Here is an 87,530-nt window from a genome sequence, read left to right as displayed (position 1 = left end):
GCGGGGCCGCCGCAGAGCAGGGTCACCTGGTGGCCCAGCCGGGTCAGTCCGTCGGCGAGCCGGTCCACGAGCAGCTCGGAGCCGCCGGCGGCGGGCCCCTGGTGGTGAGAGGGGCTCTGGACCGGTGTCTGCGAGAATCGCCCGGTGACCAGAATCCGCCGTCGGCCGTGCGCCGGCACCGCGCCGACGCGGAGGCGCTGACGCGATGCCCAAGATCAGCGCGGCCAATCTCGCGGAGCACCGGGACCGCACCATGACCCGGCTGCTCGACGCGTTCGAGGCGGTGGTCGAGGAGGACGGCTTCGCCGACCTCACGCTGGCCGGGGTCGCCGAGCGGGCGGGCGTCGCCCGCAACACCGTCTACAACTACGCGAAGGACAAGGACGCGCTGCTCGTCGCGGTCGTCGAGCGGGCCATCCGCGGCGTCATCGCGGACCTCGACGCCCGCACGCGCCCCTACGCGAGCACGGAGGACGAACTCCGCGCCGTGATCGACCGTCTGCTCGCGGGCTTCGCGGGCGGCGCCCTGCGGCTGCTCACCCTGCAGGGCCTCCAGGGCGGTCCTTCCCGTGTGGACACCGCACTGCCGTCGGCCGAGCGGCTGCGGGCACGTATCGAGGACGTCGTACGCCGTGGCATCGACAACGGCGAATTCCGGCCGGTCGACGACGTCGCCCTGACGGTCGCCATGATGGCCGGTGTGCTCTCGGCCGCCGTGCAGGTGCTGGGCCGCAGCGACCGGACCCTGGCACATGTCTCCCGCGAGGCCAAGACGGTGATCCTGCGGGCCCTGCGCGCCTGACCCGGGTGATCAGTCGCGGGCGCGCAGTCCGGCCAGCAGTGTCTGGAGCAGGTTCTCGACGCGCGTGGCCGACGTGGTGGCCGTGTGGGTGAGGAGTTGGTACAGCACGGAGCCGATCAAGGCGTCGGCGACGGCCTCCAGGTCGGCGTCGGCCCGGAACTCGCCGCTGTGCACTCCCTCGCGCAGACAGTCCACGACGGCCTGGTGCTGCGCGCGGGTGTGGCGCCGGTAGAGGCTCTCCGCGGCGTGCGGGCTCTCGGCGGCGGCAGCGGTCAGGGCGAGGATCATCGCCGCGTGGTGCGGGTCGCCGGCCGCGGCGGCGTAGGCCCGGCACCAGTCGGTCACCTGCCCGGCCACGTCGGCCGTGTCCGAATGGGACAGCCGCAGGTCGGGAGCGAGAGCGAGGGCGGCGTGGGCCACGGCGTCGCCGACGAGGGCCGCCTTGGACGGCCAGCGGCGGTAGAGCGTGGGCTTGCCGACCCCGGCCGCGGCGGCGACCTTCTCCATCGACAGACCCGCGTAGCCGTCCCGCAGCAGGGCCTCCCGCGCCGCGTCGAGGATCGCCTCGTCCCGGCCCTCGTCCCGGGGCCGCCCCCGCCGCCGTACCTCGGTCATGAACGGCATCCTACGAGACGTACACTTCAATTACGAAACGTATCGTAACGAAATGAGGAGCGGTCATGAACGCGGACGTCGTAGTCGTCATCGGGGTGGGCGGAATGGGGCAGGCCATAGCCCGCCGTCAGGGGCCCGGCAGAAAGGTGCTGCTCGCGGACTTCGACGAGGAGACGCTCGCCTCCGTCTCGGACCAGCTGCGCGGCCAGGGGCACGACGTCGTCACACGGGTCGTGGACGTCGCCTCGCGCTCCTCGGTCGCGGCCCTCGCGGACGCCGCGCGGGATCTCGGCCGGGTCGTCCAGGTCGCGCACACGGCCGGTCTCTCGCCCGTGCAGGCACCCCCGGCCGCCGTCCTCAAGGTGGACCTGCTGGGCACGGCGCTGGTGCTGGAGGAGTTCGGGCGGGTGATCGCGTCCGGCGGCGCCGGTGTCGTGATCGCCAGCATGGCCGGTCACCTGCTGCCCGTCCCGCTCGGCCCGGAGGAGGAGCGGGCGCTCGCCCTGACGCCCGCCGACGACCTGCTGGACCTGCCCTTCACCAACCCCGAGTCCCTGGGGCAGGGCGCCTACAGCCTGGCCAAGTACGGCAACCGGCTCCGGGTCCAGGCGGCCAGTACCGCCTGGGGGGAGCGCGGAGCCCGCGTCAACTCCATCAGTCCCGGTGTCATCGCCACCCCCATGGGCCAGGAGGAACTCGACGGCGAGAACGGCAGGATGATGCGCGCCATGATCGCCGCGTCCGGGACCGGCCGCCTGGGCACCCCCGACGACATCGCCGAGGCCGCCGCGTTCCTGCTCGGCCCCGGCGCCGGCTTCGTCACCGGGACCGATCTGCTCGTCGACGGGGGTGTCGTCGCGGCCGTACGCGCGGGGCGGCTCGCTGCGAGGGCCTGAGGCGCCTTCCGGGGGGCCTCAGTCGCGCGAGGGATGCGCCAGGCTCAGGACCACATGGGCGGGCTCGTCGCCGTCGAGGTGCCAGCGGTGGCGCATCGACGCCGGGTGGGAGATGAAGTCCCGCGGGCCCAGCTCGTGCACACCGCCGCCCTCCAGTTCGACCCGGATACGGCCCGTCACGACGAACAGGCCGAGTTCTCCTTCCAGTTCGAACCACTCCTCGATGTACTCGCCCGGCCGGATCTCGTACTCGACGATCTCCAGCGCGCTGTCGGGACGCATCAGCAGCGCCCGGCCGACCGCCGCGTCCGGGCGGGCGGCGACGGGCAGGCGATCGCCTTCGTCCGCCCGGACGACGGTGACCGCCCGCTCCTCGGCCGGCGGCAGCAGCGCGCCGGGCAGGACACCGAGCGCCTCGGCCAGCCGGTAGGTCGTGATCATCGAGGGCGTGGAGACCCCGCGCTCCACCTGACTGAGGAAGGGCTGGCTGATCCCGGCGGCCGCCGCCAGTGCGCGCGTTGACAGCCCTGACTTATTACGCAGGGCCTTCACCTGCTCGCCGACCCGACGGGCCAGAAGGGCCTCGTCGAGCCGGGTGGGGTCGCTCGACATCGACGTACCGCCCTCCTTGTCTACGACGTTAACGTCGCCGTTACGCAAAACGATTGCTGTGGAAACTCGGAATCGCCGTAATCGATAAGTGAGGACATTCAAGACGTCCATCGGTTCCGATGTGGCGAGTCCTCTGATCCTACCGTCGTGAGCGTGTGAGGAGTGGCGGCCGTGCTACCCGGATCCGAGGTCATCCCCGACGAGCCGATAACCCCGAGCAGTCGGCACAAGCTGATGGAGCAGCACTCGATCGACGTCGTCCCGCCCGCTGAGCGCCGCGGACGGGTACGCCACCTGGGGCTGCTGTGGAGCGGCATGGTGCTCAACGTCTTCACCGTCGTCTACGGCGCTCTCCTGATCAGTCTCGGCCTGTCGCTGTGGCAGGCCGCCCTGGCGATCGTCCTCGGCAACCTGACCTGGATCGTCACTCGCCAGCCTGCCCGGCCCCCGCGCGGGCACGACCACCTTCATGGTCAACCGCACGATCATGGGCGTCCCCGGCAACCGGCTGCTGGCGCTGTTCAACTGGCTGATGCAGGTCGGCTACCAGGTCCTGGACACCGTACTGATGGCGCTGGCGGCGACCTCGCTGCTGGGCCTGGCCGACGTCCGGGTCTCCGAGTGGGGCCAGGTCGGCGTCATCGTGCTCTTCTCCGCGGTGCAGAGCACCCTGCCCCTGATGGGCCACGCCCTGATCACCAGGGTGCTGAACCTGCTCGCGGCGCCCTTCGCGGTCGTCTTCCTGCTCCTTGCCTGGCTGACCGCCGACCGCTTCGACTACGTCTCGACCCAGCCGTCCACCCTGTCGGTCTTCCTCGGCGGTGTGGCCCTGATCGCCTCCGCGAGCGGCCTGGGCTGGACACCGAACGCCACCGATCTCTCCCGGTATCTGCCCGCCGACACCAAGCCGAGCCGGGTGGTTGCCGCCGTCGCTCTCGGCGGGGCGGTGCCGCAGATCCTGCTGATGGTCACGGGCGCCTGCGTGGCCACGGTCACCCCGGCCGCGAGCGACCCGGTCAGCGGTCTGTCGGGGACCTATCCCACCTGGTTCATCGTGACCTACCTGGTGCTGCTCATCGTCCAGTTGGCGGCCCTCAACGGCGTCAACTGCTACTCCAGCGGACTCACCCTGCAAGCCGCGGGCCTCCCGTTCAACCGCTGGCAGGCCGTTCTCCTGGACACCGTGGTGTGCACCGTCCTCGCCGCGGTCGTCACCCTGTCCGGCGACTTCTACAGCGCGGTCAGCGACTTCCTGCTCTTCTCGATCGTCTGGTTCGCGCCCTGGTCGGCGATCTACGTCCTCGCCCATCTCCTGCGCCGCGGCGACCACGACCTCGGCCACCAGCCGCGCACCTGGACCGCCGGGCTCACCGCGCAACTGCTCGGCATGACCGCCTCCGCGCTCTGGCTCGTCACCGGCGTCTGGAGCGGCTGGCTGGCCCACCTCACCGACGACACCGACCTGTCCGTCCTCGCCGGGCTCCTCGTGGGCGGCGGCTGCTACTGGCTGCTGGCCCGGCGGACCGAACGCACAGTACGCACAGCCTGACCCCACATCCGAACGGAAGGCACGCCATGGCAACTCCCGACATCCCGCTCATCGACATCTCCGCCTGGCGCACGGGCGGCACGGCCCAGCGCGAACGGCTCGCCGAGCGCCTCGACCGGGCCATGCGGGACTCCGGCTTCTTCCTGGTCTCCGGCCACGGCATCCCCCCGGAGCTGCTCGCCGGCATCCGCTCCGCGGCCGGGCGGTTCTTCGCGCTGCCGCGCGAGGCCAAGGCGCGCTACCGCACCCACGTCGGCGGACGCGGCTGGATCGCCAAGGGGGACGAGGCCAACTCCTTCTACGGCGTCGACGCGGACCCCGCCAAGGCGGATCTCAAGGAGACCTTCACGGCGGGCCGTGACCACACCACCTCAGACACCGCACTCGACGCCCAGTGGTTTTTGCCCAACGTCTGGCCCGCGGAGGTGCCCGAACTCGCCGTGCTCGGCGGGCGGTGGGCGGACGCCGCCCGTAAGCTCTACGACGACCTCCTGGAGATGCTCGCGACCGCACTGCGGCTGCCCGAGCACTTCTTCCGCGACCGGACCCGGAACTCGCCGCACACCTTCAACATCAACCGCTACCCGGCCATGGACGAGGTGGGCACGGCGCAGGACGGGCAGTTCCGCGTCGCCCCGCACACCGACTGGGGGATGCTGACGATCCTCGACCGCCAGACCGGCTACGGCGGCCTCCAGGTACAGCCGCTCGACGGCGACTGGGCCGAGCCCCCTACGTCGAGGGCGCCTACACCGTCAACATCGCCGACCTGCTGGCCCGTTGGACGGGAGACCGCTGGCGTTCCACCCGCCACCGCGTCCTGCCGCCGCCCGCGGAGGCGCCCGCCGAGGAACTCATCAGCCTGATCATGTTCATGGAGGCCGATATGGACCAGACCATCGAGCCGTTCGCTCCTCCCGTCGGAGGCGGCGCCTGCTACGAGCCCGTCCTCGCCGCCGACTACTTCACCGAGCGCGCCCTGGCCGCGACGGTCGCGTAACGACACCCCTGAGGAGACAGCATGTCCCGCCTTCCTTTCGCGGTCCCGGTCGTCGACATCAGCGCCTACACCCACGACGGCACCGCGGAGGCCAAAGCCCTGGTCAGCCGGCAGATGGACGCCGCCTGCTCGACGGTGGGCTTCGTCCAGGTCCTCGGCCACGGCATCCCGGACGACGTCGTCGACGGCCTGAAGAAGGCCATGGACGCCTTCTTCGCCCTCCCGCCCGAGGTCAAGAAGTCCTACCGCGTCGAGGGTGCCAACCGCGGCTACAGCCCGCCCAGGAGCGAGTCGCTGAGCCTGAGCCTCGGCGTCGAGTCGGCCAGCCGCATGAACGACTTCTTCGAGGCCTTCAACATCGGCACCGAGGCCCGCTCGTTCACCCATCTGGACCTGTCGGAGGACGACTACGGCATCAACGTCTGGCCCGACCTCGACGGTTTCCGCGCGAAGACCGAGGCGTACTACGCGCAGGCCGGCCGGGTCGCCCGTACCCTCACCACGGTCTTCGCCGACGCCCTCGGCCTGCCGCACGACTTCTTCGCCTCCCTCACCGACCACTCGGTCGACGTGCTCCGGATGAACCACTACGCCCTGCCGGAAGGCACGGTCACCCTGGACGGCGACCTGACGGGCATGGGCGAGCACACCGACTTCGGCCTCGTCACCGTGCTCTGGGCGGACCAGGTCGCCGGCCTCCAGGTCCTGAGCGGTGACGGCGTCTGGCACGACGTGGCTCCCACCGACGGCGCCCTGCTGGTCAACCTCGGCGACCTCACCGCCCGGCTGACCAACGACCGCTGGATGTCCACCCTGCACCGGGTCAAGCCGCCGATCGTCGACGGCACCATCCGGCGCCGCCGCTCCGTCGCCTACTTCCACGACGGCAACATCGACGCCGTCGTCTCCACGCTCCCCAGCCACCTCGACGCCGACGACGGCCTCGCCTACGAGCCCATCCTGATCCGCGACCACATCAAGGCCAAGCTCGCCGGCTCCCGCCAGGGCAAGGCCAACACCGCCGCGGTCCGTGAGGCGGCCCGCGTGCTGGCCGCGGCCGACGGCGACCCGTCGTAGGCACGCGCACTCGATCACCCGCGGTTACTATGGTCACTTCATGCTGAGAGAAGTCACCGCGACCCGCTACGTGACCCCGCTGCGCTCCGGCGGCTCCGTCCCCGGAGTCATGGAGGCCGACGACCTGGGCACGTACGTCGTCAAGTTCACCGGCTCCGCGCAGGGCCGCAAGGCGCTGGTCGCCGAGGTGATCGTCGGCGAGCTGGCCCGGGCGCTCGGGCTGCGCTTCCCCGAGCTGGTGCTGGTGCACTTCGACCCGGAGATCGCCGCGAGCGAGCCCCACCAGGAGGTCCGGGAACTCCACAGCGCCAGCGCGGGCCTCAACCTCGGCATGGACTACCTGCCGGGCGCCGCCGACTTCAGCCCCGAACTCGCCAAGGTGTTCCCGGTCGACCCACTGGAGGCCGGGCGGATCGTCTGGCTCGACGCGCTCACCGTCAACGTCGACCGTACGGTGCACAGCTCGAACCTCATGGTCTGGCCCACGCTGGGCGTCGCGCCCCCGCGCCTGTGGCTGATCGACCACGGAGCGGCCCTCGTCTTCCACCACCGCTGGGACGGGTCCGACCCGACGAAGGCGTACGACTTCCGCCACCACGCCCTCGGCCACTACGCCCCCGACGTCCGGGCCGCCGACGCGGAGCTGGCGCCCAAGGTGACGGAGGAGCTGCTGCGCGGGATCGTCGCCGAGGTCCCCGACGCCTGGCTCACCGACTTCGCGACCGCGGACGAGGCGCGCGAGGCCTATGTGACGTACCTCCACGCGCGCGTGAAGGCCTCCGGGACCTGGCTGCCCACGGACTTCCCCTCCCGGGAGGAACTCGCCGCCGAGGAGGCCCTCCGGGCGGCGCGGACTCAGCAAGGCCGGCCCAAGTGGCTGAAACAGGTCCCCGACCTGCACGGCAAACCGGCCGCGGAACAGGATTGGTCGGTGCACCTCGGATGAGCGGTCGTGTCGAGATCGAGTACTGCACCCAGTGCCGCTGGTTGCCGCGGGCGGCCTGGCTGGCGCAGGAGCTGCTCACGACCTTCGAGGCGGAGCTGACGGAACTGGCGCTGAAGCCCGGCACCGGCGGCGTCTTCGTCGTCCGCGTCGACGACGAGGTCGTCTGGGACCGCCGGGAGCAGGGCTTCCCGGAACCCACGGCCGTGAAGCAGGCCGTACGCGACCGAGTGGCCCCGGGAAAGTCCCTGGGCCACTCGGACAAGGCGTCTTCGTGAGGGTCAGCCCTTGAGCTGCTCGTACGCCGGAAGGGTCAGGAAGTCCGCGTAGTCCTCGTCCAGGGAGACCTGGAGGAGGAGGTCGTGGGCCTGCTGCCAGTGGCCCGCCGCGAACGCCTCCTCGCCCAATTCCGCGCGGATGCCCGCGAGTTCCTCCGCGGCGACCTCGCGGGCCAGCTCGGGCGTGGCCTTCTCGCCGTTCTCGAACTCGACGCCCGCGTTGATCCACTGCCAGATCTGCGAGCGGGAGATCTCGGCGGTCGCCGCGTCCTCCATGAGGTTGAAGATGGCGACCGCGCCGAGCCCGCGCAGCCACGCCTCGATGTAACGGATGCCCACCTGCACGGCGTTGACCAGACCGGGGTACGTCGGCTTCGCCTCCAGCGAGTCGACCGCGATCAGGTCGGCCGCCTCGACGTGGACGTCCTCGCGCAGCCGGTCCTTCTGGTTGGGCCGGTCGCCGAGGACCTTGTCGAAGGACTCCATGGCGATCGGGACCAGGTCGGGGTGGGCCACCCAGGAGCCGTCGAAACCGTCGCCGGCCTCACGGTCCTTGTCGGCGCGGACCTTCTCGAAGGCCACCTTGTTGACCTCGGCGTCCCGGCGCGAGGGGATGAAGGCCGCCATGCCGCCGATCGCGTGCGCACCGCGCTTGTGGCAGGTGCGGACGAGGAGTTCGGTGTACGCGCGCATGAACGGGGCCGTCATCGTGACCGCGTTGCGGTCCGGGAGGACGAACTTGGCGCCGCCGTCACGGAAGTTCTTCACGATGGAGAACAGATAGTCCCAGCGGCCCGCGTTCAACCCCGAGGCGTGGTCGCGGAGTTCGTAGAGGATCTCCTCCATCTCGTACGCCGCCGTGATCGTCTCGATCAGCACGGTCGCGCGGATCGTGCCCTGCGGGATACCGCAGTACTCCTGCGCGAAGACGAACACCTCGTTCCACAGCCGGGCTTCGAGGTGAGACTCGGTCTTGGGCAGGTAGAAGTACGGGCCCTTGCCGAGGTCCAGCAGCCGCTGCGCGTTGTGGAAGAAGTAGAGGCCGAAGTCGACCAGGGCGCCCGGCACTTGGGCGCCGTTCGCGTCGACCAGGTGCCGCTCGTTGAGGTGCCAGCCGCGTGGGCGCATGACGACGGTGGCGAGCTCCTCGTCGGCCTTGAGGGCGTACGACTTGCCGCTGGTGGAGTCCGTGAAGTCGATGTTCCGGGTGTACGCGTCCGCCAGGTTGACCTGCCCCAGGACGACGTTCTCCCACGTCGGCGCGGAGGCGTCCTCGAAGTCCGCGAGCCACACCTTGGCACCGGAGTTGAGCGCGTTGATGGTCATCTTGCGGTCGGTGGGGCCGGTGATCTCGACCCGGCGGTCGTTCAGGGCCGCGGGGGAGGGGGCCACCTTCCAGGAGTCGTCGGCGCGGATCGCGGCCGTCTCCGGGAGGAAGTCCAGCGTGGAGGTGCGGGCGATCTCGGCACGGCGCTCGGCGCGGCGGGCGAGGAGCTCGTCACGCCGGGGCGTGAACCGGCGGTGCAGCTCGGCCACGAAGGCGAGGGCCGCCTCGGTGAGGACCTCCTCCTGCCGGGGCAGCGGCTCGGCGTCGACGATGGCCAGCGGGGACGGCGCTGGTGCGGACATGAGCGGTCACTTCTCCTTCAACGGGCCGGAGCCGCCCGGCGCGGGCGGTTCCGTGCCGGAGGCTGTGAGTGGATAGTAGTTTCCTTATCGTGGAAGTTCAATGATTTGTTGATGTCGAGATTCTCCGGATCGAGTCATTCCAGGTGCCGGAGATCGTCGAGCGTGTCGATGTCGTACGCCTGGGCCACGTCCCCGCACTCGACCAGCGTGAGCGCCTCCCGGTGCTCCCTCAGATACACGCGTGCCCCTCGGTCGCCGGTCGCAGTCGCGGCGATCCCGGCCCAGTGGGCGCGGCCGAACAGGACGGGATGGCCGCGGACACCGTCGTAGGCCGCCGCGGCGAGCGAGGCAGGGCCGCCGAAGGCCGCGAGGACCCGCCGTACCGCCTCCGGTCCGATGCCCGGCTGGTCCACCAGCGAGACCACGACGGCCAGCGCCCCCGTCCCGGCCAGCGAATCCAGCCCGGCCCGCAGCGACGACCCCATGCCCTCGGCCCACTCCGGGTTCTCCACCACTACGCAGTCGTCGAGCCGCGCCCGCTCCCGTACGGCCGCCGCGGCGGCGCCCAGGACCACATGGACCCGGGTGCAGCCGGCGGCGCGCAGGACGCCGACCGCGTGTTCGACGAGCGGTCGGCCCCGGTGTTCGAGCAGGGCCTTGGGGCGGCCGCCCAGCCGCCGCCCGCCGCCCGCGGCCAGCAGCAGCCCGGCCACCTGCTCCTCGTTCTCCGTCATGCCTCCTGCATACCTGACGTACCGGCGTACGCCGGGTTTTCAGGGGCTGAATTTCGGTCCGTACGGTGGCGCCCGGCGCACTCCGTGGCGTTTACTGACCCGCGTCCCCTGGCGCCTGACCGACGCCGCGGGAAGTTCACGATGCTGTGGCGCACGAAGGCGTGCGAGGGGGAGAGCTGTGTTGCGGAGCGTAGGGCAGAGGCCAGTGACCGGCATCGACGAGGACCCGAGAGTGGCGGAGCTGCGGACCGCGGTGTCCCGGCTGCGCCGCGAACTCGCCGCGCACCCCGCGGAGTTCCCCGACCGCGGCATCGCCGAGGACGAACTCGCCGCGCTGGCCGCGATGACGATCGACGGCGCCCCCGAAATCCCGCGCCTGCGAAGGTCGTTGCTGCTCATCGCCGGGGCGATCGGCTCGGTGAGCGCGCTGTCGCGGGGACTGACGGACGTACGCAACGCGGTGGAGCTGTTCGGGGAGCCGCGCCGCTGAACCCGCCGTGGGCTCCGCCCGCTGCCCGTCAAGCGAGGGTGACGTCTTCGGCGAAAGGCTGTCATCAGACGTGACCGAGCGCCACACTGTGCGTACACCGCGTGTGCGGCCGTACGGTACGGGGGTGCCCATGAGCACGACGGACCGGGCGAACAGACCCGGAGAACCAGCAGAGTTGGAAGCCTGGCGTCCGGCATGAGCCGCCGTCTCGCGCTGTTGGTCGCCACGTACGAGCACGACGATCCGGGACTCGGTCGCCTCACCGCCCCCGCCCATGACGCCGAGGCGCTCGCCGAGGTACTGCGCGACCCCGCCGTCGCCGGTTTCGACGTCACCCTCCTCGTCAACGAACCGCACTACCGCGTCGGCGAGGCGGTCGGCGAACTCTTCGACGGCCGGCGCAGCGACGACCTCGTCCTGCTGTACTTCACCGGCCACGGCCTCAAGGACGAGGACGGCCGGCTGTATCTGGCGATGCGCAACACCCGCCGCGGCAGCCTGCTGTTCACCTCGCTCCCCGCCGAGCAGGTCGACCAGGCCATGGCCGGCAGCGAGTCGCGCCGCCAGGTCCTGATCCTGGACTGCTGCTACAGCGGCGCGTTCCCGGCGAGGCGCCTCGCCAAGTCCGCCCCGGGGGTGCACACGCTCGAACGGTTCCAGGGCCGCGGCCGTACGGTCCTGACCGCGTCCGACGCCATGCAGTACTCCTACGAGGGCGACCGGCTCAGCGGCTCCGCCGTCCAGTCGGTCTTCACCCGGCACCTGGTCACGGGGCTGCGGGAGGGCGCCGCCGACCTGGACGGCGACGGCGACATCACCCTCGACGAGCTGTACCGCTACGTCCACGACCGGGTGGTCGACGAGATGCCGCAGCAGCGGCCCAAGCGCCAGGACAACGTCGAGGGCCGCATCGTCATCGCCCGCAACGTCCACTGGAACCTCCCCTCCCACCTCCGCAACGCCCTGGACAGCCCCGTCCCCGACGACCGCCTCTCCGCCCTGGACGGCCTCGCCCGCCTGCGCCGCGTCGGCAACGAGACGGTGCGGGCGAAGGTGGCCGACCAGCTCGAACTCCTGGCCCGGGACGACAGCCGGCGGGTGTCGGCGGCGGCGGGCGAGTTGCTGGGGCGGGAGGTGGAGGCGGTCGTGGAGCCTGCGGCGGTCGACGAGCCGCAGGTGCCGGAGGCCGACGTCCTGGTACCGCGCTCCGAACACCCGCCTGTGGCACACCTGTTGAAGGAACTGCTCCTGGGGCCTGTCCGCAGTGCGGTGCCGCGCGTCCGAACGGCCGGGTACGCGTTCGGTCTGCGAGGCGCGGCAGGTCTACTGGCCCTGCTCGGTTCGGTGTTGATGATCCGCGGGCTGCTGTACGACGTCGGCGGGTCCCCTTCGACGTTCGGCGCGGCGGTGCGGGACGGCATCGGCTGCTACGTCGTCGGCATGTCCGCGGTCGCCCTGGTCGCGGCCGTTCTCCTGATCGTGCCGAGGCTGCGGGGACCGGCCGGGCCGGGTGTACTGCTGGGAGCCGCGGCCGCATCCCCATGGGGCCTGGTGTTCTTCATCGAGCAGGCGACCGGCGGCTACGTCTCCTCCACGGACTCCGCCCGACTGCAACTCGCCGGTCACGCGGCGCTGTTGGTGGGCGCTGCCGTCGCCGTGGCCGTACTGGTACGTGACGGGGAAGCCGCCCTCGATCTCCGCCCGCCCCAGGGCCTCCGAAGCTGGGTGCTGCTGGGCGCGGCGTGCGGCGCGGTCCTTCTCGGCGCGGTGGCGTCGGTGCTCCTGCTGCACCAGATGGCGGGGCTGCGGCAGATCAACCCGAACCGCCAACTCGCCTACTGGTTCCACGCGTTCTTCGCCGCCGGCCTGACGCTGGCGGTCGTCCCGCTGGGTGCGGCGGTCGTCGCACCCCGCCGCCTCGGACACGCCTTCCTGCTCGGCTGGGCGGCGGTCACGTTCGCGGTGACGGCATCGACGTACATGTGGCTCGGTGAGTTCTACGAGCCCTTGAGGAATGTCCTGTTGGTCGCGGCCGCACCCGTGGCGTTGGCTCTCCTCGTGACCGCTCTGGCGCGTTGGGGCCGGACCGTCGAGGGACCGATGCGGCGGCCCCGATGGCAGGTGCTGGTGGCGGTTCTCGTGGTCCTCCCCGCCCTGTCCGTGGGCGGCGGGATCCTCGGGAGCCGCACGGCGGACCGTACGGCGGTGACCCCGCTGGATGTCGTTTACGCCGAGGACGGCAAGAGCCTGTACTTCACCACCGAGTTGTACTGGGCAGCGGCCAAGGACCCCCTGAAGCGCCCGGGATGGATCAGCGTCCTCGACGCGTCGAACGGCCGGACGATCAAGGGCCCTGTCAGGCTCGCCTCGCCGGCCTCGGAGGTGGTGCCGGGCGATGGCGGCGGTTACCTGTATCTCGTGCAGCCCGCGAGCCGCACGATCACTGTGTTCGCCACGCAGGAGATGGAACCGGTGGGCACACCCCTGCGCCCGGGCGGCACGCCGGTCGGGATCGAGATCGCCCCGGACCAGCGCGCCTGGGTGCTCAGCAAGGACCCCGACGAGGCCGTGGCCCTCGACACGCGCACGAACGAGGTGTCCGGCCCTCGCATTTCCCTGGGCAAGGACTGGATCGACGCCACGGTGAGCCATGACGGCCGACGCCTCTACGTGGCCCGGGGCACGTCGATCTCGGTGATCGACACGAGCACCGGCAAGGCCGTCGGCGCACCGATCGGCGTCGGCGGCAGACCCATGGCGCTCACCGTGGACCCGGCCGACGGCGTACGCCTCTACGCGGTCGTGGAGACGGGCGATCGCGCACAGGACCATGAGCGCGGGGCCGTGGTGGCCCTGGACACCGAGAGCGGCGTGGTGCAGGGCATGGCCGACGTGCCCAGCGCCTTCGGGCACAGGATGGTCGCGAGCCATGACGGCCGGCGCCTCTATGTCATCAACGACCTCTTCGGCAACGGCGACGTCTCCGTCGTGGACACCAGGACGATGACGGCGCTGGCGGGCACGGTCGACCTGGACCAGACCCCCATGTCCGTAGCGATCTCCCCGAACGGCGACCGCGTCTGGCTTGCCCTCTACAAGGGCCTTGCGTCCTTCCGGACCGCCGACCCGCACTCCGTCTCGCACTTCACCGTCGAGACCCCCTGAGAAGAGCCCTCAGGCCGCCGTACCGCCCGAACTCGCCAGCGCCTCCGACAGTTCCACGGCCACCTGCTGGAGCACCGGCACGATCTTGTCCGTCGCCGCCTCCGTGACCCGCCCCGCAGGGCCCGAGATGGAAATGGCCGCGGCGGTGGGGGAGTTGGGGACGGAGACGGCGAGACAGCGCACCCCGATCTCCTGCTCGTTGTCGTCGACCGCGTAGCCCTGGTCTCGGACGCCCACGAGCGCCGCGAGGAAGCCGTCCGGCGTGGTGATCGTCTTCTCCGTCGCGGCCGGCATACCGGTACGGGAGAGCAGCGCGCGCACCTCGTCGTCGGGGAAGCCGGCGAGCAGCGCCTTGCCGACGCCCGTGGAGTGCGGCAGGACACGCCGGCCGACCTCGGTGAACATCCGCATCGAGTGCTTGGACGGCACCTGGGCGACGTAGACGATCTCGTCGCCGTCGAGCAGCGCCATGTTCGCCGTCTCGCCGGTCTCCTCGACCAGGCGGGCCAGGTAGGGGCGGGCCCAGGTGCCGAGCAGCCGGGAGGCGGACTCGCCGAGGCGGATCAGGCGCGGGCCGAGGGCGTAGCGGCGGTTGGGCTGCTGGCGGACGTAACCGCAGGAGACCAGCGTGCGCATCAGGCGGTGGATGGTGGGCAGCGGCAGCCCGCTGCTCGCGGAGAGCTCGCTGAGGCCGACCTCGCCGCCCGCGTCCGCCATCCGCTCCAGCAGATCGAAGGCGCGCTCGAGGGACTGGACCCCGCCGCCGGACTTGGCGGAGTCGGTGGTGCTGGCGCTGGACGTCGGCACGGCGCGTTCCTTTCGGGGCTGCCTTTCGGGCCTGGCAGGAGGGCAGAAGCCTACCCGGCGGTCGGTTGACTCCCCGCTGGTGCGTAGCTACGTTCTGCTTGCCGGAATTCTAATTCCACCTTATGGAAACGTCCAGAGTGTGGGCGGTGGACGCCCTGGGGGAAGTGTGCCCTTGACGGCGCGGGAGCGGGAGTGAAGACTCCTTCAACAGAAAGTTGAATTCCGTTACGCGGAAGTTAAATGGCGGCGCCGCCATTCGACAGGAGAGGGGACCGGGTGTCCGACGCTGAACTGGTGCTGCGCTCGACGCGCGTCATCACACCCGAGGGAACACGCGCCGCTTCGGTCGCGGTAGCGGGCGGCAGGATCACGGCCGTCCTCCCGTACGACGCCCCGGTCGCCGACGGCGTCCGGCTGGAGGACCTCGGCGATGACGTCCTGCTTCCGGGCCTGGTCGACACCCACGTGCACGTCAACGACCCGGGCCGCACCGAGTGGGAGGGCTTCTGGACCGCCACGCGCGCGGCGGCGGCCGGCGGCATCACCACGCTCGTCGACATGCCCCTCAACTCCCTCCCGCCGACCACCACGGTCGACCACCTCCGTACGAAGCAGGCGGTCGCCGCCGACAAGGCCCACATCGACGTCGGCTTCTGGGGCGGCGCCCTGCCCGACAACGTCAAGGACCTGCGCCCGCTGCACGAGTCCGGTGTCTTCGGGTTCAAGGCCTTCCTGTCCCCGTCCGGCGTGGACGAGTTCCCGCACCTGGACCAGGACCAACTCGCCCGCTCTCTGGCCGAGATCGCCTCCTTCGACGGCCTGCTCATCGTGCACGCGGAGGACCCGCACCACCTGGAGACGGCCCCGCAGCAGGGCGGCCCCAGGTACGCCGACTTCCTCGCCTCCCGGCCAAGGGGCGCCGAGGACACGGCGGTCGCCCAACTCATCGCCCAGGCCAAGCGGTTGGACGCGCGTGTGCACGTCCTGCACCTGTCCTCGTCCGACGCGCTGCCGCTGATCGCCGCTGCGAAGGCCGAGGGCGTCCGGATCACCGTGGAGACCTGCCCGCACTACCTGACCCTGACCGCCGAGGAAGTCCCCGACGGCGCCAGCGAGTTCAAGTGCTGCCCGCCCATCCGCGAGTTGGCCAACCAGGACCTGCTGTGGCAGGCGCTGGCCGACGGCACCATCGACTGCGTGGTCACCGACCACTCGCCGTCGACGGCCGACCTGAAGACGGACGACTTCGCGACGGCGTGGGGCGGCATCTCGGGTCTGCAGCTGAGCCTGGCCGCGGTGTGGACCGAGGCGCGGAAGCGGGGGCACTCGCTCGACGACGTGGTCCGCTGGATGTCCACGCAGACCTCGGAGTTGGCCGGTCTCGACCGCAAGGGCGCCATCGAGGCGGGCCGCGACGCCGACTTCGCCGTCCTCGCCCCGGACGAGACCTTCACCGTGGACCCGGCCGAACTTCAGCACCGCAACCGCGTCACGGCGTACGCGGGCAAGACCCTGTACGGCGTCGTGAAGTCGACGTGGCTGCGCGGCGAACGCATCGTCGCGGACGGCGAGTTCACGGAGCCGAAGGGGCAACTGCTGGCCCGTACCCCTTGATTCACACCCGCACCCGCAGCGGCCGAACACCCGAAAGGACCCTCTCCGTGACGGCGATCCCCAGCTTCACCGGCGACGCGAACCCCTACGGCGGCGGTGACCCGTACGCGGACTACCGCACCGCCGACCTCCCCTTCACCCACCTCGCCGACCTCGCCGCCCGCGGGCTCGGCGCCGGGGTCATCGCCGCCAACGACGAGTTCTTCGCCCAGCGCGAGAACCTGCTGCTGCCCGGACGCGCCGAGTTCGACCCCGAGCACTTCGGGCACAAGGGCAAGATCATGGACGGCTGGGAGACGCGCCGCCGCCGCGGTGCCTCCGCCGAGCACCCGTGGCCCACGGCCGAGGACCACGACTGGGCGCTGGTCCGGCTCGGCGCCCCGGGCGTCGTCCGCGGAATCGTCGTCGACACCGCCCACTTCCGCGGCAACTACCCGCAGGCGGTCTCGGTCGAGGGCACCTCGGTACCGGGCTCACCGTCCCCGGAGCACCTCCTCGGCGACGACGTGAAGTGGACGACGCTGGTCCCGCGCACCCCGGTCGGCGGCCACGCGGCCAACGGCTTCGAGGTGTCGGTGGAGCAGCGCTTCACCCACCTCCGCGTCAACCAGCACCCCGACGGGGGCATCGCGCGGCTGCGCGTGTACGGCGAGGTCGTACCCGATCCCGAGTGGCTGGCGGTCCTCGGCACCTTCGACGTGGTCGCCCTGGAGAACGGCGGCCGGGCCGAGGACGCCTCGAACCTCTTCTACTCACCGGCGAGCAACACCATCCAGCCGGGCCGCTCGCGCAAGATGGACGACGGCTGGGAGACCCGGCGCCGCCGCGACCGGGGCAACGACTGGATCCGCTACCGCCTGGCGGCCCAGTCCCAGATCCGGGCCCTGGAGATCGACACGGCGTATCTGAAGGGCAACAGCGCGGGCTGGGCCTCCGTGTCCGTGCGGGACGGCGAGGACGGCGACTGGCGCGAGATCCTCCCGCGCACCCGCCTCCAGCCCGACACCAACCACCGCTTCGTCCTGCCGACACCCGCCGTCGGCACGCACGCGCGCGTGGACATCTACCCGGACGGCGGCATCTCGCGCCTGAGGCTCTTCGGCTCCCTGACGGACGCCGGTACGGCGGAGCTGGTGGCGCGCCACCAGGAACTGGGCGGCTGAGCGCAAGTCCGTGCGGGCGTGGCGATGAGTTGCGGGTGCCGGTGAGGTCTGACCTCCTGACAGCAGACCTCACCGCAGGAAGAAGGCACCCTCATGGGCAAGCTCGTCTCGCAGATCTTCGTCAGCCTCGACGGCGTCTACCAGGGCCCCGGCGGTCCCGAGGAGGATCCCCGGGGAGGCTTCCGGCAGGGCGGCTGGGTCGTGCCGTACAACGACGAGGACTTCGGCCGCTTCGTCACCGAGGTCTTCGACGGCGTCGGCGCGTTCCTCCTCGGCCGCCGTACCTACGACATCTTCGCCGCGTACTGGCCGAGGATGACCGACCCGGCCGACCCCATCGCCTCGAAGCTCAACGCCCTGCCGAAGTACGTCGTCTCCTCCACCCTCACCGACCCGCAGTGGTCCGGCACGACCGTGGTCGCCGGCGACCTCGCCAAGGAGATCACCGCGCTCAAGGAGCGCACCGAGGGCGAGATCCAGATCCACGGCAGCGGCGCCCTTGTCGGCTCCCTGCTGGACCTGGGCCTCGTCGACACGCTCCACGTGATCACCTTCCCGGTGGTCCTGGGCACCGGTCACCGGCTCTTCAAGGAGGGCGCCGCGCCGACCGCCTTCCGGCACGCCGGCGGCCGGATCACCTCCACAGGCGTCTCCATCCAGTCGTACGACCTGGCGGGCCGCCCGGAGTACGGCAGCTTCGCCCTCCCCGAGAACGGGTGACCGCCCCGCCGCGCCCCCTGCCGTCCGGTGCTCGTGAAGACGCCGGGCGGCAGGTTAACTTCCCGAAAACTCATCGGACTTGACGGGAAAATCTGCAGAGTTGTCATTGACATGCCACTGTCTACGCGCGTCATCATGAGGGCATGAGATTCCCCCCACGTATCACCCGCATCGGTGCCGCGGCCGCCGTCCTCTCCGCCCTGCTGGTCGGCGGAACCGTCACCGCCACTCCGGCGGCCGCCGCTGTCGGCAGCATCTGCTACAGCGACCTGCCCTCCCAGGCGTACGACACCCTCGACCTGATCGCTCAGGGTGGCCCCTACCCGTACTCCCAGGACGGCACCGTCTTCCAGAACCGCGAAGGCGTCCTGCCCAGCCAGTCGACCGGCTACTACCACGAGTACACCGTGATCACGCCGGGCTCCTCCACCCGCGGCGCGCGCCGCATCGTCACCGGTGAGGAGTACCAGGAGGACTACTACACGGCGGACCACTACGCCACGTTCGACCTGGTCGACTTCGACTGCTGAGCCCCCCACGGCCCAGCCCGAGGAACGGCGCCCGACTCGCCCCGCGGCCTCCCCCACACCGGCCGCGGGGCGAGCCTGTTCCCGCGCGTCAGCCTCTACGGCTCTCCGCCGCGGCGAACAGGGCGAACGTCAGGACGACGAGGGCGAGGCTCGCGTAGAGCCCGTAGCCGTCCAGGAAGCCGATCCGCTGGACCAGTCCGATGTGCCAGTCGGTGAACTCGTGCAGCAGGCCCATCACATCCTGGACCAGGGCGAGGACTCCCAGGAACTCCAGCAACCGCTTCATGGGGAGAGCCTCGCCGCAGGCCCCGCCCGCCCGCATCGGCCGCGCGGCGGGCGTCCGTTCACCGAAGGACCCGGTGCCCGCGGCCCGCCCCGCCGAAAGTCTGCGGCGCCGCTACTTTGGTCGCCGATGCCGTCCGCGCGGAGGTGCCCCGGGCCGTCACTGCGTAGATTTGTCGAACGTGAGTGTTGACGAGACGGTGGCCGAACCGCCGGCCTTCCCCCGGCGGCGACGGTGGCTGCTGCCGTCCGCCGTGATCCACGAGTTCGACCCCGACCCCGCCCGTTCCGGACGGCGGCCCCGGCGCACCGCGCGCGACTGGATCGTCGACTTCTCCTGCTTCCTGGTGGCCGTGGTCATCGGCATGATCGGCGCCGACGCGGTGTCGCAGAACCCGCATGTGTCACAGACCGCCGCCGACCTCGACCAGCTCATCGGCGTGCTCGCCTGCGCCGCCGTGTGGCTGCGCAGGCGCTGGCCGCTCGGCCTGGCCGTGGCCTCGGTCCCGCTCGGGGTGGTCTCGGACACCGCGGGCGGCGCCTGTGTGATCGCCCTGTTCACGCTCGCCGTGCACCGCCCCTTCCGGTACGTGGCCTGGGCGGCCGGTGTCAGCATCGCCCTGGTTCCGCTCACCTACCGGCTGCGCCCCGACGCCGACCTGCCGTACGTGGTGGTGGTCGTCCTCTCCGTGCTGCTGATCGGTGCGATCGTCGGCTGGGGCATGCTCGTACGGGCCAAAAGGCAGCTCATGTTCAGTCTGCGCGACCGCGCCCGGCGCGCCGAGACCGAGGCGCGGCTGCGGGCCGAGCAGGCGCAGCGGCTCGCCCGCGAGGCCATCGCGCGCGAGATGCACGACGTCCTCGCGCACCGGCTCACCCTGCTCAGCGTCCACGCGGGCGCCCTGGAGTTCCGCCCCGACGCGTCCCAGGAGGAGATCGCGCGGGCGGCCGGCGTGATCCGGGAGAGCGCCCACGAGGCGCTCCAGGACCTGCGGGAGATCATCGGCGTGCTGCGGGCGGGCGAGCAGGACGACACCGGGCGCCCGCAGCCGACCCTGGCCGGGCTGGACACCCTGGTGGCCGAGTCCCGCGAGGCCGGCATGAAGGTCGCCCTGGACAACCGCGTCGCCGACCCCGCCGCCGTCCCCGCCTCCGTCGGCCGCACCGCCTACCGCATCGCCCAGGAGGGCCTCACCAACGCCCGCAAGCACGCCCCCGGTACGGAGGCCACGGTCACCGTCTCCGGCGGCCCCGGCGAGGGTCTCGTCCTGACCGTCCGCAACCCCGCCCCCGAGGGCGACGTACCGCCCGTCCCGGGCTCCGGCCAGGGACTGATCGGCCTCACCGAGCGCGCGACGCTCGCCGGGGGCCGCCTGGAGCACGGGCCGGAGGCGGACGGGGGGTTCCAGGTGCGGGCGTGGCTGCCGTGGGGGTGAGCCCGGGTACGGGCGCCCCGGCCGCAACTTGCCCGGAACAGCCGTGATTTCACCCCGCCCCGTCGTGATTACGTAAGGACCATGACTGCGATCAGACTCCTCCTCGTCGACGACGACCCACTCGTGCGGGCCGGACTGTCCCTGATGCTGGGCGGCGCCGACGACATCGAGATCGTCGGCGAGGCCGCGGACGGCGCCGAGGTCGAGGCCGCCGTCGACCGCACCGGCCCGCACGTCGTCCTCATGGACATCCGGATGCCCGCGGTGGACGGCCTCACGGCCACGGAACGGCTGCGCGCCCGGCCCGACGCCCCGCAGATCGTCGTCCTGACCACCTTCCACGCCGACGAACAGGTGCTGCGGGCGCTGCGCGCGGGCGCCGCCGGGTTCGTCCTCAAGGACACCCCGCCCGCCGAGATCCTCGACGCCGTGCGCCGCGTCGCGGCCGGCGACCCCGTCCTGTCGCCCGTCGTCACCCGCCAACTGGTGGAGCACGCGGTCGGCAACGCCGCCGACACCCGCAAGGCACGCGCGCGTGAGCGCCTCGCCGCCCTCAACGACCGCGAACGCGAGGTCGCCGTCGCGGTCGGACGCGGCCTCGCCAACGCCGAGATCGCCACCGCCCTCTACATGAGCGTCGCCACGGTCAAGACCCACGTCTCGCGCGTGCTCGCCAAGCTCGACCTCAACAACCGCGTACAGATCGCGCTGCTGGCGTACGACGCCGGTCTGGTGGAGGAAGCGGGCCCGGGCGGGCACCGGTAGCCGTCCGGCGGACCAGGTCGGCGACGCGGGGCCGGGCCCGCCTGGCTGCGGCGTTGCCGTCGGTCGCCGACCTCCACCGACCCGCCCATCCGCACCGAGCAGACGCCGGATCCCGGTGGCCGGCCTCATCCGCCGAACGGGCACTAGCCGGGGACGCCGGCCGTTGGACGGTGTGAAGGGGGAGACGCATGGCTGGAGAAGTGATCGATCTCGGGGAGTACGGCGAGGCGTTCCGCGCCGACCCGCACCCCGTCTACGCCGAGTTGCGCGCCCGCGGCCCCGTCCACCGGGTGCGGCCGCCCGGCTCCGACGCCGACTACTCGACCTGGCTCGTCGTCGGCCACGAGGAGGCGCGCGCCGCACTCGCCGATCCCCGGCTGTCCAAGGACGCCCGCAGACTCGGCAAGCTGTTCCACGACGAGGAGCTGATCGGCCGCCACCTGCTGGGCAGCGACCCGCCCGAGCACACCCGGCTGCGCGCCCTGGTCTCCCGCGCCTTCACCGCCCGCCGGGTGGAGAGACTGCGCCCCCGGATCCAGGAGATCACCGACGACCTCCTCGACGCGATGCTGCCGCACACCCGCGCCGACCTCGTGCAGTCCCTCGCCTACCCGCTCCCGATCACCGTGATCTGCGAACTCCTCGGCGTCCCCGAGATGGACCGCACGGAGTTCCGGAAGCTGTCCACCGAGGTCGTGGCGCCCACCAGCCCGGAGAGTTCCTACGACGCCGTCCTGCGCCTGCGCGAGTACCTGACGGAGCTGATCGAGGACAAGCGGTGCGCGGGCCCGAGCGACGACCTGCTGAGCGACCTCATCCGCACCACCGCCGAGGACGGCGACCGGCTCTCCCCGCAGGAACTGCGCGGCATGGCCTTCCTGTTGCTCATCGCGGGCCACGAGACGACGGTCAACCTCATCACCAACGGCGTGCGCGCCCTGCTCACCCACCCCGACCAACTCGCCGCCCTGCGCGCCGACATGACCCTGCTGGACGGCGCGGTCGAGGAGATGCTCCGCTACGAGGGCCCGGTGGAGAACGCGACCTTCCGGTACGCCCTGGAGCCCCTGGAGATAGCCGGCGCGGCCGTCGCCGCGGGCGAGCCGGTCATGGTCTGCCTCAGCGCGGGCGACCGCGACGGCTCCCGCTATCCGGCCCCGGACCGCTTCGACATCCGCCGCGACCCGCGCGGCCACCTCGCCTTCGGCCACGGCATCCACTTCTGCCTGGGCGCCCCCCTGGCCCGCCTGGAGGCCCGCACGGCGATCGGCACCCTCCTGGACCGCGCCCCGGGGCTGGCACTCGACGGGCCGGCGGGGGAGTGGCTGCCGGGGATGCTGATCAGAGGGGTCAGGAGTCTGCCGGTGCGGTGGTAGGCCGGAGACGGCGGTGGGAGGTGCGTCGGTAGGTCCGTGACCCGTCACAGCGTCGTCGTGCTCGTGGCGCCCTGGATCTCCGCCAGGCGGACGGCTCTGCGTTCGCGCCGGGACACCTCGCACGCCTCGGCGATCCGCAGGGCCTGGAGCGCCTCGCGCCCGTCGCAGGGGTTCGGGCGCTCGCCCCGGACCACGTCGACGAACGCGACCAGCTCCGCCTCGTAGGCCGGTCCGAACCGCTCCAGGAACCCCGTCCAGGGCTTGTCCGCCGCCGGTGGCCCCGTGGGTTCCGTGGAGGCGATGGGCGTGCGGTCGTCGAGGCCGACCACGACCTGGTCCAGCTCCCCGGCCAGCTCCATGCGGACGTCGTACCCGGCGCCGTTCAGCCGCGTCGCGGTGGCCGTCGCCAGCGTCCCGTCGTCCAGGGTGAGCAGGACGGCACCCGTGTCCACGTCCCCGGCCGCCCGGAACATCGCGGGCCCGGCGTCCGACCCGGACGCGTACACCTCGACGACCTCGTGCCCCGTGACCCAGCGCAGGATGTCGAAGTCGTGGATCAGCGCGTCCCGGTACAGCCCGCCGGACACCGGCAGCCACTCGGCGGGCGGCGGCGTCTGGTCGGAGGTCACCGCGCGCACGGTGTGCAGCCGCCCGAGCCGCCCTGAGCGCACCGCCTCCCGCGCGCCGGTGTACCCCGTGTCGAAGCGCCGCTGGAAGCCCATCTGGAGAACCGTTCCCGCCGTCTCCACCTCGGCGATCGCATGCAACGTGCCGGGCAGGTCGAGCGCTATGGGCTTCTCGCAGAAGACCGGCAGCCCCGAGCGCGCGGCCCGGCCGATCAGCTCGGCGTGCGCGGAGGTGGCCGTGGTGATCACCACGGCGTCCACGCCCCACTTGAAGATCTCGTCCACCCCCGGAGCGGCGGTCTCGCCGAGCCGGTTCGCGAGCTCCTGGGCCCGTCCGACGTCCGCGTCCGTGAGGATTAAGGAACCGACCTCCCGATGGCGGCTGAGCGTGTTCGCATGAATGGTGCCGATGCGGCCCGTCCCGATGACCCCGATGCGCATGTGAACAAAATGTGGTCGCGGCCCCCGTGCTGTCAATCCGAATGTCCGGACAACCGAACTACACAACTTCCCGTCAACAACGCACGAAGCTACGCTCGCTCCCGTGCCGAAACCAGAAGTAGACCCGACCGTGACCCTCGAGCTCAGCGTGGACCGCAGCAGCCCGGTGCCGTTGTACTTCCAGCTGTCCCAGCAGTTGGAGGCCGCGATCGAGCACGGGACGCTCACACCCGGCAGCCTGCTGGGCAACGAGATCGAGCTGGCCGCGCGGCTCGGCCTGTCCCGGCCCACGGTCCGCCAGGCCATCCAGTCGCTCGTCGACAAGGGTCTGCTGGTACGCCGCCGCGGGGTCGGCACCCAGGTCGTGCACAGCCAGGTCAAGCGCCCCCTGGAACTCAGCAGCCTCTACGACGACCTGGAGGCGGCCGGCCAGCGCCCCGCCACGAAGGTCCTCGTCAACGCCCTGGTCCCGGCGACCGCGGAGATCGCCGCGGCCCTGGGAGTCGCCGAGGGCGACGACGTCCACCGAGTGGAACGGCTCCGCCTGGCACACGCCGAGCCGATGGCGTACCTGATCAACTACATCCCGACGGACCTCCTCGACCTGGACACCGCCCAACTGGAGTCCACCGGCCTGTACCGCATGATGCGCACGGCGGGCATCACCCTCCACAGCGCTCGCCAGACGATCGGAGCAAGAGCGGCGACGGGGGAGGAGGCGGACCGCCTGGCGGAACAGGAAGGCGCCCCCCTCCTCACGATGCAACGAGTCACCTTCGACGACACAGGCAGAGCAGTCGAGTACGGCACACACACATACCGTCCAACACGCTACTCATTCGAATTCCAGCTACTGGTCCGCCCTTAGGGGCGCGGGGAACTGCGCGCTCAGCCCCCACGCACTCGCACTCGGCAACGAATCGCGCATCCCCCTTTGCTCCCCCGCTCGGCACCCAGCGTGAGCGTGCGGCAGAATCAGGGCCGATGAGCACCTACGGCAACTTCAGCGCCCCCATAGGCTCCCGTCGTGCCCCCGCACTGCGCACCGTCGGCACAAGGGAACGCCGCTCACACCTGACCGCACCCCGCGTGCCGACGGTCGGCATCGACATCGGCGGCACCAAAGTGATGGCGGGAGTCGTCGACGCCGACGGCAACATCCTGGAGAAGGTCCGCACGGAGACCCCGGACAAGTCCAAGAGCCCCAAGGTCGTCGAGGACACCATCGTCGAGCTGGTCCTGGACCTCTCCGACCGCCACGACGTCCACGCCGTCGGCATCGGCGCGGCCGGCTGGGTCGACGCCGACCGCAACCGCGTCCTGTTCGCCCCCCACCTGTCCTGGCGCAACGAGCCCCTGCGGGACCGTATCGCGGGCCGCCTCGCCGTCCCGGTCCTCGTCGACAACGACGCCAACACCGCCGCCTGGGCCGAGTGGCGCTTCGGTGCGGGGCGTGGCGAGGACCACCTGGTCATGATCACGCTCGGCACCGGCATCGGCGGCGCGATCCTGGAGGACGGCCAGGTCAAGCGCGGCAAGTACGGCGTCGCCGGCGAGTTCGGCCATATGCAGGTCGTGCCCGGCGGTCACCGCTGCCCGTGCGGCAACCGCGGCTGCTGGGAGCAGTACAGCTCCGGGAACGCACTGGTCAGGGAGGCGCGCGAACTGGCCGCGGCCGACTCCCCGGTGGCGTACGGGATCATCGAGCACGTCAAGGGCAACATCTCCGACATCACCGGTCCGATGATCACCGAGCTGGCCCGCGAGGGCGACGCGATGTGCATCGAGCTGCTCCAGGACATCGGCCAGTGGCTCGGCGTCGGCATCGCGAACCTGGCGGCCGCCCTGGACCCCTCCTGCTTCGTCATCGGCGGCGGTGTGTCGGCCGCCGACGACCTGCTGATCGGCCCCGCGCGGGACGCGTTCAAGCGTCAGCTCACCGGTCGCGGCTACCGCCCCGAGGCCCGTATCGCCCGCGCCCAGCTGGGCCCCGAGGCCGGCATGGTCGGCGCCGCGGACCTCGCCCGTCTGGTCGCCCGCCGCTTCCGCCGCGCCAACCGGCGCCGGGTGGAGCGGCACGAGCGCTACGAGCGGTACGTGGAGGCCCGCCGTACGTCCCGGGACACCGCGTGAACGCGTCCCTGCCGCGCCAGGCCACGGCGCCCCCCGACGAACCGCGGCGGCCCCCCGAGGACCACCGCCACATGGTCCGCCGCCGCTCGCTGACCCTGCTCATCATCGTGCTGCTCATCGGGGTCCCGGCCGGCTATCTGGTGATCTCCGCCAACCAGAGCCGCGACAGCGGCAAGGACAAGGAGGCGAAGTACGCCGCCACCGGCCTCACCGCCGGCTGGCCCTCCAAGCTCCAGCGCCGCCTCTACGAGGTGCCGGTCCCGCACCCCAGCGACCAGATCGCGTACTACGAGACCAACAACTGGAAGACCAGCCGCCTCTACGTCCGCTTCCGCACCAGCGAGGCCGGTCTCGACACCTTCCTCACGGGCATGGGCGTCAGCCGCGCCGACCTGAAGAAGGGCGAGGTCTCCGTCAGCGAACGCGACCAGAAGATCACCGGCTGGCGGTTCCCCGACAACGGGCACTGGTGGGGCCTGACCCACGGCCAGAAGGACCCGGCGCCCACCCAGGACATCATGGTCAACCTGGCCGTCCCGGCCTCCCCGAAGGTGTACGTCGTCTCGCGCACCGTTCCGTGACCAGGCCGCCGGCGACGCTCCCCGGCCCGTCGCCGGAGCCGATTGTCAGACCCCGCCCGTAGAGTCGAAGACGACTGATCCGACACGCGGGCGGGAGGTGACAGGACGTATGAGCGACATGGCCGCGGTGGCCGAGCGCGCGGGAGAGACGCTCGGGCGTGCTGTCTCCGTGCGGCTCGCCACCGTCTTCCTACCGGCGCCCCTACCGCGCGACGGGCGGATGCTGTTCTGGGACCCCGAGGGCGAGGTCTGGCCGCCCGAGGAGCCGACGGACGGGGGTGCCGAGGAGGGTGCCGGGGTGATTGGTGCGGTTGTCCCGGCGCCACCGCCATTTGCGGCCTGTAGCCGGGACAACCGCACCAATCACTCCGGGCTGGCTGGGGGTGGTGGTCTCTTGCGTACCGAGGTCACCGTTGTGCGGGCGCACGGGTCTCGGGTTCGGCGGCGGGTTGTTCCTGGGCTCTCGCTGTCGGTCGGTGAGGCACTGCCGCTGCTCGTGCGGGCCCGGCGTGATGCCGCCGCTCATCCCGCCACCGCCTGCTGGGGTGCGGCCGCCCTGCACGCGCTGCGGCTCGCCGCCCGAGGCCGGCTGCTGCCCGGGCTCACCGCCACCGGCCACGACGCCTGGCGGGCCGGGCCGCTCGACCCCGACGACATCGCGCACCTGCGCGCGATCGCGGCCGCGCTGCCGTACGAGGGGCACGCGGTCCCGCTGCCCGGGCCGGGCCCGCTCCGGCTGCCCGAGCCGCAGGCCCTGATGCGGTCCTTCCTGGACGCCGTCGCGGACACCCTGCCCCGGACGCCCGCCGCGCCGTACGCCTCCGGCAAGCCCTTCGCGGCCCGCCCGCCGCAGCGCCTGCCGCACGCCCAGGACTGGGCCGCCGAGGTCGCCGCCGGCATGGACGCGGGCGTGCGGATCTCGCTCCGCCTGGACCTCTCGGCCTACAACCTGTTCGACGCCGATGCCGCCGGTGCGCGCAGCGCGGGCGCGGCGATCGTCCAGGTGCACAGCCTCGCCGACCCCACCCTCGTGGCCGACGCGGCGGCTCTGTGGGCGGGCGACGCGGACTCCTCCTTCGGCCCGCGCGCCCGCGTGGACGCGGCTCTCGCGGTCCGGCGTGCCGCGCGGGTCTGGGCCCCGCTGGACCGGCTCTCCGAACAGGACGTACCCGACGTACTCGCCCTGTCCGACGAGGAGTTGGGCGACCTGCTCGGCGTCGCGGCGACCCGGCTCGCGGCGGCCGGAGTGGCCGTGCACTGGCCCCGGGACCTGGCGCAGGACCTCACCGCGGCGGCGGTGGTGCGGTCGGCGCCCGGCTCGGCGACCGACGGCACCGGGTTCTTCGAGAGCGAGGAACTCCTGCAGTTCCGCTGGCAGTTGGCGCTCGGCGGCGATCCGCTCAGCGAGGCGGAGATGGACGCGCTGGCCGAGGCCCACCGTCCCGTCGTCCGCCTGAGGGACCAGTGGGTGCTGGTCGACCCCGCCCTGGTCCGCAAGGCCCGCAAGCGTGAACTGGGCCTGCTCGACCCGGTCGACGCCCTGTCCGTCGCCCTGACCGGCAGTGCGGAGGTCGAGGGCGAGACGGTGGAGGCGGTACCGGTCGGCGCCCTGGCCGCCCTGCGCGACCGGCTGACGGCAGGCGTACGCCCCGCCGACCCGCCCCCGGGGCTGCACGCCACCCTGCGCGACTACCAACTCCGGGGCCTGGCCTGGCTGGACCTCATGACCTCCCTCGGCCTCGGCGGCTGTCTCGCCGACGACATGGGGCTCGGCAAGACGATCACGGTCATCGCGCTGCACCTGCGCCGGGCGCGGCCCGAGCCGACCCTCGTCGTCTGTCCCGCCTCCCTCCTCGGTAACTGGCAGCGGGAGATCACCCGGTTCGCGCCCGGCGTCCCGGTGCGCCGCTTCCACGGCCCGGACCGCTCCCTGGAGGGCCTCGACGGAGGTTTCGTCCTCACGACGTACGGCACCATGCGATCGACGGCGGGACGGCTCGCCGAACAGCACTGGGGCATGGTCGTCGCGGACGAGGCCCAGCATGTGAAGAACCCCTACTCGGCGACCGCGAAGGCCCTGCGCACGATCCCGGCACCCGCGCGCGTGGCCCTGACCGGCACGCCCGTCGAGAACAACCTCTCCGAACTGTGGGCCCTGCTCGACTGGACGACCCCCGGGCTCCTCGGCCCCCTGAAGTCCTTCCGCGCCCGGCACGCGCGCGCGGTGGAGAACGGCGAGGACGAGGAGGCGGTCACCCGGCTCGCACGCCTGGTCCGGCCCTTCCTGCTGCGCCGCAAGAAGTCCGACCCCGGGATCGTCCCCGAACTGCCGCCCAAGACCGAGACCGACCACCCGGTCCCGCTCACCCGTGAACAGGCCGCGCTCTACGAGGCGGTGGTGCGCGAGTCGCTGCTCGCCATCGAGACGGCGGACGGGATCGCCCGCCGGGGCCTGGTCCTGAAGCTGCTGGGCGCGCTGAAGCAGATCTGCGACCACCCGGCGCTGTACCTGAAGGAGGAGGTCCCGCCGACGGCCGGGGAGCGGCTGGTGGCCCGTTCCGGGAAACTCGCCCTGCTGGACGAGCTGTTGGACACGCTGCTGGCGGAGGACGGTTCGGCGCTCGTCTTCACGCAGTACGTGGGGATGGCCCGCCTCATCACCGCCCACCTCGCCGCCCGCGCGGTCCCGGTCGAGCTGCTGCACGGCGGCACGCCCGTACCGGAGCGCGAGCGCATGGTGGACCGCTTCCAGGACGGTGCGACTCCGGTGCTGGTGCTGTCGCTGAAGGCGGCGGGCACGGGGCTGAACCTCACGCGCGCGGGTCACGTCATCCACTTCGACCGGTGGTGGAACCCGGCGGTCGAGGAACAGGCCACGGACCGTGCGTACCGCATCGGCCAGACCCAGCCCGTCCAGGTGCACCGGCTCATCACCGAGGGCACGGTCGAGGACCGCATCGCCGAGATGCTGGAGTCCAAGCGGGCCCTCGCCGACGCGATCCTCGGCTCCGGCGAGTCGGCCCTCACGGAACTCACCGACCGCGAACTCACCGACCTGGTCTCCCTCCGGAGGCCCACATGACCTCCGGCCCGGCCGACGAGGCCCGCCGGGCCCTGCGGGCGGCCAGGGAGCGGGCGGCGCGGGGGGAGTCGGCGAGCGGTGAGGTGTCTGCGTTGCCGGAGGAGGGGCGGGAGCGGGGGCCGGGGCCGGTGGAGAAGGCTTCGGCCGAGTCTGCGGATTCTGGTGCGGCGGCGGCGTCGGGGGGACGGGCTGAGGGGCGGGACGAGGTCTCGGGGCTTGGATCGGGCATGAGGGGTGGCGATGGCTCTGGTGTGAGTCCGGTCAGGTGGCGGGACGGAGGCTCTGGGGGAACCTTGGTCGCGGGTGGGGACGGGGACTCTGAGGGAAGTCCGATCATGGGGGCGGATGGGGACCCTGGGGTGCGTCCGGTCACGAGATTGGACGAGGGCCCTGGACTGGGACGGGACGAAGGCTCTCGACTGGGGTGGGACGAGGGTTCTGAGGAGGGGCCCGCCATGGCGCGGGACGAGGACGCGCGGCCGGTTCCGGTCGCGGAGCGGGAAGCGGAGGTGGGGGCCGAGGTGGGGGAGTCTTCCGAGGGGTGGGCGGGGGTGTCCTTCGAGGGGGCGTCCGGGACCGAAGTGGTCGCAGGGGCCGGTGAACCCGTGAGCGGGGTGGCTGCGGGTCCCGGTGGGTCCGCTGTGCGTCCGTCGCGGCCGGGGGATGCGGCGCGGGCGGCCCTGCGGAAGGCTGTTGCGGCGAGGCGTGGGGAGGGGGAGCCTCTCGACCGGGCCGGGGAGCGCGGTTCGACTCCGGGTGACGAGGTGGGGGGACCGAGTGGGGGCGTGGGGGACGTGGTTGTCTCTCGGAGGAGGTCCGACGAGCCGACGGGGGAGACGTCGAAGGACAGCGTCGGCGGGACCAGGGCGGACACAGCCGGCCGGGACCAAGGTGCCCGGCCGGCAGACCTCGCCCGTGCGGCGCTCCGGCAGGCGCTCAAAGCCAGGGATGACGCGGCAGCAGCGGAGGCCGAGGCCACCCGCCGCCCCCGACGCGCACTTCCGCCGATCCCGGAACCCGCCCCCGCCGACCGACGGCACCCCAAGGCCCGCGCCGCGGATTCGCCGGGGTCTGACTCCGCCGATCGACACCACCCCACGGCCTCCGCGGCGGAGTTGTCGGGGACGGACCCTCTCGACCGGCGTCACCCTATGGTTCCCGCGGGGGAGTCGTCGGGGACGGGCCCTCTCGACCGGGGCCACCCCACGGCCTCCGCGGCGGAGTTGTCGGGGATCGACCCGCTCGATCGGCGTCGCCCCAGGGACTCCACCGCAGCGCCGTCGGAGACCACCCCCACCGACCAACGGACCTCCACGCCTCCCGCGACAGGCTCGAAGTCCGCAGCGGAAACACGCCGTCCCTTCCCCGCCCCGAACACCGCTTCCACCGAGGACCGGCCCAGCGCGGCCCCCGGCGTCCGGGCACGTGACGTACGGCGGTTGCTGGCCGGCGCCTTCGAGATGCCCGTAGACGACGTGACGCCGGAAGAGCAGACCGAGGCCGACAGCGAGGCAGCGCAGCGCGATCCCGGCGTCCTGCCCCCCGCTCCCACGGCCAACCCGGACACCATGCTTTCCCCGTCGTCCCCGTCGTCCCCGTCCCGAGCCCCGGCCCCCACTCCGCCCCCAGCCCCCTCCCGAGCCGCTTCCCCGTCCCCGACCTCGTCCCCGTCCCGAGCCGTCTCCCCATTCCCGACCCCGTCCCGAGCTGCATCCCCCTCCCCGGCCTCATCCCCGTCTCCGTCGCCGACCTCACCCGCGTCCCCGTCCCCGACCTCGCCCCCGCCCGCATCCACACCCCCGCCCCCGCCTCCACCCTCACCGACCACCCCCCACCGCCCCCACTCCATGGCCGCCCCCGGCCGAGACAGCGACCTCCGTCGGACCTTCGCCGCCTTTCCGCCCCGGCCCTCCGGTACCGACGGGTTCGCGGAGACGTGGTGGGGGAACGCGTGGGTGCGGGCGTTGGAGGAGGGGGCGCTCGATGCCAAGCGGCTGGCGCGAGGGCGTGGTTATGCCGCGCAGGGACACGTGGACGCGATCACCGTGACGCCGGGGCTCGTGCTGGCGTACGTGCAGGGGAGCCGCCCCCGCCCGTACCGCGTACAGGTTCGGTTGCGGACGCTCGTGGACGCCGACTGGGACCGGTTCCTGGAACGCGCCGCCGACCGGACGGGACACATCGCCGCGCTGCTCGACAAGGAGATGCCTCAGTCGCTCGCGGAGTGCGGTGTCCCGCTGCTCCCGGGCCCCGGCGACCTCGAACCGCAGTGCAGCTGCCCCGACCGCGGTCACCCCTGTAAGCACGCAGCCGCCCTCTGCTACCAGACCGCACGCCTCCTCGACGCCGACCCGTTCGTCCTGCTCCTGCTGCGGGGCCGCGGCGAGCGCGAACTGCTCGACTCCCTGTCCCGGCTCAGCGCCACCCGCGCGGCCCGCGCCGCCCAGGACCAGGAGCCCGCGCCGCTACCGGGCGTCCGCGCGAGCGAAGCCGTGGGGGACCGTCGACTCCCGCCGCTGCCCGCCCCGTTGCCGCTCCCCGCCCATCCCGAGCAGCCGCCCGCCTACCCGGCGGCCCCGGGCGGCCCCGACCCCTTCGCCCTGGACCAGCTGGCCACCGACGCCGCGGCCCGCGCCCACGCCCTGCTCGCCACCGGCCGTGACCCCGTCGGCGACCTGACCCTGTGGCAGGACGCGGTACGGCTCGCCGCGGCCCGCCCCGGTTCCGGGCTCACCGCCGGGACCCGCGCGCTCTACGCCTCGCTCGCCACCGCGACCGGCCGCACCCCGGCCGACCTGGCGCGCGCGGTCGCCGCGTGGCGCCAGGGCGGCCTGGAGGGCCTCGCCGTCCTCGAAGAGCCGTGGGACCCGCCGGCCGGCCGATTCGACCGCGCCCGCCCGCTCCTCCTCGCCGCCGACCTCCCGGTCTTCCGGCCGTGGCGCAACCACCTCACCCACCCGCACGGCCATGTCCAACTCCGGCTGGGCCAGGACGGCCTGTGGTACGCCTACGAGTCGGAACCGGGCCACGACGACTGGTGGCCCCGCGGCACCCCCGACCTGGACCCGGTCGGCGCCCTCACAGGCCTCGGCACCCCGACCGACCTCTGACCGACCGACCTTGGACCGACCGACCTCTGACCCGCCCGCCTCGGCCGACCGCCGCCCGCCGACCACCGACCCACCCTCCCCGACCGACCCACCCCCCGACCGAGCCCCCCCGGCATCCGGTGAAGGCCGTGTGAGAGTTCCCCGTCGATGTTCGGGAGCCCGGTGTGAGGACTTGGGGCCATGGGCCCGGATGTTCAGAAAGGGCGGTTAGCGTGGGCTACGTGAGTGAGACGAAGACCCCCGCCCTCCAGTACCGCTTCGACGGCCCGGAAGACGCCCCGGTGCTCATCCTGGGTCCGTCGATCGGGACGACCTGGCACATGTGGGACCGCCAGGTGCCCGACCTGGTCAAGCAGTGGCGGGTCTTCCGGTTCGACCTGCCCGGGCACGGCGGCGCGCCCGCGTACCCGGCGGGCTCCGTCACCGATCTCGCCGCGCGGCTGCTCGCCACCCTCGACCAGTTCGGGGTGCAGCGCTTCGGCTACGCGGGCTGCGCGCTCGGCGGCGCCATCGGGATGGAGCTGGCGCTCAACCACCCCGAGCGCCTCGCCTCGCTCGCGCTGATCGCGGCCTCGCCGAGGTTCGGCACCGCGGACGAGTTCCGGCAGCGCGGGGTGATCGTACGGACGAACGGGCTCGATCCCATCGCCCGCACCTCGCCCGACCGCTGGTTCACCTCCGGGTTCGCCGCCGCGCAGCCCGCGATCACCGACTGGGCCGTGCAGATGGTCCGCACCACCGACCCCGGCTGCTACATCGCCGCCTGCGAGGCGCTCGCCTCCTTCGACGTACGGACCGACCTCGGCCGGATCGGGGTGCCGACGCTCGTCCTGGTCGGCTCGGACGACCAGGTCACCGGGCCCGCCGAGGCCCGCACCCTGGTCGCGGGCATCCCGGACGCGCGGCTGGCCGTGGTCCCCGGCGCCTCCCACCTGGTGCCGGTCGAGCAGCCCGCCGCCGTCACCGACCTGCTGTTCAGGCATTTCTCCACGGCCTGGCAGCCCGCCTTCGACTCCACGACCGGCCAGACGGCGATCCCCGCGGCGCCCGTCAAGCCGGTTCTCGCGGCGGCCGCGCCGCCGCAGCCCGTCGCGATCGCCGAGATCGCCCCGGCCGTCCCCGACCCCCACACCGGGGGCCGTCCCGACCCGTACGACGCGGGCATCAAGGTGCGCCGCGAGGTGCTCGGCGACGCGCACGTCGACCGGGCGCTGGCGCAGGCCGACGACTTCTCCGGGGACTTCCAGGAGTTCATCACCCGCTACGCCTGGGGCGAGATCTGGGACCGGCCGGGGCTCGACCGCCGCTCCCGCAGTGTCGCCACCCTCACCGCGCTGGTCGGGGGCGGCCACCTCGACGAGCTCGCCTTCCACACCCGGGCCGCCCTGCGCAACGGCCTGACCCCCACCGAGATCAAGGAGGTCCTCCTCCAGGCGGCCGTCTACTGCGGTGTCCCGGCGGCCAACAGCGCCTTCAAGGTGGCCCAGCAGGTGATCCGCGAGGAGACCACGCCCACCGAGTGATCGTCCGAGACGGGTGGCGAGAGCACCCGCCTCGGCTGCCCGTCCGCGCGCGACGAGGGGCAGGATGGTTCGCATGAAGCTCACGAAGATGTCGCACGCCTGTGTCCGCCTGGAGAAGGACGGCCGGACGCTCGTCCTCGACCCGGGGGCGTTCAGCGAGGAGGACGCCGCCCTCGGCGCGGACGCGATCCTGATCACGCACGAACACCCCGACCACTTCAGCGAGGAGCGGCTGCGGACGGCCCTGGACGCCAACCCGGCCGCCGAGATCTGGACGCTGAGGTCGGTCGCCGAGAAGATCTCGGCCGCCTTCCCGGGCCGGGTGCACACCGTCGGCCACGGCGACACCTTCACCGCCGCCGGTTTCGACGTCCAGGTCCACGGAGAGCTGCACGCGGTGATCCACCCGGACATCCCGCGCATCACCAACGTCGGCTACCTCGTCGACGGCGGCAAGGTCTTCCACCCCGGCGACGCCCTCACCGTCCCCGAGCATGCCGTCGAGACGCTGATGCTCCCCGTCATGGCCCCCTGGAGCAAGATCTCCGAGGTCATCGACTACGTCCGCGAGCTCAAGCCGCAGCGCGCCTACGACATCCACGACGCCCTCCTCACCGACCTAGCCCGGCCCATCTATGACAACCAGATCGGCGCCCTCGGCGGCGCGGAGCACCTGCGCCTCAAGCCCGGGGAGAGCACCTCGGTGTGAGTGTCAGTGGCGCCCGGTAGGTTGTGGGACATGCGCATCGCGACCTGGAACGTCAACTCGATCACGGCCCGTCTCCCGAGGCTGCTGGCCTGGCTGGAGAGCAGCGGCACCGACGTGCTGTGCCTCCAGGAGGCCAAGCTCGCCGAGGACCAGTTCCCGTTCGACCAGCTGCGCGAGGCGGGCTACGAGGCGGCGGTCAACGCGACCGGGCGGTGGAACGGCGTGGCGGTGCTCTCCCGGGTCGGCCTGGAGGACGTCGTCAAGGGCCTGCCCGGCGACCCCGGCTACGACGGCGCCCCCGAACCCCGCGCGATCTCCGCGACCTGCGGCCCGGTCCGCGTGTGGTCGGTGTACGTACCGAACGGCCGCGAGGTCGACCACCCGCACTACGCCTACAAGCTCCAGTGGTTCGAGGCCCTGAAGGCGGCCGTCGCCGGGGACGCGGCGGGCGCCCGCCCCTTCGCGGTCCTGGGCGACTACAACGTCGCGCCGACGGACGACGACGTCTACGACGTGGCCGCCTTCGAGGGCCTCACCCACGTCACCCCGGCCGAGCGCGCGGCTCTCACCGCCCTGCGCGAGGCGGGCCTGTCCGACGTGGTCCCGCGCCCCCTCAAGTACGACCACCCCTTCACGTACTGGGACTACCGCCAGCTCTGCTTCCCCAAGAACCGCGGCATGCGCATCGACCTGGTCTACGGCAACGAACCGTTCGCGAAGGCCGTCACCGACGCGTACGTCGACCGCGAGGAGCGCAAGGGCAAGGGAGCGTCGGACCACGCGCCGGTGGTGGTCGATCTGGACGTGTGATCACTCACAACACTGTCGCTCACAGCGCTGTCAGATCCACCGCCCCGGCCATCGCCGCCAACCCCGCGTCCCCGGGATGCAGATGGTCCCCGCTGTCGTACGCCGGCAGCATCCGCGCCGGGTCGGCCGGGTCGCGCACCGCCGCGTCGAAGTCCAGGACGCCGTCGAAGACCCCGGAGTCCCGGATCCAGGCGTTGACCTCGGTCCGGTCCGTGTCGACGGCGGCCGTGCAGCGGGCCTCGCCGCCGCACGGCAGGATCGTCGCCGCGAGCATCCGCAGCCCGCGCGCGTGCCCCCGCTCGGCGAGTTCCCGCAGCCCCGCGACGAGATCCCGCGCCGATGTGCCCGTCCGCAGGTCGTTGACCCCCTCGAACACCACCACTGTCCGCACCGACGTCTGCGCGAGGACGTCCCGGTCGAAGCGGTGCAGCGCGCTCACCCCGGCCAGGTCCGTGGAGACCCCGTCCCCGGGATACCGGTCGGTGACCACGCGGTTCGCCGAGATCCCCTGGTTGAGCACCCCGTACCGCGGGACCGCGCTCTGCGCCCGCAGCCGGGCGGCCAGCACGTCGGGCCACCGCCGGTCCGCCCCCTCCGTGGACTTGTCCCCGTCGGTGATCGAGTCCCCGATCACCACCACCGACCCCGGCCCGCCGCCCACGTCCACCCCGGTCAGCAGCGGCCAGGCGGTCAGGACGGAGGTGTACGCCGCCGGCGAGACGTCGGCCGTACGATCGCCCGGCTCACTCAGGTACGACCGCTGCTGCGCCAGCCGGTGCAGCGGTACGGCGGTCACCGTGCCCGGCAGCTGGAAACTCACCAGGAGGTTGGCACCCGCGGGCACCGTGAACCCGACCGGATCGCTCAACGCCTGCGCCCCGGCCGGGATTTCGGTGCCCGGAGCACCGCCGAAGGAAACCGCCACCGGAGTCTCCCGCGCCGCCGCGCCCGCCGCCTGCACCGCCACCGTGGCGCTCCCGATCCGCACCGGCGCCGCCGCGAAGGTGTTGTCGAAGCGCAGCCGCACCCGTGGCCCGCCCGCCGAGGTGTGCACCACCAGCCGCAGCGTCCGGTCCGTCCACGGCCCCACCGGCGCGAGCCCACCGGTGCCGGTGGCCCAACTCCCGCTCCAGCCCTGCCCCGAGGGCCGCACGGACACCGCGAACACATGCAGCGCGGGCGCCCGGGGCAGCCGTACCGACATCACCTCGCGCCCGCGCGCCAACGGCACGGTCACCACGTACAGCCGTGCCTGCTCGGTGAGTTGGCCCGCGTGGGTGTTGATGTGCGGCAGTGCGAGCGCCTTGGTGGCGAGCGGGCCGCGGCGCCAGTCGGCGGCGGTGAGGCGGTAGTCCGAGCGGCCGCCGTCCGCGTACGAGACCGTTCCGGCGCCGCCGATGTCCCGGCCGCCCGTGCTCGCGACCAGGAAGGCGAGCGCGTCGCCGTGGCCGCGCAGCAGCACTTGCTGTCCGTCGGAGCGCAGGTTGTCCGGGGTGCCGGGCCGCCGGTCCGGCAGGGTCAGCCGGGTGCCCTGGACGGTCAGGACGCGGCCGGGCGTCCAGCCCGCGGCGGTGAGGTCGCGGGCCGACAGGGAGGCGCCGAAGCCGTCGAAGTCCGCCTCGCCGGGCCGGGAGTCGTCGCTGACCGCCGTGTTGTCGAAGAGCCGTTCCAGGGGCAGCGGGGCGACCCGCTCGCGGGGCACGGACGCCTTCGCGGGCGCGGCCGAGGCCGAGCACCCGGCCATCAGGATCGCGAACAACGCGAGGACGGCCGTACCCTCTCCAACACGCAGGTGCACAGCGGGCTCCTTTGCTCGCGCGGGACGAAAGGCGCATCGCGAAGCTAAGGAGACATGGCGGGCGCGTCAACGCACCATGCGTGAAGTCGGCGTGAAGTCGACCGCGAACGGCGGCCCGCGCGCCTGTGGTGCGGACCCGGGGGCGAGTGACACGCTGGGTGTATGAAGATCCCTTTTCTGGGCGGACGGCCCGAGGAGCCCGCGGTCCGCGACCCCGAGGGCCTGGCGGAACTCCTCTCCGAGTGTGAACTCCTGCGCTCCCACGCCGTGCGCGCGGGCGTCCGACTCGACGACAGCGCCGAGTCGTTGGAGGCGCTCGACCAGATGGTGCCGAACTGGCGCGGTGACGAGGAGACGCTGCTGCGGCTCGGCAACGACGCGGGGCTCTACCTCGGCACGGTCATCGTGCACACCGTCCCCGGCGCCGCCTGGGACCTCAGGGCGGACGGCCAGCCGGTGATCCGGCTCGACTCCGGCCGGGAGTTCGACGTCGTCGAGGCCGGGCAGGAGTGGGCCGCCGGCGGGGTGCCCGAGCTCTCGCAGCTGTACGCCGAGGTCGCCGAGGAGTAACTCTCGGCAATCCGCCGTAAATACGGCTAATGCCCGAAAAGTGCGTGTCGTTCCTTAAGTGGGATCTTGCCTCGATAAGTTGCGGCGACCACGACACAGCTGAGAGTGAGTAGGGCTGGGCATGGCCGTCGTCGATCCGTTGATCGAACTGCGTGACGTCAACAAGTACTACGGGGAGCTGCATGTCCTCCAGGACATCAACCTCACCGTCGGCAAGGGGGAGGTGGTCGTGGTCATCGGCCCCTCGGGGTCGGGCAAGTCCACGCTGTGCAGGACGATCAACCGCCTGGAGACGATTCACTCCGGCTCCATCACGCTCGACGGACAGCCGCTGCCCAGCGAGGGCAAGACGCTCGCCAGGCTCCGCGCCGAGGTCGGCATGGTCTTCCAGTCCTTCAACCTCTTCGCCCACAAGACGGTCCTGCAGAACATCTCGCTGGGCCAGGTCAAGGTGCGCGGGCGCAAGAAGGAGGAGGCCGACCGGCGCTCGCGCGAACTCCTCGACCGGGTGGGCCTCGCCGACCAGGCCGACAAGTTCCCCGCCCAGCTCTCCGGCGGCCAGCAGCAGCGCGTGGCCATCGCCCGCGCCCTGGCCATGGAGCCCAAGGCCCTGCTCTTCGACGAGCCGACCTCGGCCCTCGACCCGGAGATGATCAACGAGGTCCTGGAGGTCATGCGCCAACTCGCCCGGGACGGCATGACGATGGTCGTCGTCACCCACGAGATGGGCTTCGCCCGCTCGGCCGCCAACCGTGTGGTCTTCATGGCCGACGGCCGGATCGTCGAGGACCGCGCCCCCGACGACTTCTTCACCCACCCCGACAGTGAGCGCGCCAGGGACTTCCTCTCCAAGATCCTCAAGCACTGAGAGGGGCCACGGCCATGTCCGAGAACCTCGACTACGATGGTCAGTTCATCCCCATGGTGAAGGCGTACGAGCCCCCAAGGACGCTGCTGCCGGGTGGGGGTCCCCCCACGGCCCTTGAACCGTAGGGGGCAGCAGTCACAGAGCCATACCCGCCCGGCGCCGGCCGGAGATCACTGCTCGCGCAGCGGAATCGACACGTACGACGGGTCGTTCGCCGGCGAGGAGAAGGTCAGCTGAGCGCCGGTCGGGTTGTGCTCGATGTAGAGCGGGTCGACCGTGTCGACCACCAGGGCCAGACGGTGCCCTGCCGGGACGTCGTAGGCCGTGGAGAACAGCTCCAGGTCGACGTCGAACGGCTTTCCGGGCGTCTGTCCGTGGAAGGTGTACGGCGCGTTGGAGACCAGCTTGCCGAGGCCGAGCGGCCCCACGTCGTAGAGGTAGGCGACGAGGGTGCCGCTCTCCTTGGTGGGAGTCACGGTGGTGTGCAACTTCGCGGTGCCGCGCACCCGTTGGGCGCTCGGGTACTTCTCCGACTGCCATACGGCGGCCCAGCGGCGCGGCAGCAGGGGGATGGAGGCGACCGGGGGCGCCTGGGCGAGCTGGTCGAGGATGCTGGAGAGGAAGACGATCCCGCCGTCGGCGCCCGAGTCGACGTTGGTGTGGATCGTGGTGGTGCCCGACAGGGCGATCTTCTTGGTGGCCGAGCCGACCGACTTCCAGTCCGCGTAGCCCTCGTAGCCGCCTGTGGAACGGGACTTGAGCTGGACCGGCGGTTCCCGGTCGATCCCGTTGTCCGCGCCCTTGAGGTAGTGGTCGAACCAGCGCTCGGTGTCGGTCCACACGTCGTTGGGGAGTCCGAACAGCCCGGTCAGCTCGGCGGTGGCGTGGTCGCCGGGGCGGAACTCCAGTCTCTTCGGGCCGGTCAGCTTCTCGTAGAAGTCGGCGTACTGGTTGGGCGGGAAGATCGTGTCGCCCCAGGCGTTGGCCATCATGACCGCCGCGCCGTTCTTGTTCAGTTGGTCCACATAGGTATCGGCCGAACGTTTCTTCCCCCAATTGATCATGTCCTGTTCCTTCGACAGGTTCGACGCGTAGAAGTCGTCGAAGATCTGCCGGAGTTCGGGGCTCTGGCGGCCGGTGACCAGGCTCGCGCCGTCGAGGAGGGCGGAGGCCTGGACGTGCTGGGTGCGCCCGGAGTAGATCGAGTCGATCAGGTCGGCCCAGCCGCTGAGGGCGGCGACCGCCTTGACGCGCTTGTCCTGGGCGGCGGTGATCAGGCTGATGCCGGCGCCGTAGGAGACGCCCGCCATGCCGATCCGCTGGGCGTCGGACGGGGTGTTGGCGAGCGCCCAGTCGATCACCTTGGACGCGTCGGCTATGTCGGGAGGGCCCGCCACTTCTATCTCCCCGCCCGACTGCCAGAAGCCGCGGACGTTGTAACTGACGACGACGTAGCCGGAGTTCGCGAGCCTCTGGGCCTGGGCGAGGTACTCGACCTGGGGCAGGCCCCAGCTCGTGGGGAGCACGAGCAGCGGGAATCGGTGGGTGCCGTCGGCGCCGGCGGGCGTGATGACGTTCGCCTTGAGGACGGTCCCGCCGTCGCCGGTGATGTCGACGAAGCGGACGGCGTCGGCCGCCTGGGCGGTGGGGGCGAGTCCGAGGGCGCTCCCGGCGATCAGGGCCGCGGAGACGGCGCCCACGGTGGTCGTACGCAGGGCCTTGCGAGGGTGTCCCACGGGTCACTCCCTACTCGTGTCAGTGGAAAGTGACCAGACGGTAACCGCGGGCCTTTACCGGAGGTAACCCGTCGGTAAGTTACGTGCGAGTAACGATTGTTGTGGTGTGAATCAATTCAGGAGGCGCGGTGGGAGTTGCGTGGGGACGAGGGTTCCGTCGTCGGCAGCGGGGCCTGGGCCGCGCGGGTCACGTCCGCGACCAGTTCGGCGACATCCGGGCCGTACGCGTGCGAGTTGACCACCTTCAGCAGCAGGACGAACGAGGTGTCGCCGTACTTGCGGGCCAGCCGCTCGTGGTTGCGCGCCAGGTAGCGGGTCGCGGCCTGGTTGGTGATGGCCGTCTGGCCGCAGAACAGGAAGACGGGGCGGCTCTGACCTGGCTGTCCGGCGGTGAGACGGGCGAGCAGGACGTACTCGGACACCCCCTTCTCCAGGAGGTAGCGCTCGCTGCCGACCTGGAAGGTCATCTTGATCGGACCCGGCTCCGAGGGGTCGATGGTCACCTGTACCCCGGGCAACATGGCATTGATGTGCGCCATCATGCGTCGGTTCGACGAGGGACCGCCGACGCAGAACTCCGTGCGCTCCCCGAAGCCCTGTCGGGCGACGTCCTGGGCGACCACGTCGGCGTGCGCGCCGCAGTCCTTGATGAGAGCGGAGAGTTCGAGCAGGGCGAACACGTCGTACCGGTGCACCGCGAGCTCGGTGCCACCGGCGTCCCGGTTGACGACCAGCAGTGACTCGGAGTTGGCCGGCAGTCCGAAGAAGGCCTGCTTGCGGTGCAGCTTCCGCTTCCAGAGGTACGTCCGGGCGAGCCAGCCGAGCGCGGCGCTGATGCCGGCGGCGACCACGCCGAGGACGATGTTGCGCACGTCGTCATTCATGGGCGCGCATGCTAGCGGGCCGACACGACTGGTACGTACCGGTGTTCGAAGTGTGGCGTTCGTATGACACCTGTCCCGAAGAGGGCTGTCGGGGCCCCGGCGATGTGGTTACGCTGCGCGGACGGTCCTGACTGGAGGTATGGATGCGTCGCCCCGTCGCACGGAAACTGTCGGTCCTGGCGGTCTCGGCCGCCGTGGTGTCGGTGGGGGCGGCAGCGCCGCCCGCCGCTGTGAAGCCGGTTGAGAAGGTCCCTGTCGCCGTCGGCTACGGCGGCGCGGTCGCGAGCGTGGACGCGGACGCCTCCGCCGCCGGCATCGAGGTGCTGAAGAAGGGCGGCAACGCGGTCGACGCGGCGGTCGCCACGGCCGCGGCGCTGGGCGTCACCGAGCCGTACTCCTCCGGTGTCGGCGGGGGCGGCTACTTCGTCTACTACGACGCCAAGTCCCGTACGGTGCACACGATCGACGGCCGGGAGACCGCGCCGCTCACCGCCGGCTCCGACCTGTTCGTCGAGAACGGCGCGCCGCTCGCCTTCGCCGACGCCGTCAGCAGCGGGCTGAGCGTCGGTACGCCGGGGACGCCCGCTACCTGGGCCACCGCGCTCGGCAAGTGGGGGAGCAGATCGCTCGGCAGTGTGCTGAAGCCGGCCGAGCGGATCGCGCGGGACGGTTTCGTCGTCGACGACACGTTCCGGTCGCAGACCGCGTCCAACGAGACGCGGTTCCGGTACTTCCCGGACACGGCGAAGCTGTTCCTGCCGGGTGGTCAGCTGCCGGTCGTGGGGTCCACCTTCAAAAACCCCGATCTCGCCCGTACGTACGCGGAGTTGGGGCGCAAGGGGGTCGGGGCGATCTACCACGGGGACCTCGGTGACGACATCGTCGACACCGTCAACAACCCGCCGGTGGACCCCGCTTCGGGCTGGAAGGCGCGTCCCGGTCAGCTGTCGGAGAAGGACCTCGCGGCCTATCGGGCCAAGTTGCAGAAGCCCACGAAGACTTCGTACCGGGGGCTCGGCGTCTACTCCATCGCGCCTTCGTCCTCCGGCGGCACGACGGTCGGTGAGGCGCTCAACATCCTTGAGAACACCGACCTTTCCAAGGCGAGCGAGGTGCAGTACCTGCACCACTTCATCGAGGCCAGCCGGATCGCGTTCGCGGACCGGGGGCGGTGGGTCGGGGACCCGGCCTTCGAGGACGTACCGACGAAGGAACTGCTCTCGCAGAAGTACGCCGACTCGCGGGCCTGCCTCATCAAGGACGACGCGGTGCTGACGAGTCCGGTGGCGCCGGGGGATCCTCGTCATCCGGCGGCTTGCGGGGCCGGGGGGACGGCGGCGCCCACGACGTACGAGGGGGAGAACACCACGCATCTGACGGTGGCCGACAAGTGGGGGAACGTCGTCTCCTACACGCTGACCATCGAGCAGACCGGCGGTAGCGCGATCACCGTGCCGGGGCGGGGGTTCATCCTCAACAACGAGTTGACGGACTTCTCCTTCGCGCCGGCGAATCCCGCGGTGCACGACCCGAATCTGCCGGGGCCTGGGAAGCGGCCGCGGTCCTCTATTTCGCCGACGATCGTGCTGGACCGTCATGACAAGCCTGTGGTGGCTCTGGGGTCTCCTGGTGGGGCGACCATCATCACCACCGTGCTTCAGGTGTTGACCGAGTTCGTCGATCGGGGGTTGCCGCTGGTGGATGCGATCGCGGCGCCTCGGGTCAGTCAGCGGAACGCGACGCAGACCGAGATGGAGCCGGCGCTCTACAACGGGAGTGCGGTGAAGGCGCAGTTGGAGGCCATCGGGCATTCGTTCAAGTTGAATGCCGAGATCGGGGCGGCGACCGGCGTGCAACGGTTGCCGGGTGGGAAGTGGCTTGCGGCGGCGGAGACGGTGCGGCGGGGTGGGGGGTCTGCGCAAGTGGTGCAGCCTGCGCCGTAGCCAAAAGACCTACCGGAAATCCAAGGTTCCGTCCTTCACATCGACCGTCACCCGTCCGCCCTCTGCGATCGTGCCGTTCAGCAGGAGTCGGGACAGTTGGTTGTCCACCTCCCGTTGGATCGTGCGGCGCAGGGGGCGGGCGCCGTACTCGGGCTGGTAGCCGTGTTCTGCCAGCCAGTTGACCGCCTCGTCGGTGAAGTCCACTGTCACGCCCTGGGCCTGGAGCAGACGGCGGGTGTGTTCCAGCAACAGGTTGGTGATCTCGCGTAGTTGGTCCGCGGTGAGCTGGCGGAAGACGACTATCTCGTCGATGCGGTTCAGGAACTCGGGGCGGAAGTGGTCCTTGAGGGGGCGCCGGATCGCCTCCTCGTCGGCCTTCGGGTCGCTCGTGCCGAAGCCGATTCCCGTGCCCCGGCGGGTGATCGCCTCGGAGCCCAGGTTGCTGGTCATGACGATGACCGTGTTGGTGAAGTCGACCGTGCGGCCCTGGGAGTCGGTGAGGCGGCCGTCGTCGAGGACCTGGAGGAGGATGTTGAAGACGTCCGGGTGGGCCTTCTCCACCTCGTCCAGCAGGAGCAGGGAGTACGGGTGCCGGCGGACGGCCTCCGTCAGCTGGCCCGCCTCCTCGTGGCCGACATAGCCGGGCGGGGCGCCCACCAGGCGGCTGACGGTGTGGCGTTCCTGGTACTCGCTCATGTCGAGGCGGACCATGCGCTCCTCGCTGCCGAACAGCGCCTCGGCGAGGGCGCGGGCCAGTTCCGTCTTGCCGACGCCGGTCGGGCCGAGGAACAGGAAACTGCCGATCGGGCGGTCGGGGCTGGCGAGCCCGGCGCGGGAGCGCAGGACCGCGTCGGAGACCACGGAGACCGCCTCGTCCTGGCCCACCACCCGGTCGTGCAGATGGGCCTCCAGGCCGAGCAGACGGTCCTTCTCCTCCTCGGTGAGACTGCTGACCGGGATGCCGGTCAGCCGGGACACCACCTCGGCGATCGCCTCGGCCGTCACCTCCAGGTGCTGGCCCTCGTCGGCCTCGCCGTCCCCGGCGGCCGCGCCGATCCGCTGCCTCAACTCGGCGATCCGATCGCGCAGTTGGGTGGCCTGCTCGTACTGCTCGGCGGCGACCGCCTGGTCCTTGTCCAGGGTCAGCTGGTCGACCTCGCGCTCCAGCGCCCGTACGTCCGTGCCCTTGGTGCGCGCCCGCAGCCGTACCCGCGCGCCCGCCTGGTCGATGAGGTCGATCGCCTTGTCCGGGAGGCGGCGGTCGGTGAGGTAGCGGTCGGACAGCTCTACGGCGGCCACCAACGCCTCGTCGGCGTACCGGACTTGGTGGTGGGCCTCGTAGCGGTCGTACAGGCCGCGCAGGATCTCGATGGTGTCCTCGGTCGTCGGCTCGGGGACCAGGATCGGCTGGAAGCGACGGGCCAGGGCCGCGTCCTTCTCGATCCGGCGGAACTCCTCCAGCGTGGTGGCGCCCACGATGTGCAACTCACCGCGCGCCAGGGCCGGTTTGAGGATGTTCCCGGCGTCCATCGAGCCGCCCTCGCCGCCTCCGCCCGCGCCGACGACGGTGTGCAGTTCGTCGATGAAGACGATCAGCCGGTCGGAGTTGTCGCGGATCTCGCCGACGATGTTCGTCAGCCGTTCCTCGAAGTCGCCCCGGTAGCGGGTCCCCGCGACGACCCCGGTCAGGTCCAGGGCGAAGACCCGCCTGCCGGTCAGCACGTCCGGGACGTCGCCGTCGACGATCCGCTGGGCCAGACCCTCCACGATCGCGGTCTTGCCGACACCCGCGTCCCCGATGAGCACCGGGTTGTTCTTGCCGCGCCGGGAGAGCACCTCGATGGTCTGCTCGATCTCCTCGTCCCGGCCGATCACCGGGTCGATCCGGCCCTGGCGGGCCAGGTCGGTGAGGTCGCGGCCGTACTTGTCGAGCGTGGGCGTGGTCGTGGTGCGGGGCCGCTCGGTGCCGGGCCGGCCGGTCTCCGCCGTCTCCTCGGGCGGCAGGCCGGTCGGCGCGAACCGGGCCGAGTTGAGGATGTGGCCCGCCGCCGAGTCCGGGTTCGCGGCCAGGGCGGTCAGCACGTGCTCCGGGCCGATGTAGCCGGCGCCGCGCGAGCGGGCCAGGTCGTGGGCGTCGAGCAGGGCGCGCTTGGCGGCCGGGGTCAGCGACAGCGAGGTCGGCGGCGGGGCCTCGCCCGGCGGATGCTGGACGGGCCCGGAGCGTTCGTCGATCTCCGAGGCGAGGGAGTCGGGGTCCGCGCCGGCCCGGGTGAGCAGACTGCGGGTCGGTTCGGCCGACAGCGCGGCCCGCAGCAGGTGCTGGGTGTCCAGGTCCCGGCTGCCGTGCTCGGCGGCGTACTGCGCGGCGCCCCGCACCAGCTCCCGGGCGGGCTGGCTGAGGAGCTGGCCGATGTTGATCTGCCGGGGTCCCGGGCGCGGTCCGCCGAAGAATCGGGCGAGGAACTCACCGAAGGGGTCGTACCCCTCCGGTCCGCTGAAGCCGCTGGTCATGGCTGGTCCCATCCGGCATCCCCGCGCGGGCCGGGGATGCCCTCGCTGATCGATGTGCCGGGGTCGGGTAACCCGGGCGTCAGCCGGTTACACCTTCGCACGGATGGGGGAGCGGGGCATGTTCAGCGGTTGTCGGGCAACGGCAGCTCGCCCAGCGCATCGAGGACCCGGTCCCGCCACTCGACGGTGTCCACCTCGTGGTGGGCGAGGGGGAAGCGGCGGGCGGGCGGCTTGTCCTCCCAGTGGCGCTCGTCGGGGGCCGCCCGCCGGACGTGGACCGTCGCGCCCACGGCGTTCGTCTGGAAGGTCACCTCCAGCGCGTCGGGCCGGCCGGGGACATGACCGGTGAGCAGCAGGGTCTGGACGATGCCGAGCCGCTGCTCGGTATCCGGGACGTCGCCCTCGTCGACACGCGCCGACTCGCAGAGGTATCCCTCCTCCGCGAACACGTCCAGCACCGCCTCGTGCAGCGGCAGCGCGGAGACGTGCAGCAGGTCGTCGTCCACGTCGACGCCGTCGTCGTCGCCCCGGGTGATCCGGCTCCTCACGGACAGCGCGGTGCCGAGGGCCCGTCCGCCGAGTTCGGTCAACGGCGTTTCCCAGGGCAGCCGTTGGGAGAAGGTGAGCCTGCGCTCCTCGCCCTTGCGGAGGGTGAACCCGGCGGGTTCCGCGGAGTGGGTGTCGACCTCGTACGAGCTCTCGTGGCCGTCGAAGTCCGCGCACCGCACCCGCACCTGGAGGTCGAGGTAGTCGACGTACAGGTCACGGCGGCCGCCCCGGAGCAGCACCTCGCCGCGGAGCCGCCCGCCCGGCAGTGCCGGTCCCAGGATCCGGGTGTCCACCTCGACCGCCTCGTCCCCGCCCCCGAACAGCCGCTTGAAACCCACGTACGCCCCTCCCCGAGCCCCCGACGATCAGGCGGGCAGGCTACCCCGGGTCAGCGGGCGGTGAGGATCCGTGGGCCTGACTCCGTGATCGCCACGCTGTGTTCGGCGTGGGCGGCGCGGGAGCCGTCGTTCGTCCGCAGCGTCCAGCCGTCGGCCGCCTCGTGGTAGCCGTCCTTGCCGCTGCCGATGAGCATCGGCTCGATCGCGAGGGCCATGCCGTGCCGCAGCGGCATCCCGCGGCCGGGACGTCCCTCGTTCGGCACGCCCGGGTCCTCGTGCATACGACGGCCGATGCCGTGGCCGCCGAAACCCTGCGGGATGCCGTAGCCCGCGTCCCGGCACACCCGGCCGATCGCGTGCGCGATGTCCCCGATGCGGTTGCCCACGACGGCCGCCTCGATCCCGGCCGCGAGCGCCCGCTCGGCGGTCTCGATCAGCCTCAGGTCGGCCGGGCGCGGTGTGCCCACGGTGAAGCTGATCGCCGAGTCGCCCGCCCAGCCGTCCAGTTGGGCACCGCAGTCGATCGAGACGAGGTCGCCGTCGCGCAGCCGGTAGCCGGTCGGGATGCCGTGCACGATCGCGTCGTTCACCGAGGCGCAGATGACCGCCGGGAACGGCGTGGTCGCGAAGGACGGCCGGTACCCGAGGAACGGCGACGACGCCCCCGCCTCCCGCAGCACCCCGCGCGCCACCTCGTCCAGCTCCAGCAGGGAAACGCCCACGTCAGCGGCTTCTCGTACGGCGGTCAGGGCGCGCCCGACCACCTGTCCCGCGGCGTACATGGCATCGATCGATGTGTCTGTCTTGAGCTCCACCATGCCAATTACTATACCGGTATTAGAATGGGGTCATGGTGCGCACCCCACTGACCCCTGAAGAGCGCGAGCGCGGCGAGCGGCTCGGGCGGCTGCTCCGCGAGGCCCGCGGCGGCCGCAGCATGACCGAGATCGCGGCGAGCGCCGGGATCTCCGCCGAGACCCTCCGGAAGATCGAGACCGGGCGGGCTCCGACGCCGGCCTTCTTCACCGTGGCCGCGCTCGCGCGGGTCCTCGGGCTCTCCATGGACGAGCTGGCGGGGCTCTGTGAGCCGGCCGGTGTGTGACGGGAGTTCGCTCAGCGGCCGCGGTCGCGTCATGAGACTCCTGCTGCCCCTTTGAAAACTTGTCGTAGCCCGTTCGTAACACGGCTGGTGTTGCCTTACGGACTGGAGTCCTCCGGGCGGGCGGGAGTTTGGGCATGGCTGTGGAACAACTCCCGGGTCGGGTGCGGGAGTTCACGAACTACCTCGCGGGCCTGCTGGCGCGCCTCGACCAGGGCGCCGGGTGGTGCGCGGTGTTCTGGCAGCGGGACCCGGACGGTATGCGGGCCTGCCTCGACGGACGTGAAGTGCCGCCCTGGGACGTCGTCGAGGCGCTCCTCCAGGACCTCGCGACGGGATACGGCGCCGAAGCCGCCCGTGCGGAGGTCGAGCACGCCCGTACGCTGCACGCCGGTGCGCTGGCCGACCACGACGCCCGACCCGGGGCGCGCGACGTGCTGGGCGACCGCTTCGACGTGATGCTCCGCGAGCAGCGCTACGCGGCCGAACGGCAGGCCGAACTGGGCCGGTTGCTGGCCGCGGCCCCCACCCAGGACCAGGCCGACGCGATCCGCCTCGACCTCGCCTGGGCCCGCGACGACCACGAACGGGCCTCCCGCCGCTGTGCCGAACTCCGGTCCCGGATGGACGAGTTGGACCGCAACGCGATGGCCGACCAGGCTCGCGCGATCCGCCGCGGCCGGGGCGCCGACGGTGGGGTGTTCCGGTTGCGCGAGGGCGACGTCCGTGGGGGTGCCGAGGGCGCCGGCGCGGCGCGGGGGCGGGCGCCTGGCGAGGATGCCCGCCGGGGCGCCGGAGCCTGGGGACAGGGGGCCGTCGTACGGGATGACGGTGACCGGGATCTTGGCGCCGCGCCCCTGAGCATGCCTCGGCAGCGAGACGGGTCCGACGCGGCGCTCACGGGGTACGCCGCCGAGCCGTCGGTCTCCTCCGAAGCCCCGCAGGCCGACCCCGTCTCGCATCAGCACCCGCAGGCCCCGCATCAGCACCCTTCGGCCCCATCAGTCCCCGTCTCGCCTCGACACCCGTCGCCCGAAGCCGCCCCCGCCGACACCGCACCCTCACCCCACCCCACCCCCTCCGCTCAGCCGCCGGAGGCCCCCGCTCCCAAGCAGCGCAAGCGGCGCCGTGGCAGTGCGCGGTTCGCCGGGATGGTCGAGGAAGAGGCCGCCCCCGTCGTCGTACCGCCGCATACCGGCGCGGAGCTGCCCGCCGCGCCCGCCGCCAAGGGGCGGACTCCGCGCGGGGCCCGGTTCGCGGGGGCCGGACGGGCCGAGGCGCAGGTCGAGCCGCAGGGGGTGACCGCGGACGGGACGGACCGGCGGGAGACCGCCGAGACGGTCGTGCGGCTGGTGCGACTGCGCGCGGAGGGCCGTACCGGAGAGGCGCACGCGCTGCTGGTGGAGATCGCCCACTGGCCCGCCGCCAGGTTCCCGCTGCTCGCCGCCGAGATGCAACACGCCGGGCTCGGCGCCGACTGGGCGACCCTGCTGTGGGAGGCCGCCTCGCTGCCCGCCGACCGGCTCGTGGCCGCCGCGGACGCGCTCGTCGCGGCCGGGCGCGGCACCGACGGGGAGCAGATCCTGCGGCAGGGGGTGGCCCGGCCCGCCGGCGAGATCGGCGCGGCCGTCCTCGGCCTGGTCGCCGAGGGCCGCCGCCGCGAGGTCGCCGCGCTCCTGGACGCCTACGTTCGGGTCCGCAGCCCCGAGGAGGCCGCCCGCAGCGCCGAGCCCGGCCCGCAGACCCTCGTCCCGCTGCTGCTGACGGCCGCGCGGGGTGTGTCGCAGGAGCGCCACTGGGATCTCGTGCACGCGCTGCGGGTCGCCGGATTCTCCGCCTGAGCCCTGTCCGGCCCCTGCCCGGCCGCGGTCTGACAGGTACCCCACAAGCTGCTCACCGGCCATTTCGCTGACCCACCGGAGTGTGAAACGTGATCGACTCCGCGGGTTAACGACGATGGTCTTGGCAAGCCTCTCCCGGAGGCTTACGTTCATCCCTCTACGGCTGTGTCTACGGGCGTAGAGGCTCTGACGACCCGCCGAAGGAGCAGCTCATGCCCAACGTCGTACGCGCCGCTCTGGTCCAGGCCACCTGGACCGGCGACACCGAGTCCATGGTGGCGAAACACGAGGAACACGCCCGCGAGGCGGCCCGCCAGGGTGCGAAGATCATCGGCTTCCAGGAAGTCTTCAACGCCCCCTACTTCTGTCAGGTCCAGGAACCGGAGCACTACCGCTGGGCCGAGCCCGTCCCCGACGGCCCCACCACGCTTCGTATGCAGGATCTCGCCCGCGAGACCGGCATGGTGATCGTCGTCCCGGTCTTCGAGGTCGAGCAGTCCGGCTTCTACTACAACACCGCGGTCGTCATCGACGCCGACGGCAGCGTCCTCGGCAAGTACCGCAAGCACCACATCCCGCAGGTCAAGGGGTTCTGGGAGAAGTACTACTTCAAGCCCGGCAACCTCGGCTGGCCGGTCTTCGAGACGGCCGTCGGCAAGGTCGGCGTGTACATCTGCTACGACCGTCACTTCCCCGAGGGCTGGCGGGAACTCGGCCTGGGCGGGGCTCAGTTGGTGTACAACCCGTCCGCCACCCACCGCGGACTCTCCTCCCACCTGTGGCGCCTCGAACAGCCCGCGGCCGCCGTCGCCAACGAGTACTTCGTCGCCGCCATCAACCGGGTCGGCCAGGAGGAGTACGGCGACAACGACTTCTACGGGACGTCGTACTTCGTCGACCCGCGCGGCCAGTTCGTCGGCGAGACCGCCAGTGACAGCAAGGAGGAACTCGTCGTCCGCGACCTGGACTTCGACCTCATCGACGAGGTGCGGCAGCAGTGGGCCTTCTACCGCGACCGCCGTCCCGACGCCTACGAAGGGCTGGTGCAGCCGTGACCGAGGACCTGCTGGGACGCCACCGGGCCGTCCTGCCCGACTGGCTCGCCCTCTACTACGAGGACCCGCTGGAGATCACGCACGGCGAGGGCCGGCACGTCTGGGACGCCGAGGGCAACAAGTACCTCGACTTCTTCGGCGGCATCCTCACCACGATGACCGCGCACGCGCTGCCCGAGGTCACCAAGGCGGTCAGCGAGCAGGCCGGGCGGATCATCCACTCCTCGACCCTCTACCTCAACCGGCCGATGGTCGAACTCGCCGAGCGAGTCGCCCAGTTGAGCGGCATCCCGGACGCCCGGGTGTTCTTCACCACCTCCGGCACCGAGGCCAACGACACCGCCCTGCTGCTCGCGACGGCCTACCGGCGCAGCAACACGATCCTGGCGATGCGCAACAGCTACCACGGCCGCTCCTTCAGCGCGGTCGGCATCACCGGCAACCGCGGCTGGTCGCCCACCTCGCTCTCCCCGCTCCAGACGCTGTACGTCCACGGCGGCGTCCGGACCCGCGGCCCGTACGCCTCCTTGAGCGACGACGACTTCATCGCGGCCTGCGTCGACGACCTCAAGGACCTGCTCGGCCACACCCGCCCGCCCGCGGCGCTGATCGCCGAGCCGATCCAGGGCGTCGGCGGCTTCACCTCCCCGCCCGACGGGCTCTACGCCGCCTTCCGCGAGGTGCTCAACGAGCGCGGCATCCTGTGGATCGCCGACGAGGTGCAGACCGGCTGGGGCCGCACCGGCGACCACTTCTGGGGCTGGCAGGCGCACGCGCAGTCCGGACCACCGGACATCCTGACCTTCGCCAAGGGCATCGGCAACGGCAGCTCCATCGGCGGGGTCGTGGCCCGCGCCGAGATCATGAACTGCCTGGACTCCAACAGCATTTCGACCTTCGGCGGCACCCAGGTCACCATGGCGGCGGGGCTCGCCAACCTGACGTATCTGCTGGAGCACGACCTCCAGGGCAACGCCCGACGGGTCGGCGGACTGCTCATCGAGCGGCTGCGGGCGGTCGCGGCGCAGCATCCCGGCGTACGGGAGGTGCGCGGGCGCGGCCTGATGATCGGCGTCGAGCTGGTCAAGCCCGGCACAGACAAGGCCGATCCCGAGGGCGCCGCCGCCGTGCTGGAGGCGTGCCGCGAGGGCGGACTGCTCATCGGCAAGGGCGGCGGCCACGACACCAGCGCCCTGCGTATCGCGCCGCCGCTGTCCCTGACCGTCGCGGAGGCCGAGGAGGGCGCCGCGATCCTCGAAGAGGCTCTGCGGAGCATCCAGTAGCAGCGCGGCAGTAAGGAAACAGCGCCATGGTCACCACCCTGGAGCCCACGCTCTCCGTCCGCCAGGTCCTGACGCTGGAACGGGTCCTCGCCGGGGAGCCCGAGGTGGTGGCCGGGGCGAGCCAGCTCGACCGGGCGGTGCGCTGGGTGCACGTCGCCGAGGCGCCCGACGTCGGTGTGATGCTCACCGGCGGTGAAATGGTGCTCACCACCGGGGTGTTGCTCGCCGGGGACGAGGGCAAGCAGGCCGAGTACATCCAGTCCCTGCACCGCGCGGAGGCCGCGGCCGTCGTCCTCGGACTCGGCCGGGCCTTCCCGGCCCCGCCGGACGTGATGCGCCGGGCCGCCGAACGGTGCGGGCTGCCCATGGTCGTCCTCCACCGGCCCTTCCCCTTCGCGGAGTTGACGGAGGAGGTCCAAGCCCGGCTCGTACGGCGGAAGTTCGCGGCCGTCAGCCTCTCCGAGTCCGTGCGCACCGCGCTCACCGGGCTCATCACCGCGGGCGCCCCGCTCCAGCGCCTCCTCGACGAGATCGCCCACCACAGCGGCTGCCCCGTCGTCGTCACCAACCTCGCGCACCGCGTCCTCGCCACGGCGGGGGAGCGGTCCGCCGTCGACGACGTGCTGCGCGACTGGGAGCGCATCGCCCGGCAGGCCGGCGGCAGCGAGGGCGACGGCTGGATCCGGGCCGAGCTGGGCGGGCGCGGGGAGCGCTGGGGGCAGATCATGCTGTGCGGCTACCGGGGCGACACCGCCACGGGGCGGCTGCTCGCCGACCGAGCCGCCGAGGCGCTCGTCCTGCACCGCATGCTCGGCGGGAACTCCGCGCACACCTGGGAGGAGCAGTCCGCGCAGAGCCTGCTGACCGACCTGGCGAGCGGCGTCGTACCGGCACGCCAGTTGCTGCCGCGGGCGCGGGCGGCGGGACTGCCCGTCAATCGCCGTACCTTCGTCCCGCTCGTCGTGCGGGACGGCGATCCCGCCGAACTCGACCGGGTGCTACGGCTGTTGGGGCTGCCCGGGATCGTCGCCGAACTCGCGGACGGGGCCACCGCCGTGCTGCTGAGCCTGGCGCGGGACCAGGACGCCGCCGTGCTCACGGCCAACTTCGCGGCGCGGCTGGGGCGGACGGTGGTGGCCGCGGCCGATCCTCGGACGGCCTGGGACGACGTGCCCGCCGGTATGCGGGAGGCCCGGCATGTCGCCGACGCCGTGGCGGACTCGGCGCCCGTGCTCGACCTTCCTCCGGTGGTGCGGTTGCGGGATGTCCATCTCCGGGGCCTGATCAGGCTGTTGAGGGACGACCCGCATGTGCAGTCCTTCGCGGAGAGGGAGTTGGACGGGCTGCTGTGTGCCGCCGGCGACGATCTGCTGGCCGTGCTCCGCACCTATCTCGCCACCGGCCGCAACAAGTCCCGCACCGCCCAACTCCACCACGTCTCGCGTCCCGCGCTCTACCGGCGCCTCGAAGCGATACAGACCCGGCTCGGCGTCGACCTCGACGACTTCGAGCAGGCCGCCTCCGTGCACATCGCCCTCCTCGCACACGACGCGCAACAGAGCTGAAACATGCCATGACCTGGGAAAACGGCGGTGAAACATGGGCCCGCGAAAGAGTGACACGGTGACACGCCCGGCCCTCGCAGACGTGACACCGTGCAACTCAAAGCTGGTTTTCGGACTTCCTAGTCTTCTCGCACACCGAGCGACCGGAGGTCCCGATGAGCAGAGTGATTCGTGCCGCCCTCTTCCAGACCGCGTGGACGGGCGACAAGGAGTCGATGATCCAGGTACACGAGCAGGCGGCGCGCGATGCGGCCGCGCAGGGTGCTCAAGTCCTGTGCTTCCAGGAGCTGTTCTACGGGCCGTACTTCTGCCAGGTCCAGGACAAGGCGTTCTACGAGTACGCCGAGCAGATCCCGGACGGGCCGATCGTTCAGCGGTTCCAGGCGCTCGCCAAGGAGTTGGGCATCGTCCTGATCCTGCCGATGTACGAGGAGGAGCAGCCCGGCGTCCTCTACAACACCGCCGCCGTGATCGACGCGGACGGCTCGTACCTCGGCAAGTACCGCAAGCACCACATCCCCCAAGTCCCGGGATTCTGGGAGAAGTTCTACTTCCGCCCCGGCAACCTGGGGTGGCCGATCTTCGACACCAAGGTCGGGAAGATCGGTGTCTACATCTGCTACGACCGCCACTTCCCGGAGGGCTGGCGGGCGTTGGGCCTCGCGGGTGCCGAGATCGTCTTCAACCCGTCGGCCACCTCGCGCGGTCTGTCCGCCTACCTGTGGCAGCTGGAGCAGCCGGCCGCAGCGGTCGCCAACGAGTACTTCGTCGGCGCGATCAACCGGGTCGGGGTCGAGGAGCTGGGCGACAACGACTTCTACGGGACGACGTACTTCGTCGACCCGGAGGCCCAGTTCGTCGGCGAGGTGGCCTCCGACAAGGAGACCGAACTCGTCGTCCGCGACCTGGACATGGCCAAGCTGCGGGAAGTCCGCGACCGCTGGCAGTTCTACCGCGACCGCCGTCCCGACGCCTACCCGCCGCTGACCGCACCCTGACCGAACCGACCACCCTGGCAGGAGAGGGAACATGAGCAGCCGTACCGTCATCAGCGGTGGTCTCGTCATCACCGCGTCCGACGAGATCCACGCAGACGTGCTGATCGAGGACGGCCGCATCGCCGCCCTCGCCGTGCCCGGTACCCAGAGCTGGACCGCGGACCGCACGATCGACGCCACCGGGAAGTACGTCATCCCCGGTGGCGTCGACGCCCACACCCACATGGAGCTGCCCTTCGGCGGCACCTTCGCCTCCGACACCTTCGAGACCGGCACCCGGGCCGCCGCCTGGGGCGGTACGACCACCATCGTCGACTTCGCCGTGCAGAGCGTCGGCCACTCCCTGCGCGAGGGCCTCGACGCCTGGCACGCCAAGGCCGAGGGCAACTGCGCCATCGACTACGGCTTCCACATGATCGTCTCCGATGTGAACCAGGAGACGCTCAAGGAGATGGACCTGCTGGTCGAGGAGGGGGTCACCTCCTTCAAGCAGTTCATGGCCTACCCCGGCGTCTTCTACTCCGACGACGGCCAGATCCTGCGTGCCATGCAGCGCTCCGCCGAGAACGGCGGACTGATCATGATGCACGCCGAGAACGGCATCGCGATCGACGTCCTCGTCGAGCAGGCGCTGGCCCGCGGCGAGACGGATCCGAGGTATCACGGGGAGGTCCGCAAGGCGCTCCTGGAGGCCGAGGCCACCCACCGCGCCATCAAGCTCGCGCAGGTCGCCGGCGCCCCGCTCTACGTCGTGCACGTCTCGGCCATGGAGGCAGTGGCCGAGCTGGCACGCGCGCGGGACGAGGGGCTCAACGTCTTCGGCGAGACCTGCCCGCAGTACCTGTTCCTGTCGACGGACAACCTCGCGGAGCCGGACTTCGAGGGCTCGAAGTACGTGTGCTCAACTCCCCTGCGGCCGAAGGAACATCAGGCCAAGCTGTGGCAGGGCCTGAGGACCAACGACCTCCAGGTCGTCTCCACCGACCACTGCCCCTTCTGCTTCGTCGGTCAGAAGGAACTCGGCCGCGGAGACTTCTCGAAGATCCCCAACGGCCTGCCCGGCGTCGAGAACCGCATGGACCTGCTCCACCAGGCCGTCGTCGACGGGCACATCACCCGCCGCCGCTGGATCGAGATCGCGTGCGCCACCCCGGCCCGGATGTTCGGCATGTACCCGAAGAAGGGCACCATCGCCCCGGGCGCCGACGCCGACGTCGTCATCTACGACCCGAACGCCGAGCAGATCGTCTCCGCCGAGACCCACCACATGAACGTCGACTACTCGGCGTACGAAGGAAAGCGCCTCATGGGCCGGGTCGAGACGGTTCTCTCGCGCGGCGAACTCGTCATCACCGAGCGGGAGTACACCGGGCACGCCGGGCACGGCGCCTACACCCCCCGCTCCACCTGTCAGTACCTCAACTAGGAGTGGCGCCCATGGACTTCGGACTCGTTCTCCAGACGGACCCGCCCGCCTCGAAGGTCATCAGCCTGATGAAGCGGGCCGAACGCAACGGCTTCACCTACGGCTGGACCTTCGACTCCGCCGTGCTGTGGCAGGAACCGTTCGTGATCTACAGTCAGATCCTCGCCAACACCTCGAAGTTGACGGTCGGCCCGATGGTCACCAACCCGGGCACCCGCACCTGGGAGGTCACCGCCTCCACCTTCGCCACCCTCAACGACATGTTCGGCAACCGCACGGTCTGCGGCATCGGCCGCGGCGACTCCGCGATGCGCGTCGCGGGCCGCACTCCCAACACGCTGGCCCGGATCAGCGAGGCCATGAAGGTCATCAAGGCGCTCGGCTCCGGCCAGGAGGCCGACCTCGGCGGCACGGTGATCAGGTTCCCCTGGATCAAGGAGGACGCCGAACTCCCCGTCTGGATGGCCGCGTACGGTCCGAAGGCGCTGAAGATGACCGGCGAGGAGGCGGACGGCTTCATCCTCCAGCTCGCCGACCTCTACCTCACCGAGTACATGGTGAAGGCGGTCAAGGACGCGGCGGTGGCGGCGGGGCGCGACCCGGCCGACGTCAAGATCTGTGTCGCCGCGCCCGCCTACGTCACCGAGGACGACTCGCCCGAGGCGCTCGCCCACGCGCGTGAGCAGTGCCGGTGGTTCGGCGGGATGGTCGGCAACCATGTGGCCGAGCTGGTGTCGAAGTACGGCTCCGGCGGCGGCATGGTCCCCCAGGAACTCACCGATTACATCAAGGCCCGCGAGGGGTACGACTACTCGCACCACGGTCGTGCCGACAACCCCGACACCGCCTTCGTGCCCGACGAGATCGTCGACCGGTTCTGTGTCATCGGACCGGTCGAGAAGCACATCGAGAAGCTGCACGCGCTGCGCGAGCTGGGCGTCGACCAGTTCGCCGTCTACGACATGCACGACGCCCAGGAAGCGACCATCGACGCCTACGGCTCGAAGATCATCCCCGCCGTCAACGCCTGACCTCCCCCCACACCTTGTTCGCCCCTCTCCTCCCCGCCGTCCCGGGGCGGAGAGGGGTTCAAGGCCCCCGCACGGCCTTTCCCGTCCCGTCCTGATCGATTGGCCTGCTCATGACCGAAACAGTCCCCACGGGGTCGCCGACAGCACAGTCCGCCGACTCCACCGGTCGTATAGAACTCAGCCCCGAGGCCTTCCCCGCCGACAGCCCCTTCGCCAACGAGGACCTGCGTCCCGTCCCGGTCTCCGAGCGCAAGTGGACGACGTACAACTTCGCGGCCCTGTGGATCTCCATGGCGCACTGCATCCCCAGCTGGACCCTGGCCTCCGGCCTGGTCGCGCTCGGCATGGACTGGAAGCAGGCCGTCTTCACCATCGCCCTGGCCAACATCATCGTGCTGCTGCCGATGCTGGCCACCGGGCACGCCGGACCCAAGTACGGCATCCCCTTCCCGGTGCTCGCCCGGGCCTCCTTCGGGCTGCGCGGTGCCAACATCCCGGCGCTGATCCGGGCGGCCGTGGCGTGCGGCTGGTTCGGTATCCAGACCTGGATCGGCGGCAGCGGCATCTTCGCGCTGGGCTCCAAGCTCACCGGGGGCCACTGGGAGAACGCCGGGAAGATCGCCGGCAACCCCTGGCCGCTGTGGCTCTGTTTCGTCCTCTTCTGGGCGCTGCAGATCGCGATCATCTACCGGGGCATGGACTTCCTGCGGCACTTCGAGAACTGGGCCGCGCCCTTCGTGATCGTCGGAGCGCTCGTCCTGCTGATCTGGATCGCGGTCAAGGCGGATGGCTTCGGCGCGCTGCTCGACCAGCCGTCCAAGCTCGGCTGGGGCCCCGACTTCTGGCCGGTCTTCTTCCCGTCCCTCATGGGAATGATCGGCTTTTGGGCCACTTTGTCGCTCAACATTCCTGACTTCACTCGTTTCGGTGCCAGTCAGAAGGCGCAGACGTGGGGCCAGTCCCTCGGTCTTCCCACGACCATGACGCTGTTCGCGGTCCTCGCGGTGCTGGTCACCTCCGGCTCCGAGGTCGTCTACGGCACCGCGATCTGGGACCCGGTCGAGCTGGCCGCCAAGGCGGACAACGCCTTCGGTCTGCTCTTCGCGCTGATCATCGTGCTGGTCGCCACGATCTCCGTGAACATCGCGGCGAACGTGGTCTCACCGGCGTACGACCTGGCGAACCTGGCGCCGAAGCTCATCAACTTCCGTACCGGCGCGCTGATCACGGGTGTCGTCGGGGTGCTGATCTTCCCGTGGAAGCTGATCTCGACGCCGGAGTTCTACATCTTCACCTGGCTCGGCGTGGTCGGCGGGCTGCTCGGCACGGTCGCGGGCATCCTCATCGCCGACTACTGGATCGTCCGGCGCACGGTCCTGCACCTCGCGGACCTCTACACGCCCGGCGGCCGCTACTGGTACACCAACGGCTGGAACTGGCGGGCGATCGTCGCCTTCGTGGTGGGCGGTCTCCTCGCGGTCGGCGGCTCGTACTCGGGTGTGGACGCCAAGGGCGTTAAGACCGGCCCCTTCCCGACCGACGGCCTGATCCCCTTCCTCAAGCCGCTGGCCGACTACGGCTGGGCGGTCGGCCTGGGCGCCTCGCTCCTGCTGTACGTCGCCCTGATGCTGCCCAAGGGCAGGGCCCAGGAGGGCGTCACCGGCTGACGGGCACGCGCGCGTGGAGGGCGGCCGGTGCTACCGGGCGCCCTCCAGCGCCGCGACCGCTTCCTTGGCCGCCTTGATGGCGCCCTTGTTGATCACGTCCGTGCTCGGCGCCTTCTTCGACTCGAAGTCGCTGCCGTTGTAGGTCACCGTCACCAGCGCGTTGGACGAACGGATGATCACCACGCCCTCGCGGGTCTGCTGCTTGTCCTCCGTGGTGAGGTTCACCACGGAGTACCCCGCGTCGCCGACCCCCGGCACATCGCCGCCGCCGCTCTTCTCCTTGACGTTCTCCTGGTACGACTTGGTGGCCTCCGCCTCGGACTCCGTGATCTCGAAGGAGACGTCGAGCCAGCGGTAGTCGTACCCCTTGAGCGCGTTCCACGAGCAGGTGCGGCGCAGCTTGGTGTCGGTCGAGGGGATCTCCTTGCCGGCCGTCTTGGCGCCGGGCACGAGCGACTTGAGCGTGGCCGCGGAGACGCTGCCGCAGGGCGCGGGGGAGGCGGAGTACTGCTTGGAGGCCGCCTCCGTCGCCTCGGCCGAGGGGGACGCGCTGCCGGACTTCGGCGCCGGGTCCTTGTCGGCGGCGGGCTGCGCGGCGGGGCCCGAGGTCAGCGCCCAGCCCGCCGCGGCGAGGACGACGACGGGCGAGATGCGCGCGGTGAGAGCGAGCGGCAGGGAAAGAGAGCGCACGGCCTGCATTTCGTGGGGGACGGTGCGGAGGGGGTCCGCACTGCGGGCGGGACGTCAGTTTCACACGACTCCCTGTGGGGCGGAAGCGGAAACTCGCTCCGTACAGGCGCCGTTACGGCGACGGCCGCGATTACGCCGCCCGTTGGGTGATTTGTGTGCAAAAGGCGCTCTCTATGCGGTCCACAGCCAGGAAAGCACCGTATGTCACGAGACGCACCAGGCATTGGTCGGTGTGCTCCGGCCGCCGCCAGGCCGCCACGTCCGCGTCCGTGATCCGGTACGGCGCGAGCGCGGCCAGCAGCACGAGGCGGGCGCCGGGCCGCTCCCGGCGGTCCGGGAAGACGTCCGGGACGAGCGAGGGATGCGACCCGTCCCAGTCCTGGACGACCTCCTCCACGAGGTCCTGGTCGTCGAGGTCCAGGAGTCCCGCGCCCGACATGGCCGCCCGGAGCAGTGCCGCGTACGCGAGACCCACGGGCCTGCCCGCCGCCCACGCCGGGGCCTCGCCGGGGTCGAGCGGGTCGAGCAGGGCGAGGGAGGTGCCCGGCAGGGCGGGACGGCGGACCGTCCGGGCGAGGGTGCGGCCCGCGAGAGAGCGGACCGCGCGGAACCGCTGGGCGCCCGCCGGCAGCAGGTTCTCGGTCAGCAGCGCGGACGCGATCCGGTTGATGAAGTGGAAGGCGAGCGCGGTACCGAGGTAGCCGGGCGCGTCCTCGCGCGGGAAGGGGTACGGCCCGACGCCGAGGCCGCCCGGGACCCGGGACCGCCTGCCCCACTCCAGCACGCGCGCGTGCTCCTCGTTCGGCGGCCGCCGCCCTTTGGCGATGCCCTCGGCGAGCGCGTGGTCGCCGGTGGCGTGCAGCAGCACGGTGTGCGCGTCCACGCAGAACGGGCACCGGTTGGCGAGCGAGACCCCGAGCGCCGCCAGCTCCTTGCCGGTACGGCCGCCGGGGCCCGCGACGATCGACTCGCGCAGCAGCGCCCAGGTGGCGGCGAGGAGGTCGGGGGCGGAGGAGAGGACCACGAAGGTCGAGGGTTCGGCGATGCCGAAGTCGCGGGCGATCTGACCGTAGACCTCGGCGGTGCGGCCGACGGCGGACCTGGGCGGCAGGGGCTCGGTGTGACGGAAGGGTGTGGACATGGACAGCAGCGTGCGCCCGCCGGGGGCCCGTGGTCGTCGTACGACCGGACGGAGTCGGCGCTGCTCCGGCGAGGCCGGGACGGACCGGGGAGTACTCCCGGGGGAGTAGTGCGGGAGTTGTCCACAGGGCTGACGCCGATGTCGGCGCGGCGGTCTAGCGTTACGCAGATGAGCGGGTACCGGGCCGACTCGGCCACACACAGGCGGCTCGCCGACGCGGCATTGATGGTCGTGGTCGGCGCCCTCGCGGTGACCACGGCGGCCTTCGACGACGGCACCACCGCCGTCGACTACGCGCTGATCGTGCTCGGTTCGGTGGCCCTCGGCCTGCACCACGCCGGCCCGCGGGCCCCGATGGCGGTGCTCGGCGTGACCACGGCGAGCACCGTGGCCTACGTTCTGCACGCCCAGCCGGGGCCGCTCGCCGCGCTGCCCGCCCTCGCCGCCGTGCTCGTCGCCGCCCAGGCCGGGCACCGCGGTTGGGCGGCCGTGGCGAGCGGGGTCTTCCTGACCGCGTTCGGCGTCGCGCGGGGTGGTGTCGGGACGGCCGCGCTGCTCGCGGGCTGGTTCCTGTGCGTGGTGGTGGCGGGGCTCGCCGACCGCAACTGGCAGGCGTATCTGCGCCAGACCGAACAGCGCGCCCTGGAGGCCGAGCGCACCCGGGAGGAGGCCGCGCTGCGCCGCGCGGGCGAGGAACGCCTGCGCATAGCAAGGGAGTTGCACGACTCCCTCACCCACAGCATCTCCATCGTCAAGCTCCAGGCCGGCGTGGCCGTCCACCTCGCCCGCAAGCGGGGCGAGGAGGTGCCGCCCGCCCTGCTCGCCATCCAGGAGGCGGGCGGCGAGGCGATGAGGGAACTGCGCGCCACGCTGGAGATCCTGCGCGACGACGAACCGAACGGCACGCCCGCACAGTTGGTCGAGCGGGCCCGGGCGGCCGGGCTGTCCGCGGAGCTGACGGTGACGGGCGAGGAACGACCACTGACGGCGCCGCTGGACCGGGCCGTCTACCGGATCGTCCAGGAGGCGCTCACCAACGCGGCACGGCACGCCGGACAGGCCAAGGTGCGGGTCGAACTCGCCTACGCCGAGGGCGACATGATGGTCCGGGTGGAGGACGACGGCGCGGGCCGGCCGAGCCGCCCGTCGGTGCCCGGCCACGGACTCACCGGTATGCGCGAGAGGGTCGCGGCCCTGGGCGGCACGCTGCACACGGGGCCGCGTGCGGAGGGCGGCTTCTCGGTGTGCGCACGGTTGCCGCTGGAGGCGGGGGCGGCGGCCCTGAAGGAGCCGGTGTGAATCGGGCGGCGCTCCGTCGGGGAGACGGTGTGATGCGGGCGGCGCTTTCTCGGGGAGGCGGCGTGATGCGGATGGCGTTCGTCGAGGAGCCGGTGTGATCAGGGTCGTGCTCGTCGACGACCAGGCGCTGATGCGGGCCGGGTTCCGTGCCCTGCTCGACGCCGAGGACGGTATCGAGGTGGTCGGGGAGGCGGTGGACGGGGAGCGGGGCGTGGAGCTGGTCCGCGCTCAGGTGCCGGACATCGCGCTGATCGACGTACAGATGCCGGTGATGACGGGCATCGAGGCGACCCGGCGGATCGCCGAGGATCCGCGGCTGACCGGGGTGCGGGTGGTGATCCTCACCAACTACGGCCTCGACGCGTACGTCTTCGAGGCGCTGCGGGCGGGCGCGAGCGGCTTCCTGCTCAAGGACACCGAACCGGCCGACCTCCTGCAGGCCATCGAAGTGGTGGCCCGGGGCGAGGCCCTGCTGTCCCCCTCCGTCACCCGCACCCTCATCGGCGAGTTCGTCTCCCGGCCGCCGGACCGGGCCACCGCGCCCGGCCTGGAGTGCCTCACCCGCCGCGAACGCGAGGTCACCGCCCTCGCCGCCCGCGGTCTGACCAACGAGGAGATCGCCGAGCACATGGTCATCAGCCCCTTCACGGCCAAGACCCACGTCAGCCGCGCGATGACCAAGCTGGGCGCCCGGGACCGCGCCCAACTCGTCGTGTTCGCCTACGAGTCGGGGCTGGTGACGGCCCGCGGCTCCGGATAACCCGTTGCCCGCGGTCGCCGGAGATCAGCACCCTGGGGCGATGACGGAGACGACACCGCGGGCGCACACGGAGACGGCCCCGCAGATGTACACGGAGACAGCCCCGCAGGTGCACGAGGAGATCCTCGCCTACTACGCCCGGGGCGAGGAGGACGCTCGCCTCAGAGAAGGCGGCGCCCCCGCCGGGCGGCTGGAGTTCTGGCGAACCCAGGACGTGCTGCGCAGGCTGCTGCCCGAGGCGCCCGCGCGGATCCTCGACGTCGGCGGCGGCAGCGGGGTGCACGCGGAGTGGCTCGCCGCGGACGGTTACGAGGTCGCGCTCGTCGATCCCGTACCGCTCCACGTCGAGCAGGCGTCCCGGCTGCCGGGGGTGACCGCCCGTCTCGGTGACGCCCGTTCGCTCGACGCGGCCGACGCCTCGTACGACGTGGTGCTGATGCTGGGGCCGCTGTACCACCTGCCCGAACAGACGGACCGGGTAAGGGCGTTGGCGGCAGCGCGCCGGGTCGTACGGCCGGACGGGCTGGTGGTCGCGGCCACCATCAACCGGTACGCGCAACTGCACGACCTGCTGCGGGAGGAGCGGTACTTCGTCCCGGCACACCGGGAGTGGACGGATGCCGTACTGGCCGAGGAGGGCCGGCACGGCTACCACGACGACGGGTTCTTCACCGTCGCCCACTTCGCCCAACCGGACGCCGTGCGCGCGGAGTTCACGGACGCGGGCCTCGCGGTCGAGGGGCAGTACGGCGTCGAGGGTGCCGCCTGGCTGATGGGCGGGGTCGAGGAGTGGCTGGACGACCCCGCCCGGCGCGAGGCCGTCCTCGCGGCGAGCCGGCACATCGAGTCCGAGCCGACGCTGCTCGGCGTGAGCGGACACCTGCTCACGGCGGGCACGCGTCGGACCTGACCGCCGGCGATCAGGCCGCGGTACCGCCCGCGTAATCGCTGTTGAAGGTGGTCTCGATGGTCGTGGCCACCGACTGGGCGACTCCGGTGCCGGTGAGGATGATGCCCAACTCCCGGTTGTTGGAGAGGGAGTTGCTGCTGATGTTCATCGAGCCCGCCTCCACCTCCTGGGTGGACAGACCGTAGTCGGCGACCATGGCCTTGGCGTGGATGTAGAAGCCGTTCGGGTCGGAGTAGCCGACGACCGTGCCGCCCGCCGCCTCGACCGCGGAGACCTCGCTCGCGTAGTCGCCCGGGGTCTCCAGGACGATCCGCACCTTCACGCCCGCCTTCGCCCGCGCCACGATCGCGTTGACCACCGTGCTGTCGCTGAACTCCAGTTCCTGGACGTCGAGCGTCTTGGTGGCGGCGTTGATGACGGACACCAGCCGACTGCGCGAGTCGGTCGGCGACCAGAGCAGGTGGTCGCCGTCGGTCGGGGTGATCGCGGTGCCGGCGTAGTCCGCGTTGAACACCTTCTCGATCGCGGCGACATCGCGGGTGTCGTCGGTGAAGACGCCGTAGTCGCGGCCGGTCGCGTAGTACTGCGAGGTCAGATTCCCGGTCAGCACCAGCGACTTGGTGCCGTCCACGGTGATCGTCTTCTGGTGGGTGTAGACGAACGTCGACGGCGACCACACCACACCCACACCGGCGTTGGTGAGCGCCGTGTACGCCGAACTGTTCGCCGACTGGTGGGCGTTGTCGAGGACCACCCGGACGGTGACGCCCTTGTTCTTCAGGGCTATCAGGTCGTTGACGGCGGTGGTGTCCTCCAGCTCGTACATCGTCATGTCGAGGGAGGTGGTGGCCGAGTTGATGAAGTCGTAGATGGTCGGCTGGGTGGTGCCGCTCTGCGAGAAGGCGAAGGCGGTGTAGGTCGCGGCGTTGGCGGGGACGGACGTGGCGAGCACGGCGGCACCGGCGGCGAGCGCGACACCCGCGCGGGCGAGGACCTTCGACAACATGCGTGACTCCTGGTCGAGTTGGGCCCGCCGGGGGGTAGCGGGCGCGTGCAGGACACCACGCGCGTAGAACGCACAGGAAGAGAAGACAGGTGAACTCAGGGTTACCGAGGGTCCGGACAATCGGGCATAGGGGACTCAGTGCAGGTGGGAGGCGGTTCATGGAGTTCTTGGGTGATCGCAAAATCTTCGTAGGCGCCGATCCGTGGGGGATGAAAGGATCGTCGCAGGCGCTCGCCCCGGACCGGCCGGGGCGCGTCCGACCCGCGAGGTGAGAGATGTCGTTCACCACCCGGCCGACCCTCCAGGGCACCTTCGGCATGGTCTCCTCCACCCACTGGCTGGCCTCGCAGTCGGCGATGGCGGTGCTGGAGGGCGGCGGCAACGCGTACGACGCGGCGGTGGCCGGCGCGTTCGTGCTGCACGTCGTCGAACCGCACCTCAACGGGCCCGCGGGCGAGGTGCCGATCCTGCTCGCGCCGGCCGGGGGCGAGGTGCGGGTGCTGTGCGGGCAGGGCGTGGCACCGGCGGGGGCGTCCGTCGCCCATTACCGGTCGCTCGGGCTGGAGTTGGTGCCCGGCACCGGCCCGCTCGCGGCCGCCGTCCCCGGCGCCTTCGACGCGTGGATGCTGCTGCTGCGCGACCACGGCACCAAGTCCCTTGCGGAGGTGCTGAGGTACGCGATCGGATACGCCGAGGACGGGCACACGCCCGTGGAGAACGTCGGCGCGACCGTCGAGAGCGTACGAGAGCTGTTCGAGACGGAGTGGACCTCGTCGGCGGAGGTGTATCTGCCCGGCGGCAAGGCACCGCGGCCCGGCGAGCCGTTCCGCAACCCCGCCCTCGCCGCCACCTGGAAGCGACTGCTCGACGAGGTGGCCGGTGCGGGGGACCGGGTCGCGCAGATCGAGGCGGCGCGCGCGGTGTGGCGCACCGGGTTCATCGCCGAGGCGCTCGTACGGCAGGCCGGGCGGCCCACGCTCGACACCAGCGGCTCGCGGCACACCGGCACGCTGAGCGCCGCCGATCTCGCCGGGTGGTCCGCGAGCTACGAGGCGCCGGCGACGTACGACTGGAACGGCTGGACGCTGTGCAAGGCCGGGCCCTGGAGCCAGGGGCCGGTGCTTCTCCAGCAACTGGCCCTGCTCCCGCCCGAGTTGCCGCGGTACGGGTCTGCGGAGTACGTCCATCTGCTGGTCGAGGGTTGCAAGCTCGCGATGGCCGACCGGGAGGCCTGGTACGGGGACGCGGGGGAGGTGCCGGTCGGGGAGCTGCTGTCGCCGGAGTACAACGCGGGGCGGCGGGCGTTGATCGGCGACAAGGCGTCGTACGAGCTGAGGCCGGGCAGTCCTGGGGGGAGGGTGCCGCGGCTCAGCGCGCACGCGGAGGTGGTGGTCGGCGAGGATCCCGACTTCAACCCGATGGGGGTGGGCGAGCCGACGGTGGCGAAGAGGCCGACTTCGCCGGTGCCGGGGGAGCCGGAGGTCGGGGCCGATGGTGGCACCCGGGGCGACACCTGCCACCTCGACGTCGTCGACCGGTGGGGGAACATGATCTCCGCCACGCCCAGTGGTGGCTGGCTCCAGTCCAACCCCGTCGTGCCCGAACTCGGCTTCCCGCTCGGGACGCGGCTCCAGATGACCTGGCTGGAGGAGGGGCTGCCGAACTCCCTCACCCCCGGCCGCCGCCCCCGCACCACGCTCACGCCCTCGATCGCCCTGCGCGACGGCGTCCCGGTGCTGGCCTTCGGTACGCCCGGCGGGGACCAGCAGGACCAGTGGCAGCTGCACTTCTTCCTGGCCGTCGCCCTGCGCGAGCCGGTGCGCGGCGGGCTCGACCTCCAGGGCGCGATCGACGCCCCGAACTGGCACAACGACAGCTTCCCCGGCTCCTTCTACCCGCGCGGCATGCGGCCCGGCAGCGTCACCGTCGAGGCGCGCACGGACCCGGACGTGGTGGCGGAGCTGCGCCGCCGCGGGCACGACGTGACCGTGGGCGAGGCGTGGTCGGAGGGGCGGCTGTGCGCGGTCGCCCGGGACCCGGAGACCGGGATCCTGTCGGCGGCCGCGAATCCGCGGGGGATGCAGGGGTACGCGGTGGGACGCTGACCTGCTGACCTGCTGACCTGCTGACCTGCTGACCTGCTGACCTGCTGACCTGCTGACCTGCTGGCCCGATGACTCGCTGACCCCCGGCCCCGAGGTCCGCTGACCCTCGGCCCCGAGGTCCGCTGACCCTCGGCCCCGAGGTCCGCTGACCCCCGGCCCCCAGGTCCGCTGACCCCCGGCCCCCAGGTCCGCTGACGCCCGGCCCCTGCCCTGCTGACCTCCGGCCCCCAGCCCGGCCGGCCCTCGGCTCCGTCAGCCCGTGGTGCCTCCCGCTTGGTCGGGGGCCGGGAGTTCACGGCGATTCCATCCGGCGTCCACCGGCCGGGTGGGGATTGTCAGACCCGCGTGCTCTCATGGAGTCATGATCGAAGACACGGAAACCATCGACGAGTTTCTCGACCGGCACGCGGGCGACGTGGAAGAGGCGATGCGCAAGGCCGCGGCGGCCGAGATCATGCCGCGCTTCCGCCGGCTCGCCGCGCACGAGGTCGACCAGAAGAGCGCGCCGCACGACCTGGTGACGGACGCCGACCGGCTGGCCGAGCGGTATCTCACCGAGGCGCTCGGCGAGCTGCTGCCCGGGTCCGTCGTGGTCGGGGAGGAGGCGGTGCACGCGGATCCGCTGACGTACGAGGCGATCCATGGCGACGCCCCGGTGTGGATCGTCGACCCGGTCGACGGGACACGGCAGTTCGTCCACGGTGACGTCGGCTTCTGCACGCTGATCGCGCTGGCCTGGCGCGGGGCGCTGCTGGCCTCCTGGACGTACGCACCCGCCCAGGACCGGATGGCCACGGCGATACGCGGCCGGGGTGCGTACCTGGACGGCGAGCGGCTGCGCGCGGGGGCGCCGGAGCCGGGGGCGGACCTCCGGGTGGCGACCTCCCACCCCGACTACACGACGGACGACCAGAAGCGGGCCCTGCTGGGGCTGTGGACCGACGGTGTCGCGCCGCGGGCCTGCGGCTCGGCCGGTCTGGAGTATCTCGCCGTCGCGCGGGGCGAGTTGGACGCCGTGGCGTTCTCCTGGGAGCTGGCCTGGGACCACGCGGCCGGTCTGCTCCTCGTCGAGGAGGCGGGCGGCGCACACCTCACGCGCAGCGGCGAACCGTTCCGGATCACGGGAGGCAACACCCTGCCGTTCACGGCGGCGAGGGACGCGGGCACGGCCCGTCGGGTGCGGGGGTTGTTGGCAGCCGGGGGTTGAACCGACGGGGCGGTGAAGCGTCGGCACCCGGTGTCTCCACCCCCGACTTGCCCCCGAGCCCCGGGCCTGTCGGTGCCCCGGCATATCCTGATCCTCTGGCCATCGGCTGACGAAGGGGTCCGAAGGTGCCGTCGATGCTCGATGTGGTCGTGGTGGGTGCGGGGCCGAACGGACTGACGGCCGCCGTGGAGCTGGCCCGGCGCGGCTTCTCCGTGGCGGTTTTCGAGGCGAAGGGCACCGTCGGCGGGGGATCGCGCACCGAGGAGCTGACCCTGCCGGGCTTCCTGCACGACCCGTGCGCGGCCGCCCACCCCCTCGGCATCAACTCCCCGGCCTTCCGCGCCCTGCCCCTGGAGCGGTACGGCCTGGAGTGGCTGCACGCCGACCTGCCCATGGCCCACCCCTTCCTCGACGGCACCGCCGCCGTGCTGTCCCGCTCGGTCGCCGAGACGGCCGCCTCGTTCGGGCCGCGTGACGCGGGCGCGTACCGCAGGCTCGTCGAGCCGTTCCTGTCCAAGTGGGACACCCTGGCCCGGGACTTCATGTCCCTGCCGCTGACCGCGCTGCCCCGCGACCCGGTCACCCTCGCCCGCTTCGGCCTCGCGGGCCTGCCCCCGTCGACCTGGCTGATGCGCCGCTTCCGGGACGAGCGGGCGAAGACCCTGTTCGCCGGTCTCGTCGGGCATGTCATGGCCCCGCTCGGCGGCTTCGCCACCGGCGCCATCGGCCTGGTCTTCGCGCTCGCCGCCCACGCCCGCGGCTGGCCCGTGGCCCGCGGCGGCTCGCAGGCGATCTCCGACGCGCTCGCCGCGTATCTGACGGACCTCGGCGGCAGCGTCCACACCGACTACGAGGTCAAGCGGCTCGACGACCTGCCGCCCGCGCGCGCGTACGTCTTCGACACCTCGCCCACCGCGCTGGCACGGATCGCCGGCTTCGGCCGCTACTACGAGGGCTACCGCTACGGCCCGGGCGTCTTCAAGGTCGACTACGCGCTCGACGGCCCGGTGCCGTGGACCGCGAAGGAGGCGCGCGCGGCGGGCACCGTGCAGATCGGGGCCGACAGCGCGGAGATCGGGACCGCGCTCAGGGCCGCGTCCCGGCAGAACCGCGCGCCGGACCGGCCGTTCATGATCACCGTGCAGCCCAGCGTCGTCGACCCGGGCCGGGCCCCGGCGGGCAAGCACGTCTTCTGGGCGTACGGCCATGTCCCGAGCGACTGGACCGGCGACCTCACCGAGGTGATGGAGCGTCAACTGGAGCGTTTCGCACCGGGGTTCCGCGACCGGGTGCTCGCCCGGGCCACCGCGGGACCGCCCGAACTCGCCGTGCGCAACGCGAACTACGTCGGCGGTGACATCGGTTCCGGCGCGGTGAGCGGACTCCAGATCATGCTGCGGCCGAAGTTGAGCCTGTTCCCGTACGGCACCCCGCATCCGGCCGTGTTCATCTGCTCCTCGGCCACCCCGCCGGGTCCGGGCGTGCACGGCATGTCGGGACACAACGCCGCGAAGGCGGTGTGGCGGCGGTTGCGGCAGGAGGCCTGAGGTCCACAAGAAGTGCACAGGTGCAACAGTTCAGCGCCATGGGTTGAGCGAAATGCGTGTCTGATTTGTCACTGCCTTCACCCACGTTCACCTCCTGAAAAGTCCAAACCGCGCACGTAGGGTGCGGTCATGGAAGATCGGACAGCGGAATTCCGCCTCGGGTCCGGGTCGGTCGTGCGCCTCGGTGACCTGGCCCAACTCGTGCGGGCACCGGCCGCGTTGAGCGTCCCCGGCGACATCCTCGCGGGTGCGGCCGCGGCCGGAAACCCCCTGGACCGCCGGGTGTTCGGCGCGATCGGCTCGTCCGTCTGCCTCTACTGGGCCGGCATGGCCCTCAACGACTACGCGGACGCCACCGTCGACGCCGTGGAGCGGCCCGGGCGGCCCGTCCCGTCCGGACGGATCCCGCGCCGGACGGCGTTCGCCGTGGCAAAGGGCCTCACCGCGGCGGGCCTCGGGCTCGCGGCCCTGACGGGCGGCCGCCGGGGCCTCGTCGGAGCGCTTCCCCTGACGGGCCTGATCTGGGCGTACGACCTCGGGCTCAAGTCCTCCACGGCGGGCGCCGCGACGATGGCGGCGGCCCGCACCGCGGACGTCCTCGCCGGGGCGCTGGCCGGGGGCACCGGCTCCACCGGCTCCGCCCTGCGCCGGGGCGCGGTCCCCGCGGCCCTGGTGGGCGCCCACACCTACACGCTGATGGCGCTCAGCCGCCACGAGATCTCCGGCGCGCCCGCCCGGGTACCGGCCACGACCCTCGCGGCCTCGACGGCGACGGTCGTGGCGACGGCTCTTCCGGCAGTGCGGGCGCTGTGCCGCACTGCCGGCGTCGAGGCCGTACGGGGCGTGAGGGAGCCGTCGTCGGCCGCCACGCCGCCTCTACGCGGCGTGGCTGCGTCGGCAGTCGGTCGGCGGTCGCACGGCCCGGCCGCGTCAGGCCTCGTCGGACGCCTGCGCGCCAAGGCCGTGCCCACCGTCACCGGGATGTCGCAGCCCGCCGCTTTCCCCACGCCCCCCGCCAAGTTCGGCGCGGCCGTGGCCGCCGCCGGTGCCCTCGCCTACCTCGGTTCCTACGGCGCCGCCCAGGTGCGGGCCGTACGGGAGCCCTCCGGGGCGAATCTGCAGCGGGCCGTCGGGGCCGGGGTGCTCGGGCTGGTGCCGTTGCAGGCCGCGCTCGCCGCGCGGGCCGGGGCGCCGGTCGTGGGTGCCGTGCTCGGTGTCGTCCATCCCCTCGCGCGCCGGCTGGCCCGCCGTATATCCCCGACCTGAGTCCTCCACCCCACAGGCAGAGACCGACGCCATGAAATCCACCCCCCTCAGATTCGGCTACGGCACCAACGGCTTCACCCAGCACCGCCTCGCCGACGTCCTCGTCGTCCTCGCCGACCTCGGCTACGACGGCGTCGCCCTCACGCTCGACCACATCCACCTCGACCCGTACGCCGACGACCTGTCCCGGCGTGTGGCCGCCCTCGCCCGTGGACTCGACCGGCACGGTCTGAGCGTCACCGTCGAGACCGGCGCCCCCTACTTCCTCGACCCGTGGGGCAAGCACCTGCCGACGCTGATGTCGGACGGTTCCGGGCAGCGCGTCGATCTCCTGCGCCGTGCCGTGCGCATCGCGGCCGACCTCGGCTCGCCCACCGTCCACCTGTGCAGCGGCCCGGCTCCCGAGGGGCTGCCGGAGCAGGACGCGTGGAAGCGGCTGGCGGCCGGTGTGGAAACCGTCCTGGAGACGGCCCGGCGGTACGGCGTGGCGCTGGCCTTCGAGCCCGAGCCGTACATGTTCGTGGACACCGTCGAGCGCTGTCTGCACCTGGCCGAACTGGTCGGCGGACACGAGCTGTTCGGCCTCACCCTGGACATCGGCCACGCCCACTGCGTGGAGGCGGCCCCGCTGCTCGACTGTGTCGGGCTGGCCGCCCCGCGCCTGCGCAACGTGCAGATCGAGGACATGCGGCGCGGTGTCCACCAGCACCTCGAACTCGGCGCCGGCGAGATCGACTTCCCGCCCGTGCTGGCCGCGCTGCGCGAACTCGGCCACCGCGGACTGGTCTCCGTGGAGATCCAGGGCGGCGCGCTGGACGCGCCCGACATCGCCCGCCGCTCGATCGAGTTCCTGCGCGCGGCCTCCTAGCCACCCCGCCCACCCCAGCACCTGCGAGTGTCATGATCTCGACAGACCCACGCCCCGACCTGCCCACAGCCCTCGATACGGACGCCCGCTCCTGGCTCGACGAAGCCGTCGACGCGATCACCGCCGACCACGCCGCGATCCGCCGTCTCTTCCCGGCCGCCCGCAGGCGCTGCGGCCGTTCCCCGCTCGATACCCACTGGAGTGTCGACGAGGCGGCCCGCGCCGTACTGCTCACCGCGCTGCCCCTGCGCGGCCCCGAACTCGTCGCGGAGGTCGCCGGGTTGTACCGGCACGGCGACCCGGCCGAACAGCGCGCCGTGCTCCGCTCGCTGCCGCTCCTCGACGTGGACGACCTGGCCCTCCCGCTCGTCCGCGAGGCCCTGCGCGGCAACGACACCACCCTGATCGAGGCCGCGCTCGGCCCCTTCGCGACCCGGCACCTGCCGGACGCCGAGTTCCGTCAGGCCGTGCTGAAGTGCGTCTTCTGCGAGATCCCGCTGGAACGCGTCCACGGACTCGCCACCCGCGCGGACCGCGAACTCGCCCGGATGCTCGCCGACTTCGCGCAGGAACGCGTCGCCGCCGGACGCGAGGTGCCGGGGGACATCGCGCCCCTCGTCCGTGTCTTTCCCGACCTCCTGACCCTCCAACTCCGGCACGCTCTCAAGGAAGAGGCCTGACCCTTGCGCATCTTCGACCCCCACATCCACATGAGCTCCCGCACCACCGACGACTACGAGGCGATGTACGCAGCCGGAGTGCGCGCCGTCGTCGAGCCCGCCTTCTGGCAGGGCCAGCCCCGCACCTCGCCCGAGAGTTTCTACGACTACTTCGACGCGCTGCTCGGCTGGGAGCCGTACCGTGCCGCGCAGTTCGGCATCCAGCACTTCTGCACGATCGCCCTCAACCCCAAGGAGGCGAACGACCAGCGCTGCACCCCGGTCCTCGACGAACTCGACCGCTACCTCGCCAAGGACCGGGTCGTCGCCGTCGGAGAGATCGGCTACGACTCGATGACCCCCGAGGAGGACGAGGCGCTCGCCCGGCAGCTCCAACTCGCCCTGGACCACGGCCTGCCCGCCCTCGTGCACACCCCGCACCGCGACAAGGCGGCGGGCACCAGACGGACCCTGGACGTCGTACGGGAGTCGGGAATAGCGCCCGAACTCGTGGTCCTGGACCACCTCAACGAACTCACCGTCGGCATGGTCCTCGACAGCGGCTGCTGGGCCGGGTTCTCGATCTACCCGAAAACCAAGATGAGCGAGGACCGCATGGTCGCGATCCTCCAGGACGTCGGCACCGAGCGGGTACTGGTCAACTCGGCGGCGGACTGGGGACGTTCGGACCCGCTCAAGACCAGGAAGACGGCCGACGCGATGGCCGCCGCAGGGTTCGACGAGGACGCCGTGGACCGGGTGATGTGGCGCAACCCCGTCACCTTCTACGGGCAGAGCGGCCGCCTCGACCTGGAGGAGCCCAAGCCCGACGAGGAGTCCAGCTTCCAGGGCAACTCCGTCCGGCGCGGGGGAGAGTGACCCTCCTGTGCGCTTCCTGCACCCCGACGGCACCACCGTCCATCTCGGCTACTGCTCCAACGTCCACCAGGCGGAGGACCTGGAGGGCGTGATCGCCCAGCTCGCCGCGTACGCGGAACCCGTACGCGAGCGGCTCGACGTCGGCCGGCTCGGCATCGGGCTGTGGCTCGCCCACCCGGTCGTCAGTGAACTCACCGCCGACCAAGGGGCGTTGGCCAGGCTGAAGGCCGAACTCCGGTCGCGCGGACTGGAGACGGTCACCCTCAACGCCTTCCCCTACGCCGGCTTCCACCGCGAGGTCGTCAAGAAGGACGTCTACCTTCCCGACTGGACCGACGAGGCACGACTGACGTACACCCTGGACTGCGCCCGGATCCTCGCCGAACTCCTTCCGGACGACGCCGAGCGGGGGAGTATCTCCACGCTGCCGCTCGCCTGGCGGGACCCGTGGCCGTCCGCGAGCGCCGAGGCGGCCCGCCGGGCTCTGGACCGGCTGTCCGACGGGCTCGCGGGGATCGAGGACGACACCGGCCGCCGGATCCGGGTCGCCTTCGAGCCCGAGCCCGGCTGTGTCGTGGAGACCACCGCGCAGGCCGTCCGCGCACTCGGCGGTCTCGACCCCGACCGGCTCGGGGTCTGCCTCGACGCCTGCCATCTCGCCGTGCAGTTCGAGCATCCGGCCGCGGCGCTACGGCGGCTCGCGGACGCGGGGCTGCCCGTGGTGAAGCTCCAGGCGTCCTGCGCCGTGGAGGCCGAGGACCCCGCGGACCCGGTGGCCCGAGCGGCCCTGCGCCGGCTCGCCGAGCCCCGGTTCCTGCACCAGACACGGGCGGCGACCTCCGCCGAGGTGCTGGCGGCCGACGACCTGCCCGACGCCCTCGACGGCGCGCTGCCCGCCGACTCGGGCCCCTGGCGCGTCCACTTCCACGCCCCGCTGCACGCCGAGCCCGAACCGCCCCTGCGCACCACGGCCGACCAGCTCGACCAGGTCCTCGCCGGGCTCTTCGACGGCCCCTCGGCGGTGACCGACCACATCGAGGTCGAGACCTACACCTGGTCCGTCCTCCCCGAACCCCCCACCGACCTGCCCGGCGGCATCGCCGCCGAACTCGCCTGGGCCCGCGACCGGTTGACCGGCCTCGGCCTCAAGGAGGACCCCTCATGACATCCGACACGACCTCTCACACGGCGGGTTCGCGCACGAACCGTGTCGTCGTCCTCGACATCGTCGGCCTCACCCCGAACCTGCTGAAGCACATGCCCTCCGTCGCCGCCCTCGGCGACCGCGGCTTCCGGGCCCGCCTCGACACCGTGCTCCCCGCCGTCACCTGCACTGTGCAGTCCACCCTGCTCACCGGTGAACTCCCGTCCACACACGGCGCGGTGGCCAACGGCTGGTACTTCCGCGACCTCGGCGAGGTCATGCTGTGGCGCCAGCACAACGCCCTCGTCGGCGGCGAGAAGATCTGGGACACGGCCCGCGCCCGGAAACCCGACTACACGGTCGCCAACGTCTGCTGGTGGTACGCGATGGGCGCCGACGTCGACTGGACGGTCACCCCGCGCCCCGTCTACTACTCCGACGGCCGCAAGGAACCCGACTGCTACACCTGGCCGCCCGCCCTGCACGACGAACTCACCGACCGGCTCGGCGACTTCCCGCTCTTCACCTACTGGGGCCCGAACGCGGGCATGCCCTCCACCCAGTGGATCCTCGCGGCCTCCCGCCAGATCTTCGACGAGAAGCAGCCCGACCTCACCCTCGTCTACATCCCCCACCTCGACTACGAGCCCCAGCGCTCCGGCCCCGACTCGCCCGAGTCCGCCCGCGCCGCCCGCGAACTCGACGCCGCGCTCGGCCCGTTGATCGACCACTTCCTGGCCGAGGGCGCCACCGTCGTCGCGCTCAGCGAGTACGGCATCGCCCCCGTCTCCCGCCCGGTCGACATCAACCGCGCCCTGCGCCGCGCCGGACTCCTCGAAGTCCACACCCAGGACGGCATGGAGTACCTCGACCCGTGGACCTCCCGCGCCTTCGCGGTCGCCGACCACCAGCTCGCCCATGTCTACGTCCGCGACCCCGCCGACACCGAGACGGTCGCGAAGCTCCTGACCGAACTCGACGGCGTCGACAGCGTGTTGGGCGCCGAGGGCAAGGCCGCCCAGGGGCTCGACCACGAGCGCTCCGGCGAACTCGTCGCGCTCGCCGCCCCCGACGCCTGGTTCACGTACTACTACTGGCTCGACGACGACCGCGCCCCCGACTTCGCCCGCCAGGTCGAGATCCACCGCAAGCCCGGCTACGACCCCGCCGAACTCCTCTACGACGAGAGCGTCCCGGCGGTGAAGCTGCGCGCCGTCGGTCAGATCGCCCGCAAGAAGCTCGGCCTCCGCTACCGCATCCGGACCGTCCCGCTGGACCCCTCGGGCGTCCGCGGCAGCCACGGCCGGCTGCCCGCCGACCCCGACTACGGCCCCGTACTGCTGTGTTCGGACCCGGCACACGCGCGCGAGGCGTACGCGGCACAGCAGGTCAAGTCCCTGCTGCTGGACCTCGCCGGTCTGGACGGCTGAGCGAGTCAGACGGCTGAGAGAGACACCAGAACGCGCAAGGTAAGGAACCCCGAGTGACCCCCCACCCCGCACTCCCCACCACCCGCCCCCTCCTCGACCCCGCTCCCGAATACGCCAAGTGGCAGACGGAGGAGCCCGTTCGGCGGGTGACGATCTGGGGTGACAACAGCCCCTGGCTGATCACCCGCCACGAGGACGCCCGCGCCGTGCTCGCCGACCCGCGCTTCAGCGCCGACGCCGACCGGGAGGGCTTCCCCGGGCTGCGCCCGCAGGCGCCCCCGCGGGGGCCCGGTCAGTTCTTCCTCATGGACCCGCCCGACCACACCCGGCTGCGGCGCATGCTCGTCCCCGACTTCACCTTCCGCCGTATCGAGGCGCTGCGCCCGGCCATCGCCCGGATCTGCGACGACCTCCTCGACGCCATGACGGCGGACGGCGCGACCGAGGCCGACCTCGTCACGGCGTACGCACTGCCGCAACCCTCGCTCGTCATCTGCGAGTTGCTCGGAGTGCCGTACGAGGACCACGGCTTCTTCCGTGAACAGGCGCAGGCGTTCACGAGTTTCACCACGGGCACCACCGATGTGCTGGGCGCCCGCAGGGCGTTGTACGGCTATCTCACCGAACTGCTGGTGGCGCGCGGCAAGGAGCCGGCCGACGACCTGCTCTCCCGGCTCGCGACCGAGCGGGTGGCGACGGGCGAGGCCACCGTCGAGGAGGCCGTGGGCGTCGCCTTCGTCCTGCTGCTGGCCGGCTTCGAGACGACCGCGAACATGTTCCCCCTCTCCGCCGTCGCCCTGCTGCGCAACCCCGGGCAGCTCGAAGTCCTGCGCGCACAGCCGGAGTTGTGGCCGGAGGCGGTGGAGGAGCTGCTGCGGTATCTCACGGTCTCGCACTGGGGGCTGCGGCGGATCGCGACCGAGGACGTCGAGATCGGAGGGGTGCGCATCCGGGCCGGGGAGGGCGTGGCCGTGGCGATCCAGGCCGCGAACCGGGACCCGGCCGTCTACCCGGACCCCGACTCCCTCGACGTCCGCCGGGACGCGAGCGGTCACCTCGCCTTCGGGCACGGGCTCCACCAGTGCGTCGGCCAGTCCCTGGCCCGCGCCGAACTCCAGATCGGCCTGCCCGCGCTCTTCGGCCGCCTGCCGGGCCTGCGCCTGACGGCGTCGCCGGAGGAGCTGGCCCTGCCGATGTCCGCGATGCACGGGGTGCGCTCACTGCCGGTCGCCTGGTGATTCGGCGTGCCGCCGCCGGGGCGAGCTGCGAGAGTGGCGCACATGACCACGATCCGGCTCGTCCAGGGGGACATCACACGGCAGAGCGCCGACGCGATCGTCAACGCCGCGAACTCCTCCCTCCTCGGCGGGGGAGGAGTCGACGGCGCCATCCACCGCCGGGGCGGCCCGGCGATCCTGGCCGACTGCCGCAGGCTCCGCGCCGCGCGCTACGGCAAGGGCCTGCCCGTCGGTCGGGCGGTCGCCACCACCGCGGGCGATCTGGACGCCCGTTGGGTGATCCACACGGTGGGTCCGGTGTATCAGGGGCCGGGCAGCGATCCCGCGCTCCTGGCCTCCTGCTACCGGGAGTCCCTCCGGGTCGCCGACGAACTCGGCGCCCGCACCGTCGCGTTCCCGGCCATCTCCACCGGCGTCTTCAGATGGCCGATGGCCGACGCCGCGCGCGTGGCGGTGGAGACGGTCCGCGCCGCGAAGACGGACGTCGAGGTGGTCACGTTCGTCCTCTTCGACGAGCCGGCGTACGGGGCGTTCGCGGCACGGGTCGGCGCGGAGGGGTCCTGAGGCGCCGACGCCCGGTGGTGTCAGGCGGGTTCGGCGTCGAGGGAGCGGCCGGCGGGTGCGAGGGTGTGGCAACAGGCGGGCAGGGCGGTCAGGAGTTGGGCGACACAGTGCGCGCCGACGACCTGGCCGGGGGCGTGACTCAAGAGGGCCTGGCCTAAGAGAGGTCGGCCGCGGCCTGGTACACCAGCCGCGCGTGCAGCTCGAACATCGTCACCAGATCCACGGCGTCGCCGTTGATCTCCCGGTGCACGAACAGTCCGTCGGCGCCCGCCACCCCGTAGACGGTGAGAGCGCGGACGGAGGCCTCGTCCAGCTCCGGGAAGAGCTCCCCGATCACCTCGGCGACCTTCCGCTCGGCGACAGCCCGGGCCTGGAGGAACACCGCCCGGCCGCGGGGCTCCTCGGGGCGGCGCTCCAGGGCGAGCATCAGGCCGAGGCGCAGGAACTCCGGCGCGTCCACCAGCGACTTCGCGACGCGCGCCGCCATGACCGTGACCCGTTCCAGGGGGGAACCGGCTTCCTCACCGGGCAGTTCCACGGCCGCCAGCCAGGTCTCGAAGCTGCGCTCGATGACCGCGGCGATCAGGTCGTCCTTGTCCTTGAAGTGCCAGTAGATCGAGCTGGCGGGCAGTCCGCACTTGGCGCTGACGGCCGCGATCGACGTGCCTTCGTACCCGCGCTCGCCCGCGATCTCCACCGTCGCGTCGAGAATCCGCTGCCGCGACTCCACCCCGTTCGCGCGCTTCTTGCGCGTCGTCTGCGGCTTGGTCATCGGCTGGACCCCCTTCTGCACTTCCGGCTCGTGACTGTATCCGACGCCCAGCTTACCGTAGCGATTACTACAATTGTAGTGTACGCTACACCAAGAGTGGAGATCCTGCTGCGCCACGAGTGCCTGCGGCTCCCACAGAACGCAGACGCGTATCCGTACGGTGACTGCGCGCGAGGTACGTCATCGCGGCCTTCGTCTCACCGCACCCCCCTGTACCGGCGTGCCCCGCACCACTGAGAGAGGCCCCGTCATGCCCGGCGAAGAGATCCGTACCCCCGACTTCCTCGCTCTCGTACCGGATCCCGACGCCCCGGCCCAGGGCCGCCTCCTGCTGGGCATCCGTCACTTCGACGAGCCCTTCCTCCTCACCGTCTCCCTCTCCCAGGGCCTCGGCTCCAGCGAGCTGTGGCTGGACCGGGGGCGCGCGGGCAAGGCCCGGCTCGCCGAGTTCCGCCGGATCGGCGACCGGGTCCTGTTCGCCGTACGCAACAAGCACTTCCTGACCCTGAGCGACCCGGACCCGGCCGTCGTACGCGCCGGAGACGAGTCCTTCGCGCTGTCCGTGGTGTGGAGCGGGCCGGTGCTGCGGGAGGAGGACGGTGTGGTGGTCGTCGACGCCACCGACCTGGTGGTGGCCGACCACGACCGCGTCGCCGACCACCTGCACGAGTCCGACCAGGGCGACTACACCCTCGACGCGTCCGCCGGCCTGCCGCTCACCGCCGACAGCCGCACCGGCCCGCGCGCCACCCGCCTCCCGGCCCTGCTCACCTTCCGCGGCCCCGGCCGGGGCGCGGCGGTCCGGGCCGTCGCCGCCGACCCGCGCGCCCTCACCGTCGTCCAGCAGCTGACCTTCATCCGGTTGCCCGAACGCCCCATGCCCGCCCGCCGTTACCACCCCGCCTCGGGGAGCTACGGCATCGGCTACGCCGACCACGGCCTCGTCGGCCGGGCCTCCACCCAGGTCAAGTTCCAGCCCCGCTTCCGAGTTGAGCCCACCCCGGGACCCGATCCCACGATCGTCTTCTACGTCGACCCGGCCGTCCCCGAGCCGTTGCGCTCCGCGGTGATCGAGGGCGGCAACTGGTGGCGGGAGGGCTTCGCGCGGATCGGGCGGCCCGACGTGTACCGCGTCGAGGCGGGCGGCGCGGACTTCGACCCGTACGACCCCGAGGTCAACGGTGTGGTGTGGGTGCACCGCGCGGGCCGCGGCTGGTCCCTCGGACAGGGCCTGACCGATCCGCGCACCGGCGAGATCCTGCACGCCCGGGTACGCCTCGGCTCCCAGCGCGTCGAGCAGGTCCGCGCGCTCGGCGAGGCCCTCCTCGCCCCCTACGGCCACCCGGACGAACCCCAACGCCTGGCCGCCGTGCAGGAGTTGGTGCTGACCCGGCTCCGGCAGCTCGCCGCGCACGAGATCGGGCACGCGCTCGGCTTCATGCACAACTACGCCAGTACGCACCACGACAAGCCGTCGGTCATGGACTACCCGCACGCCCGCGTCACGGTGACACCGGACGGCGACCTCGACCTCTCCGACGCGTACGCCACCGGACTCGGCCCCTGGGACCACTTCCTCGTCGCCCACGGCTACGGCGACCACACCGACGACGAACTCGCCGCCCTGCGCCGCGAGTCCAGCGCGTCGGGCCTCCTCTACGTCACCGACGAGGACGGCCACGAGCCGCACGCCTCCCACGCCGACGGCGTCCCGTGGGTCACCGCGGGCGATGCATTCGACGCGCTGGAGAACGTCCTGAGGGTCCGCGGCATCGCCCTGGCCGGCTTCTCCCGCGGGGTGCTGCCGCCCGACCGGCAGACCGGCGAACTGGAGGAACGCGCCGTCCTGCTCCAGCTGTTGCACCGCCACGAGGTGACGGCCGTCGCACGGCTGGTCGGGGGAGTGCGGTACGCGTACGGCCTCGCGGGGGAGGCGGGGACCGGCGCCGTACCCGTCGACGCCGACACCCAGCGCCGGGCGCTGACCCGACTGGCCGGTCTGCTGCATGCCGAGCAACTGGCCCTGCCGTCCGCCGTGTTGGACACCCTCACTCCGCCCGCCATCCGCTACGGCCGGACGAGCCAGTACTTCGACACCGGCGCGGGAGTGGTCTTCGACCCCTTCGAGGCGGCGCGGTCCGCGGCGGTTCTCGTCACTGGACCGCTGCTGGAACCGGCCCGCCTCAACCGCCTTGCCTGGCAGCACGCCGTAGACCCGGCCGTCCCCGGCGTCACCGAGCTGCTCACCACGCTGCTGGCGGCCACTTGGCGGCGCGAGGACCCCGTACGCGAGGACGTTCCGGCGGGCGCGGCGGTGCAGCGCACCGTCGACTGGGCTCTGCTCCACCATGTGCTGCGCACGCTCGACGCCGAGGTCCTGCACGCGCCCGTCCGGTCCGAACTCCGGTCCGTACTGCGGGAATTCGCGGCGGTACTCCGGGAGATGGGCGGCGACCACCACCAGAGGGACGGAGACCACCACCGGGAGGCGGCCGGACTGATCACCGCCTACCTGGCCGACCCCGGCTCCGTCCGCCTCGACCCGGCGCCGCGTGTGCCGCCGGGAGCGCCCAACTGACGTACAACCGGCGTCAGTGGCAGTGCCCGTGGCGGCCGAGGGTCTCCACGGGGGTCGCGCCGGGGCGGGTCCACTGGGGGACGGGACGGCTGGTCGGGCCCCAGTCGGCGTTCCCCGCCGCGTCCGAACGCCAGGACCAGCACGGGCCGCGTCCCTCGGGCCACCCTTCGGGGTTGTCCTCCCATGTCTCGCCGCGGCCGTACGGGGTCATGTCGAGGAGTCCGAGGGATCCGTTGACGCGCTCGTTGCCGCGGCCCGTCGTGCGGTAGGTGAGGAAGACGCGGTCGCCGTCGCGCAGGAAGCAGGCGAGGTAGCCCATGTCGCCGCCGACGGGCGCGGGCACGTCGCGCACCGAGTACCAGGGCTGGGTGTAGCCCATGAACTCCACGAAGGCGGCCACCTCCTCCCAGGGGCCGGTCGTCAGGACGGCGAAGGAGACACCGCGCGCGTGGAGGTAGACGGCGTCCTGGAGATGCCAGGCCGTGGTCGTGCAGCCCTCGCACTGACCCTGGTGCGGGGCGCCGTCGTACCACATGTGCTGGTAGACGACGAGTTCGTCGCGCCCCTGGAAGAGGTCCAGGAAGGGGACCGGGCCGTCGGGGCCGACGACCTCGACCGTGCCGTCGAACTCCACCATCGGCAGCCGCCGGCGGGCCGCGGCCAGGGCGTCGCCCTCCCGGGTGTGCGCCTTCTCCCGGACCAGCAGCTCGTCCCGCGCCTTCTGCCAGGTGGCCAGATCGACGACCGGCGGGCGACCGGAGCGCGCGGCGGCCGGGTCGTCGGGAGTACTCGTCATGGTGTCCTCCGTGATATCCGGTGACGGGCAGTACCCTGCGCCGCCCTACAGTCACGACAACAGACCGGCACCGCGACCGAAACTCATCGCGGCCACCGGAAAAAGCAGCAGGCACCGCCGCGTCGTGAGCGTACGGCGGCTGGAAGGGGCGGCGGTCGGGTGCGAAACCGTCCGTGGTCCCCACCCGCTCCTGAACCCCGCCCGCACCCTGACGGGCGAACGTGGGGACGGGGGTCAGGGCCCTGGGAAAGGGGCAGGTCAGGAGGCTTGGGTGGGTGGGGCGGGGGCATCCGGGCGGCGTGTGATCGGTTGCGGGGTGTCCGTGGGGTTCTCACGGTGAATCCAACGACGTGTCATCGAAAGGAACGCGCATGCGCCCCCTCGTCTCCCGCGGCCTCCTCCTGCCGCCCCTGGTCTGTGCCGCGCTGGTCCTCGTGCCGGCCGGCGCCGCGGCCGCCGCTGTCGACGCAGGCCGAGGTGCGTCGGACCACGGTGTGTCGCGGACGCACGACTGGTCCAGCCCCGTGGACACGGACCGGCTGCTCGCGCGGCTCGGCATGTCCGACCTCGCGGAGGGGCACCGCGGTGCGGCCACCACGGGGCAGAGCGCGCTGTCCCACTCGCCGCTGCACACCCTCGGCGCGGACCGTGCCGGTGTCCTCCAGCCCCTCCTGGACGCGGTGACCGCGATCCCCGTGCGGCCCGGTGAGCACCTCGGCGCCGCCGAGGCCGCCGCGCACGCCAAGGCCGTGGAAGCGGCGAACGCCACCGTGCAGGAGCGGCTGCGGAACCTGGCCGCGACGGACCGCTCCGCCGCCGGGACGGACCGCGCCGCCGACCCCGTCTCGGACCTCCTCGCCACCGTCCAGTCCACGGTCGACGCCCTCCTCAAGGCGCTGACCTCGCTGGACCTCGGCTCCGTGCTGAGCGCGGTCACCGGTCTCCTGGGCACGGTGATCGGCGCGGTCACCGGCCTCCTCGGCGGCGGCCTGCCCACCGACAGCCTCACGGACACCCTCCCGACCGACAGCCTCACGAGCAACCTCCCGGCGCTCCCCACCGGCTGACCCCTCGGCCGCCGGCCACCGGCGGCCCGGACGGACCCACGGCACCCCCGCGTGACACCACGCGGGGGTGCCGTGTCGCGTTGTCCCCAGGACCACACAGAGACCGACAAGTCATTGCCTCGATCGGCTTCGGGATCTAGGTTGAGTCGCATCCTGTGCCTCAAAGTCCCCAATAGCGCACAGGAATTGACGCTCCCTCAGTACGTACACCCGCACTGTCGTCCCGAGGAAGGCCATGATCATGCCCGCTCCCCAGCTGCCCCTCACGCTCAGCCGCCGGCGTCTCCTGGAGGGAGGAGCGGCCGTCCTCGGCGCGCTCGCCCTCTCCTCCGGCCCCCTCGCCGCCCGCGGCCACGCGGCGGAGAGCGCCGGCGCCCCGGAGTGGAACGGCGCCATCGACGTCTTCCGGCTGGGCACCGAGCCCCCGCACACCACCCTCACCCCGTACGCCTCCGTCGGCCAGGCCCTCGCCGCCGACCGCGCGGAATCGCCGTACCGCCAAAGCCTGGACGGCAAGTGGCGGTTCGCGTACGCCGACCGCCCCGACGACCGCGACGAGGACTTCCACCGCACCGACCTGGACGACTCCGACTGGGAGACCATCCCCGTGCCCTCCGTCTGGCAGCGGCACGGCTACGACTTCCCGGTCTACCTCAACATCACCTACCCCTGGTGGGGCCCCAACGGCCGCGGCGAGGACGCCCAGCCGCCCGCCGCGCCCACCCGGTACAACCCCGTCGGCCAGTACAGACGCACCTTCACCGTGCCCCGCACCTGGTCCGGGCGGCGGACCTTCCTGCACTTCGAGGGGGTGAAGTCGGCCCACTACGTGTGGATCAACGGCCAACTCGTCGGCTACTGCGAGGATTCGTACACCCCCGCCGAGTACGACATCACCGAGCACCTGAAGGCGGGCACCAACCAGATAGCCGTCGAGGTCTACCGCTACTCCGACGGCGACTGGCTGGAGGACCAGGACATGATCCGGCTGAGCGGCATCTTCCGCTCGGTCCACCTCTACTCCACGCCCGCCGTTCACCTGCGCGACTTCAAGCTGGACACCCCGCTCAACGACACTTATGACGCAGCGGAGTTGGCGGTCACCGCGAGCGTGCGCGACTACGCCGGCGGCAACGTGGGCCGGTACACGGTCGAGACCCAGCTGTACGACGCCGACGGCCACCCCGTCTGGTCCCGCCCGCTCCAGCAGACGGTCGACCTGGACTCCGGCGCCGAGACGACCGTACAGGCGGCGAAGGCGGTACCCCGTCCCCAGCTGTGGTCGGCCGAACACCCCAATCTCTACACGGCAGTTCTGCGGTTGCGTGATCCCGCGGGCAGGGTGACCGAGACGCTCTCGCACCGGGTCGGTCTGCGTGAATTCGCCCTGAAGGACGGGCTGATGCGCATCAACGGCCAACCTGTCTCCCTGCGCGGCACCAACCGGCACGAGATGCACCCGGACCGCGGCACCGCCCTCACCCGCGCGGACCTGGTCGAGGACATCCGGATCATCAAGCGGCTGAACATCAACACCGTCCGCACCTCGCACTACCCCAACAACACGCTCTGGTACGAACTCGCCGACGAGTACGGCCTCTACCTCGTCGACGAGACCAACCTGGAGACCCACGGCATCCGCGACGAGTACCCCGGCAACCACGCCGACTGGAGCGCGGCCTGTGTGGCGCGCGCCCAGAACATGGTTCACCGCGACAAGAACCATGCCAGCGTGGTCATCTGGTCCCTCGGCAACGAGGCGGGCGGCGGCAGCACCTTCGTGAACATGCGGGACTGGATCACGTCGTACGACACCACCCGCGTCGTCCAGTACGAGGGCGACGACCGCCCCACCATCAGCGACATCCGCTCGGAGATGTACGAGTCGCCCTCGCGGGTGGAGGCCCGCGCCAAGGACACCGCCGACACCCGGCCGTACGTGATGATCGAGTACGCCCATGCGATGGGGAACTCCAACGGCAACCTCAAGAAGTACTGGGACGTCATCCGCCGCTACCCGGTCCTCCAGGGCGGCTGGATCTGGGACTTCGTCGACCAGTCGCTGACCACACCGGTCCCGGCGCGCACCCTCCTCACCGAGACCGGACCCGGCGGTCTGCAGGGCGAAGTCCTCCCCGCGAGCGCGACGTTCGACCGCGCCAAGGGCGTCTCCGGCGGCACGGTCTTCGCCCGCGACCCGAGCCTCGACCTCACGGGTTCGTTGACGCTGGAAGCCTGGATCACCCCGGATGTGACGTACAGTCACCAGCCCGTCATCGCCAAGGGGGACACCCAGTACGCCCTCAAACAGTCCGGGAACTCACTGGAGTTCTTCATCTACGGCGGCGGACAGTGGATCGCCGTCAACTCCGCGCTGTCGGAGGGCTGGACAAGTCAGGAGCACCACGTCGCCGGTGTCTTCGACGCGGACGCGGGCACGCTCACCCTCTCCATCGACGGCGTGGTGAAGGCCACCCGGACGACCACCCGGCGACCGAGCAGCACCACCGCGCCCCTCGCCCTCGCGACCGATGTCGACAACCCCACCCGGGAGTTCAGCGGCACCATACGCAAGGCGCGGGTGTACGCCCGTGCCCTGAGCGCCGCCGAACTCGCCTCCGAGAGCCGCGGACCCGGCGACGAGGGCGTGCGGTTCTGGTTCGACGCGGCCACCGTGGGACTGAGCCGGAAGCGCCCGCGGGAGAAGACCTTCTTCGCGTACGGCGGCGACTGGGGCGACAACCCCAACGACGGCGCCTTCGTCGCGGACGGCATCGTCACCGCGGACCGGGGCCACACGGGCAAGGCGGCCGAGGTCAAGCAGATCTACCAGGCGATCAACGCGGCCTGGGTGTCGCCGGGCGGCGGGGCCGTCCGGATCACCAACGAGTACCTCTTCACCAACCTCCGTGAGTTCGACGGCGGTTGGTCCCTGGTCGCCGACGGCGAAGTCGTACGGCGGGGCAGGCTCACCCGCGACCAGCTGGACCTGGCGCCCCTGTCGGGCAAGGAGATCGCCGTCCCCTACGAGCTGCCCGCCGACCCGGCGCCCGGCGCCGAGTACTTCCTCCAACTCTCCTTCAGGACAAGGGAGTCCACCCCCTGGGCGAAGTCCGGCTTCGAGATCGCCAAGCAGCAGCTCGCCCTCGACGCGGGCAGCCCGGCGGTGACGCCCGTACCGCTGTCGGATGTCCCGGCCCTGAGGTACGGGGAAGACGACGGCCAAGTCACCGTCGCCGGTGAGGACTTCTCCGTCACCGTCGACAAGCAGACCGGGACCATCACGTCGTACGAGGCGCACGGCACCCGGCTGCTCACGGACGGCCCCGTCCCCAACTTCTGGCGGGCGCCCACCGACAACGACCACGGCAACGGGCAGCACACCCGCAACCAGACCTGGCGGGACGCCGGAACCCAGCGCAAGGTGACCGAGGTGAAGGTCAGCGCGCTGCGGGACAGGGCCGTCGAGATCAGGGTCGCCGGCACCCTGCCGACCACCATCGAGTCGACGTACACCACCACCTACACGGTCTTCGGAAACGGCGAGATCAAGGTCGACAACACCCTGCACCCGGGGGCGAGTTCACTGCCGTACATCCCGGAGGTCGGCACGCTGCTCTTCCTGCCGCGCCGCCTCGACCGGCTGCACTACTACGGGCGCGGCCCCGAGGAGAACCACTGGGACCGCAACGACGGCACCGACGTAGGCCTGTACTCCGGGACCGTCGCCGAACAGTGGACGCCGTACATCCGCCCGCAGGAGAACGGCAACAAGACCGACGTCCGCTGGGCCGCGCTGACCGGCCGCGACGGCGTCGGACTGCTCGTCTCCGGCGAGCCCCTCGTCGAGGTCAACGCCTCGCACTTCACGCCGGAGGACCTGTCCTCGGGGGCGCGGCACGACTACCAGCTCACCCCGCGCGAGGCGGTCGTCCTGCGCGTCAACCACCGGCAGATGGGCGTCGGCGGCGACAACAGCTGGGGTGCGCACACCCACGACGAGTACAAGCTGTTCGCGAACCGGGACTACGCGTACACCTACCGGCTGCGGCCGCTGAGGAATGTGAGCCAGGCCACGGCAACCTCCCGGCGGCCGACGGCGACCACCTGATACGCCGGGGGTTGAGGAGAACGGCGTGACAGGAGTGAGGCGTCCGCTTCTTCGGGGCGTCTCACTCCGCCCCCGCGCGGCGTCTCACTCCGCCGTGTCGCTGATCCCCAGCCGCAGATGCTCCACGTGATACACGGCCTGGTCGAGCAGCTCGGCGACATGGTGGTCGTGCAGCGCGTACACCACCGACCGGCCCTGGCGCTCGCCCACGACAAGACCCAGGTTCCGCAGCAGCCGCAGCTGATGCGAGCACGCGGACTGCTCCATGCCCACCTCGGCCGCCAACTCCGTGGCCGGCAGCGGTCCTTCGCGCAGTCTCGCGAGGATCAGCAGGCGGGACGGGGTGGAGAGGGCCTGGAGCGTGGTGGCCACCTTGGCGACATTGGCCGCGTCCAGGCGTACGCGCTCGGCGGCTTCCTGCGCGGTGGTGACGGCTCCATGACCCATGGGCGGTATCTTACTCATCGTACATGAACAGATGAATGAGTCTTCATGTGTTCCTGTATGGTGAGCCGGGTGTCCACGACTCTCGCTCCCGCCCCCGTCCGCACACCGGCCCCGGCGCCCCGCCGTCGTACCCGGGTCCTGGCCCTTCCCGAGGCCCGCTGGGCGCTGGCGTCGACCGTCGCCTTCCTGCTCGGCCTCGCGCTGGACCTCGGAGGTCTGCCGTGGTGGGCGTGGGGGCCGCTGTACGCCGTCGCCTACGCCACCGGCGGCTGGGAACCGGCGCTCGAAGGGCTGCGGGCGCTGCGCGAGAAGACGCTGGACGTCGACCTGCTGATGATCGTGGCGGCGCTCGGGGCGGCGGCGATCGGGCAGGTGCTGGACGGCGC

The 87,530-nt window shown here is 71.8% G+C and carries 74 protein-coding genes and 1 pseudogene (1 of these 75 cut by a window edge); 55 read left to right on the top strand and 20 right to left on the bottom strand.

The window, feature by feature from the left end; all coding sequences use genetic code 11:
• The first annotated feature begins 205 nt into the window (after positions 1-205).
• Positions 206-802: a TetR/AcrR family transcriptional regulator gene (locus ABZ896_RS03955; protein ID WP_360921441.1), complete on the top strand. Its 597-nt coding sequence runs from the start codon at positions 206-208 to the stop codon at positions 800-802.
• 9 nt (positions 803-811) lie between these two features.
• Here the strand turns inward: ABZ896_RS03955 and ABZ896_RS03950 are convergent, their stop codons facing one another.
• Positions 812-1,417, bottom strand: coding sequence for a TetR/AcrR family transcriptional regulator (locus ABZ896_RS03950; RefSeq protein WP_360921437.1), 606 nt, complete (start codon positions 1,415-1,417; stop codon positions 812-814).
• 65 nt (positions 1,418-1,482) lie between these two features.
• Between ABZ896_RS03950 and ABZ896_RS03945 the strand changes: the two genes are divergently transcribed.
• Positions 1,483-2,313: an SDR family oxidoreductase gene (locus ABZ896_RS03945; protein WP_360921434.1), complete on the top strand. Its 831-nt coding sequence runs from the start codon at positions 1,483-1,485 to the stop codon at positions 2,311-2,313.
• 18 nt (positions 2,314-2,331) lie between these two features.
• Here the strand turns inward: ABZ896_RS03945 and ABZ896_RS03940 are convergent, their stop codons facing one another.
• On the bottom strand, positions 2,332-2,925 hold the full coding sequence (locus tag ABZ896_RS03940; RefSeq protein ID WP_360921431.1) for an XRE family transcriptional regulator: 594 nt from the start codon (positions 2,923-2,925) through the stop codon (positions 2,332-2,334).
• A gap of 234 nt (positions 2,926-3,159) precedes the next feature.
• Between ABZ896_RS03940 and ABZ896_RS03935 the strand changes: the two are divergent.
• The 6 genes and pseudogenes from ABZ896_RS03935 to ABZ896_RS03910 form a co-directional block, all read left to right on the top strand.
• Positions 3,160-3,330: pseudogene (locus ABZ896_RS03935) on the top strand (cytosine permease); the annotation flags it as partial.
• A 31-nt stretch (positions 3,331-3,361) separates the two neighbouring features.
• Positions 3,362-4,474, top strand: coding sequence for a cytosine permease (locus ABZ896_RS03930; RefSeq protein ID WP_360921458.1), 1,113 nt, complete (start codon positions 3,362-3,364; stop codon positions 4,472-4,474).
• 26 nt (positions 4,475-4,500) lie between these two features.
• The gene (locus tag ABZ896_RS03925; protein ID WP_360921455.1) at positions 4,501-5,340 is read left to right on the top strand and encodes a 2-oxoglutarate and iron-dependent oxygenase domain-containing protein; all 840 of its coding nucleotides are present in this window, start codon (positions 4,501-4,503) and stop codon (positions 5,338-5,340) included.
• Between the two features lie 155 nt (positions 5,341-5,495).
• Entirely contained in the window at positions 5,496-6,551 is a 1,056-nt protein-coding gene (locus ABZ896_RS03920; protein WP_360921428.1) for a 2-oxoglutarate and iron-dependent oxygenase domain-containing protein, read from the top strand.
• A 40-nt stretch (positions 6,552-6,591) separates the two neighbouring features.
• On the top strand, positions 6,592-7,497 hold the full coding sequence (locus ABZ896_RS03915) for a HipA family kinase (RefSeq protein ID WP_360921425.1): 906 nt from the start codon (positions 6,592-6,594) through the stop codon (positions 7,495-7,497).
• Positions 7,494-7,772 carry a SelT/SelW/SelH family protein gene (locus ABZ896_RS03910; RefSeq protein WP_360921422.1) on the top strand — a complete coding sequence of 93 codons (279 nt, stop codon included), beginning with the start codon at positions 7,494-7,496 and terminating at the stop codon, positions 7,770-7,772. Before ABZ896_RS03915 ends, ABZ896_RS03910 begins: the two co-directional genes overlap by 4 nt.
• A gap of 3 nt (positions 7,773-7,775) precedes the next feature.
• Here the strand turns inward: ABZ896_RS03910 and aceB are convergent, their stop codons facing one another.
• Complete coding sequence (aceB, locus tag ABZ896_RS03905; protein WP_360921419.1) at positions 7,776-9,401, bottom strand: malate synthase A; 1,626 nt, start codon at positions 9,399-9,401, stop codon at positions 7,776-7,778.
• Between the two features lie 134 nt (positions 9,402-9,535).
• A complete protein-coding gene (locus tag ABZ896_RS03900) occupies positions 9,536-10,135 on the bottom strand; it encodes a nucleotidyltransferase family protein (RefSeq protein ID WP_360921416.1) in 600 nt (199 codons plus the stop codon).
• A 205-nt stretch (positions 10,136-10,340) separates the two neighbouring features.
• Between ABZ896_RS03900 and ABZ896_RS03895 the strand changes: the two genes are divergently transcribed.
• Both ABZ896_RS03895 and ABZ896_RS03890 read left to right on the top strand, forming a co-directional pair.
• Positions 10,341-10,625, top strand: coding sequence for a DUF5955 family protein (locus ABZ896_RS03895; protein ID WP_360921413.1), 285 nt, complete (start codon positions 10,341-10,343; stop codon positions 10,623-10,625).
• A 195-nt stretch (positions 10,626-10,820) separates the two neighbouring features.
• Positions 10,821-13,790, top strand: a complete 2,970-nt coding sequence (locus tag ABZ896_RS03890) for a caspase family protein (protein ID WP_360921410.1) — start codon at positions 10,821-10,823, stop codon at positions 13,788-13,790.
• Positions 13,791-13,799: 9 nt separating this feature from the next.
• Here ABZ896_RS03890 and ABZ896_RS03885 read toward each other — a convergent pair whose 3' ends face one another.
• A complete protein-coding gene (locus ABZ896_RS03885; protein ID WP_360921407.1) occupies positions 13,800-14,597 on the bottom strand; it encodes an IclR family transcriptional regulator in 798 nt (265 codons plus the stop codon).
• A gap of 276 nt (positions 14,598-14,873) precedes the next feature.
• On the opposite strand from ABZ896_RS03885, the gene allB reads away from it, so the two are divergent.
• The 4 genes from allB to ABZ896_RS03865 all read left to right on the top strand — a co-directional run bounded on the left by allB (position 14,874) and on the right by ABZ896_RS03865 (position 18,624).
• Positions 14,874-16,211, top strand: coding sequence for an allantoinase AllB (gene allB, locus ABZ896_RS03880; protein WP_360921404.1), 1,338 nt, complete (start codon positions 14,874-14,876; stop codon positions 16,209-16,211).
• Between the two features lie 47 nt (positions 16,212-16,258).
• The gene (gene alc, locus ABZ896_RS03875) at positions 16,259-17,374 is read left to right on the top strand and encodes an allantoicase (RefSeq protein WP_360921402.1); all 1,116 of its coding nucleotides are present in this window, start codon (positions 16,259-16,261) and stop codon (positions 17,372-17,374) included.
• 93 nt (positions 17,375-17,467) lie between these two features.
• Positions 17,468-18,094 carry a dihydrofolate reductase family protein gene (locus ABZ896_RS03870; protein WP_360921399.1) on the top strand — a complete coding sequence of 209 codons (627 nt, stop codon included), beginning with the start codon at positions 17,468-17,470 and terminating at the stop codon, positions 18,092-18,094.
• Positions 18,095-18,237: 143 nt separating this feature from the next.
• Positions 18,238-18,624 (top strand): ribonuclease domain-containing protein, encoded by a 387-nt coding sequence (locus ABZ896_RS03865; protein ID WP_360921396.1) that lies wholly within the window; start codon positions 18,238-18,240, stop codon positions 18,622-18,624.
• A gap of 88 nt (positions 18,625-18,712) precedes the next feature.
• On the opposite strand, the gene ABZ896_RS03860 is transcribed toward ABZ896_RS03865, so the two are convergent.
• On the bottom strand, positions 18,713-18,910 hold the full coding sequence (locus ABZ896_RS03860; protein WP_360921393.1) for a hypothetical protein: 198 nt from the start codon (positions 18,908-18,910) through the stop codon (positions 18,713-18,715).
• Between the two features lie 169 nt (positions 18,911-19,079).
• Here ABZ896_RS03860 and ABZ896_RS03855 point away from each other — a divergent pair, with 169 nt between their 5' ends.
• From ABZ896_RS03855 to ABZ896_RS03845, 3 genes are all read left to right on the top strand, one after another.
• Positions 19,080-20,342 carry a histidine kinase gene (locus tag ABZ896_RS03855; protein ID WP_360921390.1) on the top strand — a complete coding sequence of 421 codons (1,263 nt, stop codon included), beginning with the start codon at positions 19,080-19,082 and terminating at the stop codon, positions 20,340-20,342.
• Positions 20,343-20,423: 81 nt separating this feature from the next.
• On the top strand, positions 20,424-21,107 hold the full coding sequence (locus ABZ896_RS03850) for a response regulator transcription factor (RefSeq protein WP_360921387.1): 684 nt from the start codon (positions 20,424-20,426) through the stop codon (positions 21,105-21,107).
• A gap of 188 nt (positions 21,108-21,295) precedes the next feature.
• Positions 21,296-22,483, top strand: a complete 1,188-nt coding sequence (locus ABZ896_RS03845; protein WP_360921384.1) for a cytochrome P450 — start codon at positions 21,296-21,298, stop codon at positions 22,481-22,483.
• A gap of 44 nt (positions 22,484-22,527) precedes the next feature.
• On the opposite strand, the gene ABZ896_RS03840 is transcribed toward ABZ896_RS03845, so the two are convergent.
• Positions 22,528-23,550 carry a Gfo/Idh/MocA family oxidoreductase gene (locus ABZ896_RS03840; protein WP_360921381.1) on the bottom strand — a complete coding sequence of 341 codons (1,023 nt, stop codon included), beginning with the start codon at positions 23,548-23,550 and terminating at the stop codon, positions 22,528-22,530.
• Positions 23,551-23,680: 130 nt separating this feature from the next.
• Between ABZ896_RS03840 and ABZ896_RS03835 the strand changes: the two genes are divergently transcribed.
• The 8 genes from ABZ896_RS03835 to ABZ896_RS03800 all read left to right on the top strand — a co-directional run bounded on the left by ABZ896_RS03835 (position 23,681) and on the right by ABZ896_RS03800 (position 35,498).
• Positions 23,681-24,418, top strand: a complete 738-nt coding sequence (locus ABZ896_RS03835) for a GntR family transcriptional regulator (RefSeq protein ID WP_360921378.1) — start codon at positions 23,681-23,683, stop codon at positions 24,416-24,418.
• A gap of 116 nt (positions 24,419-24,534) precedes the next feature.
• Positions 24,535-25,683 carry an ROK family glucokinase gene (locus ABZ896_RS03830; RefSeq protein WP_360921375.1) on the top strand — a complete coding sequence of 383 codons (1,149 nt, stop codon included), beginning with the start codon at positions 24,535-24,537 and terminating at the stop codon, positions 25,681-25,683.
• A complete protein-coding gene (locus ABZ896_RS03825; RefSeq protein ID WP_360921372.1) occupies positions 25,680-26,264 on the top strand; it encodes a sugar kinase in 585 nt (194 codons plus the stop codon). Before ABZ896_RS03830 ends, ABZ896_RS03825 begins: the two co-directional genes overlap by 4 nt.
• Positions 26,265-26,373: 109 nt before the next feature.
• On the top strand, positions 26,374-29,346 hold the full coding sequence (locus tag ABZ896_RS03820) for a DEAD/DEAH box helicase (protein ID WP_360921369.1): 2,973 nt from the start codon (positions 26,374-26,376) through the stop codon (positions 29,344-29,346).
• A 1,151-nt stretch (positions 29,347-30,497) separates the two neighbouring features.
• Positions 30,498-32,456 (top strand): SWIM zinc finger family protein, encoded by a 1,959-nt coding sequence (locus ABZ896_RS03815; RefSeq protein ID WP_360921366.1) that lies wholly within the window; start codon positions 30,498-30,500, stop codon positions 32,454-32,456.
• A gap of 221 nt (positions 32,457-32,677) precedes the next feature.
• Positions 32,678-33,979: a 4-carboxymuconolactone decarboxylase gene (gene pcaC, locus ABZ896_RS03810; protein WP_360921364.1), complete on the top strand. Its 1,302-nt coding sequence runs from the start codon at positions 32,678-32,680 to the stop codon at positions 33,977-33,979.
• Positions 33,980-34,052: 73 nt separating this feature from the next.
• Positions 34,053-34,688 (top strand): MBL fold metallo-hydrolase, encoded by a 636-nt coding sequence (locus ABZ896_RS03805; RefSeq protein WP_360921361.1) that lies wholly within the window; start codon positions 34,053-34,055, stop codon positions 34,686-34,688.
• A gap of 30 nt (positions 34,689-34,718) precedes the next feature.
• Positions 34,719-35,498 (top strand): exodeoxyribonuclease III, encoded by a 780-nt coding sequence (locus ABZ896_RS03800; RefSeq protein WP_360921358.1) that lies wholly within the window; start codon positions 34,719-34,721, stop codon positions 35,496-35,498.
• A gap of 19 nt (positions 35,499-35,517) precedes the next feature.
• On the opposite strand, the gene ABZ896_RS03795 is transcribed toward ABZ896_RS03800, so the two are convergent.
• A complete protein-coding gene (locus ABZ896_RS03795; protein WP_360921453.1) occupies positions 35,518-37,242 on the bottom strand; it encodes an SGNH/GDSL hydrolase family protein in 1,725 nt (574 codons plus the stop codon).
• A 216-nt stretch (positions 37,243-37,458) separates the two neighbouring features.
• On the opposite strand from ABZ896_RS03795, the gene ABZ896_RS03790 reads away from it, so the two are divergent.
• The gene (locus tag ABZ896_RS03790; protein WP_360921355.1) at positions 37,459-37,866 is read left to right on the top strand and encodes a DUF6278 family protein; all 408 of its coding nucleotides are present in this window, start codon (positions 37,459-37,461) and stop codon (positions 37,864-37,866) included.
• 121 nt (positions 37,867-37,987) lie between these two features.
• Positions 37,988-38,734: an amino acid ABC transporter ATP-binding protein gene (locus tag ABZ896_RS03785; protein WP_360921352.1), complete on the top strand. Its 747-nt coding sequence runs from the start codon at positions 37,988-37,990 to the stop codon at positions 38,732-38,734.
• Positions 38,735-38,904: 170 nt separating this feature from the next.
• Here the strand turns inward: ABZ896_RS03785 and ABZ896_RS03780 are convergent, their stop codons facing one another.
• On the bottom strand, positions 38,905-40,470 hold the full coding sequence (locus tag ABZ896_RS03780) for an alpha/beta fold hydrolase (RefSeq protein WP_360921349.1): 1,566 nt from the start codon (positions 40,468-40,470) through the stop codon (positions 38,905-38,907).
• Positions 40,471-40,586: 116 nt separating this feature from the next.
• On the bottom strand, positions 40,587-41,354 hold the full coding sequence (locus ABZ896_RS03775; protein WP_360921346.1) for a hypothetical protein: 768 nt from the start codon (positions 41,352-41,354) through the stop codon (positions 40,587-40,589).
• 143 nt (positions 41,355-41,497) lie between these two features.
• On the opposite strand from ABZ896_RS03775, the gene ggt reads away from it, so the two are divergent.
• Positions 41,498-43,297, top strand: coding sequence for a gamma-glutamyltransferase (gene ggt / locus ABZ896_RS03770; RefSeq protein ID WP_360921343.1), 1,800 nt, complete (start codon positions 41,498-41,500; stop codon positions 43,295-43,297).
• 9 nt (positions 43,298-43,306) lie between these two features.
• On the opposite strand, the gene ABZ896_RS03765 is transcribed toward ggt, so the two are convergent.
• The 3 genes from ABZ896_RS03765 to map all read right to left on the bottom strand — a co-directional run bounded on the left by ABZ896_RS03765 (position 43,307) and on the right by map (position 47,513).
• Positions 43,307-45,808 carry an ATP-dependent Clp protease ATP-binding subunit gene (locus ABZ896_RS03765; RefSeq protein ID WP_360921340.1) on the bottom strand — a complete coding sequence of 834 codons (2,502 nt, stop codon included), beginning with the start codon at positions 45,806-45,808 and terminating at the stop codon, positions 43,307-43,309.
• Positions 45,809-45,930: 122 nt separating this feature from the next.
• A complete protein-coding gene (locus ABZ896_RS03760; protein ID WP_360921337.1) occupies positions 45,931-46,695 on the bottom strand; it encodes a sporulation protein in 765 nt (254 codons plus the stop codon).
• A 50-nt stretch (positions 46,696-46,745) separates the two neighbouring features.
• A complete protein-coding gene (gene map / locus ABZ896_RS03755; RefSeq protein WP_360921334.1) occupies positions 46,746-47,513 on the bottom strand; it encodes a type I methionyl aminopeptidase in 768 nt (255 codons plus the stop codon).
• A gap of 32 nt (positions 47,514-47,545) precedes the next feature.
• Here map and ABZ896_RS03750 point away from each other — a divergent pair, with 32 nt between their 5' ends.
• From ABZ896_RS03750 to ABZ896_RS03710, 9 genes are all read left to right on the top strand, one after another.
• Positions 47,546-47,797 (top strand): helix-turn-helix transcriptional regulator, encoded by a 252-nt coding sequence (locus ABZ896_RS03750; protein WP_360921331.1) that lies wholly within the window; start codon positions 47,546-47,548, stop codon positions 47,795-47,797.
• Between the two features lie 134 nt (positions 47,798-47,931).
• Complete coding sequence (locus tag ABZ896_RS03745) at positions 47,932-49,635, top strand: hypothetical protein (RefSeq protein ID WP_360921328.1); 1,704 nt, start codon at positions 47,932-47,934, stop codon at positions 49,633-49,635.
• Positions 49,636-49,847: 212 nt separating this feature from the next.
• Positions 49,848-50,690: a nitrilase-related carbon-nitrogen hydrolase gene (locus ABZ896_RS03740; protein WP_360921325.1), complete on the top strand. Its 843-nt coding sequence runs from the start codon at positions 49,848-49,850 to the stop codon at positions 50,688-50,690.
• On the top strand, positions 50,687-51,973 hold the full coding sequence (locus ABZ896_RS03735) for an aspartate aminotransferase family protein (RefSeq protein ID WP_360921322.1): 1,287 nt from the start codon (positions 50,687-50,689) through the stop codon (positions 51,971-51,973). The genes ABZ896_RS03740 and ABZ896_RS03735 overlap by 4 nt, the downstream gene beginning before the upstream one ends.
• A gap of 26 nt (positions 51,974-51,999) precedes the next feature.
• Positions 52,000-53,538, top strand: coding sequence for a PucR family transcriptional regulator (locus tag ABZ896_RS03730; protein WP_360921319.1), 1,539 nt, complete (start codon positions 52,000-52,002; stop codon positions 53,536-53,538).
• 155 nt (positions 53,539-53,693) lie between these two features.
• On the top strand, positions 53,694-54,536 hold the full coding sequence (locus tag ABZ896_RS03725) for a nitrilase-related carbon-nitrogen hydrolase (RefSeq protein WP_360921316.1): 843 nt from the start codon (positions 53,694-53,696) through the stop codon (positions 54,534-54,536).
• Positions 54,537-54,567: 31 nt separating this feature from the next.
• On the top strand, positions 54,568-55,962 hold the full coding sequence (gene hydA, locus ABZ896_RS03720) for a dihydropyrimidinase (protein ID WP_360921313.1): 1,395 nt from the start codon (positions 54,568-54,570) through the stop codon (positions 55,960-55,962).
• Positions 55,963-55,973: 11 nt separating this feature from the next.
• Positions 55,974-56,993 carry a TIGR03842 family LLM class F420-dependent oxidoreductase gene (locus ABZ896_RS03715; RefSeq protein ID WP_360921310.1) on the top strand — a complete coding sequence of 340 codons (1,020 nt, stop codon included), beginning with the start codon at positions 55,974-55,976 and terminating at the stop codon, positions 56,991-56,993.
• A gap of 110 nt (positions 56,994-57,103) precedes the next feature.
• A complete protein-coding gene (locus ABZ896_RS03710; RefSeq protein ID WP_360921307.1) occupies positions 57,104-58,660 on the top strand; it encodes an NCS1 family nucleobase:cation symporter-1 in 1,557 nt (518 codons plus the stop codon).
• Between the two features lie 30 nt (positions 58,661-58,690).
• Here ABZ896_RS03710 and ABZ896_RS03705 read toward each other — a convergent pair whose 3' ends face one another.
• Both ABZ896_RS03705 and ABZ896_RS03700 read right to left on the bottom strand, forming a co-directional pair.
• Positions 58,691-59,350, bottom strand: coding sequence for a hypothetical protein (locus ABZ896_RS03705; RefSeq protein ID WP_360921304.1), 660 nt, complete (start codon positions 59,348-59,350; stop codon positions 58,691-58,693).
• Positions 59,351-59,480: 130 nt separating this feature from the next.
• Complete coding sequence (locus tag ABZ896_RS03700) at positions 59,481-60,491, bottom strand: carboxymuconolactone decarboxylase family protein (RefSeq protein ID WP_360921301.1); 1,011 nt, start codon at positions 60,489-60,491, stop codon at positions 59,481-59,483.
• Between the two features lie 168 nt (positions 60,492-60,659).
• Between ABZ896_RS03700 and ABZ896_RS03695 the strand changes: the two genes are divergently transcribed.
• The 3 genes from ABZ896_RS03695 to ABZ896_RS03685 all read left to right on the top strand — a co-directional run bounded on the left by ABZ896_RS03695 (position 60,660) and on the right by ABZ896_RS03685 (position 63,460).
• Positions 60,660-61,790 (top strand): sensor histidine kinase, encoded by a 1,131-nt coding sequence (locus ABZ896_RS03695; protein ID WP_360921298.1) that lies wholly within the window; start codon positions 60,660-60,662, stop codon positions 61,788-61,790.
• Positions 61,791-61,884: 94 nt separating this feature from the next.
• Complete coding sequence (locus ABZ896_RS03690) at positions 61,885-62,550, top strand: response regulator transcription factor (RefSeq protein WP_360921295.1); 666 nt, start codon at positions 61,885-61,887, stop codon at positions 62,548-62,550.
• An 85-nt stretch (positions 62,551-62,635) separates the two neighbouring features.
• Positions 62,636-63,460 (top strand): class I SAM-dependent methyltransferase, encoded by an 825-nt coding sequence (locus tag ABZ896_RS03685; protein WP_360921450.1) that lies wholly within the window; start codon positions 62,636-62,638, stop codon positions 63,458-63,460.
• Between the two features lie 10 nt (positions 63,461-63,470).
• On the opposite strand, the gene ABZ896_RS03680 is transcribed toward ABZ896_RS03685, so the two are convergent.
• A complete protein-coding gene (locus ABZ896_RS03680; protein WP_360921292.1) occupies positions 63,471-64,466 on the bottom strand; it encodes a phospholipase D-like domain-containing protein in 996 nt (331 codons plus the stop codon).
• Between the two features lie 275 nt (positions 64,467-64,741).
• Here ABZ896_RS03680 and ABZ896_RS03675 point away from each other — a divergent pair, with 275 nt between their 5' ends.
• The 11 genes from ABZ896_RS03675 to ABZ896_RS03625 all read left to right on the top strand — a co-directional run bounded on the left by ABZ896_RS03675 (position 64,742) and on the right by ABZ896_RS03625 (position 77,373).
• Entirely contained in the window at positions 64,742-66,571 is a 1,830-nt protein-coding gene (locus ABZ896_RS03675; protein ID WP_360921289.1) for a gamma-glutamyltransferase, read from the top strand.
• Positions 66,572-66,932: 361 nt separating this feature from the next.
• Positions 66,933-67,778 carry an inositol monophosphatase family protein gene (locus tag ABZ896_RS03670; RefSeq protein WP_360921287.1) on the top strand — a complete coding sequence of 282 codons (846 nt, stop codon included), beginning with the start codon at positions 66,933-66,935 and terminating at the stop codon, positions 67,776-67,778.
• A gap of 134 nt (positions 67,779-67,912) precedes the next feature.
• Complete coding sequence (locus ABZ896_RS03665; protein ID WP_360921284.1) at positions 67,913-69,325, top strand: NAD(P)/FAD-dependent oxidoreductase; 1,413 nt, start codon at positions 67,913-67,915, stop codon at positions 69,323-69,325.
• 129 nt (positions 69,326-69,454) lie between these two features.
• Positions 69,455-70,591, top strand: coding sequence for an SCO3242 family prenyltransferase (locus ABZ896_RS03660; protein WP_360921281.1), 1,137 nt, complete (start codon positions 69,455-69,457; stop codon positions 70,589-70,591).
• Between the two features lie 31 nt (positions 70,592-70,622).
• Entirely contained in the window at positions 70,623-71,459 is an 837-nt protein-coding gene (locus ABZ896_RS03655) for a sugar phosphate isomerase/epimerase family protein (RefSeq protein ID WP_360921279.1), read from the top strand.
• A gap of 32 nt (positions 71,460-71,491) precedes the next feature.
• Positions 71,492-72,139 (top strand): EboA domain-containing protein, encoded by a 648-nt coding sequence (locus tag ABZ896_RS03650; protein WP_360921276.1) that lies wholly within the window; start codon positions 71,492-71,494, stop codon positions 72,137-72,139.
• A 3-nt stretch (positions 72,140-72,142) separates the two neighbouring features.
• Positions 72,143-72,997: a TatD family hydrolase gene (locus tag ABZ896_RS03645; protein WP_360921273.1), complete on the top strand. Its 855-nt coding sequence runs from the start codon at positions 72,143-72,145 to the stop codon at positions 72,995-72,997.
• Positions 72,998-73,004: 7 nt separating this feature from the next.
• Positions 73,005-74,162: a metabolite traffic protein EboE gene (eboE, locus tag ABZ896_RS03640; protein WP_360921270.1), complete on the top strand. Its 1,158-nt coding sequence runs from the start codon at positions 73,005-73,007 to the stop codon at positions 74,160-74,162.
• A complete protein-coding gene (locus ABZ896_RS03635; protein WP_360921267.1) occupies positions 74,159-75,571 on the top strand; it encodes a nucleotide pyrophosphatase/phosphodiesterase family protein in 1,413 nt (470 codons plus the stop codon). The genes eboE and ABZ896_RS03635 overlap by 4 nt, the downstream gene beginning before the upstream one ends.
• Positions 75,572-75,624: 53 nt before the next feature.
• Positions 75,625-76,809, top strand: coding sequence for a cytochrome P450 (locus ABZ896_RS03630; RefSeq protein ID WP_360921264.1), 1,185 nt, complete (start codon positions 75,625-75,627; stop codon positions 76,807-76,809).
• Between the two features lie 42 nt (positions 76,810-76,851).
• Positions 76,852-77,373 carry an O-acetyl-ADP-ribose deacetylase gene (locus ABZ896_RS03625; protein WP_360921262.1) on the top strand — a complete coding sequence of 174 codons (522 nt, stop codon included), beginning with the start codon at positions 76,852-76,854 and terminating at the stop codon, positions 77,371-77,373.
• A gap of 20 nt (positions 77,374-77,393) precedes the next feature.
• Here ABZ896_RS03625 and ABZ896_RS03620 read toward each other — a convergent pair whose 3' ends face one another.
• A complete protein-coding gene (locus ABZ896_RS03620; RefSeq protein WP_360921259.1) occupies positions 77,394-77,516 on the bottom strand; it encodes a hypothetical protein in 123 nt (40 codons plus the stop codon).
• Between the two features lie 11 nt (positions 77,517-77,527).
• A complete protein-coding gene (locus ABZ896_RS03615; RefSeq protein ID WP_360921256.1) occupies positions 77,528-78,145 on the bottom strand; it encodes a TetR/AcrR family transcriptional regulator in 618 nt (205 codons plus the stop codon).
• Between the two features lie 250 nt (positions 78,146-78,395).
• Here ABZ896_RS03615 and ABZ896_RS03610 point away from each other — a divergent pair, with 250 nt between their 5' ends.
• Positions 78,396-80,723, top strand: a complete 2,328-nt coding sequence (locus ABZ896_RS03610; RefSeq protein WP_360921253.1) for a zinc-dependent metalloprotease — start codon at positions 78,396-78,398, stop codon at positions 80,721-80,723.
• 13 nt (positions 80,724-80,736) lie between these two features.
• Here ABZ896_RS03610 and ABZ896_RS03605 read toward each other — a convergent pair whose 3' ends face one another.
• On the bottom strand, positions 80,737-81,519 hold the full coding sequence (locus ABZ896_RS03605) for a DUF899 domain-containing protein (RefSeq protein ID WP_360921250.1): 783 nt from the start codon (positions 81,517-81,519) through the stop codon (positions 80,737-80,739).
• Positions 81,520-81,890: 371 nt separating this feature from the next.
• Here ABZ896_RS03605 and ABZ896_RS03600 point away from each other — a divergent pair, with 371 nt between their 5' ends.
• Together ABZ896_RS03600 and ABZ896_RS03595 are read left to right on the top strand one after the other, a co-directional pair.
• Positions 81,891-82,586: a hypothetical protein gene (locus tag ABZ896_RS03600; RefSeq protein WP_360921247.1), complete on the top strand. Its 696-nt coding sequence runs from the start codon at positions 81,891-81,893 to the stop codon at positions 82,584-82,586.
• A 241-nt stretch (positions 82,587-82,827) separates the two neighbouring features.
• On the top strand, positions 82,828-86,697 hold the full coding sequence (locus ABZ896_RS03595) for a glycoside hydrolase family 2 TIM barrel-domain containing protein (RefSeq protein ID WP_360921244.1): 3,870 nt from the start codon (positions 82,828-82,830) through the stop codon (positions 86,695-86,697).
• An 84-nt stretch (positions 86,698-86,781) separates the two neighbouring features.
• Here the strand turns inward: ABZ896_RS03595 and ABZ896_RS03590 are convergent, their stop codons facing one another.
• Positions 86,782-87,144 (bottom strand): metalloregulator ArsR/SmtB family transcription factor, encoded by a 363-nt coding sequence (locus ABZ896_RS03590; protein WP_360921241.1) that lies wholly within the window; start codon positions 87,142-87,144, stop codon positions 86,782-86,784.
• Between the two features lie 57 nt (positions 87,145-87,201).
• On the opposite strand from ABZ896_RS03590, the gene ABZ896_RS03585 reads away from it, so the two are divergent.
• Positions 87,202-87,530, top strand: the 5' end (the start) of a protein-coding gene (locus ABZ896_RS03585) for a heavy metal translocating P-type ATPase (RefSeq protein ID WP_360921447.1). 1,783 nt of this gene lie beyond the right edge of the window; 329 of the gene's 2,112 nt are visible here — the first part of the coding sequence; it begins with the start codon at positions 87,202-87,204; the stop codon falls past the right edge of the window.

This window comes from Streptomyces sp. NPDC047072 (assembly GCF_040643855.1).
Taxonomy (GTDB): Bacteria; Actinomycetota; Actinomycetes; order Streptomycetales; family Streptomycetaceae; genus Streptomyces.
Note: the sequence above shows the minus strand (reverse complement) of the source record. Positions and strands in the feature narration are given on the sequence as shown.

Coding starts and splice junctions, on each gene's coding strand:
- ABZ896_RS03845 (WP_360921384.1), top strand. CDS start 21,296: ATGGCTGGAGAAGTGATCGATCTCGGGGAGTACGGCGAGGCGTTCCGC.
- ABZ896_RS03870 (WP_360921399.1), top strand. CDS start 17,468: ATGGGCAAGCTCGTCTCGCAGATCTTCGTCAGCCTCGACGGCGTCTAC.
- ABZ896_RS03850 (WP_360921387.1), top strand. CDS start 20,424: ATGACTGCGATCAGACTCCTCCTCGTCGACGACGACCCACTCGTGCGG.
- ABZ896_RS03790 (WP_360921355.1), top strand. CDS start 37,459: ATGAAGATCCCTTTTCTGGGCGGACGGCCCGAGGAGCCCGCGGTCCGC.
- ABZ896_RS03610 (WP_360921253.1), top strand. CDS start 78,396: ATGCCCGGCGAAGAGATCCGTACCCCCGACTTCCTCGCTCTCGTACCG.
- ABZ896_RS03840 (WP_360921381.1), bottom strand. CDS start 23,550: ATGCGCATCGGGGTCATCGGGACGGGCCGCATCGGCACCATTCATGCG.
- ABZ896_RS03660 (WP_360921281.1), top strand. CDS start 69,455: ATGGAAGATCGGACAGCGGAATTCCGCCTCGGGTCCGGGTCGGTCGTG.
- ABZ896_RS03950 (WP_360921437.1), bottom strand. CDS start 1,417: ATGACCGAGGTACGGCGGCGGGGGCGGCCCCGGGACGAGGGCCGGGAC.
- aceB (WP_360921419.1), bottom strand. CDS start 9,401: ATGTCCGCACCAGCGCCGTCCCCGCTGGCCATCGTCGACGCCGAGCCG.
- ABZ896_RS03795 (WP_360921453.1), bottom strand. CDS start 37,242: ATGGCCGGGTGCTCGGCCTCGGCCGCGCCCGCGAAGGCGTCCGTGCCC.
- ABZ896_RS03940 (WP_360921431.1), bottom strand. CDS start 2,925: ATGTCGAGCGACCCCACCCGGCTCGACGAGGCCCTTCTGGCCCGTCGG.
- ABZ896_RS03910 (WP_360921422.1), top strand. CDS start 7,494: ATGAGCGGTCGTGTCGAGATCGAGTACTGCACCCAGTGCCGCTGGTTG.
- ABZ896_RS03730 (WP_360921319.1), top strand. CDS start 52,000: ATGGTCACCACCCTGGAGCCCACGCTCTCCGTCCGCCAGGTCCTGACG.
- ABZ896_RS03900 (WP_360921416.1), bottom strand. CDS start 10,135: ATGACGGAGAACGAGGAGCAGGTGGCCGGGCTGCTGCTGGCCGCGGGC.
- ABZ896_RS03785 (WP_360921352.1), top strand. CDS start 37,988: ATGGCCGTCGTCGATCCGTTGATCGAACTGCGTGACGTCAACAAGTAC.
- ABZ896_RS03600 (WP_360921247.1), top strand. CDS start 81,891: ATGCGCCCCCTCGTCTCCCGCGGCCTCCTCCTGCCGCCCCTGGTCTGT.
- ABZ896_RS03665 (WP_360921284.1), top strand. CDS start 67,913: ATGCTCGATGTGGTCGTGGTGGGTGCGGGGCCGAACGGACTGACGGCC.
- ABZ896_RS03700 (WP_360921301.1), bottom strand. CDS start 60,491: ATGTCCACACCCTTCCGTCACACCGAGCCCCTGCCGCCCAGGTCCGCC.
- ABZ896_RS03725 (WP_360921316.1), top strand. CDS start 53,694: ATGAGCAGAGTGATTCGTGCCGCCCTCTTCCAGACCGCGTGGACGGGC.
- ABZ896_RS03925 (WP_360921455.1), top strand. CDS start 4,501: ATGGCAACTCCCGACATCCCGCTCATCGACATCTCCGCCTGGCGCACG.
- ABZ896_RS03920 (WP_360921428.1), top strand. CDS start 5,496: ATGTCCCGCCTTCCTTTCGCGGTCCCGGTCGTCGACATCAGCGCCTAC.
- ABZ896_RS03680 (WP_360921292.1), bottom strand. CDS start 64,466: ATGTTGTCGAAGGTCCTCGCCCGCGCGGGTGTCGCGCTCGCCGCCGGT.
- ABZ896_RS03685 (WP_360921450.1), top strand. CDS start 62,636: ATGTACACGGAGACAGCCCCGCAGGTGCACGAGGAGATCCTCGCCTAC.
- ABZ896_RS03670 (WP_360921287.1), top strand. CDS start 66,933: ATGATCGAAGACACGGAAACCATCGACGAGTTTCTCGACCGGCACGCG.
- ABZ896_RS03605 (WP_360921250.1), bottom strand. CDS start 81,519: ATGACGAGTACTCCCGACGACCCGGCCGCCGCGCGCTCCGGTCGCCCG.
- ABZ896_RS03805 (WP_360921361.1), top strand. CDS start 34,053: ATGAAGCTCACGAAGATGTCGCACGCCTGTGTCCGCCTGGAGAAGGAC.
- ABZ896_RS03800 (WP_360921358.1), top strand. CDS start 34,719: ATGCGCATCGCGACCTGGAACGTCAACTCGATCACGGCCCGTCTCCCG.
- ABZ896_RS03710 (WP_360921307.1), top strand. CDS start 57,104: ATGACCGAAACAGTCCCCACGGGGTCGCCGACAGCACAGTCCGCCGAC.
- ABZ896_RS03915 (WP_360921425.1), top strand. CDS start 6,592: ATGCTGAGAGAAGTCACCGCGACCCGCTACGTGACCCCGCTGCGCTCC.
- ABZ896_RS03650 (WP_360921276.1), top strand. CDS start 71,492: ATGATCTCGACAGACCCACGCCCCGACCTGCCCACAGCCCTCGATACG.
- ABZ896_RS03890 (WP_360921410.1), top strand. CDS start 10,821: ATGAGCCGCCGTCTCGCGCTGTTGGTCGCCACGTACGAGCACGACGAT.
- ABZ896_RS03675 (WP_360921289.1), top strand. CDS start 64,742: ATGTCGTTCACCACCCGGCCGACCCTCCAGGGCACCTTCGGCATGGTC.
- ABZ896_RS03595 (WP_360921244.1), top strand. CDS start 82,828: ATGCCCGCTCCCCAGCTGCCCCTCACGCTCAGCCGCCGGCGTCTCCTG.
- hydA (WP_360921313.1), top strand. CDS start 54,568: ATGAGCAGCCGTACCGTCATCAGCGGTGGTCTCGTCATCACCGCGTCC.
- ABZ896_RS03830 (WP_360921375.1), top strand. CDS start 24,535: ATGAGCACCTACGGCAACTTCAGCGCCCCCATAGGCTCCCGTCGTGCC.
- ABZ896_RS03820 (WP_360921369.1), top strand. CDS start 26,374: ATGAGCGACATGGCCGCGGTGGCCGAGCGCGCGGGAGAGACGCTCGGG.
- ABZ896_RS03635 (WP_360921267.1), top strand. CDS start 74,159: ATGACATCCGACACGACCTCTCACACGGCGGGTTCGCGCACGAACCGT.
- ABZ896_RS03745 (WP_360921328.1), top strand. CDS start 47,932: ATGGCTGTGGAACAACTCCCGGGTCGGGTGCGGGAGTTCACGAACTAC.
- ABZ896_RS03765 (WP_360921340.1), bottom strand. CDS start 45,808: ATGACCAGCGGCTTCAGCGGACCGGAGGGGTACGACCCCTTCGGTGAG.
- ABZ896_RS03815 (WP_360921366.1), top strand. CDS start 30,498: ATGGTTCCCGCGGGGGAGTCGTCGGGGACGGGCCCTCTCGACCGGGGC.
- ABZ896_RS03860 (WP_360921393.1), bottom strand. CDS start 18,910: ATGAAGCGGTTGCTGGAGTTCCTGGGAGTCCTCGCCCTGGTCCAGGAT.
- ABZ896_RS03945 (WP_360921434.1), top strand. CDS start 1,483: ATGAACGCGGACGTCGTAGTCGTCATCGGGGTGGGCGGAATGGGGCAG.
- ABZ896_RS03590 (WP_360921241.1), bottom strand. CDS start 87,144: ATGGGTCATGGAGCCGTCACCACCGCGCAGGAAGCCGCCGAGCGCGTA.
- ABZ896_RS03655 (WP_360921279.1), top strand. CDS start 70,623: ATGAAATCCACCCCCCTCAGATTCGGCTACGGCACCAACGGCTTCACC.
- ABZ896_RS03695 (WP_360921298.1), top strand. CDS start 60,660: ATGAGCGGGTACCGGGCCGACTCGGCCACACACAGGCGGCTCGCCGAC.
- map (WP_360921334.1), bottom strand. CDS start 47,513: ATGGTGGAGCTCAAGACAGACACATCGATCGATGCCATGTACGCCGCG.
- ABZ896_RS03865 (WP_360921396.1), top strand. CDS start 18,238: ATGAGATTCCCCCCACGTATCACCCGCATCGGTGCCGCGGCCGCCGTC.
- ABZ896_RS03615 (WP_360921256.1), bottom strand. CDS start 78,145: ATGACCAAGCCGCAGACGACGCGCAAGAAGCGCGCGAACGGGGTGGAG.
- ggt (WP_360921343.1), top strand. CDS start 41,498: ATGCGTCGCCCCGTCGCACGGAAACTGTCGGTCCTGGCGGTCTCGGCC.
- ABZ896_RS03775 (WP_360921346.1), bottom strand. CDS start 41,354: ATGAATGACGACGTGCGCAACATCGTCCTCGGCGTGGTCGCCGCCGGC.
- ABZ896_RS03955 (WP_360921441.1), top strand. CDS start 206: ATGCCCAAGATCAGCGCGGCCAATCTCGCGGAGCACCGGGACCGCACC.
- ABZ896_RS03625 (WP_360921262.1), top strand. CDS start 76,852: ATGACCACGATCCGGCTCGTCCAGGGGGACATCACACGGCAGAGCGCC.
- ABZ896_RS03740 (WP_360921325.1), top strand. CDS start 49,848: ATGCCCAACGTCGTACGCGCCGCTCTGGTCCAGGCCACCTGGACCGGC.
- ABZ896_RS03715 (WP_360921310.1), top strand. CDS start 55,974: ATGGACTTCGGACTCGTTCTCCAGACGGACCCGCCCGCCTCGAAGGTC.
- ABZ896_RS03750 (WP_360921331.1), top strand. CDS start 47,546: ATGGTGCGCACCCCACTGACCCCTGAAGAGCGCGAGCGCGGCGAGCGG.